This window comes from Streptomyces sp. NPDC096324 (assembly GCF_044763015.1).
Classification (GTDB): Bacteria; Actinomycetota; Actinomycetes; order Streptomycetales; family Streptomycetaceae; genus Streptomyces.
In genome coordinates this window covers 57,672-169,086 of record NZ_JBIWFK010000010.1, presented here as the reverse complement: position 1 = coordinate 169,086, position 111,415 = coordinate 57,672, and the positions used below count along the sequence as shown (strand labels likewise).

The 111,415-nt window shown below is 69.2% G+C and carries 107 protein-coding genes and 7 pseudogenes (1 of these 114 running past the window's edge); 57 read left to right on the top strand and 57 right to left on the bottom strand.

Annotation, left to right across the window (positions count from 1 at the left end; genetic code table 11):
- Positions 1–447 precede the first annotated feature (447 nt).
- The 3 genes from ACIQ7M_RS27815 to ACIQ7M_RS27805 form a co-directional block, all read right to left on the bottom strand.
- Positions 448–714: a DUF6083 domain-containing protein gene (locus ACIQ7M_RS27815; protein WP_403649362.1), complete on the bottom strand. Its 267-nt coding sequence runs from the start codon at positions 712–714 to the stop codon at positions 448–450.
- Between the two features lie 454 nt (positions 715–1,168).
- Positions 1,169–1,579 (bottom strand): hypothetical protein, encoded by a 411-nt coding sequence (locus tag ACIQ7M_RS27810; protein WP_403649359.1) that lies wholly within the window; start codon positions 1,577–1,579, stop codon positions 1,169–1,171.
- A 151-nt stretch (positions 1,580–1,730) separates the two neighbouring features.
- Positions 1,731–2,687 carry a GlxA family transcriptional regulator gene (locus ACIQ7M_RS27805; protein ID WP_403649357.1) on the bottom strand — a complete coding sequence of 319 codons (957 nt, stop codon included), beginning with the start codon at positions 2,685–2,687 and terminating at the stop codon, positions 1,731–1,733.
- Positions 2,688–2,769: 82 nt separating this feature from the next.
- On the opposite strand from ACIQ7M_RS27805, the gene ACIQ7M_RS27800 reads away from it, so the two are divergent.
- The 3 genes and pseudogenes from ACIQ7M_RS27800 to ACIQ7M_RS27790 all read left to right on the top strand — a co-directional run bounded on the left by ACIQ7M_RS27800 (position 2,770) and on the right by ACIQ7M_RS27790 (position 4,445).
- The gene (locus tag ACIQ7M_RS27800; RefSeq protein ID WP_403649354.1) at positions 2,770–3,363 is read left to right on the top strand and encodes an MBL fold metallo-hydrolase; all 594 of its coding nucleotides are present in this window, start codon (positions 2,770–2,772) and stop codon (positions 3,361–3,363) included.
- A 157-nt stretch (positions 3,364–3,520) separates the two neighbouring features.
- Positions 3,521–4,294 (top strand): annotated as a pseudogene (locus ACIQ7M_RS27795) (RNA-guided endonuclease TnpB family protein); the annotation flags it as partial.
- 19 nt (positions 4,295–4,313) lie between these two features.
- Entirely contained in the window at positions 4,314–4,445 is a 132-nt protein-coding gene (locus ACIQ7M_RS27790; protein WP_403649351.1) for a hypothetical protein, read from the top strand.
- Positions 4,446–4,660: 215 nt separating this feature from the next.
- Here the strand turns inward: ACIQ7M_RS27790 and ACIQ7M_RS27785 are convergent, their stop codons facing one another.
- Positions 4,661–5,215: a hypothetical protein gene (locus ACIQ7M_RS27785; protein WP_403649348.1), complete on the bottom strand. Its 555-nt coding sequence runs from the start codon at positions 5,213–5,215 to the stop codon at positions 4,661–4,663.
- A gap of 535 nt (positions 5,216–5,750) precedes the next feature.
- Here ACIQ7M_RS27785 and ACIQ7M_RS27780 point away from each other — a divergent pair.
- Positions 5,751–6,728 (top strand): hypothetical protein, encoded by a 978-nt coding sequence (locus tag ACIQ7M_RS27780; RefSeq protein WP_403649345.1) that lies wholly within the window; start codon positions 5,751–5,753, stop codon positions 6,726–6,728.
- Positions 6,729–6,741: 13 nt separating this feature from the next.
- Here ACIQ7M_RS27780 and ACIQ7M_RS27775 read toward each other — a convergent pair whose 3' ends face one another.
- On the bottom strand, positions 6,742–10,029 hold the full coding sequence (locus ACIQ7M_RS27775; RefSeq protein WP_403649342.1) for a CHAT domain-containing protein: 3,288 nt from the start codon (positions 10,027–10,029) through the stop codon (positions 6,742–6,744).
- Positions 10,022–10,534, bottom strand: coding sequence for a hypothetical protein (locus ACIQ7M_RS27770; protein WP_403649339.1), 513 nt, complete (start codon positions 10,532–10,534; stop codon positions 10,022–10,024). The genes ACIQ7M_RS27775 and ACIQ7M_RS27770 overlap by 8 nt, the downstream gene beginning before the upstream one ends.
- A 325-nt stretch (positions 10,535–10,859) precedes the next feature.
- On the opposite strand from ACIQ7M_RS27770, the gene ACIQ7M_RS27765 reads away from it, so the two are divergent.
- Both ACIQ7M_RS27765 and ACIQ7M_RS27760 read left to right on the top strand, forming a co-directional pair.
- Entirely contained in the window at positions 10,860–11,216 is a 357-nt protein-coding gene (locus ACIQ7M_RS27765) for a hypothetical protein (protein ID WP_403649336.1), read from the top strand.
- On the top strand, positions 11,213–12,154 hold the full coding sequence (locus ACIQ7M_RS27760; RefSeq protein WP_403649333.1) for a hypothetical protein: 942 nt from the start codon (positions 11,213–11,215) through the stop codon (positions 12,152–12,154). The genes ACIQ7M_RS27765 and ACIQ7M_RS27760 overlap by 4 nt, the downstream gene beginning before the upstream one ends.
- On the opposite strand, the gene ACIQ7M_RS27755 is transcribed toward ACIQ7M_RS27760, so the two are convergent.
- The gene (locus ACIQ7M_RS27755) at positions 12,118–12,879 is read right to left on the bottom strand and encodes a LiaF transmembrane domain-containing protein (RefSeq protein WP_403649330.1); all 762 of its coding nucleotides are present in this window, start codon (positions 12,877–12,879) and stop codon (positions 12,118–12,120) included. The two genes, ACIQ7M_RS27760 and ACIQ7M_RS27755, sit on opposite strands and share 37 nt — an antisense overlap.
- Positions 12,880–13,021: 142 nt before the next feature.
- Entirely contained in the window at positions 13,022–13,498 is a 477-nt protein-coding gene (locus tag ACIQ7M_RS27750; protein ID WP_403649327.1) for a hypothetical protein, read from the bottom strand.
- 202 nt (positions 13,499–13,700) lie between these two features.
- Here ACIQ7M_RS27750 and ACIQ7M_RS27745 point away from each other — a divergent pair, with 202 nt between their 5' ends.
- Positions 13,701–13,841, top strand: a complete 141-nt coding sequence (locus tag ACIQ7M_RS27745; protein WP_403649324.1) for a hypothetical protein — start codon at positions 13,701–13,703, stop codon at positions 13,839–13,841.
- A gap of 18 nt (positions 13,842–13,859) precedes the next feature.
- Positions 13,860–14,045, top strand: a complete 186-nt coding sequence (locus ACIQ7M_RS27740; RefSeq protein ID WP_403649321.1) for a hypothetical protein — start codon at positions 13,860–13,862, stop codon at positions 14,043–14,045.
- Positions 14,046–14,321: 276 nt separating this feature from the next.
- On the opposite strand, the gene ACIQ7M_RS27735 is transcribed toward ACIQ7M_RS27740, so the two are convergent.
- Positions 14,322–14,837, bottom strand: coding sequence for a MarR family winged helix-turn-helix transcriptional regulator (locus ACIQ7M_RS27735; RefSeq protein ID WP_403649318.1), 516 nt, complete (start codon positions 14,835–14,837; stop codon positions 14,322–14,324).
- A 146-nt stretch (positions 14,838–14,983) separates the two neighbouring features.
- Between ACIQ7M_RS27735 and ACIQ7M_RS27730 the strand changes: the two genes are divergently transcribed.
- Both ACIQ7M_RS27730 and ACIQ7M_RS27725 read left to right on the top strand, forming a co-directional pair.
- Positions 14,984–15,499, top strand: a complete 516-nt coding sequence (locus tag ACIQ7M_RS27730) for a YceI family protein (protein WP_403649315.1) — start codon at positions 14,984–14,986, stop codon at positions 15,497–15,499.
- Positions 15,500–15,841: 342 nt separating this feature from the next.
- A complete protein-coding gene (locus tag ACIQ7M_RS27725) occupies positions 15,842–16,327 on the top strand; it encodes a hypothetical protein (RefSeq protein WP_403649312.1) in 486 nt (161 codons plus the stop codon).
- A gap of 29 nt (positions 16,328–16,356) precedes the next feature.
- On the opposite strand, the pseudogene ACIQ7M_RS27720 reads toward ACIQ7M_RS27725, so the two are convergent.
- Positions 16,357–16,488 (bottom strand): annotated as a pseudogene (locus ACIQ7M_RS27720) (ATP-binding protein); the annotation flags it as partial.
- 674 nt (positions 16,489–17,162) lie between these two features.
- Between ACIQ7M_RS27720 and ACIQ7M_RS27715 the strand changes: the two are divergent.
- Positions 17,163–17,630, top strand: coding sequence for a cupin domain-containing protein (locus ACIQ7M_RS27715; protein ID WP_403649309.1), 468 nt, complete (start codon positions 17,163–17,165; stop codon positions 17,628–17,630).
- 184 nt (positions 17,631–17,814) lie between these two features.
- Here the strand turns inward: ACIQ7M_RS27715 and ACIQ7M_RS27710 are convergent, their stop codons facing one another.
- A complete protein-coding gene (locus ACIQ7M_RS27710) occupies positions 17,815–18,021 on the bottom strand; it encodes a hypothetical protein (protein ID WP_403649306.1) in 207 nt (68 codons plus the stop codon).
- 291 nt (positions 18,022–18,312) lie between these two features.
- On the opposite strand from ACIQ7M_RS27710, the gene ACIQ7M_RS27705 reads away from it, so the two are divergent.
- The 3 genes from ACIQ7M_RS27705 (at position 18,313) to ACIQ7M_RS27695 (ending at position 19,082) form a co-directional block, all read left to right on the top strand.
- Complete coding sequence (locus tag ACIQ7M_RS27705; RefSeq protein ID WP_403649303.1) at positions 18,313–18,501, top strand: hypothetical protein; 189 nt, start codon at positions 18,313–18,315, stop codon at positions 18,499–18,501.
- Between the two features lie 3 nt (positions 18,502–18,504).
- On the top strand, positions 18,505–18,807 hold the full coding sequence (locus ACIQ7M_RS27700) for a hypothetical protein (RefSeq protein WP_403649300.1): 303 nt from the start codon (positions 18,505–18,507) through the stop codon (positions 18,805–18,807).
- A gap of 122 nt (positions 18,808–18,929) precedes the next feature.
- Positions 18,930–19,082: a hypothetical protein gene (locus ACIQ7M_RS27695; RefSeq protein WP_403649297.1), complete on the top strand. Its 153-nt coding sequence runs from the start codon at positions 18,930–18,932 to the stop codon at positions 19,080–19,082.
- 156 nt (positions 19,083–19,238) lie between these two features.
- Here ACIQ7M_RS27695 and ACIQ7M_RS27690 read toward each other — a convergent pair whose 3' ends face one another.
- Positions 19,239–20,285, bottom strand: coding sequence for a hypothetical protein (locus ACIQ7M_RS27690; protein ID WP_403649294.1), 1,047 nt, complete (start codon positions 20,283–20,285; stop codon positions 19,239–19,241).
- Between the two features lie 1,039 nt (positions 20,286–21,324).
- Here ACIQ7M_RS27690 and ACIQ7M_RS27685 point away from each other — a divergent pair.
- Positions 21,325–22,119: a hypothetical protein gene (locus ACIQ7M_RS27685; RefSeq protein ID WP_403649291.1), complete on the top strand. Its 795-nt coding sequence runs from the start codon at positions 21,325–21,327 to the stop codon at positions 22,117–22,119.
- Between the two features lie 125 nt (positions 22,120–22,244).
- Here ACIQ7M_RS27685 and ACIQ7M_RS27680 read toward each other — a convergent pair whose 3' ends face one another.
- Complete coding sequence (locus ACIQ7M_RS27680; protein ID WP_403649288.1) at positions 22,245–23,609, bottom strand: hypothetical protein; 1,365 nt, start codon at positions 23,607–23,609, stop codon at positions 22,245–22,247.
- Between the two features lie 381 nt (positions 23,610–23,990).
- Positions 23,991–24,491, bottom strand: coding sequence for a LysR substrate-binding domain-containing protein (locus ACIQ7M_RS27675; protein WP_403649285.1), 501 nt, complete (start codon positions 24,489–24,491; stop codon positions 23,991–23,993).
- On the opposite strand from ACIQ7M_RS27675, the gene ACIQ7M_RS27670 reads away from it, so the two are divergent.
- Entirely contained in the window at positions 24,387–24,761 is a 375-nt protein-coding gene (locus tag ACIQ7M_RS27670; RefSeq protein WP_403649743.1) for an aminotransferase class V-fold PLP-dependent enzyme, read from the top strand. The two genes, ACIQ7M_RS27675 and ACIQ7M_RS27670, sit on opposite strands and share 105 nt — an antisense overlap.
- Positions 24,762–24,924: 163 nt before the next feature.
- Here ACIQ7M_RS27670 and ACIQ7M_RS27665 read toward each other — a convergent pair whose 3' ends face one another.
- On the bottom strand, positions 24,925–25,893 hold the full coding sequence (locus ACIQ7M_RS27665; protein WP_403649282.1) for a hypothetical protein: 969 nt from the start codon (positions 25,891–25,893) through the stop codon (positions 24,925–24,927).
- Between the two features lie 412 nt (positions 25,894–26,305).
- Here ACIQ7M_RS27665 and ACIQ7M_RS27660 point away from each other — a divergent pair, with 412 nt between their 5' ends.
- Both ACIQ7M_RS27660 and ACIQ7M_RS27655 read left to right on the top strand, forming a co-directional pair.
- Complete coding sequence (locus ACIQ7M_RS27660; RefSeq protein ID WP_403649279.1) at positions 26,306–27,133, top strand: restriction endonuclease; 828 nt, start codon at positions 26,306–26,308, stop codon at positions 27,131–27,133.
- A 528-nt stretch (positions 27,134–27,661) separates the two neighbouring features.
- Complete coding sequence (locus tag ACIQ7M_RS27655) at positions 27,662–27,925, top strand: hypothetical protein (RefSeq protein ID WP_389841608.1); 264 nt, start codon at positions 27,662–27,664, stop codon at positions 27,923–27,925.
- Between the two features lie 289 nt (positions 27,926–28,214).
- Here the strand turns inward: ACIQ7M_RS27655 and ACIQ7M_RS27650 are convergent.
- Both ACIQ7M_RS27650 and ACIQ7M_RS27645 read right to left on the bottom strand, forming a co-directional pair.
- Positions 28,215–28,764 (bottom strand): annotated as a pseudogene (locus ACIQ7M_RS27650) (transposase); the annotation flags it as partial.
- A gap of 199 nt (positions 28,765–28,963) precedes the next feature.
- Positions 28,964–30,763: a S8 family peptidase gene (locus ACIQ7M_RS27645; RefSeq protein WP_403649276.1), complete on the bottom strand. Its 1,800-nt coding sequence runs from the start codon at positions 30,761–30,763 to the stop codon at positions 28,964–28,966.
- Between the two features lie 649 nt (positions 30,764–31,412).
- On the opposite strand from ACIQ7M_RS27645, the gene ACIQ7M_RS27640 reads away from it, so the two are divergent.
- Positions 31,413–31,538 carry a CAP domain-containing protein gene (locus ACIQ7M_RS27640; RefSeq protein WP_403649273.1) on the top strand — a complete coding sequence of 42 codons (126 nt, stop codon included), beginning with the start codon at positions 31,413–31,415 and terminating at the stop codon, positions 31,536–31,538.
- 214 nt (positions 31,539–31,752) lie between these two features.
- Here ACIQ7M_RS27640 and ACIQ7M_RS27635 read toward each other — a convergent pair whose 3' ends face one another.
- Entirely contained in the window at positions 31,753–33,438 is a 1,686-nt protein-coding gene (locus ACIQ7M_RS27635; RefSeq protein ID WP_355213477.1) for a ribonuclease J, read from the bottom strand.
- Positions 33,439–33,687: 249 nt separating this feature from the next.
- Between ACIQ7M_RS27635 and ACIQ7M_RS27630 the strand changes: the two genes are divergently transcribed.
- Positions 33,688–33,900: a hypothetical protein gene (locus tag ACIQ7M_RS27630; RefSeq protein ID WP_403649270.1), complete on the top strand. Its 213-nt coding sequence runs from the start codon at positions 33,688–33,690 to the stop codon at positions 33,898–33,900.
- A 340-nt stretch (positions 33,901–34,240) separates the two neighbouring features.
- Here the strand turns inward: ACIQ7M_RS27630 and ACIQ7M_RS27625 are convergent, their stop codons facing one another.
- Positions 34,241–34,510: a hypothetical protein gene (locus tag ACIQ7M_RS27625; protein WP_403649764.1), complete on the bottom strand. Its 270-nt coding sequence runs from the start codon at positions 34,508–34,510 to the stop codon at positions 34,241–34,243.
- Positions 34,511–35,160: 650 nt separating this feature from the next.
- Between ACIQ7M_RS27625 and ACIQ7M_RS27620 the strand changes: the two genes are divergently transcribed.
- A complete protein-coding gene (locus ACIQ7M_RS27620) occupies positions 35,161–36,354 on the top strand; it encodes a cytochrome P450 (RefSeq protein ID WP_403649268.1) in 1,194 nt (397 codons plus the stop codon).
- 227 nt (positions 36,355–36,581) lie between these two features.
- On the opposite strand, the gene ACIQ7M_RS27615 is transcribed toward ACIQ7M_RS27620, so the two are convergent.
- Both ACIQ7M_RS27615 and ACIQ7M_RS27610 read right to left on the bottom strand, forming a co-directional pair.
- Positions 36,582–37,031 carry a DUF6884 domain-containing protein gene (locus ACIQ7M_RS27615; protein WP_403649265.1) on the bottom strand — a complete coding sequence of 150 codons (450 nt, stop codon included), beginning with the start codon at positions 37,029–37,031 and terminating at the stop codon, positions 36,582–36,584.
- Positions 37,028–37,426: a winged helix DNA-binding protein gene (locus ACIQ7M_RS27610; protein WP_403649262.1), complete on the bottom strand. Its 399-nt coding sequence runs from the start codon at positions 37,424–37,426 to the stop codon at positions 37,028–37,030. Before ACIQ7M_RS27610 ends, ACIQ7M_RS27615 begins: the two co-directional genes overlap by 4 nt.
- Positions 37,427–37,948: 522 nt before the next feature.
- Between ACIQ7M_RS27610 and ACIQ7M_RS27605 the strand changes: the two genes are divergently transcribed.
- Positions 37,949–40,705, top strand: coding sequence for a multifunctional oxoglutarate decarboxylase/oxoglutarate dehydrogenase thiamine pyrophosphate-binding subunit/dihydrolipoyllysine-residue succinyltransferase subunit (locus ACIQ7M_RS27605; RefSeq protein WP_403649259.1), 2,757 nt, complete (start codon positions 37,949–37,951; stop codon positions 40,703–40,705).
- A 142-nt stretch (positions 40,706–40,847) separates the two neighbouring features.
- The gene (locus tag ACIQ7M_RS27600) at positions 40,848–42,452 is read left to right on the top strand and encodes a DUF488 family protein (protein ID WP_403649256.1); all 1,605 of its coding nucleotides are present in this window, start codon (positions 40,848–40,850) and stop codon (positions 42,450–42,452) included.
- Between the two features lie 31 nt (positions 42,453–42,483).
- On the opposite strand, the gene ACIQ7M_RS27595 is transcribed toward ACIQ7M_RS27600, so the two are convergent.
- Positions 42,484–43,638 (bottom strand): TDT family transporter, encoded by a 1,155-nt coding sequence (locus tag ACIQ7M_RS27595; RefSeq protein ID WP_403649253.1) that lies wholly within the window; start codon positions 43,636–43,638, stop codon positions 42,484–42,486.
- 464 nt (positions 43,639–44,102) lie between these two features.
- Between ACIQ7M_RS27595 and ACIQ7M_RS27590 the strand changes: the two genes are divergently transcribed.
- Both ACIQ7M_RS27590 and ACIQ7M_RS27585 read left to right on the top strand, forming a co-directional pair.
- On the top strand, positions 44,103–45,152 hold the full coding sequence (locus ACIQ7M_RS27590; RefSeq protein WP_403649250.1) for a GlxA family transcriptional regulator: 1,050 nt from the start codon (positions 44,103–44,105) through the stop codon (positions 45,150–45,152).
- A 732-nt stretch (positions 45,153–45,884) separates the two neighbouring features.
- A complete protein-coding gene (locus ACIQ7M_RS27585; protein ID WP_386983259.1) occupies positions 45,885–46,580 on the top strand; it encodes a type 1 glutamine amidotransferase domain-containing protein in 696 nt (231 codons plus the stop codon).
- Positions 46,581–46,728: 148 nt separating this feature from the next.
- On the opposite strand, the gene ACIQ7M_RS27580 is transcribed toward ACIQ7M_RS27585, so the two are convergent.
- Positions 46,729–47,280 (bottom strand): hypothetical protein, encoded by a 552-nt coding sequence (locus ACIQ7M_RS27580; RefSeq protein ID WP_403649246.1) that lies wholly within the window; start codon positions 47,278–47,280, stop codon positions 46,729–46,731.
- An 89-nt stretch (positions 47,281–47,369) separates the two neighbouring features.
- Positions 47,370–47,729, bottom strand: coding sequence for a winged helix-turn-helix transcriptional regulator (locus tag ACIQ7M_RS27575; protein WP_386983306.1), 360 nt, complete (start codon positions 47,727–47,729; stop codon positions 47,370–47,372).
- On the opposite strand from ACIQ7M_RS27575, the gene ACIQ7M_RS27570 reads away from it, so the two are divergent.
- Positions 47,722–48,513, top strand: coding sequence for an SDR family oxidoreductase (locus tag ACIQ7M_RS27570; RefSeq protein WP_403649242.1), 792 nt, complete (start codon positions 47,722–47,724; stop codon positions 48,511–48,513). The two genes, ACIQ7M_RS27575 and ACIQ7M_RS27570, sit on opposite strands and share 8 nt — an antisense overlap.
- A gap of 173 nt (positions 48,514–48,686) precedes the next feature.
- Here the strand turns inward: ACIQ7M_RS27570 and ACIQ7M_RS27565 are convergent.
- Positions 48,687–48,887: pseudogene (locus tag ACIQ7M_RS27565) on the bottom strand (DNA-binding response regulator); the annotation flags it as partial.
- Between the two features lie 113 nt (positions 48,888–49,000).
- Here ACIQ7M_RS27565 and ACIQ7M_RS27560 point away from each other — a divergent pair.
- Positions 49,001–49,834 (top strand): hypothetical protein, encoded by an 834-nt coding sequence (locus tag ACIQ7M_RS27560; protein WP_403649239.1) that lies wholly within the window; start codon positions 49,001–49,003, stop codon positions 49,832–49,834.
- A 156-nt stretch (positions 49,835–49,990) separates the two neighbouring features.
- Here the strand turns inward: ACIQ7M_RS27560 and ACIQ7M_RS27555 are convergent, their stop codons facing one another.
- Positions 49,991–51,805: a cellulase family glycosylhydrolase gene (locus ACIQ7M_RS27555; protein ID WP_403649236.1), complete on the bottom strand. Its 1,815-nt coding sequence runs from the start codon at positions 51,803–51,805 to the stop codon at positions 49,991–49,993.
- A gap of 848 nt (positions 51,806–52,653) precedes the next feature.
- Between ACIQ7M_RS27555 and ACIQ7M_RS27550 the strand changes: the two genes are divergently transcribed.
- Positions 52,654–54,786, top strand: coding sequence for a glycoside hydrolase family 6 protein (locus tag ACIQ7M_RS27550; RefSeq protein WP_403649233.1), 2,133 nt, complete (start codon positions 52,654–52,656; stop codon positions 54,784–54,786).
- 275 nt (positions 54,787–55,061) lie between these two features.
- Here the strand turns inward: ACIQ7M_RS27550 and snpA are convergent, their stop codons facing one another.
- Complete coding sequence (snpA, locus tag ACIQ7M_RS27545; protein ID WP_403649230.1) at positions 55,062–55,742, bottom strand: snapalysin; 681 nt, start codon at positions 55,740–55,742, stop codon at positions 55,062–55,064.
- Positions 55,743–55,945: 203 nt separating this feature from the next.
- On the opposite strand from snpA, the gene ACIQ7M_RS27540 reads away from it, so the two are divergent.
- Complete coding sequence (locus tag ACIQ7M_RS27540) at positions 55,946–56,971, top strand: LysR family transcriptional regulator (RefSeq protein WP_403649227.1); 1,026 nt, start codon at positions 55,946–55,948, stop codon at positions 56,969–56,971.
- 350 nt (positions 56,972–57,321) lie between these two features.
- Here the strand turns inward: ACIQ7M_RS27540 and ACIQ7M_RS27535 are convergent, their stop codons facing one another.
- Positions 57,322–59,007 (bottom strand): ricin-type beta-trefoil lectin domain protein, encoded by a 1,686-nt coding sequence (locus ACIQ7M_RS27535; RefSeq protein WP_403649224.1) that lies wholly within the window; start codon positions 59,005–59,007, stop codon positions 57,322–57,324.
- A 1,373-nt stretch (positions 59,008–60,380) separates the two neighbouring features.
- Between ACIQ7M_RS27535 and ACIQ7M_RS27530 the strand changes: the two genes are divergently transcribed.
- From ACIQ7M_RS27530 to ACIQ7M_RS27515, 4 genes are all read left to right on the top strand, one after another.
- Positions 60,381–60,596: a DUF6243 family protein gene (locus ACIQ7M_RS27530; protein ID WP_386983276.1), complete on the top strand. Its 216-nt coding sequence runs from the start codon at positions 60,381–60,383 to the stop codon at positions 60,594–60,596.
- Positions 60,597–60,887: 291 nt separating this feature from the next.
- Positions 60,888–61,208 carry a hypothetical protein gene (locus ACIQ7M_RS27525; protein WP_403649221.1) on the top strand — a complete coding sequence of 107 codons (321 nt, stop codon included), beginning with the start codon at positions 60,888–60,890 and terminating at the stop codon, positions 61,206–61,208.
- 299 nt (positions 61,209–61,507) lie between these two features.
- Complete coding sequence (locus tag ACIQ7M_RS27520; RefSeq protein ID WP_403649218.1) at positions 61,508–61,657, top strand: hypothetical protein; 150 nt, start codon at positions 61,508–61,510, stop codon at positions 61,655–61,657.
- A 664-nt stretch (positions 61,658–62,321) separates the two neighbouring features.
- Positions 62,322–63,524, top strand: coding sequence for a PP2C family protein-serine/threonine phosphatase (locus ACIQ7M_RS27515; protein ID WP_403649740.1), 1,203 nt, complete (start codon positions 62,322–62,324; stop codon positions 63,522–63,524).
- Between the two features lie 99 nt (positions 63,525–63,623).
- Here ACIQ7M_RS27515 and ACIQ7M_RS27510 read toward each other — a convergent pair.
- Both ACIQ7M_RS27510 and ACIQ7M_RS27505 read right to left on the bottom strand, forming a co-directional pair.
- A pseudogene (locus tag ACIQ7M_RS27510) lies at positions 63,624–63,707 on the bottom strand (PRC-barrel domain containing protein); the annotation flags it as partial.
- 337 nt (positions 63,708–64,044) lie between these two features.
- Entirely contained in the window at positions 64,045–64,215 is a 171-nt protein-coding gene (locus ACIQ7M_RS27505; protein WP_403649215.1) for a hydrophobic protein, read from the bottom strand.
- A gap of 180 nt (positions 64,216–64,395) precedes the next feature.
- On the opposite strand from ACIQ7M_RS27505, the gene ACIQ7M_RS27500 reads away from it, so the two are divergent.
- Positions 64,396–64,572, top strand: a complete 177-nt coding sequence (locus tag ACIQ7M_RS27500; RefSeq protein ID WP_403649212.1) for a CsbD family protein — start codon at positions 64,396–64,398, stop codon at positions 64,570–64,572.
- Between the two features lie 272 nt (positions 64,573–64,844).
- Here ACIQ7M_RS27500 and ACIQ7M_RS27495 read toward each other — a convergent pair whose 3' ends face one another.
- Complete coding sequence (locus ACIQ7M_RS27495; RefSeq protein ID WP_403649209.1) at positions 64,845–65,171, bottom strand: MerR family transcriptional regulator; 327 nt, start codon at positions 65,169–65,171, stop codon at positions 64,845–64,847.
- A 1,448-nt stretch (positions 65,172–66,619) separates the two neighbouring features.
- Here ACIQ7M_RS27495 and ACIQ7M_RS27490 point away from each other — a divergent pair.
- Positions 66,620–67,054, top strand: coding sequence for an Hsp20/alpha crystallin family protein (locus ACIQ7M_RS27490; protein WP_403649206.1), 435 nt, complete (start codon positions 66,620–66,622; stop codon positions 67,052–67,054).
- Positions 67,055–67,154: 100 nt separating this feature from the next.
- Positions 67,155–67,550, top strand: a complete 396-nt coding sequence (locus tag ACIQ7M_RS27485) for a DUF2267 domain-containing protein (protein WP_403649203.1) — start codon at positions 67,155–67,157, stop codon at positions 67,548–67,550.
- Between the two features lie 859 nt (positions 67,551–68,409).
- Here the strand turns inward: ACIQ7M_RS27485 and ACIQ7M_RS27480 are convergent.
- The 4 genes from ACIQ7M_RS27480 to ACIQ7M_RS27465 all read right to left on the bottom strand — a co-directional run bounded on the left by ACIQ7M_RS27480 (position 68,410) and on the right by ACIQ7M_RS27465 (position 70,177).
- Positions 68,410–68,745 carry a transposase gene (locus tag ACIQ7M_RS27480; protein ID WP_403649200.1) on the bottom strand — a complete coding sequence of 112 codons (336 nt, stop codon included), beginning with the start codon at positions 68,743–68,745 and terminating at the stop codon, positions 68,410–68,412.
- Positions 68,742–69,197, bottom strand: coding sequence for an ANTAR domain-containing protein (locus ACIQ7M_RS27475; RefSeq protein ID WP_403649197.1), 456 nt, complete (start codon positions 69,195–69,197; stop codon positions 68,742–68,744). The genes ACIQ7M_RS27480 and ACIQ7M_RS27475 overlap by 4 nt, the downstream gene beginning before the upstream one ends.
- Before the next feature lie 4 nt (positions 69,198–69,201).
- Entirely contained in the window at positions 69,202–69,642 is a 441-nt protein-coding gene (locus ACIQ7M_RS27470; protein ID WP_403649194.1) for a DUF2267 domain-containing protein, read from the bottom strand.
- A 106-nt stretch (positions 69,643–69,748) separates the two neighbouring features.
- Positions 69,749–70,177 (bottom strand): Hsp20/alpha crystallin family protein, encoded by a 429-nt coding sequence (locus ACIQ7M_RS27465; RefSeq protein WP_403649191.1) that lies wholly within the window; start codon positions 70,175–70,177, stop codon positions 69,749–69,751.
- A 140-nt stretch (positions 70,178–70,317) separates the two neighbouring features.
- Here ACIQ7M_RS27465 and ACIQ7M_RS27460 point away from each other — a divergent pair, with 140 nt between their 5' ends.
- Positions 70,318–70,965, top strand: coding sequence for a type III effector protein (locus ACIQ7M_RS27460; RefSeq protein ID WP_403649188.1), 648 nt, complete (start codon positions 70,318–70,320; stop codon positions 70,963–70,965).
- Positions 70,966–72,444: 1,479 nt separating this feature from the next.
- On the opposite strand, the gene ACIQ7M_RS27455 is transcribed toward ACIQ7M_RS27460, so the two are convergent.
- Both ACIQ7M_RS27455 and ACIQ7M_RS27450 read right to left on the bottom strand, forming a co-directional pair.
- Positions 72,445–72,831 carry a fic family toxin-antitoxin system, toxin component gene (locus ACIQ7M_RS27455; RefSeq protein ID WP_403649186.1) on the bottom strand — a complete coding sequence of 129 codons (387 nt, stop codon included), beginning with the start codon at positions 72,829–72,831 and terminating at the stop codon, positions 72,445–72,447.
- Positions 72,828–73,127, bottom strand: coding sequence for a DUF1778 domain-containing protein (locus tag ACIQ7M_RS27450; RefSeq protein ID WP_403649183.1), 300 nt, complete (start codon positions 73,125–73,127; stop codon positions 72,828–72,830). The genes ACIQ7M_RS27455 and ACIQ7M_RS27450 overlap by 4 nt, the downstream gene beginning before the upstream one ends.
- A 42-nt stretch (positions 73,128–73,169) precedes the next feature.
- Between ACIQ7M_RS27450 and ACIQ7M_RS27445 the strand changes: the two are divergent.
- Positions 73,170–73,286: pseudogene (locus tag ACIQ7M_RS27445) on the top strand (MerR family transcriptional regulator); the annotation flags it as partial.
- Positions 73,287–73,601: 315 nt separating this feature from the next.
- Here the strand turns inward: ACIQ7M_RS27445 and ACIQ7M_RS27440 are convergent.
- Positions 73,602–73,961, bottom strand: coding sequence for a hypothetical protein (locus ACIQ7M_RS27440; protein ID WP_403649180.1), 360 nt, complete (start codon positions 73,959–73,961; stop codon positions 73,602–73,604).
- Between the two features lie 321 nt (positions 73,962–74,282).
- On the opposite strand from ACIQ7M_RS27440, the pseudogene ACIQ7M_RS27435 reads away from it, so the two are divergent.
- The 4 genes and pseudogenes from ACIQ7M_RS27435 to ACIQ7M_RS27420 all read left to right on the top strand — a co-directional run.
- Positions 74,283–74,977 (top strand): annotated as a pseudogene (locus tag ACIQ7M_RS27435) (ornithine cyclodeaminase family protein); the annotation flags it as partial.
- A gap of 100 nt (positions 74,978–75,077) precedes the next feature.
- A complete protein-coding gene (locus ACIQ7M_RS27430) occupies positions 75,078–75,281 on the top strand; it encodes a hypothetical protein (protein ID WP_403649737.1) in 204 nt (67 codons plus the stop codon).
- Positions 75,282–75,329: 48 nt separating this feature from the next.
- A complete protein-coding gene (locus ACIQ7M_RS27425; protein WP_403649761.1) occupies positions 75,330–75,464 on the top strand; it encodes a hypothetical protein in 135 nt (44 codons plus the stop codon).
- Between the two features lie 110 nt (positions 75,465–75,574).
- Positions 75,575–75,784, top strand: a complete 210-nt coding sequence (locus tag ACIQ7M_RS27420; protein ID WP_403649177.1) for a cold-shock protein — start codon at positions 75,575–75,577, stop codon at positions 75,782–75,784.
- 317 nt (positions 75,785–76,101) lie between these two features.
- Here ACIQ7M_RS27420 and ACIQ7M_RS27415 read toward each other — a convergent pair whose 3' ends face one another.
- From ACIQ7M_RS27415 to ACIQ7M_RS27400, 4 genes are all read right to left on the bottom strand, one after another.
- Positions 76,102–77,517, bottom strand: coding sequence for an extracellular solute-binding protein (locus tag ACIQ7M_RS27415; protein ID WP_403649174.1), 1,416 nt, complete (start codon positions 77,515–77,517; stop codon positions 76,102–76,104).
- On the bottom strand, positions 77,517–80,279 hold the full coding sequence (locus ACIQ7M_RS27410; protein ID WP_403649171.1) for a VWA domain-containing protein: 2,763 nt from the start codon (positions 80,277–80,279) through the stop codon (positions 77,517–77,519). Before ACIQ7M_RS27410 ends, ACIQ7M_RS27415 begins: the two co-directional genes overlap by 1 nt.
- Positions 80,280–80,283: 4 nt before the next feature.
- On the bottom strand, positions 80,284–80,661 hold the full coding sequence (locus ACIQ7M_RS27405; protein WP_403649168.1) for a hypothetical protein: 378 nt from the start codon (positions 80,659–80,661) through the stop codon (positions 80,284–80,286).
- Between the two features lie 124 nt (positions 80,662–80,785).
- On the bottom strand, positions 80,786–80,932 hold the full coding sequence (locus tag ACIQ7M_RS27400) for a hypothetical protein (protein ID WP_403649165.1): 147 nt from the start codon (positions 80,930–80,932) through the stop codon (positions 80,786–80,788).
- 273 nt (positions 80,933–81,205) lie between these two features.
- Here ACIQ7M_RS27400 and ACIQ7M_RS27395 point away from each other — a divergent pair, with 273 nt between their 5' ends.
- Both ACIQ7M_RS27395 and ACIQ7M_RS27390 read left to right on the top strand, forming a co-directional pair.
- Positions 81,206–81,427, top strand: coding sequence for a hypothetical protein (locus ACIQ7M_RS27395; protein ID WP_403649163.1), 222 nt, complete (start codon positions 81,206–81,208; stop codon positions 81,425–81,427).
- Positions 81,428–81,570: 143 nt separating this feature from the next.
- Positions 81,571–83,178 carry a phospholipase D family protein gene (locus ACIQ7M_RS27390; RefSeq protein WP_403649160.1) on the top strand — a complete coding sequence of 536 codons (1,608 nt, stop codon included), beginning with the start codon at positions 81,571–81,573 and terminating at the stop codon, positions 83,176–83,178.
- Here the strand turns inward: ACIQ7M_RS27390 and ACIQ7M_RS27385 are convergent.
- The 10 genes from ACIQ7M_RS27385 to ACIQ7M_RS27340 all read right to left on the bottom strand — a co-directional run bounded on the left by ACIQ7M_RS27385 (position 83,172) and on the right by ACIQ7M_RS27340 (position 93,769).
- Positions 83,172–83,462: a hypothetical protein gene (locus tag ACIQ7M_RS27385; RefSeq protein ID WP_403649157.1), complete on the bottom strand. Its 291-nt coding sequence runs from the start codon at positions 83,460–83,462 to the stop codon at positions 83,172–83,174. The genes ACIQ7M_RS27390 and ACIQ7M_RS27385 overlap by 7 nt on opposite strands.
- Before the next feature lie 324 nt (positions 83,463–83,786).
- Positions 83,787–84,644, bottom strand: a complete 858-nt coding sequence (locus tag ACIQ7M_RS27380; protein WP_403649154.1) for a hypothetical protein — start codon at positions 84,642–84,644, stop codon at positions 83,787–83,789.
- A 134-nt stretch (positions 84,645–84,778) separates the two neighbouring features.
- Positions 84,779–85,384 carry a hypothetical protein gene (locus ACIQ7M_RS27375; protein WP_403649151.1) on the bottom strand — a complete coding sequence of 202 codons (606 nt, stop codon included), beginning with the start codon at positions 85,382–85,384 and terminating at the stop codon, positions 84,779–84,781.
- The gene (locus ACIQ7M_RS27370; protein WP_403649149.1) at positions 85,381–85,746 is read right to left on the bottom strand and encodes a hypothetical protein; all 366 of its coding nucleotides are present in this window, start codon (positions 85,744–85,746) and stop codon (positions 85,381–85,383) included. The genes ACIQ7M_RS27375 and ACIQ7M_RS27370 overlap by 4 nt, the downstream gene beginning before the upstream one ends.
- A gap of 62 nt (positions 85,747–85,808) precedes the next feature.
- Positions 85,809–86,543, bottom strand: coding sequence for an ABC transporter ATP-binding protein (locus ACIQ7M_RS27365; RefSeq protein WP_403649146.1), 735 nt, complete (start codon positions 86,541–86,543; stop codon positions 85,809–85,811).
- A complete protein-coding gene (locus ACIQ7M_RS27360; protein WP_403649143.1) occupies positions 86,540–88,375 on the bottom strand; it encodes an ATP-binding cassette domain-containing protein in 1,836 nt (611 codons plus the stop codon). Before ACIQ7M_RS27360 ends, ACIQ7M_RS27365 begins: the two co-directional genes overlap by 4 nt.
- Positions 88,372–89,241, bottom strand: coding sequence for a branched-chain amino acid ABC transporter permease (locus ACIQ7M_RS27355; RefSeq protein WP_403649140.1), 870 nt, complete (start codon positions 89,239–89,241; stop codon positions 88,372–88,374). The genes ACIQ7M_RS27360 and ACIQ7M_RS27355 overlap by 4 nt, the downstream gene beginning before the upstream one ends.
- 8 nt (positions 89,242–89,249) lie before the next feature.
- Entirely contained in the window at positions 89,250–90,410 is a 1,161-nt protein-coding gene (locus ACIQ7M_RS27350; RefSeq protein ID WP_403649137.1) for an ABC transporter substrate-binding protein, read from the bottom strand.
- A 108-nt stretch (positions 90,411–90,518) separates the two neighbouring features.
- Positions 90,519–92,270, bottom strand: a complete 1,752-nt coding sequence (locus ACIQ7M_RS27345; protein WP_403649134.1) for a thiamine pyrophosphate-binding protein — start codon at positions 92,268–92,270, stop codon at positions 90,519–90,521.
- Positions 92,267–93,769 carry an aldehyde dehydrogenase family protein gene (locus ACIQ7M_RS27340; RefSeq protein ID WP_403649131.1) on the bottom strand — a complete coding sequence of 501 codons (1,503 nt, stop codon included), beginning with the start codon at positions 93,767–93,769 and terminating at the stop codon, positions 92,267–92,269. The genes ACIQ7M_RS27345 and ACIQ7M_RS27340 overlap by 4 nt, the downstream gene beginning before the upstream one ends.
- A gap of 211 nt (positions 93,770–93,980) precedes the next feature.
- Here ACIQ7M_RS27340 and ACIQ7M_RS27335 point away from each other — a divergent pair, with 211 nt between their 5' ends.
- The 10 genes from ACIQ7M_RS27335 to pqqE all read left to right on the top strand — a co-directional run bounded on the left by ACIQ7M_RS27335 (position 93,981) and on the right by pqqE (position 103,535).
- A complete protein-coding gene (locus tag ACIQ7M_RS27335; RefSeq protein WP_389506528.1) occupies positions 93,981–94,748 on the top strand; it encodes an IclR family transcriptional regulator in 768 nt (255 codons plus the stop codon).
- Between the two features lie 49 nt (positions 94,749–94,797).
- A complete protein-coding gene (locus ACIQ7M_RS27330) occupies positions 94,798–96,006 on the top strand; it encodes a CaiB/BaiF CoA transferase family protein (RefSeq protein WP_403649128.1) in 1,209 nt (402 codons plus the stop codon).
- The gene (locus ACIQ7M_RS27325) at positions 96,003–96,824 is read left to right on the top strand and encodes a citryl-CoA lyase (RefSeq protein WP_403649124.1); all 822 of its coding nucleotides are present in this window, start codon (positions 96,003–96,005) and stop codon (positions 96,822–96,824) included. The genes ACIQ7M_RS27330 and ACIQ7M_RS27325 overlap by 4 nt, the downstream gene beginning before the upstream one ends.
- A gap of 194 nt (positions 96,825–97,018) precedes the next feature.
- Positions 97,019–99,166: a PQQ-binding-like beta-propeller repeat protein gene (locus ACIQ7M_RS27320; protein ID WP_403649122.1), complete on the top strand. Its 2,148-nt coding sequence runs from the start codon at positions 97,019–97,021 to the stop codon at positions 99,164–99,166.
- A 133-nt stretch (positions 99,167–99,299) separates the two neighbouring features.
- Positions 99,300–100,280, top strand: coding sequence for a ThuA domain-containing protein (locus ACIQ7M_RS27315; protein ID WP_403649119.1), 981 nt, complete (start codon positions 99,300–99,302; stop codon positions 100,278–100,280).
- 80 nt (positions 100,281–100,360) lie between these two features.
- A complete protein-coding gene (gene pqqA / locus ACIQ7M_RS27310; protein ID WP_403649116.1) occupies positions 100,361–100,492 on the top strand; it encodes a pyrroloquinoline quinone precursor peptide PqqA in 132 nt (43 codons plus the stop codon).
- An 11-nt stretch (positions 100,493–100,503) separates the two neighbouring features.
- The gene (gene pqqB / locus ACIQ7M_RS27305) at positions 100,504–101,403 is read left to right on the top strand and encodes a pyrroloquinoline quinone biosynthesis protein PqqB (RefSeq protein WP_403649113.1); all 900 of its coding nucleotides are present in this window, start codon (positions 100,504–100,506) and stop codon (positions 101,401–101,403) included.
- Positions 101,400–102,164 (top strand): pyrroloquinoline-quinone synthase PqqC, encoded by a 765-nt coding sequence (gene pqqC / locus ACIQ7M_RS27300; RefSeq protein WP_403649110.1) that lies wholly within the window; start codon positions 101,400–101,402, stop codon positions 102,162–102,164. The genes pqqB and pqqC overlap by 4 nt, the downstream gene beginning before the upstream one ends.
- Positions 102,157–102,423, top strand: a complete 267-nt coding sequence (gene pqqD, locus ACIQ7M_RS27295) for a pyrroloquinoline quinone biosynthesis peptide chaperone PqqD (protein WP_403649107.1) — start codon at positions 102,157–102,159, stop codon at positions 102,421–102,423. Before pqqC ends, pqqD begins: the two co-directional genes overlap by 8 nt.
- The gene (gene pqqE / locus ACIQ7M_RS27290) at positions 102,420–103,535 is read left to right on the top strand and encodes a pyrroloquinoline quinone biosynthesis protein PqqE (protein WP_403649104.1); all 1,116 of its coding nucleotides are present in this window, start codon (positions 102,420–102,422) and stop codon (positions 103,533–103,535) included. Before pqqD ends, pqqE begins: the two co-directional genes overlap by 4 nt.
- 275 nt (positions 103,536–103,810) lie before the next feature.
- On the opposite strand, the gene ACIQ7M_RS27285 is transcribed toward pqqE, so the two are convergent.
- A complete protein-coding gene (locus tag ACIQ7M_RS27285) occupies positions 103,811–105,166 on the bottom strand; it encodes an MFS transporter (protein WP_403649101.1) in 1,356 nt (451 codons plus the stop codon).
- A gap of 205 nt (positions 105,167–105,371) precedes the next feature.
- A complete protein-coding gene (locus tag ACIQ7M_RS27280; RefSeq protein WP_403649098.1) occupies positions 105,372–106,037 on the bottom strand; it encodes a TetR family transcriptional regulator in 666 nt (221 codons plus the stop codon).
- A 153-nt stretch (positions 106,038–106,190) separates the two neighbouring features.
- Between ACIQ7M_RS27280 and ACIQ7M_RS27275 the strand changes: the two genes are divergently transcribed.
- Entirely contained in the window at positions 106,191–107,078 is an 888-nt protein-coding gene (locus ACIQ7M_RS27275) for a shikimate dehydrogenase (protein WP_403649095.1), read from the top strand.
- Between the two features lie 46 nt (positions 107,079–107,124).
- Positions 107,125–108,933 (top strand): bifunctional sugar phosphate isomerase/epimerase/4-hydroxyphenylpyruvate dioxygenase family protein, encoded by a 1,809-nt coding sequence (locus ACIQ7M_RS27270; protein ID WP_403649092.1) that lies wholly within the window; start codon positions 107,125–107,127, stop codon positions 108,931–108,933.
- 254 nt (positions 108,934–109,187) lie between these two features.
- On the opposite strand, the gene ACIQ7M_RS27265 is transcribed toward ACIQ7M_RS27270, so the two are convergent.
- Entirely contained in the window at positions 109,188–109,562 is a 375-nt protein-coding gene (locus tag ACIQ7M_RS27265) for a fic family toxin-antitoxin system, toxin component (protein ID WP_403649089.1), read from the bottom strand.
- The gene (locus ACIQ7M_RS27260; RefSeq protein ID WP_403649086.1) at positions 109,559–109,795 is read right to left on the bottom strand and encodes a hypothetical protein; all 237 of its coding nucleotides are present in this window, start codon (positions 109,793–109,795) and stop codon (positions 109,559–109,561) included. The genes ACIQ7M_RS27265 and ACIQ7M_RS27260 overlap by 4 nt, the downstream gene beginning before the upstream one ends.
- An 887-nt stretch (positions 109,796–110,682) precedes the next feature.
- On the opposite strand from ACIQ7M_RS27260, the gene ACIQ7M_RS27255 reads away from it, so the two are divergent.
- The gene (locus ACIQ7M_RS27255) at positions 110,683–110,919 is read left to right on the top strand and encodes a hypothetical protein (RefSeq protein WP_403649083.1); all 237 of its coding nucleotides are present in this window, start codon (positions 110,683–110,685) and stop codon (positions 110,917–110,919) included.
- A gap of 232 nt (positions 110,920–111,151) precedes the next feature.
- On the opposite strand, the gene ACIQ7M_RS27250 is transcribed toward ACIQ7M_RS27255, so the two are convergent.
- A protein-coding gene (locus tag ACIQ7M_RS27250) for an IS701 family transposase (RefSeq protein WP_403649080.1) crosses the window boundary here: on the bottom strand, positions 111,152–111,415 show its 3' end. It continues 918 nt past the right edge of the window; only the last 264 of its 1,182 coding nucleotides appear in the window; its start codon lies off the right edge, out of view; it ends in the stop codon at positions 111,152–111,154.

Genomic DNA, 111,415 nt, shown 5'->3' with positions numbered 1-111,415 from the left:
AGGCATTCGACAGGCTCTGGAAGGTTCGCCCCGTAGGGCGTCATTCATAACCGGAACGCTAGATTCCGACCATCTCGTCACGACGTGCATACTTTGAAGAGGTAAGTGTGCACGGCAGCACACGCCGACGGCCCAGGACGCGCGCTGATGAGCAGCGTGCTCACCGCACCATCGCTTTCCCTGTCGGGCACGGTCGCCCTCAACTCGCGCGGGGACCCGACCTACGCGGCATCCGCCTGATGTGACGTCATGGGGCGACCATATCGGCTACGCCGCACTAGTTTGGAAGATCGCGTACGAGGGTCCGGGCTGAGCCGGCGAGACGCTGACGTGCGGGATCTCGCACCGCCCACCGACGTTCCCCGTGACTCCCGCCGGTCGCCGCTCGATCGGGCACGTAGCGGGCACGGCAGTCCGCGGCCCTCGCGCAGTGATCGACGTCTCACGCTACTCGGGGACGCACATCATGCGGTGGGCCGGCACGACGGGCTCACCCGGGAGCGGATCGACTCCACGGACCCGTACGGCGACGATGTCCGTGACGATGGGGGGATCCCGGGCCGGGAGCTTCGTCAAACGCCAGCGGAAGGGCTCTGGGACGTCCTTGGCGGGCAACTCCACCGTAGCGAGGCTGACCCAGCGGTCGTAGTTCGCGGGACATACCTGAACTAGTACGCCACATGTGGGGCAAGTGGGTGGCTCGATCCATGACACGTCGTCCGGGTCGGGATCGGGTCACGGGGCGGCCGTGGCCCCGTCGACTTCGGACGTCTCGTTGGCGATGGTGTTCCAGCAGGTATCGCAGAGCCTGGCCATGAGGTCGATGCGCCCTCGCTCGCGCACGGTGGAGCCGGCGGTGCCACAGCGATCACATGCGAACGGGGATTGATCGTGAGTCCCCGTCCGTTCTGGCACGGAAGTGGCACGCCCGCGGTCCCCTCGATGCGCGGACTGTCCCGCTCGACCAGCGCTTTCGCCGCGGGACTGTTCTCGTCGGTCACTGCCGGCTGTGGAGGTGACGTGGCTTCACCGTAGGAAGCGCGGGGCGGGAGAAGACGACAAGCGCAACGGAGTCTGCGACAACTTGCTCTCCCGCATCGCCGTTGAACATCCGGTGGCCCCCATTCGCACGACGTGCCGGCGCCCGTGGACGCCGTACAGGAGCCGCTCAGTCACCCTGGCCGGCGTGTCCGGTGTTCGGCTTCCACGACGTGATCAGCAACGACAGGAGGCCCGTCACGACGAGACTCCCGATCACGATCAGGCCCACGCCGACGGCGAAGAGCCCGCTGCTGTCGTCCGACCAGTCGAGACAGGAGGCGACGGCCAGTCCGGTGGTGGTGCCGACCACCGCGGCCGACACGTACGCGCGGGAAGCGGCCCCGTACACGAGCACCAGGAGAGTCAGCCCCAGCCCGATGACCTGCCACGCCTCGTAGGGGCCGGTCGTCGAGCCGTCGGCATGTACGTCGCGGTGCTGGTCCCAGCCCAGCCAGCCGGCCCATGCCGCCGCCGCCAGCCCGGCCAGTACGAGCGCCGCCGGCACTCGGGGGATACGATTCCGCACTTCGTTGCTCATGGGCCCCAGTGTTCGGCAGCCACCTGAACACGCGTCAGAGCCCGGATACTCATTCCCACCCGAGTAGAAACACCGACCGGTACTCACGACCGCCACCGCCGTTACCGCCGCCACGACCACCACGGCCGGCGGGTACCGGCCGGCGAGGATGTCACGGCGTGTTCGTGAAGGCGCGGCGATACGAGCGCGGCGGCACTCCCCGGCGGCGTACGAACTGCTCGCGCAGGACGGCCGCGCTTCCGTACCCGACACGGCGGGCGATCTCCTCGACAGGCAGGTCGGTCGTCTCCAAAAGCTCCTCGGCGCTGCTCAGCCGCAGGCCGCGCAGCCAGGCATGCGGGGTGGTGCCGGTCGCGGCGGTGAACCGGCGGGCGAAGGAGCGTCTGCTCATCACGGCGCGCCGGGCCAACTCGGCCACGGGAAGCGGTTGGTGGAGGTTCTCGCGGGCCCACGCCAGCACCTCGGCCAGCCGCTCGTCACGGCAGTCCTCGGGGGCGGGGGTCGCCAGGTACTGCGCCTGCCCGCCGTCGCGGTGCGAGGGCAGCACCACGTCCCGGGCGATCGCGTTGGCCATCGCGGCCCCGTGCTCCCGCCGCAGCAGATGCAGGCACAGATCGAAGCCCGCGGCGGCCCCCGCGCCCGTGACGACGCGTCCTTCGTCGATGTAGAGGGCGTCGGGTTCGACGGTGACGTCCGGGTGGCGGCGGGCGAGCAGGTCGGCGAACCGCCAGTGGGTGGTGGCCCGTCGGCCGTCGAGCAGTCCGGCGGCGGCGAGCGCGAACGCGCCGACGCAGTGGGCCGAGACCAGTGCGCCGCGCTCGTGCGCGTCGCGCAGCGCGGCTAGCACGGCTCGCTCGGGCGGTGTGCGGAAGTCCGCCCAGGGCAGGGCGATCACGAGATCAGCGGAGGCGAGCCGGTCCAGACCGTGCGGGACGGTGAGCGGCACCCCCATGTCGGTGGGGACCGGCCCCGGCCGGTCGGTGCACAGGGCGAAGTCGAAGCCGGGCACCCCCTCGCCATGCGGACCGAAGACCTCGGCGACGATGCCGACGGCGAGCAGACCGACTCCCGGTGGGGCGTACGCGGCCACGGTCACGAAGGGGGACACCCCCGCAGTGTGGCACGAATCCTGCGATCAGCGGCAGGTGTGCCACTCGTGAACACAGCGCCCGCCCGCAAGGATTGAGGCCATGACAGACGCACCGCTCGGCCGCAGCGCCGTGTACACGATCCTGACCACCGGCTACACGGGCTCCACCGGCCCCGGGGTCGCCGCCACCGTCTCCTACCTGGCCGACGCCGGCCGGCACGTGATCTTCGACCCGGGCATGGTGGCGAGCCGCGACCGGATCCTGACCCCGCTCGCGGAGTTGGGCCTCGGCCCCGACGACATCACCGACGTAGTCCTCAGCCACCACCACCCCGACAACACCATGAACGTGGGCCTGTTCGGGCGCGCCCGTGTGCACGACCACAAGGTGGAGTACCTGGGCGACCAGTGGACCGACCGGGACGCGGAGGGCTACGAACTGACCCCGTCGCTGCGCCTGATCCGCACGCCGGGCCACAGCCCGGAGGACATCACACTGCTGGCGGGCACGGATGCGGGTGTGGTCGCCTTCGCCGGTGACCTGTGGTGGGACGAGAACGGCCCGGCGGACGACCCGGTGGCCCCCGACCGTGAGGTGCTGCGTGCCTCCCGGCTCCGGGTACTGGCCGCCGCGGACCTGATCGTGCCCGGCCACGGCGGCCCGTTCAAGGCCGACGACACCACACCGCGTTAGGGCCATGTCCGCGAAACCTCGCGGGGCGACGGAAGGTCCTGTGCGCGTCGTCGGTGAGCCTCATGGGCCGGGTGACCCGATCGGGTCCGCCGGGCGGATGACCCGCGGCTCGGCTCGGTCCCGCGGCTGAGAGCAGAGTTGGTCATCAGTGTTCATGACCACGGTGACCGTGGTCAAGGACGCGGCGGGCAGGTACTTCGCGAGCTTCGGCGTAGGGACGGACGCCTGCGAGGTACTGCCCGGGACGGCACCAGAGATCGGAATCGACCTCGGCCTCGGGCACTTCGCCGTCCTGTTCGACGGCCGGAAGATGGACAGTCCCCGTTTCCTGCGCCGGGCCGAGAAGAAGCTCAAGCGGGAACAGCAGCGCCTGTCCCGCAAGACCAAGGGCTCCAGCAACCGGGGCAAGGCCAGGTTGAAGGTTGCTCGTGCTCACGCGCGGGTCGCCGACGCACGCCGCGAGTTCCACCACCGGCTCTCCACCCGGCTGATCCGCGAGAACCAAGCGATCGCCGTCGAGGACCTGTGTGTCAAAGGACTCGCCCGTACGCGCCTGGCCAAATCGGTCCACGACGCCGGATGGTCCGCGTTCGTGAGCATGCTGGAGTACAAAGCAGCCCGGTACGGACGCACCCGCGTGAAGATCGGCCGGTTCGAGCCGACCTCCCAGGTGTGCTCCGCCTGTGGCGTCAAGGACGGTCCCAAACCGCTGAACGTCCGGGAGTGGACGTGCTCGGGGTGCGGGAGCGTCCTTGACCGGGACGTCGACGCGGCGGTCAACGTTGCCAAGGCCGCCGGACTGGCGGCATCAGCCTGTGGAGCGCAGGTAAGACCGGCACCCGTGCCGGCACAGCGCAGCGAAACAGGAACCCGCCAGGAGCCGCCCACTGCATTTCCGCAGGGGGAGCAGGCTGGAATCCCGGGCCTTTAGCCCGGGAGGATGTCAAAGAGTGGGCAGGTTCGCCTTCCGGCACCGCTACGGTGTGGTCGTCGCCTGGATCGCGCTCCTCGTCGTGGCCGGCCTCGGGGCATCCGCGGCGACAGCCCCCACGCCGAGCTCGTTCTCCATGCGCAGCGCATAGGGCCAGCTCACGGTTAACGAGAAGTGTGAGACCTTCGCCGTGGCCGCACGGTCCGCGCGAGGCGCTGAAGGCCGTTCCGCAAGATCAGCGAAGCCCACAAGGTCGCGAAGGGCACGAAAGGTGCGGCGGGGCGGCTGATCGCTCCGACGTCGTCAACGACTGCGGCCGGCAGTCGTATCCGTGCGGGAGGAACGCGATCCGCAGCGGATTCCGGATCAGCTGAGGTTCCAGATGTCGAAGGGCAGCACGTCGCCATATTTGAGCAGTACGCTCTCCGGGCTGGTCAGCCTGGTGTACGTCTGGTCGATGAATTCCCTGAGGCCGGGGCGGGCCGTCGTACGCCAGGCCCAGAGGAAGTCGATCGCATCGTCGGGCCGCTGCTCCGGGAACTCGTAGTCGTCCAGGGGGATGACGAAGCGCTGCCGGAAGACCTCTGCGGTGCGAGGATCTTTGACCTCTGTTTCGATCCAGAGGTTTCCCTGGAACAGCACCATGGCGTCTACGTATTCGATGAGCGCCATGATGTTGCGCCCATGTACAGGCTTTCCGTTACGGGCGAGTACGGAATGGTAGAAGTACGGAAAGAGACGAGGGATGTCGCGTTGTTTCGTCGGGTCTCGGTCTCCGTCCTTCCAGTAGGACGACGTCTCCGCAGGCAGGGGACTTCCTGCGGAGGCACGGGGCGGCGCGGCCGGGGCGGTGGATGACGGGCGACCGTAGAGTTGCAGGTACAGGTCCGTACCGGCTTTGTCGGATCTACGGGAAGCCATGACGTGACCCCTTCTGTCGGGCGTTGAAGGCCGAGACGAAGACCATACGGAGAAACGCCCCCGCACGTAACGGACTTGGTGGTTCTCCGTCCCGTGATCACCGGACGTGCGACACTCGGATCTCGTTCGAGGCGGGCCCTGGGGGGAGACGTATGGACGAATCGGCCGAGTTGCGCTCCCTTGTGAGAGCTCTGCTGGCTTCGCTTCCCGCGGTTGTGGGTGGGGACGCCTCCCGCCTTGGGCGCGAGATCGACAAAGCGCTGGGTCAACTGGATGAGGGAGCGCTGCGTCGCGTACTTGCCTCTGACCCTCGCCTGCTCGCATGGGTGGCGGCGAAGCGCAGCGATGTCGTCAACCACAGGGCCCTGCCCAGTGGTTACTCCAGGCTGGCCGGTGACGGGTTCGTGACCGGGGCAACGGTATTCGTGTGTGTGACCCCGGACTGTCCGGCCCCGGAAACCTTTGTGCGCAGGAGCATGGCCCAGGCCGTTCCGTCCTGTGCTGCCTGCGACCGTCGACTGAGCCGGAAGGTTTCGTGACAGCCTTCTGGAACGCCGCGGTCGGCAAACTCGTCGAACGTTGGCTGGCGACGGGGCTCGCCGCGGCCGTCTACTGGCTGGCCTTGTCGGCCCTGTGGGTGCTGGGCAGTGCGGACGCGCGAGCGGAGGCATCCGGCAGACTGCGGGACCTGGCCAGGCTGAACGCGGGGGAACAAGTGGTCCTGCTGCTGGTGGGCTTGGTCGTCCTGGCAGGATCGGGCCTGGTCATGGCCCAGTTGACGCTGCCTGTCCTGCGCCTCCTGGAGGGGTATTGGCCTCGATGGGCGGATCCGCTGAGCCGACGGCTGTGCGAGCGCCACGGACGCCGCTGGGACGTCTGCGACGCCGAGGCGGATGCTCTGATGCGTCGGCACCTGGGCGTCGCCGACGCGGACGGTCTCGTGGGACCACCGCTCGACCATGACGAGCGTCTGCGACTCACGCGGCTGGAGGAGCAGTTGCGGTGGATGCCCGCCCGCGACCGGATGCTGCCCACGCGTCTCGGCAACTCCATGCGTGCTGCGGAGGGCCGGCCACTGCACCACTACGGGCTGGACGCCGTGGTGCTCTGGCCACACTTGTGGTCCGTACTGCCGGACACACTTCGCTTGGACCTCGCGGCGGCGAGACGGCATGTGGACGGCTTGGTGGCTGCGGGACTTTGGGGCCTTTTCCTGCTGCCGGCAGCGGTCCGCACGCCTTGGGCCCTGTTGGGACTCCCTTTCGCGTGTGTGATGTGGTGTGGCGCGCTGCCCGGCGCCTGCCGGGAGTTCGGTGTACTGATTCGGACGGCATTCGACCTTCACCGCTGGGACCTCTACCGCGCCCTGCGCCACCCGGTCCCACTCGATGCCGCGAGCGAGGTGGCTGCCGGGGAGCGTCTGACCGCGGCCGTGCTGCGCGGCTCGGACGATCCGGCGCTCGTGTACACCTCCGACTCCCTTCCGGGTTCCGTCACGGGCGGTAGTGCGTGACGACGAGGTTCTTTCACGGGCCGTAGTGCATGAAGGGGGCCCATAGGTGGGGCTCGGAGTGCTTGGCGCGTACGGACTGCACGGCCTGGTGCAGTGCCGCCGCAGGCGTCACGCCGTCTGCGGAGGCCGCCGCGGCCTGACGGTGGAACGCCATGGCGATGTCGGCCGCCACTTCGTCGAGTACCGTCCACTGCGCGGCGACCACATGCCGGAATCCGGCGGCCAACAGCGTGCCCGCCACATGGACCTGATCATCGGCGAGCGTGAGCTGGCCGGTCGCGGTGCTGCACGCCGAGAGGTAGGCCAGGTCGGCGTGGGTCAGGTCCAACGCTCGCAGTGCGTCGAAACCCAGTCCGCCGTGGTGCGCGTAGTCGTGCGGCAGGAGTTGCGCGCTCCCGGAGACCTGGAAGTTCTGGGAACCGTGTCCGGCGAAATGGACCCACGAGTGCTGCGGCAGCTCCGACACGATCCGCGCCTTCGTTGCCTCCGGCCCGACGACGGCCGTGCAGTTCGGGTAGAGCCGCCGAAGACCGGCCAGTTCTATGGAAGCCTGAGGGAGAGTCGGCAAGCCGGGCGTGTCAGGAACGATCACCAGGGGCGCGGCAGGTGTGGGGGATGCGGCGCCGGACGGATGTTTCGACGCGGCCCGCAGGGCGCGCAGAGTCGGAGTGTAGGACGAGACGACGCGATCGATCGCGCACTCGCCCGCCGTGCCGTCGTAGGGCGAGTGTTCCCCCGCGGCGTGCAGGGGCAGGAAGGACAGCATGCCGGTCGGACACCACCACACGCGCGGCAGCCCGGGTGAGCTGTGGTGCGGTAGCGCGTCCAGAACGGGACGGACTGTGGTGTGCCACAGCCAGCGCAGCACACCGTTCACCGCGACGCGGGTTCCCTTGTAGCGTTCCTCGCGGGGGGACGAGCCGTCGACGCTCCGTCCCACGCCCCACAGGAATGCGCTCGCCTGCCGGACAACGGCGTCATGCGACACCTCCGGCAGCGGCACCAGAGTGACGTCACCGTCATGGACCAGCAGCGCGTCGCAGCGGTAGCGGCTCACGTTGATCACGGCGACCGTCCGTCCGGCCGTACCGAGATCCCCGGCACCGGACCCGCCGGCCGACATCAGGAGCCCGCGACCCCGTTCCAGCAGGTGGACGGCGTCGACCGGATCACCGGCCGCCACCGCACACGCGGCCGCCTGGGAAGCGAGGCCGAAGAAGGAAGCGATTCCGTGCTCACGTACGGCGTGGTCCCCTGCGGCGAGATGGGCGGCCAGCAGGTCGATCGCCTCGGCGAAGGCGTCGCGGGCCGGCCGCCACTGGGCCGCGTCGGCGCGCAGCCGGCCCAGCGCCATGTGGGCGGCGATACGGTCGGTCGCTGTCGCGCCGCTGCCCGGACTGGCGACGGCCCGCAGCAGTTCCTCCGCCTCCCTGGTCGGAGCTCCGGCGCGAAGAGCGAGGCAGCGGGCGAGAGCCGCCGTGATGGTGGCATGGCGGCGATGCTCCGGTGGCGTGGCGTTCCCGGCGGCTCGCAGTAGTTGCTCCGCTTCGCTGAGCAGCGCGGGATCCTGCTGTGCGATCCCGTACAGATCGCACAGCACCACCCCCAGATTGAACGTCGCCAGCAGGAACGCGTCCTCGGACTCGGCCGCGGCGCCGATGACCGAGCGGTAGAGGTCCGCGGAGCGGCGCAGGTCCGCGGGATCATCGGGGCTCCGGCGACGCAGCACGACGGCGAGACCGATGACAGCCATCCATCGGTCGGGCCCCGGTGGGTAGGCCTCGACGGCCAGTCGTGCGACCTGTTCGGCTTCGTCGAACGCGTCGCGTCGTGCTCCCACGTCCGGCAGGACGGCCGCGCGCAACTGCAACGCGTGACCGAGGTGCATCAACGCCGTGGCGCGAGACCCGCTGTCCGGCGGGCACAACTCTTCGGCACTCCGGAACGTCTCCACGGCGAAGTCCAGTTCCCGAGGATCTCCGAACATCTCGTAGCAGCGCACCAGGACGCGGGCGAGGGTGTCGAGCATCGCGGGAGCGGCGGTGTCCCCGTGCGGGGTGTTATCCAACGACATCTGGGCACTGCGCCGGGCCGCGCGCAACGCACCTTCGTCACCGGTGAGGACGTGGCTCTCGAACTGCGCGTCCGCCAGATCACTGAGGTACGCCGCACGAAGGGAGTGCTCGTACGGCAACGCCTCGGCCGCCGAAGTGAGCGCTTCCTCGGCACGTTCCAGGGCATGCAGGTCGTGGGTGCGCTGGCCCAGGAGCATCAGCAGTCGTCCGAGCCGCCCGAGCGGGATACCCTCGCCGTCGTCCGGGAGGCCGGCGACCGCCGTTTCCGCGGACGCGAGAGCCTCTCGGAGTACAGCCAGATCATGGCTGACGACGTAGTGATCGCTCAGGACACGAGCGGCGGTCAGATGGACGAACGCCGCCGCCGGATTCCTTGGGTCCACCAGGCGAATGGCATCCCGGCACAGCCGCACGGCCTCCTCCATCGCCTGCTCCGAGGCGTCGAGACCAGCGCGAATACAGAGGATCTCGGCCTGGTGGGTGAGCAGTCTGGGGTAGTGCGCGTGTGCGGGACTGGTGCTCCGCAGCGACCGGGCGCCCACCTCCTCGGCCTCACGCAACCTTCGCCTTTCTCCCGTGGCCTCGAAGTGGTCGAGGAGCGTCACACCGAGGTTGTACGCCGGGGAGTGGGCGAGGACATCGTGTGGGGGGACATGGCCGATGGCCTTGCGCAGGTGGTCCGCGGCGGCTTCCAAGCGCCAGATCTCGTCGGGTTGGAAGGCGTATCGGCGGCGCAGGACTCTGCCGATCAGTTCGAGACGGGAATGTTCCCGTCCCTCCTCCACCGCCGTGTCACCGAAGGCGGACAACAGATCGGTCCACGCGTCGAGAGCCTGCGGAAAGCCGGCGGTCACCGGCTCGTCCAGAGCGTTCTCAGCGTCGGTCAGCAGCTGTTGCAGCTGTCTGGCGGGGGCGTTCTCCGGTGCCGAGCCGAGCCGCAGCATCGCCGCCACGTGCGCGGGCAGCTCGCCAGGAAGAACGGCCTCGATCTTGGCGAACAACTGGAACGCCAAGCGGGCATCGGCGCCGCCGAGATCGTCCACGGCCACAGCTCGATACTGGTGCAGCCAGGCCGCTGCGGCCACCGACTCCGGAGTCGGCCTCTCCACCGCACGCGCCGCGTCCTGCTCGGCCTCCGGGCTCAGAACGGCCGACGCGTCCCCGGCCCGGAACCTCTGAAGCCGTGCCCGCACGGCTTCCAGAGCCGAATGCTCCAGGTCAGTCATCGCTCTCCCACATCCCGAACGGCAACTCGTCGGCGTAGCGCCACAACTGGCTCCCAGGCGCGGTGAGATCGCGCTCGAGGCGGGGAATCCAGTCGCGCAATTCACCGTGCGTCCCGGCGTCCCAGGACCACAGGAAATCGATCATGTCGTCAGGGACCTTCTCCACATGCTGGTCCGCGGGCCCGCCGCCGCGAAATCTGCGACTGAACCGAGCGGCGGCGTCCGAGTCCCCGCGCTGGTGGAACCAGCCGTAGGCGTTCGCGCTGATCATCTGGGAAACGTATTCGGCGAGCGCCAACAGATTCTGCGGTCTGGCGTCCTTGCCGACCGCGAACAGAACGCCGTGAAAGAAGTCGGGGAAGAGAGGCGGGATGTCCCGTGCCCGACTGGTCGGTGTGTCCGCCGCAGGTGAGGGGGAGGCCGTTTCGCTCTCGCGGGACGCGCGGACCGCGACGAACCCGAAACCCAGAATTCCGAGCAGCACGATGACGATGAAGAGCGCCATACCCTGTCCCCCTTCAGGCGGCTTTCTGCGCATCACTATGACGCGGAGCCGGGCTCCCGTGGGCAGGAACAGGTCAAGTCAGTCCCGTACGAACCGGACAAGCCGGCCTCGGCCCGACCTCGGAGCAGTTCCGGCAGACGAGGTGACACGCCCATGCCTTCGCGACGGAGCGAGGCCGCGCCGCTGAGCGTTGGCCAGTCCCTCACCTCCTCGGCCGAGCAGATTCCCGACCTTCGACCCGACAGCGATCCGCCGAAGGCACATGGCGTGGACGGTTGTCGGCCCCTACTCTCAAGTTCTTGTGTTCTTGGCCGGGGGAGTGCCGATGCCGCCTCACAGACCGCGCCGCCCGTCCGGGACGGGGATCCTTGCGCTGTTGCTGTACGTGACGACGGCGTTCGGGCGGGACAACGAACTGCCCGGGATCCTCAAGGGCGGTGAGGACATCCTGTGGGTGGTCCCCGACTGCCGGTGCGGATGGATCGGCCGAGCACGGCCCGCGCGGGAGTGCCCGCACGCGGACACGGACTGGAGACAGGTCAGGGACGGGCGGGCCGGCCTGGTCGTGGTCTGCTTCGAGCCCGGCTGCGAGGAAAAGGTGACCATAGGGAAGTACAGTCGCGCGACGCACACGGCGGCGACGATCCGGTGTGATCCGCACCGAGGGAGGAGCACGCCGTGAGCCACCTCGGTTCGCTCGGCTTCACCGACGCCGATCTCACACCGCGGCTGAAGTTCGTCAACATCCTTCCCACGGCGGTGTTCCTGATGGTCACAGGGGCCCTGGGGCTCAGTGGAGCCCCCGCGCACGCGCCGACCCTCACCGTCCTGATCGAGAACGCCAAGCACGCGAGCTGGCCCGCGGCACTGGGCCTCACATCGGCGGCGCTGGTGACCGGACTGCTGCTGCAGCCTCTGGAACTTGCTTCCATCCGGTTCCTGGAGGGCTACTGGAGGACATCCGGACCCCTGCGGGGCCTGGGCGAACGCGGACGGTGGATCCAGCAGCGGCGCAAGGACCGGCTGGTGTGGCTCGACGAGCAACTGGGCCACAGCGCCCACAAGGAACTCGTCGAGCACGTACCGCGCGAACTGGCGGCCTTCCCCGACAAGCAGCAGGTACTGCCCACGGCGCTCGGCAACCGGCTGCGCGCCGCCGAGGAGAAGGCAGGCGCGGTGTACTCCCTCGACGCCACCCTCACCTGGCCCCGGCTGTACTTCGTGCTGCCCCCGGACGTCCTCAGATTCGTCTCCCAGTCCCGCAACGAACTCGACACAGCGGTCCGGCTCTGTCTCTCCTTCGCCCTCACCTCCCTGGCGGGCGCCGTGCTGCTGCTGCGCCACCCGGTGTGGCTCGCCCTGCCGGCCGGCTTCGCCCTGCTGTGCGCCCTGGCCTACCGCACGGCCGTCCACGCCGCGCAGGCGTACGGCGTCACCTTCACCTCCGTCATCGACGTCTACCGGCTGAGACTGCTCAAGGAGATGTCCGTGCGGATGCCGGCCGACTCCGACGAGGAGCTCGGCATCAACGACAACCTCCGGCTGCTGTGGGAGCGGGAAGGCCCGCTGGAGGAGCCCGTGCGCTACGACCCCGGCCCGCCGGCCGGACCCGCCGCCTGAACAGGGCGTACCTCGACCCCGGCGAGAAACGTCATGGCCGTCACGTGCAGGAACGGCCGCTCCCGCACGCCTTCCGTCCCCGGCTCTGCGCCGGCCCCGGGAGCCGGTACGGGCAGCCCGGGAGCCGGCGTGGCCACCTCGACCTCCCGGCCGAACCGCTCGTACCTCACGTCCCAGTCTCCCGGCACCCTGATCTCGACACCGCCGAGGAAAGCGGTGACGTCGATCCGCGCGCGACCCTCGAACGGACTCGCCTCGCGCAGGTCGATGACGCATCCGCTGGCCACAGCCGTCAGGGACCCGAGCGAGAACGCCCCCACCGGCCAGACGATGTGCCGTGACTCGGCCACGCTCACCAGCCGCGGGACGACCGAGCCGTCCCGTGCGCGCGGTCCGCCGACCGCGACACCGACGAGCATCGCCACGCCGGCCCCCACCAGCAGGGCCGGCCACAGCAGTGGCCGCACGGAACGGGGGAGAGGGTCGGTGGTCACGGCGAGGGCGATCAGACCGGCGAGGGTGATCAGGGCGGGTCCCCGCAGGGCCGTCTTCGTGGCCAGGGCGAGCCGTACCGCTCCACCACACCCCAGCGCGACGAGTCCGAGCGGCCACCAGACGGACAGCCGCTGCCACACCTGCGCCGAGGGGGCGAGCCGGTCGGTGAGCACCAGCAGACCGGCACCGAGCAGCATCAGCGCGATCCAGATGCGCAGATGACTTCGCACGTCGCCTTCCCCGGACAATGGGCTTCTCGGTCCGGGGAACGTTAGTACATCAACTGCCTTGACCCACACAGGGGTTCACGACCTCCTCCGGACCTGGCGCACACCGCACCGGAGCCCCCGGCTCCACAAGGCCAGCGCAGGCTCACGGACGAAGCGCTCCTCGACGTCGCCGCATGTTTCCGCAGGTCTGGAGCCCGGCGCGCCGCGCTGCTACGATTGATCTTGAGCTGAACGGCGGACGTCGCGCCGGTCGGCGATGCGTTGGTGGTCCAAGGAAAGACGCCCCGCTTCCTGCGGGGAAATGCAGGTGCAAGGCCTGCCCGGCGCTCTGCGAAAGACCCTGCCCCGGTTGTCCGGGGCAGGGTCTTTTTCGATGGGGGCGAAACATCCCCGGGTGAAACCACTGTTGAGCGTTGACGACGCAATCGGTCGTCGGTGCGGCTCCGGGACGGGCGCACCAGCGTCGGCTCACTGCCGGTGACACGGGAGAGGGACGGGAGCGGGCCTGTGCCGAGCGGCGCAGCTCGTCGCGGATCTGCGCGTCAGAGACCACAGCCGTCACCGCATGCCTCCAGGCGTGATCCCCGATCTCGTGGCTCCCCCTGGCGATCCGCCGCACCCCATCCGGGCCGCGTCGCCGTGCGGACCCGGGCGTCGGCCCGCCCGCACTGCGTGGAACATGTGCCGGCACGGCTCCCCGGAGAATCGCTGCGCCCGCTCGTTCGGCGACTGTCCGAACTGGGCCTGGAAACCGCCGTGTTGCCGGTCGTACGGGTCTCAGATGTCACTAAGGCCATAGACGGGCTACGTACAGTACGAGTATGGCTACGTTGCGGATGACCCTGCAGACCCAGCTGGTGCTGCGGGCTTTGCTGGAGGACACCGCTCGAGAAAGGTACGGCCTGGAGCTGTGCGAGCTGGCGGGACTGCCGTCGGGAACGATCTATCCGATCCTGGCCTGACTGGAACAGATCGGATGGGTGGACAGCACCTGGGAGGACTCCGCTGCGCACGAGCGGGCAGGGCGCCCGCGGCGGCGCTTCTACCGGCTCACCCACGACGGTGCCGAACAGGCCCGTGACGCCCTGGCGCGCGCCTACCGGTCCCGCAGGCAACCGCTGCCCGGATGGGCGGCCCGCCCGGCCACGGACGGGGGAGCGCCGTGAACGGCGCGCGGATACGGACCTGGCGTACGTAGCCGTTACCACTGCTGCTGAGGTGCGCGGCAGGGCGAGCGCCGAGGCTGCTGGCGCGCCAGCAGGGAGAGCGGCGGCCGCCAATGACGTCAGCCGTCGTGTGGCGGTGCGGCGGTGGGCCTGGGCCTGGGTGTGGCCGTCGTGCGGGGGACAGGCGGCGTCGGTGTTCAGTGGGGTCCGCGTCATGCCGCCGGCCGTGGGCTCCGTCCCCGGTTCTTGACGAGCTCCGGGTTTGGTTCCTTGCGGCTACTTCCTCTGCTCGGTGGTGTCTTCCCCCGGGCTCTGGCTCGTCGGCAGCAGGTACTGCAACTGCGTGTACTGCTGGGCGCAGGCCGTTCGCGCGATGGCCTCGGAGACCGCGTCGGCGAGGGGACGGGATGATTTCCTCAGCAGAGTGCGGGCCTTGTCCGTGAGTGCCACCTCGACGCCGCGCCGGTCGCCGCACGCGGAGTTCTTGGTGATCAGCCCCGCGTGCTGCAGGCAGGCCACCTGGTAGGTCAGCCGTGTCTTGGGGCGGCCCAGCAGTTCCGCGATCCGTGTCATCCGCAGGCTGGAGCCGGGCTGGTCGGCGAGCAGGCACAGCACCAGGAACTCGTCGTGCGAGATCCCCATCGCGTCCTTCACCCGTGAGCGGAGCTGCTGCTCGATCGCGCCGGCTGCGGCCAACAGCTGCATCCAGGAACGCAGTTCGGCCGGCAGGAGCCCGATGTCGTCTGACGGCGCACGTTCGGGCTGATCGGCGGGGGCGGGAGAGTCGGCCATGGTGTCACAGTCTAACGGTTGTCCATTTTTGGATAACCGGTTAGCGTGTGGTCATCCAAATTTGGACTACTGGCTGCGGTCTCCGACCGCAGGCCGCGGTTGCGGCTCCCAGGCCGCTTCCTCCTCAACTTGTCTGGAGAACCCCCATGACCGTCGTCATCGAAACCGGCTTGTGGCAGCTGGACCCCGCCCGCACCACCGTGGCCATCGCGCATCGGACCATGTGGGGCCTGGTCACGGTGAAGGGCGCCTTCGGCAAGGTCACGGGCGAGGGTGAGATCAAGCCCGACGGGACCGCCCACGGCCTTGTCAGCGTGGACGCGGCGTCCCTGGACACCAGGAACGCGAAGCGGGATGAGCACCTGCGCGGCAGTGACTTCTTCGACACCGAAAACCACCCGACTGTCGCTTTCGCCGTCCAGGACGTAGCGGTGACTCAGGACGACACCACCGAGATCACCGGCCGGCTGACCGTCCGGGGTGCCAGCAGCCCGCAGACCGTCACCGCGCACGTCACCGCATCGAGTGACGAGGCGATCAGCCTCACCACAGAGTTCACCGTGGACCGGGAGCAGTTCGGGATGGGCTGGAATCAACTGGGCATGATCCGCGGCCGGACCACGGTCACCGCGACCCTCACCTTCGCTCGCACGGCCGTCTGAAAAGCCGACGCGCTCACTCCGCACACGTTCGGCCACCTGAGGATTCTGGCCGAGTCGAAGCGTGGCGGTCGGCCTCGTCGGGGACGGTGCGGCGGATTCCGCGGAGGATCATGCAGCCATTTTGTGATCTTGAAATTCGTGCGAGGACACGCAGGCGTGGCCTGCGAGAACATTCCTTCCCTGGCCGATGACCGCGCTCCGTCTCACCCACGCGACCAACCCGGTCACCCACCCGCCGCACGCTCTTCGGCGGCGACTGGACCACCGAGGGCACCGTCCCGGCCGCCGTGGCGTAGGCCCTCCGGAACGCCCGGCAGGGCCGAGTGCGATCGGCGAGGACAGGTGGTCGACGAGCGCAAGCTGTTGCGGCACCATTCGGGGCGGGGACGGGCGACGAGGAGCAAGGTGATCACCCAGGGCGTGAAGATCGCAACGCGATGCGATGCCTGCGGGGGTGTGCTGACACGCGATGTCGGCCAGTTCATCGACCGCGGACGCCTGTGGTGGGGAACGGAAGGCGCCTGCCAGTCATGCACCGTCGCGTGGTGCGAGCAGGACAGCGGCAGCGAGACCCCGGAGGAGATCCGCCAGGCACTCCTGTCCGAACACGGGCCTGCCCGGCTCCGCCTGATGGAGCCCGAGACCAGCCCGGTGGCCGTCCTACGTGCTCTTCGCGAGGCGCGTGGCCTGACTCTCACGCAAGCGAAGGCCCTGGCAGATGAGTTGAGATCGACCGGGCTGGTGGGAACGCTGGTCGAGATGGAACTCATGGCTGCCCAGCTCCGGCAGCGCTCAGTCAGGGCAGTGGTGGAGACACAGCCCTGCTGACCGTCAGAGCGAGAGCGTTAGGTGCCTGATCAGCTGACGTCGGCTTCGTTCTCGATGGCGGTGAGGTGCTTCTTGAGGCGGTAGTCGGGGCCGTCGATGTGGTGGAAGAGCCGGTCGAGGATCGCGGTGGCGAGGACTTCGTCGCCGAAGACCTGTCCGAATGCCTGACCGAGCGACCTGCCTTCCTGCCCGGCTCCGCACGGTCCCTGCCCGGCGGCATGTGCCGGACGAGGCGGGCAAAGACCCGGCACGAGCCACGTGATCAGCGCGAGTGAACAATCGGGGCCACTCGACGGACGCAGATGGAAGGGCCACCGTCCAGGCTTTGGCGCTGGCCAGAGCCGACCCGCGCCGCGAACTGGGCCGCCGGCAGGTGGCGGACGCGACGCCCGTTCTGGGGGGCCGACTGCACGACCAAGCACGGACATGAGCCGGGGGAGCGGGCCGCGGACTCGATGGACGGGCAGTCCGCCGACTCGAAACGACTCCCGCACGAGACGGACACGGGATCAGCTTCGGCCGTGTTCGGCAGATCCTCGCGAAGGGCCTTGGCGCGCTCCACCTGGACGCCATGAACCACGCCCGCTCCACGGTGTGTGGGTCGACGGCGGACGGGTCGGGAGCAGGTGGGACGAGTCTGCGGTGGTCACCGACCGCAGAGCAGCGCTCAGGCTGCGGGACGAGTGCGTCCACTGCTTGCATTCGAACATGGCCAGGACCACCGATAGAATGAGCAGGTCACGGACCGCTGGCGCGTCCGATTGGCTACGGACACCGGGGTTATTCGCTCTGTCCTGGACTCCTCACGCGATGAACCCCGATGAAGGAGTCGCAAATGGAAGCCAAGACCACGGCCCTAGTCGTGCAGGCCGACGAGGCAGGCGGCGCGTCGCTCTCTGACGGAGCGTTCGAGTTGCTCGCCGATGGCGGTGCGGTCAGCGCCAGCCGTCTTACGCTCAAGACCGGTGCCGACGGTGCGCCTCCGCATCACCACAAGCTGTCCCACGAAGTCTTCTATGTGCTCGGTGGGACGATGCTCTTCCGCCTCGGCGACACCCTGACGACGGTGGGGACAGGCGGCTTGGTCGTCATCCCGCCCGGTCTGCCACACGTCTTCGGGGCGGCCGACGGTCAGGAAGCAGACGTGTTCGTCGTTCTCAGCCCAGGCATCGAGCGGTTCGGCTACTTCGAGCAGTTGGCCGCGATCAGCCGCGGTGAAGCCGAATTCGACTCGCTAATCCCTGAACAGGACCACTACGACGTGCACTTCGAGAGTCTTCTCAACTGGCGCTCGGTCACCTGAACGCAAGCGGTGCTTCTGCTGACATCACCGACCGACATCAACGGAGACGAATACGAGCGGTCGCCGCGAGATCTCGACGGACGAGCAATCCGGTCGCAGCAGCAGTTGGTCACCGCTGGCAGGACCCTGTGATCGACCTGATAGGGAAGCGGACCAAGTGCAAAGCGTCCGTGCCCAGCCCTGATCAGTCTTCGGCGTCGTGGAAGTAGACCGTAAGACTTGGCCGATAGCCGTCCGCGGTGATCTCCGTATGCATGAGGAGATCCTGAACCTCGACCAGGCCAAGGCCTTCGATGGAGTCTGCGACTCTGCGGAGCAGCGCAGGCACGTCATCCTGCCCGATTCCCTCCGGGTTGGCCTGGGAGAAGTGTTTGATCGTCCACGATTCCATGTGCTCATGATCGCGCAAGTGCCAGCCGTCGATGCGGTCCCATCCAGGGGTGCTGTACAGCAGCGAAGTACAGCAGCTCCGTACCTCCGAACGGCCGCCACCAGGCCCAAGCAGCCGACTGACGCGCCTGGCAGACCTCAGCGACCGCCCCCCGTCCATGGTTCGCATCGCGGAGGCGCCGCCCCTGCTCAGAGGCGGCGCATGGCGCACTTGCGCAGGGGCCAGTCAGCGAAGGTGAGTTGAGGTGTGGGACGAGGTCGGCGCGAGCACCGGGGAAACGGTCGTCATCCCGTGGCCGCCCAGCTGGGTCTGGTCGAGGGAGCCGTCGGCACGGTGCACCGCACGATCGCCATGCAGATCGGCAAGGACGCACAGGGGCTGCTGGCCCCCGCGTTGCCGGACGAGATGCTCCGCACCGTGTGGCTGGGAGCCACGAAGGGGTACTTCGACCCCGTGGCTCACGGCCTGAGCGGAAGTTAGTGGATGGCGCGGATCGAAGAGACGTGGACCGCGAGCGTCCGCGAGGCCGACGCCATGTTCGTTCCGCCCGCGCCGCGGCCGGTGACAGACGCGGACCCGCGCAGGCGTGTTCTGGACCAGATCGGCACCGGTGCCGACGGCCTGGAACGGGCTGCCGACGAACGATCGCTGCCCGGTCTGGTCCCCGCGCTGGATCGGGTCGTCACAGGGGCCTGTGCGGATCTCGGGTTCCGGTTGTTCCTGCGGGCCTTGAAGGAGCACTTCGTGGCCATCGACCAGAACCATTGCGAAGCCTGCCCTCGGTGAGCGTTTCGGCTACCCGGAGTTCCTCGTGGACGACAACCTCAACGTCGGATAGGGCACGACCTGGCCTGGTAGCACACGGGCCCTGCCGAGCCCAAAGGCCACGGCTCGGCAGGGCCCGTCTCGTGTATCGCACCGTTGAGTCGAAGCCCGTGGTCCGCCGCATGGCCGAGGAACTCTGTGTGCATCACGAGGCCCTGCGCGGCTGGATCTGGCAGACCGAGGCCGGCGCCGACGAGCGGGACGACCTGCTCACCACCGAGGGAAGGACGAGCTGACATTAGAGACGACCTCACGCCAGGAGATACCTAGTTGCCTCGACGCCCGGGGCCCGTCGTTTGGATCTCCACCAGTTGGCCAAGGCGTCTGACCGGAGGGGCGGTCGCGGTGTCGGTCGTGGCGTGGGTGTCGGCGCGGCGGGCTTCCGCACGAGCTCACTGGAGCAGTTCGAAGTGGGGGTGGTACGGAGAAGACGGGCAGACGTGGAGCTGCAGATTGTTACCACCGGTGATGTCGATCAAGGTGAAGTTGCCGTCCCGGGCGCCCAGGGGCGGCGGGCCCGGGGCCGGCCGGTCCTCCTCGGCGATCCAGGTCGCGCTGCCGCCGTCCCACTCCGATGAGGCGATGGTGAGGAGCGGGACCGCCACGGTGCCGCACTCCGGGCAGGCGCGGTCGACAGGGTCGGTGGGGCTCCAGCGGGTCCAGCCACCGGTCTTCCAACCGGGAGCAGTGCAGAGGCTGTTCAGGTAGAGCTCGCCCGGATCGTCCGCGAACGCGTTGTACCGCGCCGGGTCGATCGTTTCCCAGCGGCTCATGTCGTCCAACTGGTCTCGAAGCTCCTTGTCCAACTCCATGGGGTTGGGAAACTCGGTGACCTGCTCCGGCGAGAACAGGCACGGCTCCGGAAGGTACCAGCCGTCCTGGACGATCGGCGGCTCGGGCGGTGCGTCGAGGACGTCTGTGACCGTGGCGGAGGACCGCCAGAAGAGAGCGGTCTTCGGGTGCGCCATCTCGTGGTCGAAGGGGCACCACAGGACTTGGAGCAGGTCGGCGTCGGGCGGGCAGGGGAAGGGCATGTCGCGGGCGTACAACTGGGCGACGGGCATGAGAGGGATCGGGCCGTCGAACCAAGGGCGGCCCGCCCCGATCAGATCCCAGGTCTCCTGTTCCTCGGGGGTCCGTTGAGCTGCTTCGGGGTCGAGGTGAAGGCGCTCGGCCGCTGCGGCGAGGACGCGGCGCTGGAGCCGGATGTCCTCCGGCGAGTTGATCCTGAGCGCCGCACGCCGGTCGTGCGGTTCTTCGCAGTAGGGCCACGGCTCGTCGGCGGGCCACAGGAGCGGCCCGCCGACGGAGCTGTCGTGCACGGTCGGCGACCCGGGCCGCGGGTGCAGCCGGGTCGCCATCCGCGCCAGCGGGGCCAGTTGAGGGAAGAGCGCGGTGACGTCGAACGGCCGCGGCGGGGTGGTAAGTATGGCGTTCATCGCGGTGATGCTGCCAGCAGCCGCTGACATCGGGTGTAAGAATCCCCGTCAGCTGACACCAGACAGGCTCTCCGCGTCAGCAGGCAGACCAGAGGAACCGAACTCCACGACGCCTTCGTCTCCTTGGCCTGGGTGCTCAACTGCTGGAGGCGGCTTCAAAAGCCCAAGAACGGCTGACCGGTGTCAGGGCAGGCCAGGGCCCCAGCGGGCAGCTCCAGAGCGTTGATACTCTCCGCGTCCAGGGTGAGGCGGGGGAGATGATCGTGGGAGCAGAGCCGTCGAGTCCTCCGGGCCGCTGGCTCACCGGAATTGGCTTGGGTGCCCTCATCGGCGGGCTGACCGCAGTGGTGAGCATTGCTGCGATTGGGAGGGCATGGGCTGCTTGTGACATCGGCAGCAACGCAGGAGCCAACGGCATGACTTTGCTGTTTCTCGCGCCTCTCATATGGATCGCCGCTGCGGTTCCGTGGGTGATCCTGCACAGCACCCTCGGAAGACGTCATCGCAGGACAGCCCTGATGGCAGGACTCATCTTCACCTTGTGGTTCACCTGGTTCCTTGTCACATGGCTCGGGATGCCGGACTCCTACCCCGCCCCGTTCTGCCCGGGCAACGTCCCACCCTGGTGGCCGAGCTTCCTCCCGGCATGACTCCGGCGTGGCAGCGGCACCTCTTCAGCAGCGCACCCGACCAGCCGCTTCGACCGTCGAACCGCCCCGCTCCCACCAGCGCAGCATCACGAGGACATGAACACAGCCACGGTCAGAAGAAGTCACCCCGAGTGAAGATCACCAACAGCGTCCGGAACTGCGGACAGAACCATTTTCAGCAGTCCTCATCGTCACCGGATCTTCCGTGAAGTCATCGAGGTTCCGCCCGGAAGCCGAGTCAGGGCGATGCTGTGGTGATCAAATCGTTGCCGCACCTCGTACAACCGCGAACAGCCCTTCGCGGTCACACAGTTGGCCGCCGAGGATGATCCTCTGGCCGGTGCGCCCGCACGCCCTGTCCGGGCTACGGGAAAGGGGCGGGCTCGAAGATGGGGAAGACGAAGATGGGCAGGCCGATGTGGAGCGCGCTGGTGGCCGGTGGAGCGGCGGTCGTGTTCACAGGGGTGGCGGCGGTGCCGGCCGGGGCGGCGGAGGGCGGGGTCTCCTTTACCCGGGTCTCCGTGAACGGCGGGAAGCCGATCGTCATCGGGGTCACGGAGGAGGTCGAAGTGCCGGCGTCCTTCCGGATGACGACCAAGCTCAAGTACGACTTCGGGCCGACGGTGTTCCCCTACCGGGGGAAGCCCGACACGGGGGACAGGCTGTACAGCTCCGTCATCACCAGCGACTGCGAGGTCGTGGACAAGGCGAAGGGGATCTGCGACTTCAAGGAATGGCTGTACATCGATCCGCGGAACGTCGACTTCGGGAACGAGGACGCCGGCACCTGGAAGACTGCCGCTCGGGTCTTTCTCGCCGGTGACGCCTCCGACACTGACGACAAGAACCTCCCGTTGCAGGTCAAGCGGGCTACACGCGTCACCGCCAACGCCTCGCCGGAGCCGGTCGCGGCCGGGAAGACGATCACCGTGACCGGGCGGATCACACGGGCGAACTGGGACACCCACACGTACCAGGGGTACGCGGGCCGCACGGTGAGCCTGCAGTTCAAGGCGGAGGGTGCCTCCTCGTACACGACGGTCAAGAAGGTGACGTCGAGTAGCGCGGGGGCGCTCAGGACCACGGTGAAGGCCACCGTGCCGGGGACGTGGCGGTGGACGTACTACGGGAACTCCACCTCTGGGGCGAAGTCGTCGACCGGGGATTACGTCGCCGTGCGGTAGGCGACGTATGCGGACCGCCTCCTCCAGCCGCCGAAGATCCCAGGTGACCGCCTGTTCGTACAGGCGGTCAAGGCAAACCTGGAATGCCACGATCGGTCGAGGCCGGTGCTCGCGCTGACCGGCCGTCACTCGGCAGCCGAGTTCTCCTTCCGCCACCTCCAGCGCCAGAGCTCGTCGGCCCGGTGGTCGTGTTCGAAGCCGTCGCCGAGAGGTCCGACCCGTTCGATGGCCTCGGCGGTGCGCGGGTCGTCGCGCAGGGCGAGGCCGTAGGCGGCTTCCAGACGCACGAGTTGGTTGGCCTCGTCGAGCAGTCCTGCCAGGGCGTCGGCGACCGCGGAGGTACGGTCCCGGGAGCCGGCCAGTGCCGCCGCGGCCGCACTCCGTGGGCCGGCATCCGGGTCCTCGGTCAGCAGGAGCAGCGCTCGCGTGATCTCGGGGAGCAGGGTGTCGTCTCGCATGCTCGCCGTACACGCTCTGAGCCGCACCTCGGCGTCCGGGTCGCGCATGAGGGTGAGCAGGGCGGCCCTGGCCGCCGGGGTGCGGGGAACGTCGTCCGTGGAGAGGGCGTAGGGCACTTCGCGGCGTACGCGCGGGTCGGGATGGTGGCGGTGGCGCAGGCCGATGGCTTCCTGGCTCGGATGGTCGTGGCCGGTGAATGCGTCGAGCACCTTCGCGAGCATCTCGCCGTCCGTTTCCTCGGCCGCCCAGGCGGCCAGGAGTTCGCTCTCCTTCTTCTCGTAGTAGGGGCTGGTATCGAGGAACCCCCGCATCCGCAGGTAATCCAGCACGAACCGGCGATGCGCCGGGTCACGGTCGTGGTGATGGGCCACCACGGCCGACCAGGTCTCAAAGCTGCGGCGCTCGGTGAGGATCCAGCAGACCGTCCACCAGTTCACGTGGTCCTCGTCATACCGGCCGACAGCACGGGCGATCAGTTCGTCGACGGGGGTCAGGATGCGGAAGGCCCACTCCAGCGACGTCAGGATGGCCCCGTGGCCGGCTCGTACGTTCAGGCCGCCGAGTGAGACCAGACCGACCCAGTGGTACTCGTCGTCTTGAACGCGGACCGTCGCGGCCGGACCCGACGCGCCCGTCCTGCGCCGCAGTTCCTCGACCGCGCCCCTCTCGTACCAGTCCCGGGCCAAGGCGAGCAGCCGTCCACGGGCGGCTTCCGAAAGCCGCAGCCGGGGCTCCTTGCCCAGCACCGCCGAGAAAACCGTCGGAGAGCCTCCGTCGACGGCGCGCCACAGCGGCGTGGTCCCGTCCGGCAACACCCGGTCGGCATCCGCACCACCCTCCACCAACGCCTCGGCCACCGGCGCATCGAAAGCCGCCACGGCCCCGCACAGCACCGGCAGCCCGCCCGCGTCCACCGCATCCGGATCCGCGCCCCTGTCCAGCAGATCCCGCACCGCCTCAGCGTCCCCCGCCCGAACCGCCGACCTCAGCCGACTGTCGAATTCCGTCCCGCCCACACTTCTGTCCCCCATCCCGCATCACATCGCCGGCCCGCCGCGAAGAGCCCGCAACTTGCCGGAAGGCACAGCCGAGCTACGCCGCCGTCTTTCGTGGACTTCCTCGCAGCCCAAGCCCCTCCACCGGCACCTCTGCCAGCTGCGAGAGCCCCGCTTCCGCGAAGGCCAACGCCCCTGAGAACTCACCGGACCCATCATGCTGCCGTTTCCTCCGCCGCCCAGTCGAGTCCGAGGTCGGTGATGCGGCGAGTGTGGCAGCGGCCAGCTTCGCGCGTCTGGTCTTGGCGTTGGTCAGCCACACTCCGAGTCCGACTTGGCGTCGAGCCGCGTACCGGCCGGCGATGACGGTGCCGACTGTGCCGAAGCAGTAAGCCGCCGGCGGACGCCTCAGCCACGTCAGGCCGGCCATCGCGGTTCGGAGACGGTCGCGTTGGGGGCGTCGAGGAGCACTTGGGCGGGCTGGGACGCGGGCGGCTTTCCGTACACCCGCGGCCACGACCTGTCTGCGCAGGCCGGCGATCCGTTCGAGCGCCTGACCCCGGGGTGCCGGTTGGCGAGGAGGGTGAGTCCGGGCAGCAGGCTCACGCCCAGCCCGGCCGCGACGAGCGCCTGTACGGCGACGTAGTCGTCGGTCTCGAACTCGACGATCGGTGAGAACCCGGCTCGCCCGCAGGCGGCGACGAGATGCTCGCGGCAGCGTTCGCACCCGGCTATCCAGCGGGTCTCGGCGTAGGTGGCAAGCTCCGCCCGGGGGCCGTCCCAGGAGCGGTCGGCCGGTGTGACCACGAGCGCATCGGCCTGCCCCAGATCGGCGCCTACGAACACACCCTGGTCGAGCACGCCACCGAAGGCCTGCGCGGGGTGCCCGGACTCCGGCTGGTCGGCACGGCCGCGCACAAGGCGAGCATCGTGTCGTTCGTACTGGACGGCTACGAGCCCGCCGAGGTGGGCGCGGCGCTCAACGAAGAGGGCATCGCGGTGCGTTCGGGCCACCACTGCGCGCAGCCTGCGCCGGTACGGCCTGGAGGCCACCGTCCGGCCGTCGTTCGCCTTCTACAACACGCACGAGGAGGTGGACACGCTGGTCGCGGCGGTCCACCGGCTCGCGGACCGCCGCGGCGGCCACCACTGGGGCCGGGCAGACAAAAATTGTCAGACAGGCCCTAGCTGGCCGGCTGCCGGCAGAGCTGAGGACACAGCTCTGCCGGCACCTGGACGGCCTGGAGGCCACAGGACCCGCCGAGATCCGAACCGCCGTTGAGCCGGTCATCGATATGGGTCGCCGATCGGCACCAACTGCTCACCCGGCGGGCGGGACGCACGGACGCGCTCACTGCATGACTTCGAGATGCGGATGTTCGAACGATGTCGGGCAGACGTAGATCTGCATGCTGTAGCCCCTGCCGATCTTCACCATCGGCGCATCGGCAGGAGTGCGCAGCCCGGTGGGACCTGACGGCTTCTCGAGGTCTTTCAGAGGGGTCCAGCTGTCGTTTTGGCCGCTGCCTTCGCCGGAGTCGATGGTGAGCAGGGGTTTGTACGGGGCGTTGCAGGTGTCGCAGTGCATGGGGCTGGGGTCGCAGAAGTTCCACGAGCCCCAACCGCCGACCTTCCAACCAGGAGCGACCGAGAGCTCGTACTGGTAGCAGGTACCGCCGAGGCCTTCTTCCGGGTCCTCGGTGTCCTCCTGCTGCTCTTCTCCCCAGGCGTAGAGACGGTCAGCGAGCTCCTCCGGGAGTTCGTGCGGTGCCGGGTACTCGGTGACGACCTCGGGGTGCAGGACACAGGGCTCGGGAACGTAGCTGCCGTAGTGCTCGACGTCTGCGGGTTCCGGGGGATCGGTGAGCAGCTTGTCGACGCTCGCGGCGTTCCGCCAGACGAGGCGGGCCGCGGGAAGCTCGTTGTGGTGGTCGAGGGGGCACCACAGGACTTGCAGAAGGTCGGCTTCCTCAGGGCCTGCGAGTCCTGGCATGTCGCGGAGGTAGAGCTGGGCGACCGGCAGCAGGGCATTGGGCTCGGTGTGAGCCGGATGCCCTGCTTGGAGCGTGGCGAAATACACGCGCTCGTCGGGGTTGAGGAGGTGCTCGCGAGGCTCGCGGGGGCGAAGCCAGGCCGCGTCGAGCAGCGCCCGCCGTTGGCGGATGTCGTCGAGGGAGACGGGCGGGTGCGCGTTGTCGTGTCCCTTCGCGCAGGTCGGCCATTCTTCGTCGGCGGGCCACAGGAGTGGCCCGCCGACGGAGCTGTCGTGAACGGTCGGCCGGCCCGCACGGGGGTGCAGGCGGACAGCTTGCCTGGCCAACGGCGCCAGCTCCGGGAATATGGACGCGATGTCAACAGGCCGGGGTGGGGTCGTTCTCGACACTTGTGCTCCTTCAGCAGCCACCTGGGAGTTTCGGGCGGACTGTACATGCGGGATGCGACAGTGCAATCGACTGTCGGCCAGGAGGTCTTCGCCGATGTCGGTGCCGAGCAGCGGCGGCCAACGCGCGGGCGTTCCCGATCGGTCACTGCCCAGCGGCAGACGGTCAAGATCACCTGTCCCGGGACACGCCGCTCGGATTGTGGTGTCTTCGACGTCATCGGGGGTCTCGTAGAGGGCGAGCTCGGCGTCGCGGAGATCGACACCCGCCCGACGGAACCCGGTAGAACGGCCGCTGCCTGGGAAGACGCGAATTGATCTTCGTTGACGTCCCAGGGGAGGAAACATCACCATGGCCGTTCCCGCACGCGCCCGGCGTACCGCGCGCCGCTCCCGCCGGTTCGAACTCCGGGCGACGGCCCTCTACTTCGCCCTCCTCGCGGTCATCCTCGCTCTGGTGGGCGCGGCCGCCCGCACCGCGGCGGCGGCCGCGGTGCACCGTCCCGCCTGGGCTGTGGCGCTCGCTCTTGTGGGCGTTGGCGCCGTCATGGTCGGCTTCCGCGGGAAGCGCCGCATATCGGCGGCGAGGATCGCGCGCCGCACGGCCGCAGCCCTGGACGAAGCCACGCGGACGGCGGTCGAAGCGCTCGACGCGGCGGCACCGGCTCCCGCCGCCGGCCTGGTCCCCGCCGGGGCCGGCGTGGGCGGCGGCCTCCTCGGCACGGATCCCACCGTCCTGCTTCCCCAGAGCGTGCCCGAGACGCCCGCGGTCACGGTGGAGATCGCCTATGAGGCCCTGGACCCGGACGAGTTCGAACAGGCGGTGGCCGAACTGTGCCGGCGCGACGGCTGTCTCGACGTGGACGTCGTGGGCGGGGCCGGGGACCTGGGCGCCGACGTCGTGGCGAGGACGCCCGACGGGCGCTCGCTTGTCATCCAGTGCAAGCGGTACTGCGACGGCAACCGGGTCGGCTCACAGGACCTGCAGCGCTTCGGCGGCACCTGCTTCACCGTTCACGGCGCCGATGTCGCCGTCGTGGTCACCACCAGCGACTTCACCGCCCCCGCGCTCGACTACGCGGAGCAGTGCGGCATCGTGTGCGTCGACGGTCCGCAACTGCGCCGCTGGCAGGAAGGTACGGGACCGCGGCCGTGGGAGGCGCAGCCGGCGGCGGCCTGAGGCGGGTCGTGTCGGCGGTTCGATCTCAGGGCCTGCTGAGTCCGCAGGAACTGCCGCCCGCGACGACGCGCCGGTCAGCTATGAGCTTGCGGTGCGGGACGAAGGAGACGGCGCGACCGCGGAGGAGGCAGCCGCCCGGGCGGCGCGCGTCGGTGACGCGGACGCCTCGGCGGCCCTGGCCTGGCCCCGCCGCAACTCGGGCGCCGCGCGCGCCGCTGCCGAGTCGGCCCTCTTCGCAGCAGCCGGGGATCGCGGTCCGGGCAGTCGGCCGGTATCTGATTCCGTCGCGCGCCCGGATCCGGGCTCCGCAAGCGGCGCCGCGTGTGCGGGACGCCGACGTGCGGCGGGTTACGCCACAGTGCGCGGATACGACGATTTATGCCAGATGAGAAGTTGCTTTGCATTGCATAAGAGACGGTGTTCTGTGGCGATTTGGGCGTGTCCGAGGGTGAGGATCTGTGCGTGCCGGGCCGAACGGTCCGGGCAGTGACGGGGCGTCAGCCCCGGTTCGCACGGAAGGGTCTGAACATGATCAACGGGTTGAAGAGGGCCGCGGCCCTGGGTGCCGCGGCGGTGGCCCTGGCCGCGGGCGCGGTCGTCGGAACGGTCGGAACCGCGTCGGCCGCCCCGCGGGACCACCACCGGCCGGCGGCGGCGCCGCACCACTGTGTGAAGGTGGCGGGCCACTGGGCACGGCAGTGGCACCCGGCCTACCGGGACCGTCACCACCACTGGCACCCCGGCCAGTGGACCCGCGTCTGGCGCCCCGCCCACAAGGAGTGCCACCGCTGATCCCGTAGCCCGCCTCGGCGTCCGCCCGTAGAGACGGCGGCGTCCCCGAACCGGGACCGGCCCCGGCGCACCTCTTCGAGGACGTGCCGGGGCCGGTTCGTCAGGTCGCACCCCGATTTCGGGCTCAGCGGTGGCGCGTATGGCCGGCTGCAACGACACCGGCCGCGGACCGTCCGGGCTGGGCGGCCACCCCACGCCGACGCCCCTGACGCGGCCAACGCGGTGATGCAGAACGCCAGTTACTGCGTAAGGCCACCGCCGACAACAGTGCCCAGCCGCGCGGTAACCTCTATCGACGGCAGCGCAATACGGCGAGCTGGCGGTGAGTGATCAGGCGGCAGGCGAGTTTGAGGAAGCCTTCGTGGATGTCAGCTCGCCGTTCCCATCGGATACGCAGACGCCGGAAGCCGTGCAGCCACGCGAAACTCCTCTCCACGACCCGCCGGTAGGTGCCTGGGCCTATGCCGTGCAGGGTGCCGCGGCGGGCGGTCGCGGGCACGATGCCGCGGACCTGGTCGCGGTAGATGTCGTAGCCGCGGCCGGCGAACAGCGAGTCGGGTTTGCGGCGGGGCCGGCCGACGCGGCCCTGGACCGGCGGGATTCGCATCGAGAAGAGGCAAGAGCTGAGTGACGTCATTGCGGTTTCCTCCGGTCAGCAGGACCGCGAGCGGGGTGCCGTACCCGTCGGTGATCAAGTGGTGTTTGGAGCCGGCCCGGCCCGGCCGCGGTCGACAGCCGAAGCCGAGGCTTCGCGGCAGGTACTCCCACTGGATCCCGGTGTGCAGCACGTACAAGATCCCGCTCAGGGAGGTGCACGGTGGGCTGGACGCCGGCCCCGGCTGTTCGCGGCCTTCCTGGACGTTTCCGGAATATGGGCCCCGACCGCGGCGTTCACCGCTGCCGAGGCCCATATGCCCTCTGCCACCCATCAGTTCGCAGCCCTGGCCGAACAGACCGCAGCCCGCCGTGTCTGTGGCCGCGGGGAAGGAACTGTCTTCGGCGCAGAGCGTGTTGTACGCGGGTGTTGCCGGGCCCTGCCTAGAAGGTCAGGTTCCAGGCGTCGATCTTGCCTGTGTCGGAGGCGGCGTTGTCGTTGACGCGCAGCTTCCAGGTGCCGTTCGCGACCTCCGAGGAGGCGTTTACGGTGTAGGTCTGGGCGATGTTGTCGGCGCTGCCGCCGGCGTGGTTGTGCAGTGTGTAGACGGTGCCGTCCGGCGCCACCAGGTCGACCTTCAGGTCGCCGATGTAGGTGTGCTTGATGTCCACACCCACCTTGAGGGTGGCCGGGGCGTTGCCGGTCACGCCGGTTGTGGTGATCGGGCTCTCCACGGTCGCGTTGTCGTTGATGGCGAAGTCCGCGAGGTTCTCGAAGTACTTACCGGGCGGCGGGGTGGTCCCGACGGCCTTGAGGGCGTCGACTTGTCCTTCGCCGAAGAACGCATTGTTGGCCGTCGTGCCCGTGCAGCGGCTGTCCGAGGGGCAGGCGATGTCGTTGGCCTGGGCGGCCAGCTTGGCGCGGATCTGCGCCGGGGTGATGCCCGGGTTGGCGCTGGCGATGAGTGCCGCCACGCCGACCACGTGCGGGGTCGCCATCGAGGTGCCGCTCTTGGTGCCGTAGCCGCCGCCGGGGACGGTGGAGTACACGTTGCTGCCCGGCGCCGCGACGTCGATGACGCCCTGCCCGTAGTTGGAGAACGAGGCCTTGGTGACACCCGTGCCGTTGGCCGCGACCGTGACCACGCCCGGCAGCTCGGTCGGGATGTCGAGGCAGGCGTTGGTGATCGTGCGGGTGACCGGCGTCGAGTCGTTCGGGCTCGCGGAGTCGGTCGTCTTGTGGGCGAGGTCGTAGTTCTCGTTGCCCGCGGCGGCGATCTGGAGGGAGCCCTTGCCCTCGGCGTACTCCTGGGCACGCTTGACGCCCTCGATGATGGCTGCCTGGTCGATGTTGTCCGGGCAGTTGAACTGCCACGGGTCCGTGTAGTAGCTGTTGTTGGTGACCTTGAAGCCGTGGTCACCGGCCCAGACGAAGCCGCAGATGGTGTTCTCGGCGAAGAAGAAGGAGTTGCCCGGCTCAGCGACCCGGACCGCGGCGATCTTGACCCCGGGGGCCACGCCGACGACGCCCTTGCCGTTCTTGGCCGCGGCGATGGTGCCCGCAACGTGGGTGCCGTGCGTGTCGACGTCCCGCCAGGCGCCGACACGGGTGTCGGGCTTGCCGTAGGCGCAGGAGACCGAGTCGGCCGCGTCGAAGTTGGGCGCCAGGTCCTGGTGCTGGTCGTCCACACCGGTGTCCAGGATGCCGACCGTGACGGAGGCGGAGCCCGGGTTCACGGCCCAGGCCTGGTCGGCCTTGATCTGGCTCATGTCGGCCCGGACCGGTTCTCCGGCCGGGGTCGAGGCCTGGGCCGGATTGGCCGGGAGCGCCGGGTTGTAGGCGTCGGCCGGGACGTCCGAGGTGCGCGTGGCGCCGACCTGCTGCACGCCGGCGACGCCGCGCATGGTGGCGGCGAATCCGCTGGACGCCGAGTGGGCGACGATCACGCCGATGGCGTCGAAGTTCGAGAAGACGGTGCCGCCGTTGGCCGCGATCGCGGAGCGGACCGCCGAACTGTCACCAGGTGCGGTGATCACGAGGTAGGCACGCGTGCCGGCCACCCAGGCCGCACTCTGGGAAGCCGGCGCGGCGGCCGGAGCATGGGCCTTGGCGACCGGCGCGGGGGAGGGGCCGATGGGCAGCGTGCCCGCGAGGGCGCCCGGGGCGCCGAACGCGAGGGCGGCGCCGAGCGTGGCCGCCAGGACCAGCGTGCGTCTAGTCCGGCTGGATATGTGGGGTATCAAAGCGTCCTCCGGAGACGGCCCGGCCGTGCCTAGGGCACCGGCGGGGCCGTACGAAACGAGTGGTGGATGCAAGATGTCAGGCGCGTGCTCCTGTACGGAAGTACCTTTCCGTACAGGGGCGTTATAGGGGAATGGCTGAAAAAAGACGTACTCCGGGCATCGAGGGGTCGGGATTCACCGGGAGCTCGGCGGCGTCGACCGCACCCTGGCGTACGCCGCCGACCTGGTGCCAGGCCATCGACGGGGGTGTACGGGCCGCCGGCGTGGTGGCTGACCGAAGGAGCCCGCAGTTCGGTGACGAGCCCGCCGGCGGGCAGGCCGTGCTGCTGCCCAGCGCCGGCGCACCCTCGAGGGCGGGCGGCGTCCGGCCTGTGCGGTCACCCTGCCCGACGGAGACCAGCGTCCGGAACCCGTCCCGCTTGGGCTCCGCAGCGCAGCTCGACCGTAGATCGGCTCGGGCACGGGGGCGCTCAGCATCGGTTCTGGCGGCATCCACGTCGCAGTGGACGCCTTCCACCAGATGCCCCGGTGTTGTCCTCTTGCCTGTACGCGGGGACCGAGGCGAGGACGTGTTCGTCGCCCAGCGCCCAGGACATGGCGAGCCACAACACGATGTCGCACACCGGTTTCGACGGGTTCCGAGCAGGTCATGGCCGGCTGGATGGCCAGTGCCGGCCACAAGCGCAACATCCTGGACTGCGGCTTCAAGGAGATCGGCGTCGGGGTGGCGCAGCCCGGCAACTACTGGACACAGGACTTCGGCACGGCCCGCTGACGCTCACAACGCCCACGCCCGTCACGGCCCCGCCGACCATCACGCCGACCGCGGCCGCTCCGCTCGCTCCGGAGCGGCCGCAGTCGGCGTGGGTGCCGTTCTGTCCAGGGCGCGGGTGCCGCGCGAGTCCGGGTCGCCAAAGAAGCTCTGGGCGTCAATCACGCAGGTCGATGGCTCGGCACCCCGTCCCTCACTCTCCCGCAGGAGCTGGGACTCAGGCGTCGATGATGACGGGGATGATGAGGGGCCTGCGGCGGTAGGTGCGAAACGCCCAGTTCGCCACGGCGCGGGCGATGAGCTGTTCGAGTTGGATCGCGTCCCCGACGCCTTCGTCGGCGGCGGTGGCCAGGGTCTTCTCGATGACGGGGATGACCGGCTCGAAGGTGGTGTCGTCATGGGCGAAGCCGCGGGCCAGGAAGTCGGGGGCTTCGGCGAGGGCGCCGGTGTCGGCGTCGACGATCGCCACCACCGTGACCACACCTTCTTCCCCGAGCGTGCGGCGGTCCTTGAGGGAGGCTTCGGTGACGCCGCCGACCTCCATCCCGTCGACGTAGACGTAGCCTGCCGGGACCTTCCCAGTGATGGACGCGCGGCCGTCGACGAGGTCGACGACGACGCCGTCCTCGGCGATGACGACCCGGTCCGGGTCGACACCGGTACGGATGGCGAGGTCGCCGTTGGCCTGCAGGTGGCGCCATTCGCCGTGCACGGGCATGACATTGCGGGGTTTGACGATGTTGTAGCAGTAGACGAGTTCGCCGGCGCTGGCGTGTCCGGAGACGTGGACCTTGGCGTTGCCCTTGTGGACCACGTGGGCGCCCCACCGGGTAAGCCCGTTGATGACGCGGTAGATGGCGCTCTCGTTGCCGGGGATGAGGGAGCTGGCGAGCAGGACGGTGTCGCCCTTGCCGATACGGATCTGGTGGTCTCGGTTGGCCATCCGTGACAGCGCGGCCATCGGTTCGCCCTGGGAGCCGGTGCACACCAGAGTGATCTTGTGGTCCGGGAGCTTCTCCAGCTCCTTCGTGCTCACGACCAGACCGGAGGGGACCTTCAGATAGCCCAGGTCACGGGCGATTCCCATGTTGCGGACCATCGACCGGCCGACGAAGGCGACCTTGCGACCGTGCTGGTGGGCGGCGTCCAGGACCTGTTGGATGCGGTGTACATGACTGGCGAAGCTGGAGACGATGACCCGGCGCGGCGCGGTGCGCAGCACCTGCTCGATCGCCGGGTTCAGCTCACGCTCGGAGGTGGTGAAGCCGGGTACTTCGGCGTTGGTGGAGTCGGTGAGGAACAGGTCCACGCCCTCCTCGCCGAGGCGGGCGAAGGCACGCAGATCGGTGATGCGGTCGTCGAGAGGGAACTGGTCCATCTTGAAGTCGCCGGTGTGCAGAACCATCCCGGCGCCGGTACGGATCGCGACCGCGAGGCCGTCCGGGATGGAGTGGTTGACCGCCACGAACTCGCAGTCGAAGGGCCCGAAGCTGCGCCGGTCGCCCTCCCGCACGCGCACCGTGCGCGGCCGGATGCCGTGTTCCTTGAGCTTGGCCTCCAGGAACGCCAGCGTCAGCTTGGAGGCGACGATGGGAATGTCGGACCGCTCGCGCAGCAGGTAGGGCACGCCGCCGATGTGGTCCTCGTGGCCGTGGGTGAGGACCACGGCCACGATGTCGTCCAGCCGGTCGCGGATGGAGGTGAAGTCCGGAAGGATTACGTCTACGCCGGGCTGGGTCTCTTCGGGGAACAGCACGCCGCAGTCGACGATGAGCAGCTTGCCGGCGTGCTCGAAGACGGTCATGTTGCGGCCGATCTCGCCCAGGCCGCCCAGGGCGATGACCCGCAGCCCTCCTTCGGGAAGGGGCGGAGCGGCTTTTAGCTCGGGGTGTGGGTGGCTCATGCCTGGACGTTACCTGGAGAGTGGGACGAGGCGATCCATTGCCCCGGCGATCTCCTCCTCCTGCCGAGCGGATCGAGCAGCAGGCCGACGATGCTGGTGCAGAACTGCCAGGACGACCGGACACGACGATCGCGGCCAGACAGACAACAGACGATCGTGATGGCAGGCCGTCAGAGACTTGCAGCGTTGATTACGAGGCGTTGTCCGGCCTCAAAGTCCGTGCCGTCGTCCGGAGACGAAGGAGCAGTCATGTTGCAGCGGCCAGAACCCGTCAGTCAGCCGGAATACCTGACTGAGAAGCAGTGGATCGACCTCGCCTTCGCCGTGATGCGCGGCGTGGTCGAGGGGTGTCGGATGGCGGAACTAGAATTGGACCCCGCTCTGGTCTCGGACCTGGGCACGGCTGCGGTGAATGGGCTCCGGGCCCACTTGGATCAGGTGATGGCGGAGTCGTCAGACTGATGACCCGTGCTCCGCAGGAGTGGCGACAGGGACGCCGAGGAACTAGACGCCTCCTGGCTGGCGAAGCGGATCGGCCAGTCCCTCATCGGCCCCCGCCAGGAGTAATCCCCGATCAGGCCGGCCCAGCCGGGCCGATCGTGTGCTCAAGCGGCGGCCCCTACAACGGCAGTTCCGCTCGGCGATCCTGGGATGGCGCGTGGGCCGTCAGCGCGCCGAGCCGGGGGCCGGGCGCCGAGCAGGAGCCACGGCCTTCTCATGCCGGGCGGTCGGCCGCTGAAGCCTGCGCGATGCGACGCGCTGTGAGGGTGGTGACGTGCCAATTGAGCATCCTCAGCCGAATTCACGGGGCCTTTTCGGTCGGCTCGTTGACCATCCTCGTCGTCGCGTCACCAGCCGAGAGGTCGGTGAACCGGCAGTCCCAGCGATCGCCCAGCTCCTTCAGCGCCTCGGCCGGCGGATTGCCGCCCGTTGCCGCGTTCAGATCGGCCACCTCGGCGAAGAAGCCGTCCAGGGCCGGCGAGGTGATGAACAGGAACCGGACCTCGACCCGGCCGGCGTTGTAGGGGGCGATGCACCATCCCCCGGGGTACCACCAGGTAATCCCCAGCACCGAGCGTCAGCGTCCGGTCCCCGACGTCCAGGCTCAGCTCGCCCTCCAGCACACGGAAGGCCTCCTCATGCAAGGCGTGGACATGCGCCGGGGGTGCGGGCGCTCCTGCCGCGTGCGAGTACTCGATCAGTGAGTACGCGCCGCCCGTCGCCGCACTGTCGATCTTCACCGCCGTCGGAGCGCCGGTCGGACCAGGAAACAGCAGGCCCTGGCCCGCCGCGATCACCACTGGATCACTCACTCATGTCACCGCCCTGCACGCCGTCCCTCCATCATCCCGCTGGGCCCCACTCTCCGCATGAGGCCCTCAGCCTGCTCGCCGAACGGGGACGAACCCGCCGCGTTCGGAACGCAGCGAGCCGCCGACTGCAAGATTTGGATCAACGCCAATCCGACACGATCCGCAAGTCTTGACGATTCCTCGGATTTTCAACACGGCCATCACAAGGGAGAAGACCGCTACTCCTCCGCCGGCTTCACAAGCCGAGTTGACGCTACCCCGTGGGGCGCGTGCTCGCCCTCGACGGCGAGTTGCGGTTCCTGGTGGCTGAGGCACTGGCGGCGTGGGCCGTCGTGGTGAAGGCTGGCGGCACATGCCGGACGGCTGACTCTCTCCACGAGAGGCACCGACAGGACGACGGGGGCAGCGGATGGACCGAACCGAGGACGACGCGCGGAAGATCCGCAGGGTTCCCAGCGGATCCGGCTGCCCGGTCGATCGCCGGGCCGACGGTACGTGGCAGGTACGCGGCTACGCGGCGGCGCGCGCGATTCTGCGCAGCACCGACACCGTCCAGGCGGGCCTGGGCGTCGAGACCGTGGAGAAGATGCCCGCCCGCATCCGGCGGCCCGTGCTGTACCGCGACGGGCCCGAACACCGGGAGCACCGCCGTCAGACCGCCCGCTACTTCACACCCCGCCGGGTGGCCGAGCACTACCGGGAACTCACCGAGCGCGTCACGCAGAAGCACCTGGACACCCTGCGGACCGAGGGCGAGGCACAGTTGGAGGACCTCACCTTCGGCGTCTCGATCGACGTGGCGTGCGGGGTGATCGGCCTGACCCACAGCAGACCGGGCATCCAACGACGGCTGGAGCGCTTCTTTCCCGAGAAGTTCGGCAAGCCCGGACTGACCAGCTTGCACGGCCTCTACTGGCTGTTCCGCCAGAACACCAACTGGCTGAGGATCTACCTGTCCGACGTCCGCCCGGCCGTCCGCGTCCACCGCGAACGACCGGCCGACAACCTGATCTCACACCTGATCGAGGAGGGATGTTCGAGCCCCGAGATCCTCGGCGAGTGCCTCACCTACGCCGCTGCCGGGATGGTCACCACCCGCGAGTTCATGTGCGTCGCCGCATGGCATCTCTTCACCGACGCCGCTCTGCGCGAGCGCTTCACGACCGGCAGCGAGACCGAACGCCTCGCGTTGATCCACGAGATCCTGCGCCTGGAACCGGCCGTGGCCCGTCTGAGTCGGCGGACCACTGCCGCTGTGGAGGTGCCGGGCGCTGAGGGTCCGGTCACCGTGCCCGCCGACACGGTCGTCGACATCTTCGTGGACGAGGCCAACACCGACCCGGATGCCGTGGGCACAGCTCCCGCGGCGGTCTGCCCCGGCCGTCCGACGACGACCGGCCGGTACGCGGCCGCCCTCTCCTTCGGCGACGGACCGCACCGCTGCCCCGGTGCCGACATCGCGACGATGGAGACCAACGTCTTCCTCGGCCACCTCTTCGCGCTACCGGGCATCCGGATGGTCACACAGCCGAGCGTCACCTTCCAGGACGAGATCGGAGGCTACGTGATCCGCGGACTCCGCGTGGCCGCCGACCACGTGTGACCCACGCCGGCGACCCGGACCCTCCGCTTCGGAAGGCCGGTTGTCAGTGGGGAGAGCTGCGCCACCATCCTTGGCCGTCGGCGGGCGCAGGCTGCCGTAGACCCACGTCTGCCCAGGTCCGCGGCGTTTGGGGGACCTCCGAACCCGGCGGCAGGCTGCCCGCGACCTCGCGTTCGGAGGGCTCTGACCGTGCGGGCGCGGCCCGTCTGGTGCGGACGACATGGTCGTCAGCGTCCAGGCTGTCCCTCGCGCATTGCGGCCAGAAGGGCCATCTGGCCGCCCATCGAGCCTGCTCCGGCCAGCGGGGTGCGCGCATGCGGCCAGACGCTGCGCACCAGTGCCGTGTGCCGTCCGCCGCCGAGAGCGACCACCGGGTCGAGCCGTACGATGCCGCGCTCCTGTGCCTGGCGGAGGATCATCTGGGCGGTGGTTGCGCCGGCTACGCCGTGCGGGGTGTCGTACGGCTCGATCACGTCATCGGGGTCGAGCAGGCCGTACCGCGCGGAGAGGATGATCAGGCGTTGCGGCCGCAGGGCGTCGGCGGTCCGGCGGCAGGCGCGGTGGTACGAGCCGATGTACATGTCCGCGGCCCGGGCGGGGTGGTCCAGTTTTCGGCTGCCGCAGGGAATGACGAGGAGTTCCGGCCGGAAGCAGTCCAGGTGGTCGGAGCCGGTCACGACGGCTCCCCTCCGGCGATCAGGTGTTGGCCCAGGACCTCCTGGGCCGTCCGCTCGGCGTCGGCGAACTTGGCCCGCCCGGCGTCGGTCAGTGTGACCTCGACCGTCCTCCGGTCCGCTGTACGGCGCCGGCGTTCGATCAGGCCCGCGGTCTGAAGTCCTTTGAGGAGGTACGACATCCGGTCTCCGGGCTCGCGCAGGATCTCCGTGAGGCGGGCGACCGGCATGGGCCGTGCGGTGGCTTCGGCGAGTGCGCCGAGCACGAGGTAGCCGTGGAGCGACAGGCCGTGGTGGACCCGCAGTTCGCCGTGCAAGAGGCCCAAGGTCCGCAGGATGCACGGAGGTTGCCGCCAGGTGGAGGCCGGTGGATCGCGGTCGATCATGTTCCGTCCCAAGGTTCGTTCCTCGGCCGCGGCATGCGACCGTGCCTTTCCCAACCCGCTCGCCCGTGGACCCGATGGCCCTGCGAGCGGACACAGGACCCTCGGATTCGGACAGCTCGCCACGTCGGCCGAGCTGTCGCGCGGATCGGGATCGGGTGCCGATGTCTCGAAGTGAGGGCGTCGTGACCCGCCCGGCCGTCCGCGTTGGCCGGGCCAGGGTCCTAGCGTCATCAGGGCGACGCGGTCGAACCGGTCGATTTCCGGTATCACCCGAGCCTCCGAGCCTCCCGAACCCCGGGTCCCCAGAGTCCCCCGGTTCCCCGATTCCCTGGCTCCCCAGGGCCCTGAGTCCCGAGATTCCGACACCCCGAGTCACGGAGTCCCGGGCTCCGGGCAACCGGGCCACCGGGCCACCGGGCCCGGTCAGGATCCGCACCTGGGTTCTGACCCGGTTCCGGGCATGCGAGGCGGGCCTCGGCCGCGGCCGTGTCGGCATCCGAACAGTTCGAGTGAGGGAAGAAGGCGTTCTGCGCCATGACGTCGCAATCGGACACCGCACGCTCGGTGTCACCCCGTACGGAGTTCGGGATCAACGAATGGGTCGTGGACGAGCAGCGGCAGCGCTACCTGCGCGATCCCGGCTCGGTCGACCGGACGTGGCGGGAGTTCTTCGCGTCCGGGCGGATTCCGGCCCCGCGGACCGAACCGCCCGCGCCCACGGGCGCCGGGCCCGCAGACGGCCGGGCGCAGCTCAAGGCGGTCCGGGTCGCGGCGCTGATCCACGCGTATCGCGTGCGAGGTCATCTGATGGCCGTCACGGACCCCTTGACCCCGGAGTCGGCCGTTCACCCGGAGTTGGACGTCGCCGCCTTCGGGCTCGACGAGGCCGACCGGGCGGAGAAGGTCGTCGTGGACGGGTTCGCCGGCCGCTCCTTGATGACCGTCGGCGAAGTGTTCGACGCGCTGCGGGAGTTCTACTGCCGTACCGCCGGGTTCGAGTACATGCACATCCAGGACGCCGGTGAACGCCGCTGGATCCAGCGGCGTGTCGAGGGGCCCTGGCAGCGGCCCGACCGCGGCGAACAGCTGCGCATCCTCTACAGGTTGGGGTCGGCCGAGGCCTTCGAGACCTTCCTGCAGACCAAGTACGTCGGTCAGAAGCGGTATTCACTCGAGGGCGGCGAGTCCGCCGTCGTGCTGCTGGATGCCTTGCTGCTGCGTGCCATCGACAGCGGAGTGGGGGAAGCGGTCATCGGGATGGCCCACCGCGGCCGGCTCAACGTCCTCGCCAACATCGTCGGCAAGTCCTACGCGCAGATCTTCGGCGAGTTCGAGGACGCGGTGGACCCGCGGTCGGTGCAGGGGTCCGGGGACGTGAAGTACCACCTGGGCGCGGAGGGCACCTACAAAGCCCTCGACGGCCGCGGCATCGCCGTTTCGGTCGTGGCGAACCCCTCGCATCTGGAGATCGTGGGTCCGGTGGTCCAGGGAGTGGTGCGTGCCAAGCAGGACCTGACCGGGGGAGCGGGCGACGCCTTTCCGGTCCTTCCGGTCGTCGTCCACGGCGATGCCGCGTTCGCGGGGCAGGGTGTGGTCGCGGAGACGCTGAACATGTCCCAGCTGCCCGGCTACCGCACCGGCGGCACCGTCCACGTGGTGGTCAACAACCAGGTCGGCTTCACCACGCCGCCCGCCAGCGGTCGTTCGAGCACGTACGCCACCGCCGTGGCCCGCGCCGTCGAGGCGCCGGTCTTCCACGTCAACGGCGACGACCCGGAGGCCGTGGACCGCGTGGCGCGCCTGGCCTTCGACTACCGGGAGACCTTCCACAAGGACGTCGTGGTCGATCTTGTGTGCTATCGGAGGCACGGGCACAGCGAGGTCGACGACCCGTCGATCACCCAGCCGCTGATGTACGACCGCATCGACGCGCGGGCTTCCGTGCGCAGCCTGTACGCCGACTCGCTGATGCGGCGCGGGGACCTGGCGGCGGACCAGGTGGAGGGTGCCCGCCGCAACTACCGGGACCATCTGGAGCGGGCCTTCGCCGAGACACAGGGGCTGCCCGCTTCTGGTAGCGAGCCGTCCACCGGCGCGGGAGCGGACGCCGTCGTGCGTGGGGACGGTGTGCCGGCGCCGGCGCCGACCGCGGTCGGCGAGTCCACCCTCCGCCGGGTGCTCGCCTCGCAGACGGATCTGCCCTCGGGCTTCACAGTGCATCCCCGCGTTCTGCCCCAGCTGCGGCGGCGTACCGAGATGCTCGACGGCGGCACCGCCGACTGGACCACCGCCGAGACGCTGGCGCTCGGTTCGCTGCTGCTGGAGGGCGTGGCGGTGCGGCTGGTCGGACAGGACTCCAGGCGCGGCACCTTCGGCCAGCGCCACGCCGTGCTGACCGACCGCCGTACCGGCGACGAGCACACCCCGCTGGACAGCCTCACCACGCGGCGCGGTGATTTCGCGGTGTACGACTCGATGCTGTCCGAACTCGCCGCCCTGGCCTTCGAGTACGGCTACGCGACGGCCCGGCCCGACGCCCTGGTGCTGTGGGAGGCGCAGTTCGGGGACTTCGCCAACGGAGCCCAGACGGTCGTCGACGAGTACCTCGCGTCGTCCGAGCAGAAGTGGGGCCGGCGCTCGGGCGTCACCCTGCTGTTGCCGCACGGGCTGGAGGGGCAGGGCCCCGACCACTCGTCCGCGCGGATCGAGCGCTTCCTGCAGTTGTGCGCACAGAACAACATGACCGTCGCCCAGCCCACCTTGCCCGCCAACTACTTCCACCTGTTGCGGCAGCAGGCGCTCGACGGCCGGAGCCGACCGCTGGTGGTCTTCACGCCGAAGTCCATGCTGCGGTCGAAGGCGGCCGTCTCCGCGCCGGCGGACTTCACCGACGGTAGGTTCCTGCCGGTCTTGCCGGACACGACCTCGGATCCCGCCGGGGTCACCCGGATCCTGGTCTGCTCCGGCAAGATCAGTCACGACCTCGCGGCGCGCCGCCGTGAACTGGGCCGGACGGACACGGCGATCGTCACCGTGGAACGTCTCTACCCCTTCCCCGAACGGGAGCTGACCGCCGAACTCGCCCGCTTCCCCGCCGCCGCCAAGGTGCGCTGGGTGCAGGAGGAGGCGGAGAACCAGGGGGCCTGGTCCTTCCTCGCCCCGCGGCTCATGAAGTCGGCGGAGCGGGTGGTGGAACACGTCAGTAGGCCCGAGTCGCCCGTACCTGCCGTCGGTTCCGCGCACCGGCACGCGGCGGAGCAGAAGGCCCTGCTCGCGGAGGCCTTCTCGTGAGCGCGACGACAGACCGCGACGACGGAACACGACGACAGACCGCGACGACGGATTACGGCGCCGGACTACGACGACAGACTGTGCGGACAAAATACGCAATCGCTAAAATATGGACTCCGCACGCGCGGGTGGAAGGCATCTCATGACGAAGCGGATCACCTACCGCGGGATCTACGAGCAGAAGTCCGCCGGGGGCGGCGGCGACGGTGACGAGCGGGTACTGGTCGACCGGGTCTGGCCCGGCGGCATCCGCCGGCGCGGCGCGCCCCTCGACGAGTGGTTGCGCGAGGTGGCCCCGTCACCGGAGCTCCAGCGTTGGTACCGGTACGACCCGCTGCGCTTCGGCGAGTTCCGCCGCCGCTACCTCGCCGAACTCGACGACCCGGGTCACCGGCGGGCCGCGGCGAAACTGCACGATCTGGCCCAGGACCACAGCCTGACCCTGCTGACGGCGACCCGGGACACGGAGCACAGCCACGCGGCGGTCCTCGCCGAGTGGCTGGCGGACCCGGACCACGCCAATGCCCGGACCGACAGGCCCGACGGGTCCGGTCCCGGTCACACCCTCGTGAAGCCGCCCGTGCCCGCGCCGGGTCGCGTCGCCGACGAGCACCCCGACCCGGATCCCGGGAAGGCAGGCCGTACCGACGCGGCCGAGGCCGCGGCTCCGCCCGGCTTCCGCGGGGCCCTCGCCGAGAGGGCCACCGATCTCAACGCCGGCGCGCTCGCCTTCGTCATGGGCACCGGCATCGTCTCCACAGCCCTGTACCTGGGCGGTGCCCACGAGGTCTCCACGGTACTTCTCTGGACAGCCCTGGCCGGGTTCGCGCTGCTTCTGCCCGTCCAGGCATGGCGTCTGGCGCGACGGCGGCAGCGGTTCGTCGCCGAGTTCCTCGGCCCCCGTTCCTTCGTCTTCCTCACCATCGCCATCTCCGCGAATGTGCTGGCCGCCCGTCTGGTGCCGGACGGCCACACCACGGCCGCCGCCGCGTTCCTGGCATTCGGAGCCGTCGGCTGGCTGGTGCTGGACTACGGCATCCCGATCGCGCTCATCACCACGCTGAGACGGAGCCCGTCGTTCGACCAGGTGAACGGCACCTGGTTCCTGTGGGCCGTCGGATCCCAGTCGGTTGCGGTGGGCGCGGCCTCCTTGGCTCATACCGGCACCGGGCACGTACTGCCGGTTCTGGCAGCGGTGTGCTTCGCCGTCGGCGTCGTCCAGTATCTGCTGATCGCCGGCATCGTCCTGGCGAGACTGCTCGCGCGCCCGGTGCGGCCCGAGGGCCTCATGACGTCCGTCTGGATCTTCATGGGAGCGGCGGCGATCACGGTTCTCGCCGGGGTCCGCCTCGCCGCCCTGCCGACCGCGGCCACACTGCTGCCGAGGCCCGTCCTGATGGGTTCCTCCGTCGTGCTGTGGGCGTTCTCGACCTGGCTGATCCCGCTGCTGCTGGCCCTCGGGGTCTGGAGGCACGCGGTGCGCCGCATTCCGCTGCGCTACGACACGGGCTGGTGGAATCTGGTCTTCCCGATCGGCATGTACGCGGTCACCACCCATGAACTGGGACGGGCTACCGGGACGTCCTGGATGGTCACCTTGGGCCGCTGGGAGATCTGGGTCTCGGCCGTGGTCTGGGCGGTCACCTTCGCCGCGATGGCGGTGAGCGTGCTGCGCCCCCGCAGCCGCGCTGCTCAGGGGCAGAGTCCTCGGGCGGAGCGGGCGCCCCGCCCGGGGAACGCCGCCTAGCGTGGGGCCGTGCGGCGCGGCCGTCGGCGGCTCACGCCCGGCGGCCGCTCCTCGCCAGGCTCAGGGCGTGGCGCAGTGAATGCCGTACGACGATCGCCCACGCGGCGACGAGCACCACGTACAGGGCGACGGTGGACCACGCCAGTGGCTGTGAGCCGGAACGGACGGCCAGGCCGCCGGTGGCGGTCACCGCTGCGCCCAGGGGGAAGATGAAGGCCCACCAGGTCGGCGCGAAGGGCAGGCCCCTGCGGACGGCCCGTACGGTCAGCGCGGTGGCAAGCACCAGCCACAGCATCGCGAACCCCCACAACCCGACACCGCCCAGCAGCGCCGCGACCGCGGCCCCTCGCGCGTAGGGGGCGGGCAGCCCGCTCGGGGCGGAGGTGGCCAGTGCGCCCATCCCGGTCACGGCCTGGTCCAGGGCCCCCACGCCGATCCAGACCGTGGGGACCAGCACACCGGCGGGCGCGTCGTGATGCACCAGGCGGCTGTAGAGCATGGCGAGGACCAGCATGACGGCGACGAGTCCGAGCCCGAGCATCGCGGCACAGCCGAGCAGCAGCGACAGCCGTGCCTGGCCGGCCGGGGCATGAGGAACGAGCAGGGCACCCGTCGCGGCCGAGACCAGCGGTGGCACCACGGGCAGCAGCCAGCCGCCGAAAGCCGCGTCCGGTGCGAAACGGTGCCGGGTGACCATGAGATACGGCACGGCGCACGCGGTGACGAGCCCCAGCGCCGTGCCGGCGAACCACAGCACCCAGTTCACGTCGACCGCCGCCCGCGTACCGATCAGGCGATGTCCCAGCAGCAGGGTTCCCGCACCGACGATGAGCAGGGCCATCGGCATCGTCCCCAGGAAATGGACGTGTACGGGGTCGTCGGCGTGGGCGCGCAGGGCCTGCTGCCGGAGATAGCCGACGGCGAGGACGACCAGCAGCAGTGCGGTGGCCACCCAGAGCACCGTGGCCGCGTCGCGCAGCCCGGGGATGTGGCGCGGCAGCGTGGCCCCCGCGTCGGCGACGATCCCCGTGCCGATGACGGCCGCGAACCAGCCGGGAGCGAGCCGTCCCTTCGTGCGGCGCTCCGGCGGGGCCCCATCGGGGTGGGCGCGGGCTTCATCGGTGTGGTCCGGAGCTGGGTCGGTCTCGTCCTGGACGGGCCGGGTGGTACGTGAGTGCGATGTCACGGAGTGCGGAGCCTTGTCTTCTCGTGCGGCGGCGGCACCGGTGGCGCGCGTGCCCGGTGGCCGGATGACGTGCGCGGGGCGGTGAACGGCAGAAGGCCGACGAGTGCCGGGCCCGCCCGGGGTGGGCGGGACCGTGGGCCCGTTGGCCTCGACGAAGCTATGGGGCGGCGCGGGGCCCGCCACAGGTCACCGCGCGCCACGATGCCCTCGTACCAGGACATCCGCGCCGTTCGACCGGTGGGCCGGGAGCGGGTGCGGCCGTGCATGTCCCGATCCGAGGGTGTCGTGTCTCTTGGCGCGGCCACCGGCGGACGGCGGCGGGCCGCTGAACACGGGCGAGGAACGGCAGGCGAGCGTCCCGGGCACCGGGTCACGCGACCGCCTCCGACACCCCTGACCGAGCTCAGTCAAGACACCCGTCGCGGGCTACCCTGAGGGGTGTCCGCCCGACATGGAGGCACAGCATGAAGGCCAGATCGTCCGCCCGGGATCCGCTGCTGGTGACGGTGCTGGTCTTCCCGGGCGTACGGATCCTCGACGTCACCGGACCCGTCGAGGTGTTCACGACGGCCAACGAGTTCGGGGGCCGATACCGCGTCCGCGTCGTCTCCCCGGACGGAGCGGACGTGGTCACCTCAGCCGGCACCGGCCTCGGCGTCGAACTGTCCGTCGCGCAGGTGACCTCCGACAGCGACGTGCTCGTCGTCCCCGGCGGCCCCGAATGGCCGTCCCTGATCAAGGACGACACCCTGCTCGACGCCGTCCGGGCACTCGACGCGCGCAGCCGCCGCACGGTGTCGGTCTGCACCGGCGCCTTCCTGCTCGCCGCGGCCGGGCTCCTCGACGGCCGCAGAGCGACCACGCACTGGCGCTTCACCGACGAACTCGCCCTGCGCTACCCCACGGTGACGGTCGACCCCGACGCGCTCTTCGTGCGCGACGGCCACATCATGACCTCGGCCGGAGTCAGTGCGGGCATCGACGCGTCCCTCGCCCTGGTCGAGGAGGACCACGGCGCCCACACCGCCCGCACGGTGGCCAAGGACATGGTGGTCTTCATGCAACGCCCGGGCGGACAGTCCCAGTTCAGCGTCCGCACCCGTACCCCGCAGGTACGCCACGAGGTGCTGCGCCAGGTCCTGGACGCCGTCGCCGGAGACCCCCCGGCGAACCACACCGTCGCCGCCATGGCACGGAGGGCGGGCGTGAGCTCACGCCACATCACGCGCATGTTCCACGACGAACTGGACACCACACCGGCCCGCTACGTCGAGGAGATCCGCCTGGAAGGGGCCCAGGCGCTGCTGGAGAGTGGCGACGACCCGATGGCCACGGTGGCCCGCCGCACAGGCCTCGGCTCGGCCGAGTCACTGCGCCGCGCCTTCGTACGCAAGCTCGGCATCACCCCGGGCGCCTACCGTGCCCGCTTCCGCACCACCGGTGCGACGGGCACCCTGGACGCCAGGAGCCGCACACCCATCGGGGGCACTTCACGCGAGGCCGCGGTTTCGTGAGGTCTTGAGGCCACCGCGTGTCCGGGAGGTCCCCCCCGCACGACACCTCGGCCGGTCATGTGCCGGAGCACCGCCGGCAGGACCGTTCGCTGACAGCGGCCGGGAGGAGGCGGGCGTTTGACGCATCGCCGGCGCGATGAGGCCGGGCCGCCGCACCGCCGACCCATCGGTTCGGGACGGAGAAGTCGGTGCCGCGCAGCTGGACCATCTCGCCCTGACCCGTGAGGTGGCCGGGTCGGCGAGACGGGCGTCTCATCGTGAGCCCAGGCAGGATTCGGCGACACGGGGTCCTCGCGGACCCGGCCGCCGGAGACGCCGACGGCCCCGATGACGCCGCCGTCGGGGCCGAGGATGGGCAGGTCGCCATCGAAGCTCACCAGACTGCTGTGTTGGTGAGCTGAGTTCCCCGCCCGGCTGGGACATCGGCGCCCCGAAGGCCGCCGGCCCGGCGGACCCGGATCGACGGGCACACGGACAGCGGATTCCCGCACGGCAACTCCCACTTGTCGCATCGTGGAATCCATCGACGAAAGCGATGCCCTCGCGCTGACATGCGTGCGTCACGGAACCCGCGACATGAACACACGGCACAGCGGGGGCCGTTGGACACTTACGAGTTGCCGCTGCGCACCGCAGCTGATCGATGTGCGGGTTGACCGCGAAGACACTAGCGTAACGTGAAAGGGTCTAAACGCGCCAAACGGGCCATAACGCCGAGGAGGCGACCCAGCAATGGCAAAGGTCTTGTTCATCGTGAGCGGCGCTACCTACTGGGTGCTGAAGGACGGCACACGGTACGCGACCGGCTACTGGGCCGAGGAATTCGCCAACCCCTACAAGCTGCTCACCGACGCCGGCCACTCCGTCGTGGTGGCGACACCCGGCGGCGCCACACCCAACGTCGACATGATGAGCCTGCGCCCGTCCATGGCGGGCGGTGAACAGGGTGCCCTCGACCTGGAGGCCATCATCCGCGATGCGGAAGTCATGCGCCGACCGCTGCAGCTGTCGGACGTGCGACTGGAGGACTACGACGCCGTATACCTTCCCGGCGGCCACGGCCCCATGTCGGACCTGGCCTTCGACGCCGACGCGGGCCGCCTGCTCACCGCCCAACTGCAGTCGGGAAACCCGCTGTTCATCGTGTGCCACGCACCCGCCGCGATACTCTCCACGCGGATCCACGGCGTTTCACCCTTCGAGGGCTACAACGCCACCGGATTCACCAACGACGAGGAAGAAGCCGTCGGCCTGGCCTCCCGGGCGACGTGGCTGCTGGAGACGGACCTCAAGGAGAAGGTCGGCGTCAACTACAGCCGGGGCCCCATGTGGGAGCCGTACATGGTCGAAGACCGCAACCTCGTCACCGGCCAAAACCCTCACTCCGCCGCGGTGTTGGGCAACCGCATGCTGGAGATCCTCAAGTAGACACTGTCCAGGCGGCGTTCACATTTCCACAGCAACAGCCCCAACGCGGTGGGGGTACACGCACCGCGGGACCCTGTCCAGCGCGGTGGTCGTCCGGCAGGGCCTCTGCAATTCGCGAGGCACGGACGGCCCTCGGCCAGTCCCGGTGCTACGCGACCCGGGTCCGCGACTCCACTTCCTTTGCGGACATCGGGCCTTGGACGCGGTAGACGTCGCCGACCCGCAGATTGCTCGGCGTGCTGTACTCGCCGTAGGTACCGATGACCGAGAGAGCCACCTGGGAATCGGGCTGCCAGAAAGTGCGGAAGTACGGTGCGTTCGCCGGGATTTCGGGGATCTCCAGCAGCGGGACGCCACGCCGCTTCAGCAGCCGTTCCAGCTTCGCGAACCGAAGCCGGGGAGTGAACCTTCCGTACCGGGCGCGGAGCCCTTCGTTGACGAGGGTGCGGTCCCGGTACGCGAGCTTGTGCACTTGAAGGGTGAAGTGGTTGCCCGCCCAGGGGTCGTCGGCGCGCCCGCGGCTCCAGTAGAACTCGGCGAGGCCGTAGTCACGGCACAGGCTGCGGTCGCTGAAGGAGTTCTCGGCGAAGTCGGACCCGAGTACCCCCGTGACGCGGTCGGGAGAGTCGGCGGGGCCCAGGCCGAGCACGGTGCCGGTAGTGACGACATCCACGTAGAACGACAGGGAGTACGGAGTCAACAGCTCATCATCCTCGATCGGGGCAGCTCCGTCGGCCGGGCGGGAACTCGATCCGCCCTGAGCGCTTCACCACTATGTTTCATGCGTCGTCACAGAGTTGGCTGTCGGGATCTGGCCGCCTCGATGTCCGGTACGTGTTCCTCGGCCCAGAGTCGTACGGCGCGGAGCGGGACGAGCAGGGACCGGCCCAAGGGTGTCAGAGCGTATTCGACGCGGGGCGGGTTCTCGTCGTACGCGTGTCGGCTGACCAGGCCGTCGGCCTCCAGCGAGCGCAGGGTCTCGGTGAGGACCTTTGGAGTGATGCCTCGGATATGCCCCTTCAGTTCGCTGAAGCGGCGAGGTCCCTCGTCGAGGGCGTTGACGACGAACACGGTCCAGCGCGCGCCGATGCGGTGCAGCACGGTGCGGCTGGGGCAGGTCGCCGCCATCACGTTGTACGCCTTGCCCATCGCTGCTCCCAGTTCCGTTGAAGATACCGGTATCAAATCCATACCGTGGTGCTCGATCCTACGGAAGGAGTCGAGACACATGGAACGGATCCTGGTCATCGGCGGTGCACGGGCGCTGGGCGCCGCCGTCGCGAGGCGTGCGGCGAAGGACGGGTACGAGGTGGTCGTCGGTGCCCGCGATCTGGCTGCCGCCGAGGTGCTGGCGGCCGAGATCGGAGCCACGGCGGTGCGGGTGGACCTGCAGGACGAGTCGACGATCGCGGCCGCGGCGGAGGGGCTGAAGGGCGGGGTCGACCACATCGTGACGACCGGTTCGGCGCCGCACGACGTTCGCGCGACCGAACTGGACCGCGACAAGCTGCTGGCCGCGTTCACGGCGAAGGCGGTCGGCCCGATGCTGGTGGCCAAGCACTTCGCGCCGGTGTTGCGGCCGGCCGGGTCGATGGTGCTGTTCTCCGGTGTGGTGGGCTGGCGCCCCGGGCCGGGATCTCTCGTCACGGGCGCCACGAACGGTGCGGTCGAGTATGTCGCCCGCCACCTGGCGGCGGATCTGGCGCCGGTACGCGTCAATGCCGTCTCACCCGGGGTGGTCGACTCGGGCGCATGGGATCGCCTCGGGGAGAAGAAGACCGCTTTGCTGAGCAGGAGCGCGGCGGGGACCTTCGTCGGGCGTCATGGAGAGGCCGATGACGTCGTCGACACGGTGATGTGGCTCCTGCGTGCGGGCTTCGTCTCCGGCGAGACGATTCATGTCGAGGGCGGCGCCCGCCACAAGTCCGCCTGATCGCAACGGTGTTCCCCGGGATGGGTGTCGCGATGCACGTGCTGCGGCCTGTGACGGGACCCGTGACGAGGTGCCTGTGACGGGGGGAGCGCATCGGGAGGTCATCCGTGCCGCAGTTGAGAGCGGAGACGGCATGCCGGGAGCCCTGACCGTCGCACAGCGGCCCGGTGTGCTCAGTCGGGATCAGGCCGCAGGTAGGTGAGGACGGCGAGGACCCTGCGGTGGGTCTCTTCCATCGGAGGCAGGTCCAGCTCGGTGAGGATGTTGCCGATGTACTTGCCGATCGCCGCTGCCGGCAGGACAAGATCCTTGGCGATCGCGCCGTCGGACTTGTCTTCGGCGATCAGTGCCGGTACCTCGCGTTCGCGTGGTGTTGCCGGATCGGGCTCGCTTTCACCTGAAGTGCCGTCGTGCGAAGCCGAGTTGCCGGATGAAGGGGAGGGGGCGACGGGCAGCGACCGCACGCCGCTCGCTAGCATTCCTTCACATGATGCGGCGGGGGTGGCGGCTGGGTGCCGTGGCGGTGCTGGCGGCGATCTGTGTCTCCGGTCCAGATGGGCCGAGAGTCATCCGCACGGCGGCGGACCTCGGTCCACTGCCCACCGACCGCTACGACTTCACCCCGCAGGACTTTCAACGATCCCAACGGGCCACGGCGTTGCTGGTACGGCAGTGCATGGCGGAGCACGGGCATCCGGGGTTCCCGCTCGACCCCCGCTACCCCGGCGATCCTGTCGTCCTCACCGCCCTCAGCACCGACTACGGCGTCCTGGATCTCGCCGACGCCCGCCGCTGGGGCTACGGCTGGGACCCGGCGAAACCCCTGGCTCCCCAGCCGAAGGGTCGCCGGATGACCAACGCGGAGTACGCGGACCTCCCCGCCTGCAACACCGACGCGAACCGGCGGCTGATGCGGGGTATCGACCTCGAGCGGGACTGGCTCTACGCGAGCACACGGGCGATCGAGGTCGACAAGGCGGTCAAGCGCGACCCACGCCTGCGCGCTGCTTGGGCGACGTGGTCCCGCTGCGTGGCGGAACAAGGATTCCCGCGCTATCCCGACCCCGTCGCCGCGTACTCGGACACCACCTGGCGGCGGAGGAGTGACGGCAACACCCGGCATACACAGCGGGAGCGGGCCACCGCCGCCGCGGACGTCACCTGCAAGCGCCGCCACCACACGGCCGAGCTCTGGCACACCGTACGGGCGCGGAAACAGGCCGTGGACATCACCCGGCACCGCGACCGCTACGCCGCCGGACTGCTGGCGCTGCGGACGTACCGGGCCACCGTCGCCGACGTGCTCCTCAAGTTCGGCTAGTTCGGCCAGTTCGCCGATTCTGCCCTGGCCGTCGCGATCGTCGCGTCACGTCCTCTCGGACGACGCAGTCCAGCACGCCCAGAACGTCCGCGTGCGCGGCGGAATCCAGCGACTGGACTACGTTCGCCCCGGCCGGGGCAGGTCGCGGCGATCCCGCTAGCCGGCCCGACAGCTCAGAGCCGGCGTACCCGCGCCACCCGGCGCCGCGCTGAACCCGAAGCCGGTCGAGGCCCCGGCCGCGATGGCGCCGTTGTGGTCGGCATTGCTCGCGGTCACCGCTTTGCCCACCTGGCTGTAGGAGGCGTTCCACATTCCGGAGATGGTCTGGTTGCCGGGCCATTCCCAGGTGACCTGCCACGACTTGGTCGCCGAGGAGCCCGTGTTGGTGACCGTGACGTCGGCGTTGAATCCACTGCCCCAGTCGCTGCTCACCTTGTAGGTGGCCTTGCATCCGCTGGAGCCGCCCCCGGTGCCGGTGGTCGTCGCGGTGACCGACGCGGACGCCGGAGAGGTGTTGCCGGCCGCGTCGCGCGCCCGCACGGTGTAGTCGTACGACGTGCCGGCGGTGAGGCCCGTGTCGGTGAAGGACGTGCCGGTGATCTGACCCGCCTTGGCCGTGCCGCGGTAGACGTCGTAGCCGGTCACCCCGGTGTCGTCGGTGGACGCTTTCCACGACAGCGACACAGTTGACGCGGTGGTAGCGGTCACGGCCAGTCCGGTGGGTGTCGAGGGCGCGGTCGTGTCTCCGCCGCCCCCGCCTCCGCCTCCGGAGAAGCCCGGAGCCTTGGCGGTGGCGAGATAGCCGTCCTTGACGGTGTCCACGGTCTGCCAGTCGTCCTTGAGGATGCCTCCCGTGTCGCCGGAGTTCGGATTCCACGACCAGAAGGTCCAGTTGAAGCTGTCGGCCCCGTACGTGCTGGTGGGCCGCAGGTAGTCGACGAGCGCCGCGAGCCACTTCTGGTCGACCGTCGACTGCAGGGTGGTGCCGAACTCGCCGAGCCAGACGGGGGCGATGTTCTGTTTGAAGATGTAGCCCCAGTACTTGTCCCAGACGGCCGGCATGTTCGCCGGGAAGGACGGGTCGCTGAACCACGGTTGCTGAGCGACGCTGGTGGCGTAGTCGTGGGCCGAGTAGACGAGGCGGTTGGCGACACTCAGCCGCACCGGCGCGGTGGCGACTCCGGAGAGGTTGCCGCCCCACCAGGTGCTCTGACCGTTCACCGTCTGGACGCCCTCGACGAAGATCAGCAGGCTGGAGTTGACGGACAGGACCGCGTTGCCGGCCCGTTCGGCGGCGAGACGCCAGTCGGTGTTCGTGTCACCGCATCCCCAACAGGCGGGGTCGTGCGGCTCGTTGTGCAGGTCGATGCCGATCACGGCGGTGTTGCCCTGGTAACGCGACGCCAGGGCCTTGAGGTTCGCGATCCAGGTCGTCTCGGGGACGGCGGAGGTGTACCAGAGTGCCGACTGGGCGGAGGAGTCGGGCCGATGACGGTCGAGTACTACCTTGAGGCCGATCGAGCCCGCGTAACCGACGATCTTGTCCATCACCTGGAGGGAGTTGAGCCCCTGAAGGTCGGCGTTCAGACCGTTGGCGTAGCTGATGCCGTTGGGTTGGGTGCCCTTGAAGATGTCGTCGCTGTAGGGCAGGCGGATCGTGTTGTAGCCCAGGGTCTTCATCTGGTCGATCATCGACTTGTAGTCGCGTGACCAGAGTCCGTGCGCCACGTAGTTGGAGGTCTCGAACCCGAACCAGTTGATGCCGGCCATGCGCACCGGCTGGTTCTGTGCGTCGACGATCCGGCGGCCGTCGGTGTGCCAGTATCCGGCGCCGGACACGGCTGCCGCATTCGACGGCGCGGCGGCCGCCCGCGCCGGTACCGCCACCGTGAAGGGAACGACTGCCGCGAGTGCCGCGGTGAGGAGCGCGACCAGGGCACGCCTGACGCGGAACGAGGGTGGGTGACGCATGGTGGGGGGGGGTCCTCTCCGGGTGGGAGCGCTCCCATTCTTGGGCGCACGTCTCCGGGCGGGCAGGTGGATGGGCGTCCGGCATGACGGCTCCCGCGGACCGGCAGGAGTGTCCCGCTCCCGACGGCCGGCTCGTCCAAGCCGGACTGCGCACATGGAAGCCACTAAGCGTGTTCGCGTCAATACCTTGCGCGGTGATCGCCTCCTCCGTGTGGATGTCGGCCAACGCGTGCGCTCCATTTCGGCCATGCCCGCGCCATCCTGGCCACGGAGGACGTACCCCTGGCCATGGCGGGCGTGCCCCCGGCCGCGGGGAGGGTGACCCCGGTGGCGAGGGAGGGTGACCCCGGTGGCGGGCGTGCCCCCGCCTCCCGGGCCCCCGCAGTCCTCGCCCGGCGCTCCTCGGACGCCGTCGTGTTCGCGTATGCCGTGATCTGGCGTGCGCCCATGCGGCCGTGGGCGAGTCCTAGGCGGGGAGGCGGGCATGCAACGGATCGTCAGGAAGGCACTCTTTGCACGGGTGTTGACATCTGGAGTGGAGGCACTGCACTTTGGGAGCGCTCCCACGTTCGGTGTCCCAGCCCCACCGTCCTCTCAACGACCGGCCACTGTCCGTGCGCCACGACGAGAACGCCGGACCCACGTCCGGACGACGCCGGCGCGCGTCCAAGCTCGACGGCCCCTCGGTTCCACCTTGCGCGACGCACACGGTCGCACCTTCGTCATGCCCGCACGCAACGCCTGCCCGGCGGACACCCGCCCGGTGTGCCAGGGACGCGGCACACCGGGCGGACGTCTGTGACCCAGCACGCCGACCGTACTTGTCTGCTCTCCCCAGGAGATGGCTGATGCCTTCCCGTAGACCCGACTCCACCGTGCGCCGAATCGGACGGAAGCGGACCGCCGCTTTGGCCGTCGGCGCCCTTCTCGGAGCCCTGTCCGTGACCGCGCTCCCGACCACCGCGGTCGCGGCCGCCAAACTCGACAATCCCTACGTCGGCGCGAAGGCCTACGTGAATCCCGACTGGTCGGCCAAGGCCGCTGCCGAGCCCGGCGGTTCGGCCGTCTCCAACCAGCCCACCTTCGTCTGGCTGGACCGGATGGCCGCGATCCAGGGCACCGCCGACGCCCGTGGTCTGAAAGCGCACCTCGACGCGGCCAAGGCACAGGGCGCCAACCTCGTCCAGCTCGTCATCTACGACCTGCCGGGGCGAGACTGCGCGGCCCTCGCCTCCAACGGCGAACTCGGTCCCGACGACCTGGCCACCTACCAGAGCAGTTACATCGACCCGATCGCCGCGATCCTCGCCGACCCGGCCTACGCGAGCCTGCGCATCGTCAACCTCATCGAGCCCGACTCACTGCCCAACCTCGTGACCAACGCCGGCGGCACCGCAGGCTCCACGACCCAGTGCGCCACCATGAAGGCCAACGGCAACTACGAGAAGGGCGTCGGCTACGCCCTCCACACGCTCGGCGCTCTCCCCAACACCTACAACTACATCGACGCCGGTCACCACGGCTGGCTGGGCTGGGACAGCAACCTCACCCCGTCCGCCCAGGAGTTCAAGAAGGCGGCCACCACCAGCGGCGCCACCGTGAACGACGTGACGGGCTTCATCGTGAACACCGCCAACTACTCCGCCACCAAAGAGCCGTACGTGAAGGTGACGGACACGGTGAACGGCCAGACGGTGCGGCAGTCGAAGTGGATCGACTGGAACCAGTACGACGACGAGAGTTCGTACGCGCAGGGCCTGCGTACCGCCCTCGTCGCGCAGGGCTTCGACTCCGGCATCGGCATGCTCGTCGACACCTCGCGCAACGGTTGGGGCGGTTCGGCCCGGCCGACCGGTCCCGGCCCGACGACCAGCGTCGACGCCTACGTGGACGGCGGCCGCATCGACCGGCGCATTCACGCCGGGAACTGGTGCAACCAGAGCGGGGCAGGCATCGGCGAGCGCCCGGCGACCGCACCCGACACCGGAATCGACGCCTACGTGTGGGCCAAGCCGCCGGGCGAGTCGGACGGGGCCAGCCAGGCCGTCGACAACGACGAGGGCAAGGGCTTCGACCGGATGTGCGACCCCACGTACACCGGGAACGGCCGCAACGGGAACAACCTCACCGGAGCACTGGCCAACTCCCCGCTCGCCGGGCACTGGTTCTCCGCCCAGTTCCGTCAATTGCTCGCCAACGCCAACCCGCCGCTGAGCGGATCGGGTGGCGGTGGCGGTGACACACAGGCCCCCACCGCTCCCGGCGGCCTCGCGGTCAGCTCCACCACGAGCAGCGGTGTCTCCCTGAGCTGGAGTGCGTCCACGGACAACACCGCGGTCACGGGATACGACGTCTACCGCGACGGCACCAAGGTCGGCAGCGCCACCACCACGTCCTACACCGACAGCGGGCTCGCCGCCTCCACCACATACAGCTACACCGTCAAGGCCAAGGACGCGGCCGGCAACGTCTCGGCGTCGTCCGCGGCGGTGTCCGCCACCACCAAGGCATCGTCGGGAGGAGGCGGTTCGACTGGGCTCAAGGCGCAGTACAAGAACAACGACTCCTCCGCCGCCGACAACCAGGTCAAGCCCGGTCTCAAGCTGGTCAACGGCGGTTCCGGCGCGGTCGATCTGTCCAAGGTGACCATCCGCTACTGGTTCACCGGGGAGTCCACCTCCGCCGGCTACCAGACCTTCTGCGACTGGGCGCAGCTCGGCTGCTCCACGGTGAAGACCTCGGTGAGCGCCGTCTCCCCGAGCCGCACGGGCGCGGACCACTACGTCGAGGTGGGCTTCAACTCCGGTTCGCTCGCGGCCGGAGCGGACAGCGGTGAACTGCAGTTGCGCATGGCCAAGTCGGACTGGTCGAACTTCGACGAGTCCAACGACTACAGCCGCGGCACCAACACCTCCTACGCGGACGCGGCGAAGGTGACCGTGTACGTGTCGGGAACCCTGGTCTGGGGCACCGAGCCGTAGAGCGGGCGGAACGGACAAGGGGGCCGGAGCGGCGACGCTCCGGCCCTCGCGCGTTCGGGCCGCGCCGCTCAGCCGCAGCAGCGTGCGGGCGCCATGGCCGCCATGGCCTGGAGCGGCTGACGCACCGCGGTGAGGGTCGGGGCGCTCCAGCCGCCCGCGCTGTCGGCGACGGTGCGGACGCGCGCGGAACGGCCCAGGGCCGGGCCGCGACGTGATGCCGCGACCCGGCCCGGAGTGCTGTGCCGCGCGGCCCGGACCGAACGCCGGGCGCCGGGTCAGCGTGTCTTGTTCAACTTGGCGATAGCCTTCGCGAGGCCGTTGACCCAGAGCTGGTTGACACGGGAGCGCTCGGTCGCGTTCGGGTAGCGGTTGGTGCAGGACGTGCCCGGGCCGCCTCCCGACATGAGCTCGCTGCAGGGACCGCTGTAGTGGTCCGGCAGACCCAGCACGTGGCCGGTCTCGTGAGCGGTGACTCGGATCGAGTCGTACTGCCGGTTCTGCGCGTAGTCGAGGAAGATGTAGCCGCGACCGTGCCCGTTCGTCGAGGCGTAGGACCCGCGTGAGTCGTTGCCCTCGTAGTACGTGAAGTCCGCACCGCTCGTGGTCGCCTGGAGCTTGACGTTCGACACGGAGCTGTTCCAGATCGAGGCGGAACTCGCTATCTGGGAGCGGAAGGTCGGTGCCTGGGAGGCGTTGTAGTAGACGGTCACCGAAGCCAGGGAGGGGTTCGCCGCCTGCTTCTCGGCGACCGACTTCAGCACCGCTTCGAAGAACGCCTTGTTGCCGGCGGCGTCCTCGGCCGAGCCGGAGTACCGGGCGCTTGCGACGCCGGTCGAGCCGACCGGAACCGATTCGACAGACCGGGCGCTCGCGGGTGTCGCTGTGCCGAGCGCGGCGGACGCCAGACCGAAGCCGAGCGTGAGTGCCAGGAGTCTCCTGGATGTCTTCGACCTCATGCGGGAGGACAACATGTGTGGTGCTCCTACTCGTTCGTGTGGGGTGGTGAACGATTGGTTCAGCAGGAGTCTCGCGGAGGCCAAGGGGGCTGTGGATGATGGCAATCGGGGATAGTGCCGGGCTATCGGGACAGTCAACTCGTCTGACTTCGTAGCGATTTGAACATCTGGTGGTCATGCGGAGGCTCCCCTACGCTTCCCGCATGGAGCTCGAGGTGAGGCACTTACGTGCCCTGTGCGCCATCGCCGACACGGGCAGCCTGCACAAGGCGGCACGTGAACTCGGCGTGGCCCAGCCCTCGTTGAGCGCCCAATTGCGCCGCATCGAGCGGACGCTCGGTACGCAGCTCTTCGTTCGCGCGGGTACGGGCTGCCGTCCGACCCCGGTGGGCCTGGCCGTGTTGAGCCGCGCCCGACCGCTCGTCACCGAACTCGCCGCGATCGTGACGGAGACAAGAGCCGCCGTGGCCCGGGCCACGGACGCGAACACCCTGCAGATCGGTGCGACCGCGAGCCGGGCCCTGCCGGGCTGGCTGCGCCGGTTGCGCGCCCGCGAACCCCGCGCCGATCCCACACTCCGGATGGACGCCTCGGCGAACTCCCTCCTGCGGATGGTCGCCGGGGGATGGCTCGGACTGGCCTTCGTGCACGAGGTCGAGGGCAGCCCCCTGTGCGTGCCGTCAGGGCTCGCTCTGCGCCCGGTGATCGAACGCGAACCGCAGTTCGTCACCCTGGCTCCCGACCACCCCGCGGCCCTGAAGGCCGAGGTACGCCTCGCCGACCTGGCCGACGACCGGTGGATGGTGGACTCCACGGTGGACGGCGAATGGGACGGTCTCTGCCGGGTCCTGCGTGAGGCGGGCATCGAACCCGACATGCTCCACGGCGACTACCTCACCGCGTACTCACTGGCCGCCACCGGCGACGTCGTCACGGTCAGCCAGCCCACCGCGCTCCCGCGCCCCGATGTCGTGGTCCGGCCTCTCCAGGGTGACCCGATCGGGGTGCGCCTGCTGCTCGCCGCGCGCTCGGAGGCTGAACTGGACTGCGGATACGACGAATTGGTGGAGGCATACTGGGAGGTGGCCCGTCAGGCGCCCGTGTACCGTGCGTGGCTGGAGCGTTCGGGTATGCCGGAAGCCGCGCGAGGGCTGTGCGAGGACGGGAACGTCGTCGCGGACGAGACATCCGTACGGGTGCTCGCGACGGACGGGCGGCAGCGCCGATAGCGCCGATGGGCGGCGCCGAAGGCCCCGGCCCGCGGAACCCGACGGAAGCACCGGACCACTTTCCGTCCCACTCGGAGTCGCGGAGCCAACGCCTCACGCTGTCCTGACTGCTGACTGCTGACTGCTGACTGCTGACTGCTGACTGCTGACTGCTGACTGCTGACTGCTGACCCCTGCACTCCGTCGGTACTCCTGTACGTCGCCGGTGCCCACGGGCGACGAGCGACGACACCGAAGGGCCGCACCGGTCGAGGTGTGGCCCTTCGACGTACCCGGCCCCGGTTCAAGGGGTATGACGGCACATCAGGGTCTGGCCGCAGTTGACTTCCGCCGGTGGCCGCGGTCCTCTCTCACGCCAGAGCGAACTTCTGGGCGCCGGAACTGTTGCAGTCCCAGATCTGCAGGCGTGTGCCGTTGGCTGTGGCACCCGACGGGGAGTCGACGCACCGGCCCGTGGTCGGGTTGGCCAGCGAACCGTCGGCGTTGGAGACCCAGTTCTGATACCCGCCGCCGTTGCAGGTGGCCAACTGGAGCTTCGTGCCGTTCGCGTTGACGCCGCCGGCGATGTCCAGGCACTTGCCGAGGGCCCGCAGGGTCTGGCCGCTCCAGGTCCACTTCTGGTCGAGGGAGGTCGCCTGCTGACAGTCCCAGAGCTGGACCGCGGTGCCGTCGCCGCCGGTGTCGTCACCCGCCACGTCCACGCACTTGCCGCCCGGCCCGTAGATCGGGGCACCGATGGCGAACTGCTGGGCACCGGAACCGTTGCAGTCCCAGATCTGCAGCCGCGTGCCGTTGGCCGTGGCACCCGACGGGGAGTCGACGCACCGGCCGCTGGCCGGGTTGCGCAGCGTACCGTCGGGCTGCCGCACCCAGTTCTGGTAGCCACCACTGTTGCACGTGGCCAGCTGCAGCTTCGTCCCCCCTGCGCTGTTGCCGCCGGCGATGTCCAGGCACTTGCCGAGGGTCTGCAGCGTCTGGCCGCTCCAGGTCCAGTGCTGGTCCTTCGCCGCCGACTGGCAGTCCCAGAGCTGGACCGCGGCGCCGTCACCGCCGGTGTCGTCACCCGCCACGTCGACACATTTGCCGCCCGGACCGGTGATCGTCTGGCCCGTCACCGAACCGCCGCCACCACCCCCGGAGCCGGGCCCCTTGTTGTAGACGGCCACCGAGTCGACGACCAGCTTGCCGCCGGAGACCGTGGCCGCGTTGGGACCTCCGCCGAAGGCGTCCGGGAAGCCGCCGCCGATCGCCAGGTCGTAGATGATGAAGAACGGGTGGTCGACCGCGTCGGCCCAGGTCGTCGCGTCCACCTGGTTGGCATTGACCGTGAAGAAGTTGTTCCCGTCGAGGTAGAACCTGATCTGCTCCGGCGACACCGAGCGGTCGATCTCCGCCGCGTAGTCGTGGAAGCCTGTCTGGCAGCCCGAACAGGCACGCTCACCCGAACCGAGACCGGTCGACTCGTTGCACGGCCCGCCCGGGTTCACACCGCAGTGCAGCGTGCTGAAGACGGAGCTGCGGCCGTTGATGTCCTCCATGATGTCGACCTCGCCGGACTTCGGCCAGGTCACACCGTCACGCAGCGGCGCGCCGAGCATCCAGAACGCCGGCCAGTAGCCCGCACCGTTGGCGGTGGTGACGTTGGGCTGCTGGAGGACGGACTCGATACGTACGACGCCGCCGGCCGGGGCGCCGAAGGACGCCGACTGGGTCTCCACACGCCCTGAGGTCCATCCGCCCCGCGGGTCGGAACCCGAGTGCAGGGCCTGGAGCACCAGGTGACCCTGGCCGTCGTAATAGACGTTCGACGTGCTGCTGGTCATGGTCTCGATCTCGCCGGTGCCGAAGTTGCTGCCCGGCCCGGTGTCGTACTTCCACAGGCTCTGGTCGATGCCGGTGCCGGACGCACCGTTGAAGTCGTCGCTCCAGGTGAGGCTGAAGCCCGACGGAGTCGGGGGCACCGCCGCCTCGGCGTTGAGCGTCCCGACGACGGTGGTCGCCACCGTGACCGCGACGACGGGAACCAGCCTGAGCACTCGCTTCCACCCGCCGCGCCGCGGTCTCGCAAGGGATAACTGCATGTGTCTTGACCTCCGAAGAAAAGGCATGACCGTGCTGGTCCGCTACGCCGTCTCTGGTGATCTCCACCAACGGTGAGCAGTGCACGCGCTCTTGCGGATCTGAACGACGACGAACAAGGCGAAGACCGTTGCCTGAGCAGCCGTGGACAGGCAGCCCATGGCGGACGCCCGGCCTTGCGTCCCCTAGCCAGCGGATCATCGTCAGAGTGCGGGTGACGGCTGGTGGGTGTTGAACTGGGTGTTGAACCATGTGGAGTTCTGTGCGGGGCGACGCTATTGGACCGGACCAATGCAGTCAAGGCTCCGGAACGACCACGGTTGGGAGGGGTCGATATCCGCGACTCCGTCCCCATGGCACGGCCAGTCGGGGCGTGTCTGCGCATGGCGCAAAGGCGACATGACGTGCTGAGGTACAGCGACGCACAGCGGCCGGACGGTAACTCCGCGAGACGGGCACCGTCCAGGCTCGGGCCCGCGAACACCGGTGGGAGCAGGTCCGTGTCCGGCGGGCCCGCGGCAGCTCGGAGGTGTGCCGAGGCCTCGGCCGCGCAGCACGTCGGTGGGGGCCCGTCCAAGTCGGCTGCCCCACTCATGCTGCCCGCCCAGCGTCCTGCCCCGGTTGCTCCCGCACCGGTACCGTCGACTGCTGCGTCGACCGTTGTTCAAGACCTGGTCCTGGAGGACCTGACTCGCGAGACAGGTCCTGGAGTGGCGATCCCGCGCAGCCAAGGACCACCGGGTCGTGTTCGACCACATCGAGCGCTGCGGAAGGTTCTCGGCGCAGTCCTTTTTCACCAGGGCCCTTGTTGGGCCTTGGGCACCTCGGCCTCGGCTACTGGGGATCCCGGATGCCCTGTCCTCTTCCCGTGGGCGATGTCCACCGCGTGGCGAAAAGGCCGTGGGACTGGGAGACAGCAGGAGAGCCGCCTCTGCCCGAGCCAAAGGTTGTCCCGGAGAGGCGGGGCGCAAGTGAGATGATCTCTCATGCGGGCAGTGTGCTCGCGATCACTGACAACGCCCGCGGTGGCCCAGTAGCGCCCATCTGGTCCTGCCCCGGACGGGCGGCGACCACTGGCCGGTGTCGGCGGTGCTGAGATTCCCGGAAGGAGACGTCTGACCTCGGGCTCTCCGAAGGGCCCGGCCGATGCCGGGCGGCGAACAGGTTGGTATGCGGGGCCGACGGAACCGGGTAACGTCTTTGTCATGTTCTCCTAGGCGCCGATTTATGAGTGAGAGCGCGATGGGCCCCTGCTGACGTCCTTCGACGACGACGCCCGTCCCACATCGATGAATCCGTAGATCACTTCACATCATTACCGGGAGAACCCGTGACCGTGAGCAAGAACATCAACAACCCCGTGGGCATGGGTGGCGGCCAGCGCAAGAAGCTGTCCCGCGCCGAGCGGCAGAACCACGGTCCGCACCGCAACCTCGACCGCCAGGGTGCAGCCGACCGGAAGGCGGAGCTGGTGCGCAAGATGCGGGAGAAGGCAGCTGCAGCTGAGGGCGCCGGGCAGGCGGACGACGACACCGCGCAGAGCTGACGCACCGCCGCCGAGGGGCGGCACCAGAACAGGGCCCGGACCGCACATCGCGGTCCGGGCCCTGTTGCCGTATCGGGGCTCTCCTGCCGTACCGTGCGCGGCCGGTCCCGCTCAGCTCTCGGCCGACGGTCCCCAGGGGCGACACCGACCACCTCACCGACTGGACAACCGGCATCTCGAGCGCGTCCTCAGACAGGATGGGAGCTGGGGCGAGTAGTGGGCTGAGGAGGGTGGTCAGGTAACCGGCCTAGCCGCAGCGCCAAGAAGTTCGTGCCGGGTACGCTCCCGGCCATGACGACACCTTCCACGGACCCTCAGACAGCCCCCTCCTTGAACGCGTTGCGGGGTGTCTCTTTGGCCTCGCTGGGTGTCTTCCTCATGAGCTGGGCTCTGTGCTGGGTGAACGCGTACGTCATCAATGACGACCTGCCGAACGCCTGCGGTGATCTGCGTAGGCAGAGCTTTCCGCCGGAGGTGGCATGCCTGTCTGCGAACGGCACGCTCACCGGTGCGAATGCTGGCTGGCTTGAGGCCCTGTTCTTTGCCTCGCTCGTGGTGTTCGTGTTGCTCATGAGCACGCTGCTGGCGCTCTTGGCCGTCCGCAGGAAGTGACCGGTACGGTCCAGGCCAGTACCAGTAGGGCTCGAGGACGTGATCGGCTTCTGCAACGTCAGAGAGTAAAGGGCAGTTGCCACGGGATCGGGTCGGACCGCGGTACAGCACGGCGGTCCAGCAACCGACATGACCGCAGCCGACCGTCATCCACGCTGGGCGACTCGTTCACCGGCCCGGCAGACCTCAACGACCACCCCGCCCATAGTTCGCATCGAGGGGGCGCCGATCGGTCGGAGTGACACGGTCACTTAAACTCCGCCAACCACCGCTGAACAGTGTGGCCGAGGGGGAGACTCATGGGTGATCAAAGCCTGCTGCGGGAGCCGCACACACCAGCGGACCGCCTGTTGATCCTCCTTAAGATCATTGTGGCAGTGATCATCTTGCCCCTTGCGCTCATGGGGGCTGCGGCCCTGCTGTTCTACGTGCTGGTCGGCACGGCATAGTTCACGGGGCGGTGCAACACGCGTTCAGGCGGGGGGTTCCGGAGACGGTCGTCCGGCGTCCGCAGTTGTATTCCCGAATTGATCAGCACTATTGCCGGAACAAAGGATGAGGTTTACGGGATCATCGGTTTCCTCGCGATTTTCGGCGCGGCGAGTATTGTGTTTGCTGCATGGCGCAAGGGTGCTGAAAAATCTTATAAACGCAGACTGAGTGTCGGGAATTCGCCTCAATTTTCTCCACGCTGGCCAGATAAAGGCTCGCAGGAGTAGGCGGAAAACGTGCTTGGCGTGTTAAGAAGTCCTTCCGGGCCAAGCCGCCTGTCGGCCAGTCCCCAGGCCAGGGCCACGCAGCCAAGCCCCACTCGGCCGGCCTTCCGCCGCCTCGACAGGCATGTCAGCTCCCGGACGCCCGGGAACGGTCATCGCGGTGCGGCCGCCGGTGGTGGGAGTAGCGGCCCGGCGTGCGATGTCAGTGGTTCTCCCAGTCCGGTGCGAAGAAGCGGGCTCCGCTGACGATGATGTCTCGCCCTCGTTGCTCGCACGGCCAGGTGCCGAGGATCCCGGCGAGCGGTAGAACTTAAGGGTGAGGAACGAGAACAGCCCTGCCGAGAATGCACGGCCGTCCTGTGAGGCGCGGTCGGCGATCGACTACCGGGCCCTGTTCATGGTCACCCCCAGTCCCTGCATGGTGCTGGGCCCGGACCTGGTCCTCACCGACGTCAATGAGGCGGCTTGCCGCGTGACCGGTCGTACCCGGGAGGATCTGCTCGGGCGGTACCTCTTCGATGCCTTCCCCGACAATCCGTCGGACGCCGATGCCGACGGCGTACAGAATCTGCATGCTTCCCTGCACCGGGTCCTGAGCTCGAAAGAGCCCGACACCATGGCGCCGATGAAATACGACATCCCCGTGGCTGACCGACCCGGCGTGTTCGAGGAGCGGTGGTGGTCCGCGATCAACACCCCGGTGCTCGGGCCGGATGGGCAGGTACGGTGGATCCTTCATCGGGGGGAGGACGTGACCTCGTTCATCCGCTCCCACCCTCGTCTGCGAGACGGCGGCGCACTCAGCGACGCGGCGGAGAGGGAGGTCGAGCTGTACGCCCGGGCGCGTGAGCTCAAGCGCCTGAATGAGGAACTGCGCGAAGCCCACGCCCGGGAACGCCGGGTCGCCCTCACGCTGCAGGAGGCCATGCTCCACTCGCCCCACCTGCCCCGTCACCGGGACACCGCGGTGCGCTACCTGCCCGCCGCCGGGTCGCTCAACGTCTGCGGGGACTGGTACGAGGTGATCGACCTGCCCGGTAACAGGTGCGCCGTCGCGGTCGGCGATGTCGTCGGCCACGGTCTGGAGGCCGCCGCCGTCATGGGCATGCTCCGCAGCGCCTTGTCCGCAGTCGTCCGGGCCGTGGAACGGCCCGCGAGAGCCCTGGACGTCCTGAGCCTGTATGCCCGCGACGTGGAGGGTGCACTGGCCACCACTGTCGTCCAAGCCGTCGTCGACACCCGCGCTCGCCGCATCATGTACAGCAGTGCCGGCCACCCGCCCCCCATCCTGCTCCACCCGGACGGCACCTTCGACCTTCTTGACCGGGCCACCGACCCTCCGCTGGGAGCCCGCCCTCAAGACGTCCCCCACCCCCACGGCGACCTCCCCTACACCCAGGGTGACACCTTTGTGCTCTACACCGACGGCCTCATCGAACGCCGCGGCGAGGACATCGACGACAGCCTGCAACGCCTCACCGACGTGCTCATCCACCACGCGGACAACGAGCCCGAAGGCCTTGCCGACGCGCTGCTGGCGGACCTCGGCGTCAGCAGCGGCGCCCGCGACGACATCGCCCTGGTCGTCATTCGCCTATGATCCGCAGGCGGCCAGCGGACCCGCACCCGGTCGGGCATCCCGGCCGCTGAAACGCCCACCGTTCCGCCGGAACTCCCAGGCTTGCATGCCGCACCGAGACGTCGCCTCGACCTTGTATCCGGTCAGGTCGGTGCCCGCAGTGTGGCCCGCGGTCGGCTGGTAGCCCCAGATGCTGTCACTCATAAAATTTCTCCCTCATCTGAATTCATCGCCCCGCAGTTGAACCGGGGCTCTTCAAACGTCACCGAATGCCGTGACGTTCCCTCAGAAAGCCGCCTGCTCGGTCTCTGGGCCTGCACACATTCGCGTGGTGGAAGGTGGGCGGCCGGAGGAGCCGCGTTGGAGGCCGCGATTCCTGGCGTCACGGCCGGCCTCCGGCCGTGGTCCCCAACTACCCTGGCGGGACTGCCTCAATCGACCCGCAGCTTTCCCCTCCGCAATATCGGGACCATGAAATGTGGGTGGTTCCCGGCGCCGCAGCGCCGGGAACCACCCACATCAATGCTCTGGTCAAGCCTGCTTACCAGCGGTACCACCGGCCGCGCTTGCCGCCGTTGGCTGCGGGCCGTATGACGAACCCGAGAGCCCACACGACGAGCACGATGATGGCGATCCACCACAGTGCCTTGAGTGCGAAACCGGCACCGAAGAGGATCAGAGCGAGCAGAAGAACGAGAAGAACGGGAACCATAGTTATCAACCTCCGATGCCTCGTGTGCCCGGCCGACCGATCTTCATTCCTGTGGATCTTATGCATTGCTTACAGGGGTCGAGGCTGTGGAATGCCGTGGCGTGGACTTCGGGTTTGAGAGAGAAACGCGGGGTGAGACGGAGGAGCGTATTGACGTCGAGCGAGACAGGGTGAGTGGCTGTGGCTGCGGACGAGAAGGCTCAGGCCAAGGGCGAGCAGGTCGAGGGCAAGGTCAAGAAGGTTGTCGGCGGCGCGGTCGGCAACGAGTCGCTGAAGGCGAAGGGGCATGCTGAGGAGTCCAGGGGTGATCTCCGCGAGGCCAAGGAGAAGGCCAAGGATGCCGTCAAGCCCCAGTAGACGCTGTCAGTCTGAGCCCGGCGCCCGCCCATGGGCGCCGGGCTCAGAGTTGTCCCGGCCCGCCGGTCGGCTGAGCGCGCCGCATACGTCGGCGCGCGGTGCGCTGCTTATCGATCCCACGGGTGTTGCAGGCCAGTTGATCCGTGTCCGATGCGGGTAAGAGGGGTCGGCATCGTTGGCGTGGTGGAGGCTGGGCTGTGGGGATGGGTGGCAGGCTGCCGTTGACGAGCAGCGACCACCTGCTTGACCGCTTCCCGGTGCGCACGGGCGGCCTAGGGATTCGTCGATTCGGTAGTGCGGCGGTATTCGGTGTTGAGGCGCTGGGCTTCTTCGAGTTGGTCTTCGAGGATGACGATGCGGCAGGCAGCCTCGATCGGAGTGCCGTGGTCGACGAGTTCCCGGGCGCGCGCGGCGATGCGCAACTGGTAGCGGGAGTAGCGGCGATGGCCGCCCGCGGAGCGCAGCGGGGTGATGAGGCGGGCTTCGCCGAGGGAGCGGAGGAAGCCCTGGGTGGTGCCGAGCATCTCGGCGGCCCGGCCCATCGTGTATGCGGGGTAGTCATCATCGTCGAGCCGGTCGAACGAGTCGTCTGCTGTCATTTGCACCTCTCTGAAGAACGCGTGGAGGGGCCCTGGCGCTCGTTGCGCCAGGGCCCCGAAGGAACTACTACACCATCCGCCGACCTTGATCCTGCGCCGGCCTTCTGTTTCCGCGGACCCGGCCGGAGTGCTGCCGGGGGCGCGGGGATCGCGGTTGCTTGACCGGAGACCACCTCACTATCGATGTCCTGCGGTACCCGGACTCAATGCTTACGTCCGGGCGATCCTGATGGCGCCTGGCCCCTCCGTTCTTCCCTCTTAATCAATCACTTGCGAAACCGGAACTGCTGTACTGCGTACTGCTGGTGGCACCGAACAGCGCCACTCTTCGGCAGCCAGCCCCGTCGCCCGTCCTGCGTCTACTCTGGCTTGGAACCCCACTGCCGAACCTCCCGGCACGCGCGCCCGCAGCCGACGCCTTCACCGAGGAACCACTGACAACCGCACTGCTGGTACTGCGCACTGCACTTGCTGAACTGCCACTGCATCAACTGCTGTACTGCTCATGGCAGCCCCTGATCGCTGCGGGCCACCCGGTCCGGCCGTCAGCCCCGTCGCCGTCCTGCAACCGCTCTGGCTTCGGAACTCCACCACCGCACCGTCTTGCAACTGCGGTTCTGCTGCCCGGCAGTTCATCCCTGCCGGGCCTTGCTTGATCTCTGCTACGACAGAAACCATAGCCACGCCACCACCCGATGTCTACTTCAGCCAACATAGATTTTCTCGTGTCCGACGGTGACATAGCCGGCTTCGAACAGTCTTCCGGGAGGCTGGGGTGCGCGCCCTTTTGCGGTGGCCTGTGCTGTGCGTGTGGTGGGCCGTCGTTATGCGTGGCCGGGCCGGTCAGGGTGCTGGTCGCCTTGCCCGGTGAGGGTGTCGAGGCGGCGCAGGGCTGCGGCGTTGTCGCGTGCCCACGCGGTGTGGGTGCGGTCGGCGTCGCGAGGTTTGCGGTGGCCTGGACGCGCTGTTCCGCGGTGGTTCCGGAGGTGCCGGGGCGGTTGCGCAGGTAGCGGCGTTCGGCGGCCTGGCGGCTGGCGACGCCGAGGGGATGGGCGGGATCGGCCCCAGCTGATGCCCGCGTGGCGGGCGGTTTCGATCAGACCGGTTTCCCATCCGGCGAGCTGCTCGCGACCCTGCCGCAGCAGCAGGAGGGATGCCAGGGACTGCTGCGGGCCGGCATCCGGGTCGGCGGGGCCGGTGGCTCGGTCGCGGGTGTCGCGCACGGCGTGGCCGATGATCTCCAGAGCGGCCGCGGCGGTCAGGAACGGGGCCGGGCTCCGGGCGTCCGCATGGGAGGGGGCGGCTGGCCGGCTGCTGTAGCGGGAGCTCCTTCCGGTCTGTCATCCTTTCGATGACAGGCCATTTGTCATCTATTGGATGACGTGTTACAACGGTGTCAGTGAAGCGCATTGGCAGGTACTGCCCGAACCTTCTGGAGGTGTTTCGCGATGTTGATGCGCACTGACCCTTTCCGCGAGCTCGACCGCCTCGCCCAGCAACTGGCCGCTGGCTCCGGCACCTGGACGCGGCCCTCCGCGATGCCGATGGACGCTTACCGCGAAGGTGACGAATACGTGGTGTCCTTCGACCTCCCCGGCGTCAGCGCGGAAGCGATCGACATCGACGTCGAGCGGAACATGCTGACCGTCAAGGCCGAGCGTCGGCCCGTGGCGAAGGCCGACGACGTGCAGATGGAACTGTCGGAACGACCGTTGGGTGTCTTCTCCCGCCAGCTCGTGCTGGCCGACACCCTGGACACCGAGCGCATCGAGGCCGACTACGACGCCGGGGTGCTGACCCTGCGTATCCCGATCGCCGAGCGCGCCAAGCCCCGCAAGATCACCATCGGTGGGGAGCCTTGCCGCAAGGAGATCTCTGGTTGAACCCGGCGACCGAGCCGGCCGGCGGCGCAGGACGGGCACCTGATCTCCCCTCCGCCCGTCCTGTGCACCCCTCCGCAGGCCAAGAGAGGCGGTGGCTGACATGACCCTGCGACGAGAAGCGTTCCTCGACCGGGTGATGGAACGCGGCGAGTACGAGAGCGTTCAGGAAGCCGAACGCGCAGCCCGCGTCGTTCTCGCCCTGCTCGGCGCCCACCTGGTCGGCGGTGTGCGTGCCGAACTGGCCGCACGCCTGCCGGAGGCGTTCGCCCTGATCCTCCTCAACCCGCTGCAGAGCGCCGAACCGCTCCCGCCCGAGCGGTTCGTGCGGGCCACGGCGGCCTGGATCGAGGGGGCCACCGAAGCGACCGCGACCTGGGACGTCAGCGCCGTCCTCAGCACCGCCGCCGACGCGGCCGGCGACCACCTCATGCAGCAGATTCTGCTCCAGCTTCCCGCTGGCTACGACCTCCTCTTCGGCCGCCCCCAGCCCACCTGACCACCCACCTGGCGCCCGGGTCCGCCGGGCACCCATACGACGACCTCGACGATGAGAAGGGCGACCACCTCTGGTCTTGTGGGAGTGCCCCGCCCTTCAGGCCGGGGCGAATCGCATCTCTGGATTGCTCTGAGACGCCATCAGCTTTCCGACGTGATCGTTTGGTTCGGGCTGGGTGGGCATGAACTCCGGCTGGCAGCGGGAGAGATGGGCGTACTTCGTCAGTTCGTCTCGCTTGCGGAAGTGGCCTGTGCCGTCGGTACTCGGTCTGCGGGAGACCCGGGAAGAAGGTCCGGGACGGGCGGGCATGGCTGCGGGAGGAGGCCGAGCAGGTGAAGGCTTCCTGGCGCGGCGGAACGGGCCCTTCAACGTCTGGCGGATGCCCGCGTGACGGTGCCGAGGTGCTGGCCGAGCCGCCCGTCTCGGCCGCGGAGTCGGTGGCATGCGCGGTGACTGGGTCGATGGTGTCGCACCGGGCCGAGGACATCGAGGCGTCGGTCCTGCCTCTGGATTACTAGCGGATCATGTCCGTGCTGGAGTCGGAGGCGGCCGGGAAGGCCCTGTCAGCAGCTGGCCGCAGCACTGGGGCTGGAGGTGGTTCCGGCGAAGGTGGAGGGGCTGCGGTCGAAGCGAAACGCCTGGGGGAGCGCGGGTGGGGCCAGCCGGGGCGGCCAGGGGCGGTCACCCCGCTCGAGACGTCGGCCGGCTGAAGGCGCCCAGGCCGACGCCCGGCCAGCCGGCCGCTCATCAGCATGGACATCGACCACAGCATCATGACCTCGTGCATGGCGGGCAGCCTCTCGTAGTCACGCACCAGACGGCGCGAGCGCATCAGCCGGCTCAGCGTTCTCTCCACCACTCACCTGCGCGGCAGCACCACGAACCCGGCGTGTTTCTCGGCCGCCCAGTCGACCAAGCGCCCGGCATAGCCACCGTCTGCCCACACCAGGCGGATGGAGAAGTACGTCTTGCGAAGCCACTCCAGCAGTGGGACGGCGGCGTCGCGGTCCTGCACGCTCGCCGCGGTTACCGCGACGACCAGGCCGAGGCAGTCCAAGTTCCGTGGCGACAGCAGCAGGGGGCGGCCAGGGCCGGCGTGGGCCGCTCCCGGGCCGCTGCTCACTGTCACGCCCTTGCCGTCCGTGCCTCGCAAGGAGCGGAAGCAGAGCTGTCCAGAGCACGGTGACAGGCTCATTCGCCGTTCTGTACAGCGGAGTGGGCGGCCCGGAACGTCGTGCGGCGGATGGCCCCGGCATTGTGCAGCGCAGTGTTCAGAGCTTGCCGGATGTCCTGGTCCAGTTGTTCGTCGTGCGCCCAGGCGATGATCTGTTCCGCGACCTTTCGCAGTTTGACGTTGGTGTGCTGAGAGACGGTGCGCAGGACGTCGAAGCCCTGGTCGGGCGTGAGGCCGCCGAGGGAGATGACCACGCCGATCGCCTGGTCGACGACGGCGTGCGAGTCGATGGCGCAGTGGAGTTGGCCGATCTCCTCCTGCAGTTGGCTGATCCGGTGAGCGAGGTCTTCCCGGCCGGGCGGCGTGCCGGCACCCGTGCAGGGACGGGTGCTGTGTGCGCCTTCGGAGAAGGGCACATTCCGGCCGTTGCCGAGGTCGGCAACGGGCGCGAGGAACGGTGAGGTCTTGTCCATGGCGTTAGGAGGGTCGGGTGAGTTGGGCTCGTCCGAACAGCAGGGCGTAGCCCTTGGGGAGCTGTTCGGTGATCCGGGCGGTCAGGTCGTCTCCAGCGAGCCGGGCGACGACAGCGAGGACGGCGCCGGTGTCCCAGCGAGTCGTGGCCGGGGTGGTGCCTGTCCGTTCGGCGAGGTCCTTCACGAAGCCCCAGCCGGTCAGGGGTGTGGTGGCGGGAATCTGTGAAGCGAGGAAACGGGCTGCTTCGCGGGGCAGGCGTGCGGTGAGTTCCACGCGCTCCTCGCCGGTCAGTTGGCGGCCCAGAGCCTCAAAGACGCGGCGTACGGCGTCCTGTGCCTGGCGTCGGGTGGGGTAGGCGCCTTCGTGGCGCACGGTCTCCACCAACTGTTCGTAGGCGGGCGTCGCCGCCGGGGCGGAGGGCACGGGGGGTGAGAGAAGGGTCATGACGCGATGGCTTCCGTGCGTGGACCGAACTTTCTGCGGGGGCCTGGGCCCAGGGCGAGGCCTGGCGGTCCCGTCTGGGCCCGGCCGGGGGTGTGCTGACGGCGGATCAGCTGTCGAGCTGCCGGTGTTCGCCACTGCGCACACTGACCTTGCGCGGCTTGGCCCGTTCGGCGATCGGGATGCGCAGGGTCAGGACGCCGGCTTCGTACTCCGCGAGGATGTTCTCGGTGTCGAGGGTGTCGGCCAGGACGATCTGCCGGGAGAAGACGCCCAGAGGCCGTTCGGACAGTTCGGTCTGGGCGTTCTCGGACCGCGGCAGGGGACGCCGCTCCGCCTTCAAGGTGAGCATGTTCCGCTCGACGTCGATGTCGAGCGCGTCGGGCGTGAGGCCCGGCAGGTCGAAGGCGATGACGTACTGGTCGCCGTCGCGGTAGGCGTCCATCGGCATCGCGGAGGGGCGGGTCCACGTTCCCGGACCCGTCAAATGCTGGGCCAGGCGGTCGAGTTCACGGAACGGGTCGGTGCGCATCAACACGGTAGACACCTCCAGATGAGTTCAGGCAGTTGCTGCCAATGCGCTTCACCTGATCCCGTTGTAACATGTCATCCAGGCGACGACAAGTTCAGATGTCATCTAGACGACGACAATGCGATGCGGCGGCACGAGGAGCGGCAATGAGCGACGGCGGAACCCCGGCACCGGCCTCCTTCGAAGCGACAGCCCTCGCGCTCGAAGCCATCGCCCAGGCCATGAGGACGGCGCGGATCGCCGAGGACGCCTCCACCGACGATCCCGAAAAAGCCATAGCCGCACTCCTGCTCCTGCGCCAGGTACGTGAACAACTGGTTCTCTGGGAGCCCGCACTGATCGAGACGGCCCGGCAGGCCGGCGCTAGCTGGGCCGACCTGGCCCACCCGCTCGGTGTCGCCAGCCGCCAAGCCGCCGAACGCCGCTACCTGCGGGTGCGCCCTGGCGCGGACGGCACCACCAAAGAACAGCGCGTGCAGGCCACCCGCGACCAGCGCGCCGCCGACCGCTCCGTCACGACCTGGGCCCACGACCAAGCCGCCGCGCTGCGCCAGCTCGCCGGAACCATCACCGCCCTGCCGGACCTTCCCACCGCGGCCGACGACGCCCTCACCGCCCTGCACGCCGCGCTCGGCAACAGCGACCCGGCCGAGCTCCTGGGCCCCCTCTCCGACGCAGGCCCCTACCTGCGCCCCGCCCATCCCACCCTCGCCGACCGAGTCACCGACATCGGCCGCCAGACCCGCGAGATGCGCGAGAACGAACACCGCCAACGCTCCTCCGACAGGCAGTGACAGTCGGCCAACCCCTGCAGCGAGGGCCGTGCCACGCGTATGGCTGTGTCAGTTTCCGTGGGTGTCGTTTCAAGCCAGTTCGGGAGTCGGTTGCGGACATGAATTGATGCCCCGGTCCAGGGCGCGCTGCTCCCGTTGCGGGATCGGCCGCCCGCTCCGCTACCCGACTGCGTGAACCGGCTGAACGCCGACGAACGAGCGGGGAACGCACCGGCGTGGGCAATGGCAGGGCGGGTTCCCGCGGCGGGCGTTGTGTGCGGGGCTGCTGGTGTGCGGCACCCGTTTCGGCTCGGGCGCCGGCACGGTGTGTCTCGTTGCTCACGGCATGACGATGCGAGATGTACCGAATAGCCGTGGCGGCAGCGGACTACAGGTCCCGCCTGTGGCGTCCCCGTCGCTGTACACCAATGATCAGGCCCGGCTCGCGCTGCGAGGTCTGCTGGACGACGCCCTGGCAGGCTTGCCGTTCCTGTACCTGCTCCCGAGCCAAGAAGAGCACCCTGAATCCTCGCGGCCCTGGACATGATGGGTGCATCGTGTGGCTGCTTTTGGGGAAAGCGTGGGGCGGCCCGGCCGCGATGGGGTGAGTCGGCACCGGGCCGCCGCGAGCCACTGTGCAACAGAAAGAAGGCCGGCGCCACGCGGGCTCGGCATACGGGTAGGACCCGAAGAGGACCGCTTTTCGGGCCCTCGGGCAGCGCCCAGTCTCCAGAGCGGATATCCCACGCCCTGACCGGCTCAACGACGTAATGCCGGGTGCGACACTACGCACCGTCCCTTCACGCTGGCGTACGAGTGAGTTCTCGCCGCGACCGACTGCTCACCGGCGAGTCGTCGCCGCCCACGGCAGAAGGCGACGAGACGATCAGGCGTCACGTCGCTTCTCGCTTAGACCTGGCGGGGGCGGCTCTCTGCCGCTGTGGTCAGCGCCGGCAGGACCGGGCGGTCGCCTTGCTGCTGAGGCGACCGCCCGTCACCAACTCGCCCTGCCCGCAAGCCGCGCCCAAGCTGCCACCTGTCGCGCTCCCGATGAGAACGCGGCAGTCACTCGTCCGACAGATCGCTTCAGATGTGCCGGGCTGCATGCGCTCACGGTCGATGACACAGGTCCAGAGGCGCGGGGCCAGGACGCACAGGACCGCGGCCGGCTCGGGGAGTTCGGCGGCGATGGTGCCGATGCCGGCGCCCCAGACCGCTATGTACGAGGGGATCTTCCCGCGGTTTTCCGCGAGACGAGGGCGGGCAGGAGGGGGACACCTGCCCGGTGTTGTTTGCGGGGGAAGCCGCGCGGCCGGTCCAGCCCACACCAGGCGGGTGGTTGCCTTCCCCTTCCCTCGTCGGGGCGGCCGCCCTTCGTTCCCGGCACAAGGCTGCCCGGCCCCGAGCCCTTGGCTGTCCAGTCGCCGCTTGACCTCGGGCAGAGTCCGCAGCCGCATGCCCGGGCTCGCAGCGCATCCTCGCTCGGCGTCCAGCACAGGGTCAGGAGATGCTCCATGCACGCAGTTGACGGCCGATCAGCCCGACTCCCATCGTGCCGGATGCCGCGTCTCTGACCAGGGTGACTGCCTCCTTCGGTGGGTAGTCGAGTCGGTACCCGTTCAAGCCCAGGTACGCCTCTGCGGAGTGCCAGGCGAAGGCCTCGGTGGAGTGCTCCAGAGACGGCAGCCTCACCAGCGTCTGCAGGAGCGCTGCGGCCTTGAGGAAGACAGAGCCGTAGACGTCTCGCTCCAAGGCACGGGCATCGACCCGGGCAACGGCCGCATACAGCGGGCCGAGATCGTCTACCTGCGGATCACCGGGCAGAAGCTCGGCTGCATGCAGCAAGAACGCGACATCGAGAGGGTAGAGCGGTTCGTGCTGTGTCACGCGGCGTGACCCCGCTCCCGCTGCTCCTCAAGAGTCTGCCGCGCAGCCAGCTCGGCAGCACGCTGCTCCCCGCCGGGATCAGCTGTGCCGGCATACTCGGCGAAGACCTCGCCGCTGCGGGACATCGACTCTTTGAAGGCATCGAGAAAGCGTGCCTCTACGGCCGTGGCACGGGCGTATGCAGCGGACAGGATGTACTCCTGGAGGCTGACGCCCTCCTGGCGTGCGGCCGCCTCGATCGCGGCGCGCTGGGTCGGATCGGGAAAGCGTAGGTTCATGGCTTTGGGCTGCGGCATGGTACCGATGGTATCGCCGGTACCGTCGGCTGGCCAGGCGCTCGCGGCACTCCGATCGAGGCTGCTTGCCGCATCGTCATCCTTGAGGACCAGCTCGAAGAAGCCCAGCGCCTCAACGCGCAGAACCGCCGTGCCGCCGGTTCGCCGGACCCCACGGCCCGCGGCCTGAGAATGACACGGCTCGTGCCCGCAACGCGGTGTGCGGTGGGCCGTCAGGCCCCTGCGCATGTATCAGGAGTGGGCACCCGGTCCAAGGGTTGTTGTGTCGTTCGTGTCGGAGAGCGCGATACTCGGGGGCATTGCCGAGGGTCAGGGCCTCGGCAAGGCAGGTGCGCCCCTGGCGCCGTCCGACTACGCCTGCATTGCACGAGGCAGGGACCGGCGGACTGAAAACGCCCGTGTCCGTCTGGCCGGGGCGACAGACGTGGGTCCGGCCGGCGCGAGCCGCCGGACCCACCGCTTACACCGGTGTTGTCAGTGGTCGGAGTAGCTGAAGTCGCCCATGGTCCACGCGCTGACGTCGGCGATGGCGACGCGATACATTCCGCCCGTCTCCGGGATCCCGACCGTGCCCTGCAGGATCCGGGCGACATGGAAGTGCAGATGTGTGGGCGGCCCGTCCTTGGTCGCGGGAGTGCCGAAGACTGCGGAGAACTCGCCCAGGCGGGCCGAGTCCGTCAGCACGTCCGACACCCTCTGCCTCCACACTGCTTCGGGGGCGAGGCGGCCGGTGATGACGGCACCACCGGTGACCACGGTCAGGGACATCTGGTTACTCTGCCCGGACTCCACCAAGGCGGCGACGTCAACGAGCAGCTCGTCAGGCTTGGACATGGGGAGGATTATATTTACTCGTCCCAGAGGCGCTTGACCAGTGGCGACAGGTTCACAGCAGGCGTCACCAGGGTCAGCACAGGCCGGCACTGTTGCCATTCGGCCGCTCCTGGCTTGGCGGCCCGGTGTCCGCAACGGGTGGTACTCCGAATTCCGTTGATCTGAACGCCAATTCTGCCGAGGCCGAGTAGACCGGAGCGCCGTGGGAATGATCAGGACTTCCGCAGGCGTGTACGGATGAACGTGCTCAGGAAGGACTGCGTGTCGCAGCGGGCAACGGAAGGCTGAGGCTGACCCTTGGGCTGTGCGGTCGTCGGTTGGATGACCGGCATCAGGAGGCTGAAGCGCGTGCTTGTTCTGGGTCGCTCGCAGGTCGAGTCCCTGCTCGACATGGACTCGCTGATCGATGCCCTGGCCTCGGCGATGGCAGACTTCAGTGCGGGCCGCGCCTCGGTACCCGACCGTGTCGCCGCGCAGGTGCCGGCACGCGATGGATTCCTGGCGGCTATGCCCGGCTTCCTGCCGTCGGCGGGGGTGCTCATGACCAAACTGGTGTCCCTCTTCCCGCACAACGACGCGGCACGCCTGCCTACACATCAGGCGCTGATCGTGGCGTTCGATCCGGACACCAGCGAGCCCGCCGCCCTGCTGGACGGTACGGCCATCACCGCAGCGCGAACCGGCGCCTGCTCCGCGCTCTCGGCGCGGCTGCCGGCCCGCGAGGACGCGACGGTGCTGGCGGTGCTGGGCACCGGCGTGCAGGCCCGTTCCACGCCCGCGCGATCTGCCGGGTCCGGCCGATCCGGCTGATCCGCGTGGCCGGCCGGGACCTGGTGAAAGCCGCTGCCCTGGCCGAGGAACTCTCAGGAGTTCTGGAGGCCGAAGTTCAGGTCGTGTCCAGCTACGCCGAGGCGCTCGACGGCGCGGACATCGCCGCCGCGACGACGCATGCTGTCGAACCCGTGATCCGCCGCCCCTGGCTGACAACCGGGGTGCACATCACGTCCGTGGGATACAACCCGGCCGGCCGCGAGGTCGACGACGCCACGGTCGCGGAGGCACTGGTGTGCGTCGAACCGCGCCAGGCCGTGCTCGCCCCGCTTCCCGCAGGCAGCAATGACCTGCTCACCCCGATCCGCGACGGCCTCATCACAGCCGATCACGTTGCACGCCGAGCTGGGCGGACTCGTCATGGGCCGCAAGTCGGGGCGCACCGCGCCGGACCAGATCACCCTCTACAAGTCGGTCGGCGTGGCCGTACAGGACGCCGCGGCCCACGGCCCTGGTCGTCGCGTCCGCCCGCGAGCAGTCAATCGGTGAGGAGATCACGCTGCGGTGATGCCGCTGCCAGCGCATGATCGTCCCATCGTGAGCGCGCGGACCTGGTGCGCCTGGTTCGGCTTCCACGATGTGTTCCACGCGCTGACCGTGGCAGCCTTCACCGCGCACTACATCGGCATCTTCCTGGCCGCCACTGACCGCGACCCGAGGCAATATCTGTGACGGGTGAGAGAAGCTTTTCGTAATTCTGGTCGTTTTCCGGGGCGGGCATCATCTTGGCGACCGGTATCGCGCACCGCGGATCCCGGCGAACTGCCCTAAGGAGACATAGCGTGGCGTCAGGCACGGTGAAGTGGTTCAACGCGGCCAAGGGTTTCGGTTTCATCGAGCAGGATGGTGGGGGCGCTGACGTGTTCGCCCACTTCTCGAGCATTGCAGTCGTGGGCTTCCGCGAGCTGCTCGAAGGCCAGAAGGTCACCTTCGACATCGCGCCGAGCCAGAAGGGCCCGGCGGCCGAGAACATCGTTCTCGGCCATCGCTGACATGCGCGCTGCGTAGTCGGGGCTCGCACCGCGGGGTGTGGGCCCCGACTACAAGTATTTCCGTACCGGTGTCACCTGTGGGACAACACCGGCCGTAGCCTTATTCCAGGGATTCCGCGCCTCTTCGGAGCTGTAACCAGTCGATGTCCGGGATCACACGTCCGCATGACGTCACCCATTTCGCCCTTTGCGCCCCGCGCTGGATCCACTGCAAGCCAGATTCGTTTCGCATTCCATTCGGCCCGTTCTTGTAAGTCCCTGCGCTGCCCTTTTGCTGCGGGAATTCCTTGGTACGTGCCGTGTATCAAGGAAGGTTCTCAGCCGGCGGGCAGGACACGGCGGAGCGACTTGTCCAGATCCTTGGCCAGTTCGCTGTCGCTCGGCGGGTCGTGGGTGAAGAGCTTGCCGAGCTCGGTGGTGAAGGTCTGGGTGAACGCTCCGTAGAGCGGGGTGCGCGGTCGGGACACGGCGTCGGTGAGCGCCGGGAGAAGGATGTCAGGGGCGTACCGGGGCCGTCCGTGGGCGTCGCGTGGCATCCGGTCCGTGCTCTCGCCCGACGGCGAGGGGGATGCGGTGGCGCTCGCGGCCGCGGAGGGCGTCTCGGAGCGGCAGGTGACGTCGTCGTTCTGGTAGGCGGACTTGCGTGTGGCGGCGAACCCCGCGTCGAGCAGACACCGTTCGCTCTCCGCGCCGGTCAGGAACCCGATCAGGTCACGCGCCCCGGCCTGCTGTCCGGACGACCGGGTGAGCGCGAGGTTCTGCCCGCCGAGTACCGCCTTGCCGGGCAGCGGCGCCACGCCCAGCTGCGTGCCGCCCAGGGACTGGTGCAGGGTGCGGTAGGCGTACGGCCAGTGGCGCAGGAACGCTGTCCGGCCGTTCGTGAAGTCGGTGAGCGACTCGTCCTCGTCGGAGTGGAGGGCGTCTTTGAGGAGGTACGGGCCTTGGGTGCGGTCGCGTAGTTCCGCGAGGCCGTTCTCCAGATCCTGCACCGAGGCGGTGTAGCGGCCCTGGTCGTCGGTGAGGGTGACGGCGTCCTGGGCGGACGCGAATGCTTCCACGCCGTTGACCGTGCGACCCTCGTAGGCGCCGAGCTGTGCGGTCCAGCCCTTCTCGTAACCCCTCGGCCTGTCCTTGCCGCTCGACTCGTCGAGCGTGTCGATCAGTTCTTTCAGCTTCGCCCAGTCCAGGCCCTCGCTCAGGTCGGTGTTCTGGACTCCCGCCTTCTTCAGGTAGTCGGTGCGGTAGTAGAGCAGCCCGACATCGCTGTTGAACGGGACCGCGTAGACCTCTCCGTTCCACCGGGCGGTAACGGCCACCGACGGGATGACGTCCGAGTCCACCATGCCCTTGGGCAGCGGGCGGATCAGCCCCGCCTCGGCGAACTCCGGTACCCATGTGACGTCGAGGTTGATGACGTCGTACTGCGCGCTGTCGGACTGGAGCGCCCCGAGGAGCTGGCTGCGCTGTTGGTCCGCCGAGCCCGGGAGTTCCACCAGGCGGGCGTGGCGGCCCGTGTGCAGCCGGTCCTGTCGCGCGTTCCAGGTGTCGATGAGCTGCTGGCGGACGCCGCCCTTGCCCGTGACGTCCCGCCCGCTGGCCACGACGATGTCCCCGGAACTGTCGGGAACGGCTGTGGTACCGGACGACGCGGGGGCGCTGCCGCCGGTGCAGGCGGCGCAGGCCGTGAGCAGCGCGGCCAGCACCCATCGCAGGGCCGGTGTCCGCGATCGCATCACTCGTCCCCCGTTCCGGTTCGGGCGACCTCGTCGCGCAGGCCCGCGACGAGGTCGCCCTTGGTGTCCAGGCAGCGTCCGCCGCTCGCTTCGGCGATGCGCGCGTCCGGCTTGTCCCGGTCGCAACCGCCGCTGTCGAGGGCTGCCATGAGCACCGGAATCCCCGTTCTCTTCACCGAGTCGGAGAGAACGTCCAGTCCTTTGCCGGTGAAATGATTGTTGTCCTCGTCGTCGGTGACGTACACGATCAGCTGGGGGTGCTCGTCGTCCTTGCCCCGCCCGGCCATGAACTGCAGGGCGGCCCTCAGCGCGCCGTCCGGGTCGGACTCGGCGTCACGGACCGCTGCCTTCTCGTCGATCGTCTTCTCGGCGTCCACCCGCCGGTGGCGGCCGAAGGGCAGCAGCACGCCCGACGTTCGGCCACCACCTGAGGTCACGGACCAGACTCCGTACTCGTCCTGGTCACCGAGGCCTGCGAGCGACTGTTTGAGGATGCCGGGGGCGCCGCCCGGCCCCTCCCAGAGATCACCCATCGAACCGGAGCTGTCGAGCAGGAACAGAACCTGGCCGGGGCCGTTGGCGTTGCGGTAGTTCCGCAGAGCTGAGGCCATCGTGTCGGCATCGGCGGGGCCGGGCAGCCGTCCGGGGTGGGCGACGGTCCCGGTGTCCGTTTCGGGCGTGGTGAGGAAGTCATGAGCGCCTGAAACCCTGCGGAAGCCGTCTTCGCCGAAGACGTCCAGACCGCCGGCGGGCTTCCCGGCCGTGCCGCCGCCGTGAGTGAGCCAGACCTGGAAGCGACTGACGGCCTCGTCGCGAGCCGCCCGGTCGCGGTCGGCGTCCTGCCAGCGCACGCGGACGAAGGTGGGGTCGAGGGCCGGCACGTCCGCGGGGTACTCGGCCGTCCGCCGACTGCGCGTCGTCCGGTCGCAGTCGACACCGCTGACCATCAGGAACTCGGGGACGAGTGCGGCGGTGCGGCTGTCGGTCCTGCTGTCGTCCGGCAGCGTGCACAGCAGATCGGAGGCCGTGAGCGAGGGCGGTCCCGACTGCGCCACGCCTGCTTCGGCTTCGCTCACCCCGCTCGCGCCGGTGCCGTACAGGCCTATGGTCGCCAGCAGCGCGGAATCCGTGTACTCGGGGTCCGGGCGTCGCAGGTCGGCGTCCTTCCGCTGTCGGGTGAGAAGCTCCCTGAGTGTGGTGAGCGGATTCCCCGTCCGGTTGCCTACCGAGGCCTCGGCGATGTTCTGCGGCACGGACAGCACCATCGGCGAGTAGGCGAACGGGCCGTCAGGTTCCAGCGCCAGGTACTTCCGGGGTGGCTCCACCGGTTGTGCCCGGGCCACGCTCCCGGAGGATGCCGGAATCCAGATGTCCGGCTGCGGGCCGATGTCGCGCTGGGGGTCGAGGTCGTCGCTGACAGGGCGCTGCCAGGGGTCGGACTGGTCGTGGAAGCCCGCCGCGGCCTGTGCCGAGCCCGCGCTGTACACCGTGATGCCGCTGCGCCGGCAGCCACCGTGTGTGGTGTTCGCTGTGGATGTCAGGTAGGCGTCCGCGGCTTTGCGCACGGTGGATTCGATGTCCGGATCGGTGAGCAGCCGCAGTTCGAGGGGCGGGCCGCAGGACGACTGGTCGGAGCCGGTGTCGGCCAGGGCCAGGTAGCCGCCGATGCCCGCGGCTGTGACGAGGGCCGTGGCGACCGCCGCCTGGCTGGGCCTGCGCCGCAGCCACATCAGCACCCGGTCGGCGGCCGCCGGCACGGCCAGGGTCCAGGAGCGAAGCCTGGTGAACAGGTTTTGCCACCACGGCAGTCCACCGGTGCCTCCGCTCGCCTCCGCCGGTCGGTCCGGTTGCCGAGGCTGCCCCGGCTGTGGCGAACCGGACCACTGATCCCGGTCGCCGCCGGACTCCGCCGACCTGTCGGCTGCCGTTTTCGAGGCATCCCGCGGCGGTGTCGCGGAAGCCGGCGGAGTCTGCGGGATCGCGGCCGAGGGTGCGGTCGGTTCCCCGCCGGAACGGCCGGCGAGGAGGAGGAGGTCGGTGTCGCCCCAACTCTGCGGCTCCCACGGCTCGTTGCGCAGGGTCCGGTGGTGGGTGCGCATGTGCGCTGTGAGCGCCTCCGACAGATCATGGAACGACAGGTCGGTGTCCCGGCTGTCGATGCCCTCCTCCAGCAGCCGCGCAAGCCGGGCCGTGAACGGCGTGGGCGTCGTGTCGCTCCCCGTGTCGATCCGGTTGTTCGCCTGCACGCTCATCAGCACGGAGAAGCGACGCCGGGCGGCGAGCGCCTCGCACACCTGGGCGGCGTTGCCCGCGTTGCAGCAGTCGAGGACGATGACCACGTGCCGGGCCCGGCTCGTGGCGAGCACGGTCAGCACGCTGGAAAAGGGGTCGGCGCCCGGGAAGACAGCTCGGCTGCCCGGTACGACGCGCGCGTTGCGCATCTGCAGCCAGAGTTCGTCGCCCGCGCTGGGCACGGCCCCGTGACCCGCGAAGTAGAAGAGGAGCAGTCCTTCGGCCTCGTCGGCGGCGGTGCGCAGCGACTCGCTGAACGGGTCCAGGTACGGCGACCGGGAGACGACGATCTCTCCCTTGCGGAAGACGCCGCTGTGCAGCAACGCCTCTTCCAGGACAGGGAGGTTGTACGCCACGGCAGCGAGGGCGCCGGGGACGCCGTGCGGGTCGTTCGGCCGCGTGGAGTCGTACGCGGACACGCCGATCAGCAGTGCCCGGTTCACCTCTCCACGCGGGTCGAAGCGGAGCACCGGTCTACCTCTCGTCGAGGTTCACCGGGTCGACGTCGTAGTCGGGTGGATCGCCGCTCTCCACGGAACGGCGGTTTTCGTACCAGGCTTTGACGCCTCTTCCCACCTGCCTCAGCACAGTGTCGAACAGGGTCTGCGCGGCCGCCCCGGAGAGCAGCATGAGGATCTCGATGCCGGCGCCCATGGGCGTGCCGTGTTCGTCTGTGCCCTGCTCGTCGGTTCCGGCGCTCTCCTGGATCCGCAGATCCCCGTTTCTGACCAGGTCCTCCAGCGGCTTCTCTCGCTCCAGCCACTTCTTCAGAGCGCCGATGTCGCTCTGATTCGCGGTGCCGTCCAGCCGGACCCGGATCGCGCGGGTGGGCACATCCTCCCCCTCAGTCATAACTCATCATCATGGCATGGCTGTTGGCGCCGAGGGAGGGGTGCGCCGGGAACGTGCCGGTCTCGGATGCGGGCCGCAGCTCGCAGGACCTGGTCACCGTCTTAAACACCGCCGAGTCGCTCGGCTACGGCTCGGCCGCCGGGTGGGCGGGGTCGATGACGCGGGTCTCTTCGTCCGAGGCGTCGCCCGTGCCGGACGCCGGCACGACCGTCGGAGATCCGGTGCCGCTGCACCGCAGGTACACGCTGCGGCGGTCGCCGATGCTCACCATCCGCGCGGAGTCGCCCGAGCCGCCTGATGCCGCGACGGGCGGAGCGAAGGCGCTTGGCCGCGGGTTGAGTGAGGTCGAGAAGGAGAGTGCAGGAACGAAGGCCTCACGTACCGGATGGAGGGCGCCGAAGCCCTCCCCCGACTCGGCGCGATCGCCGCGTCCCTACAGCTCCGCACCGGTGGATGCTCCGGCTGCACGAAGGTCGGCACGTGCCGACCGCTGGCCAGGCTGCCTCTACCAGCGGGGGACCGACGAGAAACTCATACTGCCAGCATGGAGGTTACGGATCATGACTTCCGCCGCACAACCCTGACCCCGTCCAGCGAACCGGTCATCCTCATCATCGGCCGACGTCCGGCAGACCACCCGGCCAGCGCATTGGCGGTACCGCTGACTGCAGCGTCGATCCAGGACGACGAGTTCCAGATCATCGCCGACCTGGAGGAGGCTGCCGAGGGCGCCCGGCACCACCGTCCAGCCCGCCTGGGCGGGTGACCTTCCGTCCACGCCCCTGGTACGACTCCGGCAATGGAGGTCTCCGCAGGACTGGCGGAGCAGGAATCGCGTGGTTGCGCGCTCAGGGGGTAACGGATCTACCAGGAGATCCCGGCAGGGCCGTCGGCTGGAAGGGGTGCCCCGTGGAACGCACCGGCTGGCTGCTCACCCCCGCTCAGCGGGGGAATCCCGCGTCGCGGGTGGACCGCCGTCATGCCGACGGTGCGGCGTGGTCCACAGGCAACGACGTCCGCCCCCTGGTACACGGGGCGGTGTACTTCGCCGAGCTGCTCGCGGCCGTGCGGGCGCAGCGGGCCGGCGACATGTTGATGTTCACGGACTGGCGGGGTGACCCTGACGAGCTGCTGGACGGTCCGAAGCGCGCTATCGGCGACGTGTTGTGCGACGCAGCACGCCGTGGTGTCGTCGTGAAGGGGCTGGTGTGGCGCTCGCACCTGGATCGGTTCCAGTTCAGCGAACAGGAGAACTACCACCTGGGGGAGGAGATCGAGGAGGCGGGAGGGGAGTGCCTGCTCGACATGCGGGTGCGGCCGGGCGGCTCGCACCATCAAAAGTTCGTGGTGCTGCGCCACCCGGGTCGACCCGAGCGGGACGTCGCCTTCGTCGGCGGGATCGATCTGTGCCACAGCCGTCGGGACGACGCCACTCATCAGGGTGACCCGCTGGCGCAACGCATCGCCGATGCCTACGGTTCCCGGCCGCCCTGGCACGATGTTCAGCTGGCGGTGCACGGGCCCGCCGTCGGCGATGTCGAGGCCACGTTCCGTGAACGGTGGACGGACCCGGCTCCGCTCAGTCGCAGCCCCCGCAGCCGGCTGCGGGCGGCACTCCGGGGCGAGGACACACGGGCGGATCCGCTCCCGGCACAGCAACCCGACCCGGGCCCCCGCGGTTCCCACACGGTCCAGATCCTGCGCACCTACCCGAACCGCCTCCTCAGGGGCTATCCGTTCGCTCCCGACGGTGAACGCAGCATCGCCCGCGCCTACATCAAGTCCCTGCGGCGGGCACGCCGGCTGATCTACCTAGAGGACCAGTACTTGTGGTCGGAGAGTGCCGTTCAGCCGTTCGCTCAGGCTCTCGGGGATCATCCGGACCTGCGGATGATCGCCGTCCTGCCGCCACTGCCGGATCAGGAAGGGCGGATCAGCACACCGATGAATCTGCTGGGCCGGATCCGGGCCCTGGAAGTCCTGCGACGGGCCGGCGGTGACCGGGTGGCCGTCTACAGCCTGGAGAATCACGCCGGGACGCCCGTGTACGTCCACGCCAAGGTCTGTGTCATCGACGATGTCTGGGCCTCGGTCGGTTCCGACAACGTCAACCGGCGCTCCTGGACGCACGATTCGGAACTCAGCTGCGCTGTCCTCGACGAGACCCGTGACTCCCGTGAACCGATGGACCCCGGCGGCCTGGGTGACGGCGCCCGCGTCTTCGCGCGCGAGCTGCGGTTGTCGTTGAATCTCGAACACCTTGACCGCGACGGGGACGGGGAAGCAGCCGCACTCTGCGACCCGGGCCGCGCCTTTGCTACCTACGCCGAATCGGCCGCCGCTTTGGACGCGTGGCACGACGGCGGCCGTCACGGTCCGCGACCACCGGGACGGCTGCGCACCTATCACCCGCCGCATCTGTCCCGCATGACGCGGGTCCTGACCGACCCGCTCTACCGGGTCGTCGCCGATCCCGACGGCCGCCCGCGCTCCCTGCGCCGGCAGGGTGCCTACTGACGGTGTCCCGGACGGGTGAGGTGACCCCCAGGCCGCGAGGGTAAGGCTACGTTCTTGCTGGTACTGCCGTTCGAACTCGGCAGGTGAAGGGCACTCCCACCTGACCCCAGCAGTCGGTACCTCTCCTCGTAGTAGAGGTCGAGCGCGGACACGACCAGGAAGTCCAGCAGCGCCACCCACGCGTGCCGCGACTTCGACCACGCCCCGTTCTCCCCTCGTCGCACATGCACATGGGCGCCCGGGTAGTCGCAGCCCAGCGCACGGGAGTCCGGCAGCAGATGCATGTCGCTGCGCCACAGCCTGGCCGCTGCGCAGCCGGACCCTGCTCACGAGCAGAGCAACGACGAGCCGGTCCCGCGGGCTGTGGCACGCGCCGAACATGGCCACCAACTCGGTGTCCTCGGCCCGGTCTACCCGCGCCTCCGGCTCGCGCAACGAGTGCGCCGGCCGCAGCCGGTGGAACAGGCCGCCGTACCGACGGTCACCAAGGCCGCCCATGCCGCCTGTGGGACATGCTGGAAGAGCGTGCCGGGCCCGAACCGCATGCCTGGATGGCGGGAGGTCGACCCGCCGCCGGCCGGGCGTTCCTGCGCGGCGCAGGCGCGGCTTCAGCTATGGGCGGCTGATGCGGCCGTCAGGTCGGCGAAGTCCCCGAGCATGTGTGAGGTGTGCGCGTGTCGGCCCGTGACAAGGTGGAAGGTTCGCGCGGTCGCGTGTACCAGCACGCTCCCGCTCTGCAGCACCGGGCACCCCAGGACTCGCGCTGCCTGCGCGAGCGATGCTGCGGCAGGGTGGGAGTCGAGGTCGCAGATCCACAAGTCGCTGCGCAACGACTTGATGAGCCCCCGGGTCACTTGGTCGGAACTGCCTGCGTGGGGGAGGGCGGTGACGAGTCCGTCGGCCTGCTTCAGGTGATAGTCGAGAGTCTCGACCGGATAGGCCTTGGCGGGGCAGTTCTCCGTGTGCCGGTTCACGGCTTCGGCCAGAGCCGAGGCCTGAGCCGGGGCGGTGTCGATCACGGCCAGGTGTTTCACGCCGTGCTCAGCGAGCGCGTGGGCGACGGACACGCCGATGCCCGTCGCGCCGACCTGTACGACCCGGGAAAGACCGGCGCTCGGAAGACCCCACCCGAATGCGGCGGTGAAGGCCTCCATCCCGGTGTCGTGGCCGGTGGTCCGGCCGTCCGTCCCGTAGACGACGGTGGTGACCGTGCCCGTTCTGGCCGCGGCCCGGGACAGCCCGTCCAGGGCGGCCCCCAGGTGATCGGCGGAGGTAGCCAAGCTGAGCCCCGAGAACCCGAACGTTTTGCAGTCGCTCAGCAGCGTGCCGAAATCCCCCCGGCTGCCCAGGCGCCGGCACACGTAGCGCAGCTTGTGGCGCTTTGCTTCGCGCCTGTGGAGCTCGGAGCTGACCGAGAACTCCGCTCCCGGCGCAATCATCCCGACCAGGTACGAGTGCTGGTTCATTCCGGCTCCACACAAGTAATGTACGAACTAGTTCGTTATCCATATCAGGATCGGCGCGCTGCGGGAAGTGGCAAGGATGCCTGGACAGCGCCGAGGACGCGTTGCGCCTCCGGTCGGGGGCGGGCCATAGGCGTTCACATGGGTACGTCCGCCTCACCGGACATGCACCGATCGCATGACGCCGACCGCGCGCGGCACGAGATTCTCGCGGCCGCCCGGGGGAAGTTCACGGTAGCCGGGTACGCCGGCGCGGCATGCCCGTCCTCGGCCAGCAAGCGGGCTGTCTCCATGCCGGCGGGACCGCCGCCGATCACCAGGACGCGGGCCGGGGCCGTACGGCGCCGGGTGTTTCGCGCCTCCTCCCGGCCGGCGCGGGCATTCACACTGCATCCGATGGGCTGGTTGTCGTGCAGTTCGTCGATGCACCGGTTGCAGACGATGCAGGGCCGGTAGGCGGCGCCGGAGAGAACGCGCTGGGGGAAGGCCGGGTCGGCGTGCAGGGTTCTGGCGAGGGACACGAAGTCCGCCTGACCCGACGCCACGATGCGCGCCGCAGCCCGGGCGGAGTTGATGCGCCCGGCCACACCGACCGGCAGCCCGCAATGCCGGCGGCAGCGCTGCGCGAAGGGGGCCAGAACCCCAGATTCCCATTCACCCGGATGGACGATCCATTCGCCGGCCTCGTACGAGCCGACGGAAACGTCGAGGAAATCCAGGCGGTCGAGCGGGATCTCGTTCATGAGGGCGAACGTGGCATCGGCGGACGGGACGGAGCGACAGGCTGGTGTCCGCTGACGGCCCGCTGGGTGGTGCGGCCTCCGTGGTTCAGTTCCGTGCCGATGAGGGCACCGTGATGGTGGACGGCGTCCGTCAGCGTCCTCAGCCCGGACACATGGCGGTCGTCGTCCAGGGCGAGCTGCCGGGGCCGTCCCTTGCCGTCGGCGCGGACGTACCCGGCTTCGGTGTGCACGAGCGCGGCGCCGCCCGCAGCCCGTGCACCGAGATAGGCGATGTACCGCTCGGTGACTGATCCGTCCTCGGCGCAGTAGTTGCGTTCCATGGGCGCGGCGACGAACCGGTTCCTCAGCTGCAGGGGGCCCACCTTTAGCGAAGTCGCCAGTACAGCCCGTGGATCGGTGGTCGGTGTGTCAGTCGTGGCGGCATTCACAGACCCAGATACACCTCCCGCACCCGCGGGTCGTGACTGAGCTGTGCGGAGGTGCCGCGCATGGCGACCTGACCGTTCTCCATCACGATGCAGTGACTGGTCACCCCGAACGTGAGCTTGGCGTTCTGCTCCACAAGAAGCAGACTCAGACCTTCTTCGCGCAGCCGCAGCAGCACGTCGAGGATGTTGCCGACGAGCTTCGGCGACAGACCCATGGACGGCTCGTCCAGCACCAGCAGACGCGGCCGGGTCATGAGCGCGCGGCCGATGGCGAGCATCTGCTGCTGGCCGCCGGACAGCGCCCCTGCCAGACGCTCGCGCATCTCCCTCAGCACCGGGAAGAGAGCGTAGATCTCCTCGAGTTGCCGGTGGGTCTCCTTGTCCCAGGCACGGGAGTAGGCGCCGAGAAGGAGATTCTTCTCGACAGACAGCCCGGGAAAGACATGCCGGCCCTCGGGGACGTAGCCGATACCGTGGCGGACCATGTCGCGGGCCTTGACGCGGGTGAGGTCCTTGCCGCCGAGGCGAATGCGGCCGCCGCTGCGCGGGACCAGCCCCATGAGCGCCTTGAGCGTGGAGGTCTTGCCGGCGCCGTTGGCGCCGATGATGCCGACGGACTGGCCCGGCTCCACGCTGAAGTCGATGGAGCTGACGGCCTGGACGCCGCCATAGTGCACGCTCAGTTCCCGCACGCTCAGGCACTCTGCGGCGTTGCCTGCGATGACCTTCACGAGGTCGCCTCCTTCGTACGGTCAGGCTGGTGGGCGCCTTCGGGAGCGACCATGCCGAGCTCAGCCAGGTCGGAGTCGCCGAGATAGGCCTCGATGACCTCCGGCGCGGTCACGACCTGCGAAGGAGTGCCCTCCGCGATGACGTTCCCGCTGGACAGGACGGTGACCTTCTCGCACAGCGACATCACCAGCCCCATGTTGTGCTCGATGAGGATCACCGTGGTGCCGCTGTCCCTGATCGAGCGGACGATGCGGATGAGCTGCTGGGCCTCCTCGCCGTTGAGCCCGGCGGCCGGTTCGTCGAGCAGCAGCAGCCTCGGCCGCGCCGCCATGGCACGGGCGATCTCGATACGGCGCTGGATGCCGTACGGCAGGGCTGTGGGGTCGGTGTCCGCGAAGTCCGCGAGCCCGAAACGCTCCAGCACCTCGTCCGCCTGCGCCCGCAGCCGACGCTCGTGCGCCCACACTCCCGGCTGCCATACGGCGTACTGCCAGATCGACCGGGTGCGGCTGCGGTCGAGCGCGACGAGAACGTTCTCCCGCACGGTCAGCTGCCCGAACAGACGCAGGTTCTGGAACGTGCGGGACAGACCCGCCAGCGACAGGACATAGGGCCGGGCGGTGGTGGTGTCGCTGCCGGCGAAGCGGACCGTGCCCGCGGTTGCCCGGTAGAAGCCGCTGATCACGTTGAACAGCGTCGTCTTCCCGGAGCCGTTGGGACCCACGATCCCCCGGATCTCGCCCTCGTTCACGACGAGAGACACCTCATTGAGCGCGCGCAGCCCGCGGAACTGCTTGGTGACGCCTTCCACCGCCAGCAGCACGTCCGCAGTGTCAGGACGCTCGATGGGGGAGTAGGGCGTGAAGGGCCGCAGCTCGGCGCGGACGGACTCCCGGACGCGCCGCCGCTCGTACACACCGCGCAGCCGCTCCGGGACCCCGGCGAGACCGGTCGGCGCGAACACGACCATGAGGACGACGACGATCCCGTAGCCGAGTTGAGCGTAGGTGGAGAAGTCCGAGAGCCATTCCCGGACCAGGGTCAGTCCGATGGCTCCGACCACACAGCCGACCAGGGACCGGCGGCCGCCGATGATGACCATCGCCAGCAGGATGAACATGTTCCCGATGGAGAACGTCTCTGGTGCCACGTAGCGGATGAGTCCCGAGTAGAGGACTCCGGCGAGGCCGCCGTAGAGACTGGCCAGGAGGAAGGCCGTCATCCGTAGCAGCGGGATCTCCGCACCCATCGCCCCGGCCGCCAGGGAGTCGTCGCGCATGGCGCGCAGGCGCCGACCGAGAGAGGTGCGGACGACGAAGAGGCCGAAGAGGAGCGAGAGGCCGAAGACCACGGCTTCCAGGTAGTAGTAGAGGTACTCGCTCGAGAGATCGATACCGGGCAGCGTGGGCCCGGGGACGCCGGAGATGCCGTCGGCGCCGCCCGAGATGTGGGCGTTGGTGATCCAGTTGATGAATCCGAGGGCGAGACCGAGGGTCACGATCCCCAGGTAGTGCGACTGCATCCGCAGGGCCGGCACGCCGACGAACAGGCCAATGATGACGGTGGCCAGGACCGCGAGCGGGGCCGCCGCCCAGAACCCGTACCCATAGTGGGTGGTGAGGACGGCCACCGTGTAGGCGCCGACGCCGAAGAACGCGACCTGGGCGAGGTTGATCTGGCCGGAGATGCCCATCGCCAGGCCCATCCCGATCGCCAGCAGGGCGTAGATGAGAGCGATGTTCACGACGTGGACGGTGTAGCTCCCCAGACCGTAGGGGAGTACCCAGGCGGCGACGATGATCGCGCCTGTCGTGCCGATGCGGGTCCTCATGCGCGGCTGACCGTCCTCTCGCCGAAGATCCCCGTGGGCCGGATCATGATCGCCACGGTGAAGACCAGGAAGGTGACCAGGACCGAGTAGCCCTGGAAGTGGCCGGCGGCGTAGGAGTCGAGGACGCCTATGGCCACGCCGCCCACCACCGCCCCCTGGATCGAGCCGAAACCGCCGAGCATCGCCGCGGCGAAACCCTTGATGCCCAGCGCCCCGCCCAGGGAGGCGTCGACGTAGAGCATGGGGCCGACCAGGCCGCCCGCGAGGGCGGCCAGTCCGGCTCCGATGGCGAAGGCCAGGGCGTTGCTGCGGCCCACGTCGATCCCCACGGCGGTGGCCGCTTCGTGGTCCATCGCGACCGCCTGCATGGCCGCGCCGCGTTTGGTGCGGGACAGGAAGAAGGCCAGAGCGACGACGGCGATGGCGGCGACCGCCATGACCAGCAGGTCGTAGGTGCGTACCCGGATTCCGAGGATGTCCAGGGGCGCGGCGTGCAGGGGTGAGGGGACGGCACGGCCGGTGGTGCCCCAGATCAGGACGGCGACCGCCTGCAGCACGATGCCGAAGCCGATCGTGCCGATGAGCATGAGGTCGAAGTCCTTGTTCTCCAGCGGGCGCAGCACCCGCTCGATGACCAGGCCGATGGCACCGGTGACCACGATGGCGGTCACCATGGCCGCGGCGAAGGGCAGCTTCGAGGTGAGATAGAAGGTGGACGCGGCGTACGCGCCGATCATGGCGATGTCCGCGTGCGCGAAGTTGACCAGCCCCATCGTGCGGTAGACGAGGGAGAAGCCCATCGCGACCAGGGCGTACACGGCCCCGAGACTCAGACCGCTGACGAGCGTTTGCAGGGTGTCTTGCACGTCGTCCCTCAGTTCTGCGCGACGAGCGCGCCGGACTTGATGACTCCGATGCTGGTCCGGGTGATGCCGACACCGTCGGCGCCGTACCGGAACTGCCCGAGCAGGCCGTCGTACTGGGTCGCGCGGATCGCGTCGGCGAGCTTCTTGCCGGTGGCCACCTTGCTGTTCTTCAGCGCGGTGAGCAGGATGCTGGTGCCGTCGTAGGCCTTGGCGCCGTGCAGTTCGGCGTCCTCGCCGTAGGCGGTCTTGTAGGCGGCGGCGAACTTCTGTGCCGCGGGGCCGGAGTCGTTGCTCAGGTAGGGCGAGCTGACGATGGTCCCCTCTGCCGCTTCCTTGCCGGCGGTCTCGGTGAACACCGGCGTGCCCTGCGGCGCCGCACCCGCGAACGGGGCGGTGATACCGAGGTCACGGGCCTGCTTGACGATCAGGCCGGCCTCGACCTCTTCCGAGCCGATGAATATCACCTGCGGCTTCTTGGCGCGGATCTTGGTGAGGGCGGCGCTGAAGTCCTTCTGATCCGTGGTGACGACCTGGTCGGTGACCGGGGTGACGCCGAGGTCCTTGGCGGCCTTGGTGAACGCGTCGTGCTCGCCCGTACCGAAGGAACCGTTGTTCGTGATCATGGCGATCTTCTTGTAGCCCTTGTCCTGCACCAGATGCTTGGCCAGCGTGGTGTCGTAGGTGGTGCTGGTCGGGCCGTTGAGGAACAGGAACTCGCTCTTCACAGCCACGAGTCCGTCGGACTGGCCGGAGGTGATGTTGGGGATGCCCTCCTGCTTCAGGACCGGTGCCATGGCGATGGTGACGGCGCTCTCGGCGGTGCCGATCATCGCGATGTAGTGCTCGCTCGCGATCTTCCGGGCCAGGTTGGTGCCCGTGGTGGGGTCGCCCTGGTCGTCGAACGACTTCAGCTGGATCTTGCGGCCGTTGATGCCGCCCTTCTTGTTCCACTCGTCGACGGCGAGCTTGGCGCCCTTGTACTCCCAGTTCCCCAGAGAGGAGAGCTGGCCGCTGCGGGCGTTGATGACGGCGATCTTGATGGGGCCCGAGTCGGAGCCGCCGCCCTTGTCGGAGTCGCCGGGTGCGCTGCAGGCCGTGAGGGTCGCGGCCACGGCGATGGCGGCGGTGAGCAGGGTGCGTGGAGCCGAAGGCTGGGAGATGCGGGACATGATGGTCACCTCGTCGGTGTCGGTGGGTCGGCGGGCGGGAGTGGGGGGAGGCGACGCGAGCCCCGCCGACCCGTGATGCCGGGGCCGGCGGGCGTTGCACGGATGGGATCAGAAAGTGTCGGCAGGGAAGCGGCCGGCGTAGATGTCCTTGATGTTCCAGTGGCCCGGGGTGGGCACGGGCTCGTTGACCATGGGGACGTCGAGGACGGCCGGACGTCGGCGGGCGATGGCGTCATCGAGCGCCTTGCGCAGGTCCGAGGGCGCGTTGACGGCGTAGCCGTCGGCGCCGCAGGACTCGCCGTACCGCGCGAAGTCCGGGCTGTAGGGCCGGCCCTCGGCGTCGGTGAACTCGCAGCCGTAGGAGCGCCCGAAGGACGATGCCTGCAGATCGGCGATGGTTCCGTGGGCGCGGTTGTTCATCACCACGAAGATGACGGGCGCACCCTGCTCGACCGCCATCGGCACCGCGGGCAGCTGCGCGCTCATGCCGCCGTCACCGATGAGAGCGACAACGACGCGCTCGGGCCGGGCGATCTGCACGCCGACGGCCGCGGCCGGGCCGAAGCCCATGGTGGAGGCGCCTCCCGGAGTGATGAAGCGGCCTTCCTCGGGCAGCTCGTAGCACTGCGCGACGCCGTTCTTGTTCCAGCCGACGTCGGTGACCAGGATCGCGTCGTTCGGCAGGGCCTCGCGCAGGTCGGTCAGGATCCGCTGGGGCCGCAGCGGGAAGGTGTCGCTGCGACCGGCCTCGCGTGCCGCGTCGAACACACCCTTTCGCGCGGCGGCGATGCTCTCGCGCAGGCCCGGACGGGATACGGGCGTGCCCTGGCGGGCCCTCACCGCTGCACCGATCCTCTCCAGGGCGAGTTCCACGTCCGCCACCGCACCGATGTGAACGGGGTAGTTGCGGCCGATCTCGGCGGGGTCGATGTCGATCTGCAGCAGTCGGCTCGGCGGGAAGTTCCAGGTGTACGTCGCGTCCCACGAACTGGAGTCGGTCTCGGCGAAGCGGGTGGCCAGCGCCAGGACGACGTCGGCGCCCTTGGTGCGTTCGTGGGTGCTCTCCAGTCCCCAGAAGCCGGGCATGCCCAACAGCAGGGGATGACGGTCGGAGACGACGCCCTTGCCCATCAGGGAGTGGGCGAGCGGAACGTCGAGGTGCTCGGCGAGGGCCAGCAGTTCGGCGCGGGCACGAGGGCTGCGCAGCCCGCCGCCGAAGTAGATCAGAGGCCGCTGCGCCCGCAGCAGTTCCTGGGCGATCCGGTCGGCGGTCGCCTCGTCCAGACCGGACCGGCCGAGGTGTCCGGGCAGCGGATGGCCACCGTCATAGGGCGCGACCGGCCGGTTGAACAGGTCCATCGGAACATTGATCAGAACAGTCCCGGGCCGGCCGCTGACAGCGGTGAAGAAGGCCCGCTCGGTGACACGCGGGATGTCCTGGACCCGCTGGACCGCCCAGGTGCGCTTGCAGAAGGGCCGGAAGATCGCGGTCTGGTCGGCGTCGGCGTGGAGGTTGACCTCCTGGTGCGGGTGCCGGCCGTAGTAGTAGGAGGGGATGTCGCCGGTGATGACGACCAGCGGCACGGAGTCCAGTGCGGCCGTGGCGACGCCGGTGACGGCGTTCATCATGCCCGGCCCCACATGGGTGAGCAGCACTCCGGGGTGGCCGGTGGCCCGGGCGTAGCCGTCCGCCGCGTGGGCAGCGGCCTGTTCGTGCCGGGCGATCACGAACTCGATCGAGCTCGGGCCGAGTGCGTCGAGCAGGGCGATGTTGGTGTGCCCGCAGGTGCCGAAGACGTACTCCACGCCGTAGGACTCGAGCTGGGCGACGAGGGCTTCGGCGGCGGTCACTGTGGTCACGAGTTCTCCTTGGGCAGCTCGCGGCTGTCGCCCCAGATGGACAGTCCGCGCAGTACGAGGGTCTTGACGACGGTGTAGTCCTCGATGAGCCACCGAGGGGCCTCGCGGCCGAATCCGGAGTCCTTCACACCGCCGAACGGAACATGGTCGAGACGGAAGTTGGAGGTCCCGTTCACGATGAGTCCGCCGACCTCCAGGCGCCGCCAGGCGGTGAGGATGCGCGTGATGTCGTGGGTGAACAGGCCGGCCTGCAGTCCGTACCGGCTGGCGTTGCACTGATCGAGGACGGTGTCGAAGTCGTCGAAGGGCAGGACGGCGACCAGCGCGCCGAACACCTCGTGCACGACCACGGAGGCGTGGACTGGTGGGTCGGCGACGATGGTGGGGGCGGCGGTGGCGCCGTCGCGGGTGCCGCCGCGGATCACACTCGCGCCCAGCCGGCGTGCCTCGCGCGACCAGGCCACCACGCGTTCGGCCGCGTTCTCGTCGACCATGGAACCGACATCGGTGCTCTCGTCGAGAGGATCACCGACGACCAGCGCGTCGACCGCCGCGGTGAAGGCGTCGAGGAACTCGGCGTAGCGGGACCTGTGGACGTAGACGCGCTGCACGGAGATGCAGCTCTGACCGGAGTTGCTGTAGCCGGTGCGGGCACTGATCCCGGCGGCCGCCACGGCGTCGGCGTCCTCGCACACGATCGTGGCGGCGTTGCCGCCCAGTTCCAGGGCCAGCCGCTTTCGGCCCGCGGCGCGGGCCACGGCGGCACCGGTGTCGGCGCTGCCGGTGAAGCTGATGACGCTGACCGGATCGGCGGCGCACAGGGCGGCACCGACGTCACCGCCGCCGTGCAGCAGCTGGACCGCCTGGTGGGGCATGCCGCTCTCCAGGAGGAGGGCGACGACGGCGGCCGAGACGGCCGGCGCCTGCGGCGGGGCCTTGACCAGGGTGGTGTTGCCCGCTGCGAAGGAGGCGCCGAGCTTGTGGGCGAGGAGGTTGGCCGGGGCGTTGAACGGCGTGATGGCCAGTGCCACTCCGGCGGGCGCCCGGTAGGTGAACGCGGTGTTGCCGATGCCGGTGTTCCAGCCTGCAACGGGCAGGGTCTCGCCGTCGATGCGGCGGGCCTCGGCCGCGCAGACCGCGAACGTCGAGGCCACCCGTTCGATCTCGGTGCGGCTGTCCTTGACGGGTTTGCCCAGCTCAAGGGCGAGAAGGCGGGCGAGTCGGTCGCGGTGGGCGAGCGCGTTGCGTGAGGCGGCCTCCAGGATGTCGGCCCGGGCGGCGGGCGCGAGGTCGGCCATCTGCCGCGCGTATGTGCCGGCCTGCGCGACCGCGGTGTCGATCTCACGCTCGGTCGCGGCAGGGGCGCGGCTGACGGTGCGCCTCAGATAGGGGCCGGTGCGATCCGTGGGAGGGCCTTCACCGCCCCAGGACCCGGAGAGGTAGGGGAGAGCCTCGACCACGTCGTTCTGGTCGGCGGCCTTGAGGAGGTCTTGCAGCATCACATCTCCAGAAAAAACCATCTGATGGTTTCCATGGACTGCTCTGTGGACTGGCGTGTAACGTACGGGCGCCGAGAGGCCGTGGCAATAGGTCGGCGTGAGGAAGTTGAAACCAGCGGTTTTCGAATGGACCTTGGCTGGTGGAAGCTGTCCCTTCGAGTGCCGAGCCCGCCAACGGGCCGAGCGGCCGACCACTGACGAAGGAGAGCGCATGGACACGGAGCAAGGACAAGGCGGCGTACGCAGCGTGCGCCGGGCTCTGGACATCCTGTCGCTGCTGACCGAAGATCAGCCCACCGTTCCCCTCAAGGACATGGTCGATGCGACCGGCCTGCCCAAGACGACCGTGGTGCGCCTCGTCCAGACGCTGGAGCAGTACGGACTGCTGTGGGCGACGCCCGGCGGCTACACGGCCGGGCCGGGCCTGTGGCGCTGGGCCCATCTGGCCCACACCAGCTGGGAGTTGCCGCCGGACACGCAGAAGCTGTTGCGTGAACTGGTCGACCGGCGCGGCGAGACGGCGAATCTGATGATCCGCCGCGACATCCACCGTGTCTGCGTCGCACAGCAGGAAAGCCCTCAGCCTCTGCGGCATGTGGTGCGCGTGGGAGACGAACTGCCCTTGTGGGCCGGCGCTTCGTCGAAGGTGCTGCTCATCGGGGCCACCGATGGGTTGCTGCAACGGGTCGCCGCCGCCTCCCCGCACGGCGTGGCCCATGTGCAGCAACTGAGGCTGTGGGCCGACGAGGCCGCCGGCCACGGATACGCCACCAGCCACGGCGAGCGCGACATCGGCCTCACCGCCGTCGCCGTGCCCATCCGCACCCAGTCGGGCGTCACGGTCGCCTCCCTTTCGCTGAGCGGCCCCAGCGCGCGCATCACCGAGCAGGACATCGAGGTGTTCGCGGACGACCTGCGTGAGACAGCCGCACGCATCGCCTCGCAGGGCTTCCACCACCCCCTGGGGCCGCGCACCTAACCACGCCGGCAGCGGCGCCGCAGCAGGCGCCGCTGGAAGGAGACGTCACATGCACGTTCGCCCACTAGATGGAATACGCGTTCTGGATCTCACGAACGTGCTGGCAGGCCCCTACTGCAGCTACCAGCTCATGCTCATGGGCGCCGAAGTGGTCAAGATCGAACGCCCGGGCCAGGGTGATCTGGCCCGGAACCTGGGCCCCGACCCCTCCCTCAACCGGGACGGTGTCGGGGCGTCCTTCCTCGCCCAGAACGCGGGCAAGAGCTCACTGGAGCTCGATCTCAAGGACACCGCCGACCGGGCTCTCTTCGAACGGCTCCTGTCCGGGGCGGACGTCCTGCTGGAGAACTTCCGGGCCGGTGTCCTGGAGCGGATGGGCTACGGCGCGGAACGCCTCGCCCAGCTCAACGGGCGTCTCGTCTACTGCTCCATCTCCGGCTTCGGGCAGGACGGCCCGATGAGCGACGCGCCGGCCTACGACCAGATCGTCCAGGGCCTCACCGGCATGATGAGCATCACCGGCACACCCGACACCGCGCCCCAGCGTGTGGGCTTCCCCGTCTGTGACACCACCGGCGGGCTGATGGCAGCCTTCGCCATCAGCGCCGCACTCCTCCACCGTGAACGCACCGGGCACGGCAGCCGTCTCGACGTCTCGATGCTGGAGGCGTCGCTGTCCACCATGGGCTGGGCCGTCTCCAACTATCTGGTCAGCGGGATCCCGCCCGAACCGCTCAGCGACCAGAACCCCACCGCGGCCCCCTCAGGCACCTTCCACGCCCTGGACGGACCGCTCAACATCGCGGCGAACCAGCAGCGCCAGTTCGAGGCGCTGTGCCGGCTGGCCGGCGCACCAGAACTGATCACCGATGACCGTTTCGGCGAACGGGAACAGCGCAAGATCCATCGCGACGAGCTCAACACCGCCCTGAACGAGGCACTGTCGAGCCGTCCGGCCGCGGACTGGGAGCGCGAGCTGAACGCGGCCGGTGTGCCCGCCGCCCGGGTGCTCACCGTGCCCCAGGCCCTGGAACAGCCGCAACTGGCACATCGGAACTTCATCACCGGTCTCGGCCATCCAGGACGTCCCGGACGGCCACTGCGCGTCGTCGGCAACGGCGTCCTCGTCGACGGGGACGCCTTCGGCCCGCCCTCCCCGCCGCCGCTGCTGGGCGAACACAACGCCCTCCGTGAGGAGATCGCGAGCCGCTGGCTCGACGCGGCCGCCCGGACAGCCGGAGAGGCCGCCGCGTCATGACCAGTGCTCACGACGACGCCAGTGAGGCCGCACAGTGGTGGGCCACCGCGGTCAGCCACATCGAGCCCGGCAGCATCGAACTGCGCGACCACCCGGTGCAGGACCTCATCGGCACGGCAAGCCTGGTCGACATCATCTGGTTGATGCTGCGCGCAACCGTACCCGCGCCACGTGAATCGTCCCTGCTCGAGGCCGCGTTGGTCGCCGGTGTCGACCACGGACCCCAGGCCCCCTCCATCGCGGCCGCCCGGATGGCGGCCACCTGCGGAGTCGGCCTCAACAACGCGGTCGCCACCGGCGTGAACATGCTGGGCGACGCCCACGGCGGGGCGGGCCAGCAGTGCGTGGAGATGCTCACCGACATCCGCGACCTGCACGCCTCGGGCGGCAGCTGGCAGCAGGCGGCCCAAGAGGTCATGGCCGAGTGGCAGAGCCGCTCGCGCTACCTTCCGGGCTTCGGCCACCGCTTCCACCCCGTCGACCCGCGGCGCGACCCGCTGATCCGGCTCGTCCAGCACGCGGTCTCCGACAACGTCGTCGGCGGCGATTTCCTCCATGCCGCCCTCGCGGTCGAGGCAATCCTCAAACGACGCCGCGTGGGCGCCCGGCCCGTTCCGATGAACATCGACGGAGCCACCGCCGTCATCTACGCCGAGCTGGGCTTCTCCGCCCCGCTCGCCCGCGGCCTGTTCGTCCTCAGCCGCTCGGTGGGCATCCTGGCGCACGCGTGGGAGGAGAGCGGGCAGGGCCGCCGTAACAAGGGCCCGATCCCGCGCACCGTGCTGCCGGCCCGCCTGCCCCAGCCGAAAGACGCGTGAACAATCCGCGTCACATCTCTTGCCACACCCTCGACGCATCCCTAACGTAGCTTTCCGCCAATCGGCAACCATCGTACGGACCATCCGAACCGTACAGCGGACCATGATCCGCCCCGCAGCTTCCCTCCCCCCACTTGAGACTCCGCAGCCCCGCCACTGACGGGTACTTCAGGACTCGTCATGAAAGAGGGACCATGGACAGACGCAGCTTCCTCACCTCGACCGCGGCCGGAACAGCCACCACCGTCGCCCTGCTGGGCGGCGCACCGACCCAGGCCGACGCAGCGGACAACCTGGCGCGGCCGGTACCCGACCAGGCCCACGCCGCCACCGGCACGAACTACCCCAAGGTCGGCGGCAACCTCGGGAACCACAGCTACTCCTCGCTCAAGAAGATCACCGCCGGCAACGTCCGCAAGCTCGGCGGCGCCTGGCACATCAACCTGGAGAACGGCTCCACCTCCTCCGCCCAGCAGTGCGCCGTCATCGCCCAGGACGGCGTGCTCTACCTGGCCACCACCCAGCAGAACGTCTTCGCCGTCGACGGCCGCACCGGCCAGCTGAAGTGGAAGACGAACGTCGGCACCGACACCACCAACATGCGCGGCCTCGCCCTCGGCGAAGGCCTCGCGTTCACCATCTCCGGCGACAACAAGGTCCTCGGCCTCAACCAGAAGACCGGCGCCGTCGTGTGGAGCCGCGAGTTGATGGTCGAGGACCAGGGCGACCCGGACTGCGACCCGGCCTCCGGCCAGTGCGGCGGCAGCAAGGGCGGCCTCGCCGGAGCCGCCGTGTACTGGGACGGACTCGTCTACATCGGCACCCAGGGCAGCACCGCGGGCGCCCGCGGCCGCGCCTACGCCCTCAACGCCCGCACCGGCGAAATCGCCTGGGTCTTCTGGGGCACCCCGGGCCCGGGAGAATACGGACACGACACCTGGGAGGGCGACACCTGGAAGACCGGCGGCGCCGTCTGCTGGATCCACCCCGCCCTCGACCCCGAACTGGGCATCGTCTACTGGACGTTCGGCAACCCCTACCCCCGCACCGACGGCTCCACCCGCGGCGGCGACAACCTCTTCGCCAACTGCCTGGTCGCCATGGACGCCAAGACCGGCGAGCGGCGCTGGCACTTCCAGTCCGTCCACCACGACATCTGGGACTACGACGGTGTCATGTCCCCCGTCCTCGCCGACATCCTGATCAAGGGCAAGAAGCGCAAGATCGTCGTCTACGGCAGCAAGACGGGCATGTACTACATGCTCGACCGCGCCACCGGCGAGCCGATCCACGGCATGGAGGAGCGCCCGGTGCCGCAGCACGCGGCCCAGAAGACCGCCCCCACCCAGCCGTTCCCCGGCGGCGAGCCCTTCGTCGAGACCGAGCCCCGCATCGACAAGGCCACCCGCCCGGTGCCCTTCTACCCGACCGGCGGCCTCTTCGAGGCCCACTGGGATCGCGCCACCATCATCTTCCCCGGCGCGGGCGGCGGCGCCGACTGGTCCTCCCCGTCCTTCAGTCACCGCACCGGCCTGGTCTACGTCGGCTACGGACTCATCAACTCCGCCTACTCCAACACCCACGGCGGCCGCGTCAACACCGCACGACCCCTCGGCGAGTACTTCGCCGGCGGCCTCGCCGCCGTTGACCCGCGCACCAACAAGGTCGCCTGGCGCCAGGAAGGCGAGTGGTCCCTCGCCCACGGCAACGGCGTCCTCAGCACCGCCGGCGGCGTGCTCTTCCAGGGCCGGCCCGACGGCGTGCTCACCGCCCTCGACGACCGCAACGGCAACGAACTGTGGACCTGGCAGTGCGGCGCGGGCGTCAACACCAACCCGCTGACCTACGAGATCGACGGCGAGCAGTACATCGCCGTCCTCGCGGGGGGAAACGGCCTGCCCTACCCGGACATCCCCAGGGGCGACCACCTGTGGGCGTTCAAGCTCGGCGGCACCGTGCAGCCGGCCACCGCGCCCACCCCGCCGTCCAAGCGCAACCAGATCCGGACCGCCGCCGTGACCGGCGACACCGCCAAGAACACCATCACCTTGGGCCGGACCTGGGACAGCACGAAGAATGCCCCCGGTGCCACCGAGAACCTCGTGGCCCAGAACGCCATGGCACCGCAGCACCTGAGCATCGCCAAGGGCACCACGGTCACCTTCGTCAACCCCGCGGACAACAAGTCCGCGCACGGCGCGGTCTCCTTCTTCGAGGCCGAGTTCGACTCCGGACTGCTCATGCCGGGCCAGTCCTACTCGTACACCTTCAACACCCCCGGCGAGTACTTCTACAACGACCCGATCGCCCCGCAGAACACCGGAAAGATCGTCGTCCGGTAGCAGCCCGCCCACTGCCCCGCGTTCTCCCAGCGGCAATGCGGCAGCCCTGCACGCCACTGCCTCCTCCCGGCCCAGACACCTTCCGCGAGGCCGCCTGCCACGCTCTTTCGAACCACGTACGTAAGGACGCCCCATGAGAACCAGACTCCGCATGCGTCCGCTGCATGCAGCACTCACCAGCGCCGCCACGACGGTCGGCATCACCGTCGCCCTGGTGGCCACCGGCACCCTCAGCATGGCGCAGGGCCGAATCGGCCAGGGCGCCCGGGAACTCGGCGACCCAGACTACGGCGTATGCCGCGGCGTCGACGCCCGCTGCTACCACAACTGGGGCAACTTCGACACCACCACGGGTTTCAAGGTCCTGCTCTACACCCACACCGCCGGCCCCCGCCACGCCAACCTCGGCCCCGCGCTCGCCACAGGCCTGAACCCGCCGCTCACCGACGCCAACGTCGTCCAGAAGGCCGTACTCAAGCTGGGCGCTGACAACGGCTTCCAGGTCGACTACACCGAGGACGTCGACCAACTCGCCTCACCCGCGACCCTGTTCAAGTACAACGCCGTCATCTTCTACTCCACCAGCCGCGACGCCCTCGACGACGCGGCCCAGACCTCCCTGCGGCAGTACGTCCGCGGCGGCGGCGGATTCGTCGGCGTCCACAACGCGTTCGGCACCGAGTACAACTGGCCCTGGTACGAGGGCCTGCTCGGCAACGCCAACTTCTACGATCACGGCCCCGCACAGCCCGGCACCGTCGAAACCGTCGACCGCAAGGACGTCTCCACCAAGTCACTGCCCGCCAAGTGGCAGTTCTCCGACGAGTGGTACAACCTCGTCCCCGCCCCGACGCGGGTGCGTGTCCTGGCCAACGTCGACGAGAGCACCCTTGCCAAGGGCGTGGCGGGCAACTACAACCACCCCGGGCACGGCGAGAACCACCCCGTCGCCTGGTGCCAGTACTACGACGGCGGCCGCGCCTGGCTGACCACACTCGGCCACGACGCCAAGGACTTCTCCACCGACGGCTCCTTCGCGGGCGCCGCCGAGTTCCAGAAGCTCCTTCTCGGCGGTATCGAGTCCGCGATGGGCAAGACGCCGTTCTGCAAGTGACGTCCGGCCGCCACCGGCCGGCCGAACACCGACGCCCACAGCGGCGCCGACACCCCTCCCAACAGAGAGGCAAGACCGCCATGCACGAGAAGATCTGCACCCAGCACCCGAGCGAGCCGGCAGCCCAGGCCCCCACGGGCTGGCAGAGCCCCGACTTCACGGTGATCGACACCGCCCTGGAAGTCACCGCCTACTCGCTGCGCACGAAGTAGGGGACGCCGCCATGCTGCTGCGCGTCCTCGGCACAGCAGCCGGTGGTGGCATACCTCAGTGGAACTGCGCGTGCCCCGGCTGCTCCGGGGCACGCCGTCACCCCTCACGCCGACGCCTTCACGACGGACTGGCACTCCAGCCGGAGGATTCAGGGGCCTGGTTCCTCGCCAATGCCACACCGGACATCGCCGAGCAGCTCGAGAGCCATCCCACGCTGAGGCCCGACGCCGGACAGGAACGAACGCCCGTCGTACGCGTCGTACTCACCGATGCCGAACTCGACCACACCCTCGGCCTCCTCCGGCTCAGGGAAGCCTCCCGCATCGACATCTGGTGCACCGACCCCGTCCGCAAAGCCCTGACCACGCGCCTTGCCCTCAACGAGGTCCTTGCTCCCTACACCACACTGAACTGGAACGACCTTCCCCTTACCGGAGCCGAACACCCCACAGGCATAGGCGGACTTGACGTCAGCGCCATCCCGCTGTCCGCCAAACGCCCCCGCTACGCCGCAGACGAACCCGCACACCCGGCCTGGAGCACCGCTCTCAAAATCAGCGACCGAACCACCGGGAAGACCGCGCTGTACGCGCCGGCCCTGGCGGCCTGGAACGACCGCCTCGACGACGAAATCGCCGACTCTGACTGCGTCCTGATCGACGGCACCTTCCTGACCGACGACGAGCCCCGCCGCACAGGCTTCTCACAGCGCACCGCCTCCGCCATGGGGCACCTGCCGATCGAAGGCGCGCACGGCACCGCCCCCCGCCTCCAAGGAAGCGGCAGGCAGATCCTCTATACCCACCTAAACAACAGCAATCCTCTGGTGGACCCGGACGATTCCGCACACGAACGGCTCGCCGGCCTGGGCCTGGGCGTTGCCGCAGACAGGATGGTGGTGCCTCTATGACCACGGCTGCACCCGACAACGTGCTCGTCACCCACCACCGCGCCACCGAAGAGGGCCCGATACCCTGGACCGCGGATGAGCTGGAACGGCGACTGCGAGAACTGGCGGTCAGCCGCTACCACGACCGCCACCCCTTCAACCAGCGCATGCACGACGGCCAACTGACACCGGCCGAGCTGCGGACCTGGGTCGCGAACCGCTTCTACTACCAGTGCAACATCCCCATCAAAGACGCTCTCATCCTGAGCAAGCTCCACCTTCCCGCGCAACGCCGGTCCTGGCTACGACGCATCCAGGACCACGACGGACACACCGACCAGGACGGCGGCATCGAGAGATGGCTCCAGCTCGGCGAGGCCGTCGGCCTGCGCCGTGACGAGCTGCTCGACCGTCGACACCTCCTGCCCGGCGTCCGCCTGGCCGTGGACGGCTACGTCAACTTCTGCCGCAACGCCAGTGTGCTGGAAGCCGTAGCGTCGTCCCTGACGGAACTCTGCGCCCCGTCGATCATGCTGACGCGCCTGGAAACCTTTCCCCTGTACTACCCCTGGATCAAGTCCGCCGGCCTTTCGTACTTTCGAGGCCGCGTCCCCCAGGGCCGGCGCGACGGAAGCGAAGCCCTGAGCTGGGTACGCACGTGGGCCATCACATGCGGGCAGCAGCACCAGGTCCTGGCCGCGTTGTCCTTCAAGTGCGACGTCCTGTGGAGCCTGCTCGACAGCGTTCAGCAGGCCGCCGACCAGGGCTGCCACCATGCCTGATCACTCCATCTGGCGTCCCCGCCTCCCGCCCGCAGCGCTCCTGCGGAGCGACCGGGTCCGCCACACCGACGTCCTGCTCCTGCCCGAACGGGTCATCGTCCTGCATGGCTCCGGCCGGGCCGTCCTCGACCTCGTGGACGGCACCCGCACCGTCGAAGAGATCATCGCCGCCCTCGCGCCGGAACCCGTCCCCGACACGATCCGCGACGACGTCACCTCGTTCCTGAACAAGCTCCACACGGAAGGCGGCCTGCGATGACGGCTCCCACCCCGCCCTGGGCCCTGCTGGCCGAACTCACCCACGCCTGCCCCCTGCACTGCGCCTACTGTTCCAACCCCCTGGAGCTGACCCACCGGTCCGAGGAACTCGGCCCCTCCCAGTGGGCCGACGTCTTCAGCCAAGCAGCGGAACTCGGCGTCCTGCACACACACCTCTCCGGTGGCGAGCCGCTGCTGCGCAAGGACCTCGAGCAGATCACCCGCTCCGCAGTGGACGCAGGCCTCTATACCCAACTGGTCACCAGCGGCGTCGGACTGACGGCCAAACGACTCGACGCTCTGGTCGACGCCGGCCTGCACAGTGTCCAACTGTCCGTACAGCACGCCGACGCCCGCCGGTCCGACGAACTCGCCGGCCATCCTGCCTTCACCGCCAAACAGCAGGCTGCCGCGCTCGTCAGGGAACGCGACCTGCCCCTGGGCATCAACGTCGTTCTGCACCGGCACAATCTCGACGCCCTGGACGCACTGATGGAACTCGCCGCGGCCTGGGACGCAGAACGGATCGAGCTGGCCAACACACAGTTCTACGGCTGGGGCCTGCTCAACCGAGCCGCGCTCATGCCGAGCCGCGAACAGTTGGCCGCCGCCGGGGCGCGAGTGGAGGCCTGGAGAGAACAGCTGGACGGCACTCTCGAGATCACCTGGGTGGTGCCCGACTACTTCTCCGGAACCCCCAAGCCCTGCATGGGAGGCTGGGGCGCGGTCTCGCTGACCGTCACGCCGGACGGGACGACTCTTCCATGCCCGGCAGCGGCAACGCTGCCCGGGCTCAATGCGCCCAATGCCACCGAGCGGCCCCTGCGCTGGATCTGGGAGGAGTCACCCGCCTTCAACGCTTACCGCGGTACCGACTGGATGCCGGATCCCTGCCGCAGCTGCGACCGGCGAACCGAGGACTTCGGGGGGTGCCGCTGTCAGGCATTCGCCCTTACCGGAGACGCGTCCCGTACCGACCCGGCCTGTTCACTGTCGCCGGACCACGCGACTCTGATCGATCTCACGCGCCCCGGCACTCCGCCCGAGCTCATACCTCGCCGCCCTGCAGCAGTCAGCCGGCTCCAGGCGCGCGCCGCACAGCGCGTCACGTGAGAACGTGCATAGGTGTCCGGAGCCTGTGCACCGGCCCTCCCGCTGTGCACCCCTTCGCCCAGTCCAGGAGGTTCCCGGATCAGCGTGCGGCCCGCCGGCCTCGCTGCAGGTCAAGACCCGCTCTGCGGCCGACCGGAGGGCTGCCCAACTCCGGGACCCTGCTCCAACAACGGGGCGCGGTCCTGCCGCTGGATACGACAGGACCGCCGTACGTCTGGCCGGTGCCCGTGGCCGACGGCATACATGTGCTCGAAGGAATGACGCGGAATACCGCGTTACACGGTGACCGTCTTCGGCTGGACAACCTCCTGTGCCATCCTCCTGCCGAGCTGCTCGGTGGGAACCGTGTGGGTCTCGCGGGCCGAGAGGGCCGCCACCACCGGCGGGATGCACAGCGCCGCGGTGAACAGAGCCACAGCGGTCCAGTCCGTACCGCCCGGGCCCGCGATCTCCGCCGCGAAAGTGACCGCGAACCCGGCCACCGCGAACCCGATCTGGGTACCGAGCGCCACGCCGGACAGGCGTACCCGGGTGGAAAACATCTCGCCGTAGAAAGAGGGCCAGACACCGTTGGCGGCGCTGTAGACGATGCCGAAGGCGACAATCCCGAGGAGCAGGGTGAGCGCGTAGGAGCCGGTGGAGATCGCCCACAGGTAGCCGGTCATCGCCACAGCGCTGCCGATCGCGCCGATCAGATAGACCGGGCGGCGACCGATCAGGTCGGACAGGATGGCCCACAGCGGGATCGCGGCAAGCGCGACGACGTTGGCGAGCGCCCCCACCCACAGCATGGGCGTGCGGCCCATGCCGACCGCGTCGCTGGTCGCGTACGCCAGCGCCCACACGGTGAAGATGGTGGAGACGGAGGCGATGAGCGCGCCGGCGATCACCCGCAGTACGTCCGCCCAGTGCTCGCGCAGCAGCACGGCCAGCGGCAGCCGTTCGACGCCCTCGCCGACGGCCTGCCGGGCGAAGGCGGGCGTTTCCTCGAGCCTGCGGCGGATGAGGTAGCCGACCACGGCGACGACGACGCTCGCCCAGAACGGTATCCGCCAGCCCCAGGTGAGGAGTTGATGCTCGGGCAGTGAGGCGACCGGGATGAACACCAGGGTGGCGATGAGCTGTCCGCCCTGGGTGCCGCTGAGGGTGAAGCTGGTGAAGAAGCCGCGTCGGTGCTCCGGGGAGTGTTCCAGGGTCATTGAGCTGGCGCTGGCCTGTTCACCTGCGGCGGAGATGCCCTGCAGGACACGGCAGGCCACCAGGAGGGCCGGGGCGAGCGCGCCGACCTCGGCACGGGTGGGCAGACAGCCGATCAAGAACGTCGACAGACCCATCAGGATCAGCGTGAATACCATGATCGAGCGGCGGCCCAGGCGGTCGCCGAAGTGGCCGAGGAACAGTGCGCCAATGGGACGGGCGGCATAGGCGACGCCGAATGTGGCGAGGGACAGCATGGTGGCGTTCGCCGGGTCGGAGGAGTCGAAGAAGACCTTCGGGAAGATGAGTGCCGCTGCGCTGCCGTAGATGAAGAAGTCGTAGTACTCCAGTGCGCTGCCGATCCAGGCGGCCGCCGCAGCCTTCTTCGGCTGGCCGGGCGGTGCGGTTGCGCCGGGGGAGGGGGAGACAGACACGGCGTGCTCCTTCGAAAAGCGGGCTCCACCGCGGCGGAGTGAGCAGATGAGCGGAGCGGGCGCACGAGCAGGGTGAACAGAGAGGGAAGATGCCGGACCCTCAGTGATCACTTTTGCTAATTAACCCACTGGGTAGTTAGTTTCAGTGGGTAGGGATGTTGCGCCCGTGTTTCCCCTCTGTCAAGGGGCGGGGCCGCTCCGTTGCTCAGTCCGTCGCACCGCCTGCTGTCAGGTAGGCGATCACCATGTCGCCGAGCATGGACCGGTAGTGCTCGCGCCGGGCCGGGTTCACCAGGTCGCGGCCGAACAGCGCCCCGAAGGTGTGTCTGTTGGCGACTCGGAAGAAGCAGAAGGAGCTGATCATGGCGTGCAGGTCGATGGCGTCCACGTTGGCCGTGAACAGTCCGGACCTCCGCCCAGAATCGAGGATGCGACGGATGACGTCGAGCGCGGGCGAGCCCATCCGGCCGAGCTTCTCGGAGGCGGCGATGTGCTCGGCCTCGTGGATGTTTTCAATGCTCACCAGGCGGATGAAGTCCGGGTGCTGCTCGTGATGGTCGAAGGTGAGCTCCGCCAGCCGGCGGATGGCAGCCACCGGGTCCAGATGCTCGACATCCAGCTCCTGCTCGGCCTGGCGGATCACCGCGTACGCCCGCTCGAGCACGGCCCTGAACAGCTGCTCCTTGCCGCCGAAGTAGTAGTAGATCATCCGCTTCGTGGTGCGGGTGCGGGCGGCGATCTCGTCGACACGGGCGCCGTCGTACCCGGCGCGCGCGAACTCCTGCGTGGCGACGTCGAGGATCTCGGCCTGAGTGCGGGCCGCGTCGCGGATCCGCCCGCTGGGTCGTGCTGTTTCGTCGACGCTGGTCATCGGCTTCCTCCGCGTGTAAGGGCAGTGCCGGTGATTGTAGAAGTCGGGTCTGGTGCGACTTCCGCCCGCCGGTCGGGGGCTTCCGGCGCAGCCATCGCGCTGATATAGCTAACGTACTAGTTCGTACATTGCTGGCCCTGTCAGGAGGTCTCGGTGGCCAAGGACGGATATCTCGTCGGGCTGATCGGTTCCGGTATCGGCCCGTCGCTCAGTCCAGCGCTGCACGAGCGGGAGGCCGACCGACAGGTCCTGCGGTACGTGTACCGCATCATCGACATCGACGTCCTCGGAGTACCACCTGAGGCGGTCGGCGAGCTGCTGCGCTCCGCCCGCGACCTCGGCTTCGACGGCCTCAACATCACCCACCCGTGCAAACAGCTCGTGCTTCCCCACCTCGACACGCTCAGCCCGCAAGCACAGGCACTCGGAGCAGTGAACAGCGTCGTCTTCGACAGCGACGGTCGCGCTACCGGGCACAACACCGACGTCACCGGCTTTGCCGCATCGTTCGCCCGCGGCCTGCCCCACGCATCGCTTCAACACGTGGTGCAACTGGGGGCAGGTGGCGCGGGCGCAGCCGTCGCCCACGCCCTGCTCACCCTCGGCGCAGAGCGCATCACCATGGTTGACGCTCTGCCCGAGCGGGCCGCCGCCCTTTCGACCGCCCTCAACCGCCACTTTGGTGCGGACCGCGCGGCCGCAGGAAACCCCGAACGCCTGCCCGCCCTGCTGGCCGCAGCCCGCGGTGCCGGCGGCCTGGTGCACGCCACCCCCACAGGAATGGCCGCCCGCCCCGGCCTGCCACTCCCCGCCGAACTGCTCCACCCCGGCCTGTGGGTCGCCGATGTCGTCTACCGCCCACTGGAAACAGAGCTGCTCCGCACCGCCCGTGCCGCAGGCTGCGCCACCCTCGACGGCGGCGGCATGGCCGTCTTCCAGGCCGCCGATGCCTTCCAACTGTTCACCGGCCGGGAGCCCGACAGCACCCGGATGCTCGCGGACTTCCGGCAGTTGACGGGCGCCCTGCCCACCACGCCGTAGCACCCGCCCACGGCGGCAACCGACCCAGCGGAAAAGAGGAATGCAGGTGCGTACGTCCATCGCCACCGTCTGTCTCAGCGGATCCCTCACCGAGAAGCTGACCGCCGCCTCGCGGGCCGGCTTCGACGGGGTGGAGATCTTCGAGAACGACCTCCTCGCCAGCCCCCTCACACCCGAGGAGATCCGCACCCGCTGCGCCGACCTCGGCCTGAGCATCGACCTCTACCAACCCATGCGGGACACGGAGGCGGTGCCCGCCGACGAGTTCGCCCGCAATCTGCGCCGTGCCCGCAACAAGTTCGAACTCATGCGGCGCCTTGGCGCGGACACCGTTCTCGTCTGCTCCAGTGTCTCTCCGCTCGCCCTCGACGACGACGACCTGGCCGCTGAGCAATTGAGCCGACTCGCCGACTTGGCGCAGGAGTTCGGCATCCGCGTCGCCTACGAGGCGCTTGCCTGGGGCCGCCACATCAGTACCTACGACCACGCCTGGCACGTCGTCGAGTCCGCAGGCCATCCCGCCCTTGGCACCTGCCTGGACAGCTTCCACATCCTCTCCCGCGGCAGCAACCCCAAGGGCATTGAGGACATCCCCGGCGAGAAGATCTTCTTCCTGCAACTGGCCGACGCACCGCTGCTCGCGATGGACGTCCTGCAGTGGAGCCGCCACTACCGCTGTTTCCCCGGCCAGGGCGGCTTCGACATCGCCGGCCTCCTGCGGCATGTGCTGCGCACCGGCTACGAGGGACCCCTCTCCCTCGAGGTCTTCAACGACGTCTTCCGCCAGGCGGAGGCGGCACCGACGGCCGTCGACGCCCACCGCTCCCTGCTGGTCCTCCAGGAAGCCGCCGGGGTCACCCAACTGCCGCCGCCGGACGTCCCGTCGGGCATAGCCTTCGCCGAACTGGCTACCCCCGACGCCCAGCCGGTCACCCAGGTGCTCGGCGCACTCGGCTTTACCCGCACCGCACGACACCGCAGTAAGCCAGTTGACCTCTGGCAGCAAGGCGAGGCACGCATCCTGATCAACACCGGCACCGCCGCGCGCCGCGAGAGCACCGCGCTCGCCGCGATCGGCCTGGAGTCACCCCACCCGTCCGCCGCCGCCCGCCGCGCCGAAGCCCTCCTCGCCCACGTGCTGCCCCGCCGCCGTACCCCCGAAGACGTCCCACTCGACGCCGTGGCCGCCCCCGACGGCACCGAACTCTTCTTCTGCTCCACCGACCGCCCCGAACTGCCCGACTGGCAGACCGACTTCACCCCCATCGAAGAGCATCGCGCCGCAGACACCGCAGCTGCTTCCACGGGACTGACCACCGTCATTGGCCGCATCGACCATCTGGCTCTCACCCAGCTCTGGCACCACTTCGACGAAGCCATCCTCTTCCACAGCAGCGTCCTCGGCCTGCGCCCCCAGGAGAGCGTTGATGTCGCTGACCCCTACGGACTGCTGCGGAGCCGTGCCGTCAGTACCGCCGATGGCGCCGTGCGCATCGTCCTCACCGTCGGCGCCACACCCACCGAGCGCGATGCGCCGGCCCAGCACATCGCACTCGGCACCGACGACGTGGTCGCCGGCGCCCGCTGCTTCCGCGCCGCAGGCGGCCACCTGCTGAAGATCCCCACCAACTACTACGACGACCTCGCCGCCCGCTTCGACCTCACGGACGACGAGCTGGCGACCTACCAGGAACTCGGCATCCTCTACGACCGCGACGCGGGCGGCGTTTTCCGCCACTGCTACACCCGCACCGTCGGCCGCGTCTTCTTCGAACTCCTCCAGCGTGATGCGGGATACCAGGGCTACGGCGCCCAGAACGCCCCCGTGCGTCTCGCCGCCCAGCACATGGCATAGAGGCCGGGCCGTCGTCAGTGCGTCGTGATCAAGGGGGCCGAGCGGGCGGATGAGTCGAGGATTCCCAGTGCGGTGTCGGGCTGGCGGTGGCCGCATGCGCGTGTACGCCGGCACTCCGGTGCTGCTCGGCCCCCTTCGGCCCCCTCCGCCCCCTCGGGCCCCGACGGGATCTCGAACCGGGCGACGCGGATGCGGTACTGGCCCTGCTGCGGCAGAAAACCAGCGTGATCGAGGTCAGGGAGTGAGCGCCCAGGTCAGCGGGCGGCCCACTCCTTGAGCTCGACAGCGATGGCCCGCACGTCCAGGCCCTCGCGGTCGATGCGGGCCGCGAGGGCCGCGGCCTGCTTGGGCTGGACGTCCACGATGATGCCGCTCACCGTCAGGTAGGAGGCGGCGACGACTGCCCCGAACAGTGCGTTCGAGTGCTCCAGCGCGGGGCAGCGGATGAGCTGGTGCATGAGCGCAGCCGCCCGGTGGTGCACCTCGGTGTACACGGGGGTGTCCATGACCGAGTCGGTGTGACGGGCGGCCGCAGCTGCGAGCGTTCCGAAATCGATGATGTCCGGGTCTCCGGGAAGGTTGCGGTGCGCGAGGTCGAGGAGCCATGCGCGGTCGATCCGTACGATCACGCTGCGGCCGCCGACCCACGGTCGGTACGGGGGTCGCTGAACTGCTCGGCGAAGGCGTCTGCGAACTGGTCCACGAAGTGTGCGCCCGCGGCGAGGAAGCGGTGCCGTACGTCGTTGCCCTCGTCGGCGAGTACCTGCTTGGCGTACTCCGGCACGGTCAGGCCCGCGGCCTCGGCCCGCCTCGCGATGCTGGCCGCGATCTCGTCATCCAGTCGCACATTGATCTGCTTCATACGAGCAGCGTAGCGACCTGTACGAGGTGCTACAACCGGTTCGGAAGAAGCGGGTCAGGTGACGTGACGCGGCCGGTAGCGCGAGACCGCGTCACGTCACCGGACCATGGAGACAGAGGACGACGGGGCCGGCGGAGGGGGCACCTGGGTGTCGCTGGTCTCGCGAGTGCCGAGAGTAACGACGACGGTGAGGGCAACGGCAACAGCCGTGCCCGACACGATGCCCGCGTGGATGGCGCCTCATGTCGTGGGCAGGCCGATGGGAGTCGGGTGCTGGGACCTGCGGAAGACGCCCCAGCCCACCAGGGAGGAGACGGGCGAGATTCCGGCCGCGATGAACAGGATCACGTGCTGCCTCTTTTCGCGTTGGTAAGAGTGGACACCCAGCCTCCGAGCGGAGGTCTTCTCCGAACGCGGACTCTGAGCGCCCCGGAGCGCCTCCGGGGGCTCAAGCGCCTGGAAGCTGTGTTCGTTCTTGTCCGAGTACGCGAAATCCGCACGACTTGGAAGACCGCAGGTGAACGAGCGGCAGCCACGTTGAGGCACAAGTCGACAACTTCGGAGCTCAGTGGGCGGCCTGCCCGGCGGTTCCGGGTCGCGGCCCAGTACTCGCCCGGGACACAAGACCGGGAGCACCTTCACTCTCCGCGGCGTGGATTACAGATTCGAGGTGAAGGCGCTGCCCCGTCCCAGGACCCGGCCGCGCAGGGCATGGACCCGGCTGCCGAGCAGCCGCCGGAGCTCCAGCCACCGCATCAGGACGACGCGCGCCCGTAGGCGGGTGATGCCTACGGCGAGGGCGACGAGACCGACCCGGCGCAGGCGTACGCCGCTTTCACCGGCAACAACGGCGAACAGGGGTGGCTGGACAACCCGGAGGACGGACGTTGACGGGCTGGGTCCACGACGAGTCGGGGCAGGTGTGGTGCTACTTCGACCCGGACACGTGGGCCATCGACATGGACGACGCCGGTTCGGGGCAGTCCGGCGGCACCGGCGACCAGCCGGACCCCGCGACGCGGGACCCCGCAATACAGGGCCAGGATCCGGCGGCCGGCGACCCCGCCGCGGACGACGAAGAGGACCCCACGGAGCCCAAGAAGAAGGGCAGGCGGTGGCAGTGAGGCCCGGCCGGCAGGCCACGGCGGGACGCCCCCCGGGTGCGGCACAGTGCGCGCATCGAGAGCCCCGCCTAGTACTGCAACGGCGTTTGTTCTGATTGTTGGGCAGTTCAGGGGCTTTGTTCGCGTCGCTTGTAGTGACTGACGCGTGCTTGGTGTTGGCGGTGTCGGCGCCAGGTTGACCAGTGCAAGATGTGGTCGACTGGCGTGGGTTGTCGGTTGGTGAGGCGGGTGATCAGGCGTCTGATTTCGGCGAGGCTGAGATGGATGAGCTGGGAGGATCCGTTTCTGCTTTGTCGGTGTCCAGTGCGCGGGCCTGCAGGATGGTGAGGCAGGCGTGGGCGGCCATGGCGAGGGTCATGTGGCGGTGCCAGCCGGGGTAGCGGCGGACCTGGTAGTCGTCCAGGCCGCATTCCTGCTTCGCGCTCTGGAAGCATTCCTTGACGGCCCACCGGCTGCCGGCGATGCGGATGAGCTCGTCCAGCGTGGCGTCCGCGGG

Excerpts from the sequence above, each read along its gene's own strand:
- ACIQ7M_RS27385 (WP_403649157.1), bottom strand. The coding sequence starts at position 83,462 with ATGCATCTGCTGCCGGACTCCCGTGCGCTGGGCTGCGACTACCCGGGC.
- ACIQ7M_RS27655 (WP_389841608.1), top strand. The coding sequence starts at position 27,662 with ATGATCAACGGGTTGAAGAGGGCCGCGGCCCTGGGTGCCGCGGCGGTG.
- ACIQ7M_RS27585 (WP_386983259.1), top strand. The coding sequence starts at position 45,885 with ATGGCAAAGGTCTTGTTCATCGTGAGCGGCGCTACCTACTGGGTGCTG.
- ACIQ7M_RS27335 (WP_389506528.1), top strand. The coding sequence starts at position 93,981 with ATGGACACGGAGCAAGGACAAGGCGGCGTACGCAGCGTGCGCCGGGCT.
- pqqC (WP_403649110.1), top strand. The coding sequence starts at position 101,400 with ATGACCACGGCTGCACCCGACAACGTGCTCGTCACCCACCACCGCGCC.
- ACIQ7M_RS27660 (WP_403649279.1), top strand. The coding sequence starts at position 26,306 with ATGGCCGTTCCCGCACGCGCCCGGCGTACCGCGCGCCGCTCCCGCCGG.
- ACIQ7M_RS27540 (WP_403649227.1), top strand. The coding sequence starts at position 55,946 with ATGGAGCTCGAGGTGAGGCACTTACGTGCCCTGTGCGCCATCGCCGAC.
- ACIQ7M_RS27810 (WP_403649359.1), bottom strand. The coding sequence starts at position 1,579 with ATGAGCAACGAAGTGCGGAATCGTATCCCCCGAGTGCCGGCGGCGCTC.
- ACIQ7M_RS27590 (WP_403649250.1), top strand. The coding sequence starts at position 44,103 with ATGAAGGCCAGATCGTCCGCCCGGGATCCGCTGCTGGTGACGGTGCTG.
- ACIQ7M_RS27450 (WP_403649183.1), bottom strand. The coding sequence starts at position 73,127 with ATGCCGCAGCCCAAAGCCATGAACCTACGCTTTCCCGATCCGACCCAG.
- ACIQ7M_RS27710 (WP_403649306.1), bottom strand. The coding sequence starts at position 18,021 with ATGGAATCGTGGACGATCAAACACTTCTCCCAGGCCAACCCGGAGGGA.
- ACIQ7M_RS27635 (WP_355213477.1), bottom strand. The coding sequence starts at position 33,438 with ATGAGCCACCCACACCCCGAGCTAAAAGCCGCTCCGCCCCTTCCCGAA.
- pqqD (WP_403649107.1), top strand. The coding sequence starts at position 102,157 with ATGCCTGATCACTCCATCTGGCGTCCCCGCCTCCCGCCCGCAGCGCTC.
- ACIQ7M_RS27470 (WP_403649194.1), bottom strand. The coding sequence starts at position 69,642 with ATGACCCTTCTCTCACCCCCCGTGCCCTCCGCCCCGGCGGCGACGCCC.
- ACIQ7M_RS27745 (WP_403649324.1), top strand. The coding sequence starts at position 13,701 with ATGGCTACGTTGCGGATGACCCTGCAGACCCAGCTGGTGCTGCGGGCT.
- ACIQ7M_RS27320 (WP_403649122.1), top strand. The coding sequence starts at position 97,019 with ATGGACAGACGCAGCTTCCTCACCTCGACCGCGGCCGGAACAGCCACC.
- ACIQ7M_RS27375 (WP_403649151.1), bottom strand. The coding sequence starts at position 85,384 with ATGAACGAGATCCCGCTCGACCGCCTGGATTTCCTCGACGTTTCCGTC.
- ACIQ7M_RS27735 (WP_403649318.1), bottom strand. The coding sequence starts at position 14,837 with ATGGCCGACTCTCCCGCCCCCGCCGATCAGCCCGAACGTGCGCCGTCA.
- ACIQ7M_RS27430 (WP_403649737.1), top strand. The coding sequence starts at position 75,078 with ATGACCTGCTCACCCCGATCCGCGACGGCCTCATCACAGCCGATCACG.
- ACIQ7M_RS27395 (WP_403649163.1), top strand. The coding sequence starts at position 81,206 with ATGGAGGTTACGGATCATGACTTCCGCCGCACAACCCTGACCCCGTCC.
- ACIQ7M_RS27730 (WP_403649315.1), top strand. The coding sequence starts at position 14,984 with ATGACCGTCGTCATCGAAACCGGCTTGTGGCAGCTGGACCCCGCCCGC.
- pqqE (WP_403649104.1), top strand. The coding sequence starts at position 102,420 with ATGACGGCTCCCACCCCGCCCTGGGCCCTGCTGGCCGAACTCACCCAC.
- ACIQ7M_RS27315 (WP_403649119.1), top strand. The coding sequence starts at position 99,300 with ATGAGAACCAGACTCCGCATGCGTCCGCTGCATGCAGCACTCACCAGC.
- ACIQ7M_RS27480 (WP_403649200.1), bottom strand. The coding sequence starts at position 68,745 with ATGAGCCTGTCACCGTGCTCTGGACAGCTCTGCTTCCGCTCCTTGCGA.
- ACIQ7M_RS27490 (WP_403649206.1), top strand. The coding sequence starts at position 66,620 with ATGTTGATGCGCACTGACCCTTTCCGCGAGCTCGACCGCCTCGCCCAG.
- ACIQ7M_RS27415 (WP_403649174.1), bottom strand. The coding sequence starts at position 77,517 with ATGCGATCGCGGACACCGGCCCTGCGATGGGTGCTGGCCGCGCTGCTC.
- ACIQ7M_RS27515 (WP_403649740.1), top strand. The coding sequence starts at position 62,322 with ATGGTCACCCCCAGTCCCTGCATGGTGCTGGGCCCGGACCTGGTCCTC.
- ACIQ7M_RS27505 (WP_403649215.1), bottom strand. The coding sequence starts at position 64,215 with ATGGTTCCCGTTCTTCTCGTTCTTCTGCTCGCTCTGATCCTCTTCGGT.
- ACIQ7M_RS27770 (WP_403649339.1), bottom strand. The coding sequence starts at position 10,534 with ATGGCGCTCTTCATCGTCATCGTGCTGCTCGGAATTCTGGGTTTCGGG.
- ACIQ7M_RS27260 (WP_403649086.1), bottom strand. The coding sequence starts at position 109,795 with ATGAAGCAGATCAATGTGCGACTGGATGACGAGATCGCGGCCAGCATC.
- ACIQ7M_RS27575 (WP_386983306.1), bottom strand. The coding sequence starts at position 47,729 with ATGGGCAAGGCGTACAACGTGATGGCGGCGACCTGCCCCAGCCGCACC.
- ACIQ7M_RS27520 (WP_403649218.1), top strand. The coding sequence starts at position 61,508 with ATGGGTGATCAAAGCCTGCTGCGGGAGCCGCACACACCAGCGGACCGC.
- ACIQ7M_RS27360 (WP_403649143.1), bottom strand. The coding sequence starts at position 88,375 with ATGAGGACCCGCATCGGCACGACAGGCGCGATCATCGTCGCCGCCTGG.
- ACIQ7M_RS27700 (WP_403649300.1), top strand. The coding sequence starts at position 18,505 with ATGGCGCGGATCGAAGAGACGTGGACCGCGAGCGTCCGCGAGGCCGAC.
- ACIQ7M_RS27785 (WP_403649348.1), bottom strand. The coding sequence starts at position 5,215 with ATGGCTTCCCGTAGATCCGACAAAGCCGGTACGGACCTGTACCTGCAA.
- ACIQ7M_RS27440 (WP_403649180.1), bottom strand. The coding sequence starts at position 73,961 with ATGTCCAAGCCTGACGAGCTGCTCGTTGACGTCGCCGCCTTGGTGGAG.
- ACIQ7M_RS27325 (WP_403649124.1), top strand. The coding sequence starts at position 96,003 with ATGACCAGTGCTCACGACGACGCCAGTGAGGCCGCACAGTGGTGGGCC.
- ACIQ7M_RS27800 (WP_403649354.1), top strand. The coding sequence starts at position 2,770 with ATGACAGACGCACCGCTCGGCCGCAGCGCCGTGTACACGATCCTGACC.
- ACIQ7M_RS27350 (WP_403649137.1), bottom strand. The coding sequence starts at position 90,410 with ATGTCCCGCATCTCCCAGCCTTCGGCTCCACGCACCCTGCTCACCGCC.
- ACIQ7M_RS27400 (WP_403649165.1), bottom strand. The coding sequence starts at position 80,932 with ATGGTGAGCATCGGCGACCGCCGCAGCGTGTACCTGCGGTGCAGCGGC.
- ACIQ7M_RS27340 (WP_403649131.1), bottom strand. The coding sequence starts at position 93,769 with ATGCTGCAAGACCTCCTCAAGGCCGCCGACCAGAACGACGTGGTCGAG.
- ACIQ7M_RS27525 (WP_403649221.1), top strand. The coding sequence starts at position 60,888 with ATGACGACACCTTCCACGGACCCTCAGACAGCCCCCTCCTTGAACGCG.
- ACIQ7M_RS27280 (WP_403649098.1), bottom strand. The coding sequence starts at position 106,037 with ATGACCAGCGTCGACGAAACAGCACGACCCAGCGGGCGGATCCGCGAC.
- ACIQ7M_RS27715 (WP_403649309.1), top strand. The coding sequence starts at position 17,163 with ATGGAAGCCAAGACCACGGCCCTAGTCGTGCAGGCCGACGAGGCAGGC.
- ACIQ7M_RS27555 (WP_403649236.1), bottom strand. The coding sequence starts at position 51,805 with ATGCGTCACCCACCCTCGTTCCGCGTCAGGCGTGCCCTGGTCGCGCTC.
- ACIQ7M_RS27475 (WP_403649197.1), bottom strand. The coding sequence starts at position 69,197 with ATGGACAAGACCTCACCGTTCCTCGCGCCCGTTGCCGACCTCGGCAAC.
- ACIQ7M_RS27765 (WP_403649336.1), top strand. The coding sequence starts at position 10,860 with ATGCCGCCTCACAGACCGCGCCGCCCGTCCGGGACGGGGATCCTTGCG.
- ACIQ7M_RS27680 (WP_403649288.1), bottom strand. The coding sequence starts at position 23,609 with ATGGGGGACAGAAGTGTGGGCGGGACGGAATTCGACAGTCGGCTGAGG.
- ACIQ7M_RS27330 (WP_403649128.1), top strand. The coding sequence starts at position 94,798 with ATGCACGTTCGCCCACTAGATGGAATACGCGTTCTGGATCTCACGAAC.
- snpA (WP_403649230.1), bottom strand. The coding sequence starts at position 55,742 with ATGAGGTCGAAGACATCCAGGAGACTCCTGGCACTCACGCTCGGCTTC.
- pqqA (WP_403649116.1), top strand. The coding sequence starts at position 100,361 with ATGCACGAGAAGATCTGCACCCAGCACCCGAGCGAGCCGGCAGCCCAG.
- ACIQ7M_RS27495 (WP_403649209.1), bottom strand. The coding sequence starts at position 65,171 with ATGACAGCAGACGACTCGTTCGACCGGCTCGACGATGATGACTACCCC.
- ACIQ7M_RS27600 (WP_403649256.1), top strand. The coding sequence starts at position 40,848 with ATGACGAAGCGGATCACCTACCGCGGGATCTACGAGCAGAAGTCCGCC.
- ACIQ7M_RS27485 (WP_403649203.1), top strand. The coding sequence starts at position 67,155 with ATGACCCTGCGACGAGAAGCGTTCCTCGACCGGGTGATGGAACGCGGC.
- ACIQ7M_RS27630 (WP_403649270.1), top strand. The coding sequence starts at position 33,688 with ATGTTGCAGCGGCCAGAACCCGTCAGTCAGCCGGAATACCTGACTGAG.
- ACIQ7M_RS27460 (WP_403649188.1), top strand. The coding sequence starts at position 70,318 with ATGAGCGACGGCGGAACCCCGGCACCGGCCTCCTTCGAAGCGACAGCC.
- ACIQ7M_RS27380 (WP_403649154.1), bottom strand. The coding sequence starts at position 84,644 with ATGAACCAGCACTCGTACCTGGTCGGGATGATTGCGCCGGGAGCGGAG.
- pqqB (WP_403649113.1), top strand. The coding sequence starts at position 100,504 with ATGCTGCTGCGCGTCCTCGGCACAGCAGCCGGTGGTGGCATACCTCAG.
- ACIQ7M_RS27605 (WP_403649259.1), top strand. The coding sequence starts at position 37,949 with ATGACGTCGCAATCGGACACCGCACGCTCGGTGTCACCCCGTACGGAG.
- ACIQ7M_RS27405 (WP_403649168.1), bottom strand. The coding sequence starts at position 80,661 with ATGACTGAGGGGGAGGATGTGCCCACCCGCGCGATCCGGGTCCGGCTG.
- ACIQ7M_RS27560 (WP_403649239.1), top strand. The coding sequence starts at position 49,001 with ATGATGCGGCGGGGGTGGCGGCTGGGTGCCGTGGCGGTGCTGGCGGCG.
- ACIQ7M_RS27775 (WP_403649342.1), bottom strand. The coding sequence starts at position 10,029 with ATGACTGACCTGGAGCATTCGGCTCTGGAAGCCGTGCGGGCACGGCTT.
- ACIQ7M_RS27620 (WP_403649268.1), top strand. The coding sequence starts at position 35,161 with ATGGACCGAACCGAGGACGACGCGCGGAAGATCCGCAGGGTTCCCAGC.
- ACIQ7M_RS27685 (WP_403649291.1), top strand. The coding sequence starts at position 21,325 with ATGGGGAAGACGAAGATGGGCAGGCCGATGTGGAGCGCGCTGGTGGCC.
- ACIQ7M_RS27690 (WP_403649294.1), bottom strand. The coding sequence starts at position 20,285 with ATGAACGCCATACTTACCACCCCGCCGCGGCCGTTCGACGTCACCGCG.
- ACIQ7M_RS27640 (WP_403649273.1), top strand. The coding sequence starts at position 31,413 with ATGGCCGGCTGGATGGCCAGTGCCGGCCACAAGCGCAACATCCTGGAC.
- ACIQ7M_RS27550 (WP_403649233.1), top strand. The coding sequence starts at position 52,654 with ATGCCTTCCCGTAGACCCGACTCCACCGTGCGCCGAATCGGACGGAAG.